The sequence below is a fragment of the Aureimonas mangrovi genome (assembly GCF_014058705.1).
Taxonomy (GTDB): Bacteria; Pseudomonadota; Alphaproteobacteria; order Rhizobiales; family Rhizobiaceae; genus Aureimonas; species Aureimonas mangrovi.
Map to the genome: position 1 here is coordinate 1164563 of NZ_CP059692.1, position 115343 is coordinate 1279905.

General features: G+C 67.2%; 92 protein-coding genes and 1 tRNA gene (2 of these 93 running past the window's edge). 50 read left to right on the top strand and 43 right to left on the bottom strand.

Annotated features, from left to right (window positions below; translation table 11 throughout):
• The 10 genes from glgX (H1343_RS05445) to H1343_RS05490 form a co-directional block, all read right to left on the bottom strand.
• On the bottom strand, positions 1–640 hold the start of the coding sequence (glgX, locus tag H1343_RS05445; RefSeq protein WP_185984903.1) for a glycogen debranching protein GlgX. Its footprint begins 1352 nt before the window's first position; the window shows 640 of its 1992 coding nt (coding positions 1–640); its start codon is at positions 638–640; its stop codon lies beyond the left edge, outside the window.
• Positions 637–1209 (bottom strand): DUF2585 domain-containing protein, encoded by a 573-nt coding sequence (locus H1343_RS05450; RefSeq protein ID WP_185984904.1) that lies wholly within the window; start codon positions 1207–1209, stop codon positions 637–639. Before H1343_RS05450 ends, glgX (H1343_RS05445) begins: the two co-directional genes overlap by 4 nt.
• Positions 1209–2852 carry an alpha-D-glucose phosphate-specific phosphoglucomutase gene (locus H1343_RS05455; RefSeq protein WP_185984905.1) on the bottom strand — a complete coding sequence of 548 codons (1644 nt, stop codon included), beginning with the start codon at positions 2850–2852 and terminating at the stop codon, positions 1209–1211. Before H1343_RS05455 ends, H1343_RS05450 begins: the two co-directional genes overlap by 1 nt.
• A 4-nt stretch (positions 2853–2856) precedes the next feature.
• A complete protein-coding gene (gene glgA / locus H1343_RS05460; protein WP_185984906.1) occupies positions 2857–4302 on the bottom strand; it encodes a glycogen synthase GlgA in 1446 nt (481 codons plus the stop codon).
• Positions 4299–5567: a glucose-1-phosphate adenylyltransferase gene (gene glgC / locus H1343_RS05465; RefSeq protein ID WP_185984907.1), complete on the bottom strand. Its 1269-nt coding sequence runs from the start codon at positions 5565–5567 to the stop codon at positions 4299–4301. Before glgC ends, glgA begins: the two co-directional genes overlap by 4 nt.
• A gap of 135 nt (positions 5568–5702) precedes the next feature.
• On the bottom strand, positions 5703–8183 hold the full coding sequence (locus H1343_RS05470) for a glycogen/starch/alpha-glucan phosphorylase (protein ID WP_185984908.1): 2481 nt from the start codon (positions 8181–8183) through the stop codon (positions 5703–5705).
• Between the two features lie 11 nt (positions 8184–8194).
• Positions 8195–9868: a glucose-6-phosphate isomerase gene (gene pgi, locus H1343_RS05475; RefSeq protein ID WP_185984909.1), complete on the bottom strand. Its 1674-nt coding sequence runs from the start codon at positions 9866–9868 to the stop codon at positions 8195–8197.
• Between the two features lie 104 nt (positions 9869–9972).
• Positions 9973–15648 carry a translocation/assembly module TamB domain-containing protein gene (locus H1343_RS05480; RefSeq protein ID WP_185984910.1) on the bottom strand — a complete coding sequence of 1892 codons (5676 nt, stop codon included), beginning with the start codon at positions 15646–15648 and terminating at the stop codon, positions 9973–9975.
• On the bottom strand, positions 15648–17618 hold the full coding sequence (locus tag H1343_RS05485; RefSeq protein ID WP_246333362.1) for an autotransporter assembly complex protein TamA: 1971 nt from the start codon (positions 17616–17618) through the stop codon (positions 15648–15650). The genes H1343_RS05480 and H1343_RS05485 overlap by 1 nt, the downstream gene beginning before the upstream one ends.
• A gap of 337 nt (positions 17619–17955) precedes the next feature.
• Positions 17956–18333, bottom strand: coding sequence for a BA14K family protein (locus tag H1343_RS05490; protein ID WP_210270085.1), 378 nt, complete (start codon positions 18331–18333; stop codon positions 17956–17958).
• 163 nt (positions 18334–18496) lie between these two features.
• Here H1343_RS05490 and H1343_RS05495 point away from each other — a divergent pair, with 163 nt between their 5' ends.
• On the top strand, positions 18497–19732 hold the full coding sequence (locus H1343_RS05495; RefSeq protein ID WP_185984911.1) for a putative DNA modification/repair radical SAM protein: 1236 nt from the start codon (positions 18497–18499) through the stop codon (positions 19730–19732).
• Complete coding sequence (locus H1343_RS05500) at positions 19732–21198, top strand: UdgX family uracil-DNA binding protein (RefSeq protein ID WP_185984912.1); 1467 nt, start codon at positions 19732–19734, stop codon at positions 21196–21198. The genes H1343_RS05495 and H1343_RS05500 overlap by 1 nt, the downstream gene beginning before the upstream one ends.
• A gap of 6 nt (positions 21199–21204) precedes the next feature.
• On the opposite strand, the gene H1343_RS05505 is transcribed toward H1343_RS05500, so the two are convergent.
• The 4 genes from H1343_RS05505 to H1343_RS05520 are packed head-to-tail and all read right to left on the bottom strand — an operon-like array spanning position 21205 to position 24747.
• Positions 21205–22167, bottom strand: a complete 963-nt coding sequence (locus H1343_RS05505) for an alpha/beta hydrolase (RefSeq protein WP_425484631.1) — start codon at positions 22165–22167, stop codon at positions 21205–21207.
• Positions 22164–22295 carry a DUF2474 family protein gene (locus H1343_RS05510; protein WP_185984913.1) on the bottom strand — a complete coding sequence of 44 codons (132 nt, stop codon included), beginning with the start codon at positions 22293–22295 and terminating at the stop codon, positions 22164–22166. Before H1343_RS05510 ends, H1343_RS05505 begins: the two co-directional genes overlap by 4 nt.
• Positions 22285–23298, bottom strand: coding sequence for a cytochrome d ubiquinol oxidase subunit II (cydB, locus tag H1343_RS05515; protein WP_185984914.1), 1014 nt, complete (start codon positions 23296–23298; stop codon positions 22285–22287). The genes H1343_RS05510 and cydB overlap by 11 nt, the downstream gene beginning before the upstream one ends.
• A 12-nt stretch (positions 23299–23310) precedes the next feature.
• Positions 23311–24747: a cytochrome ubiquinol oxidase subunit I gene (locus H1343_RS05520; RefSeq protein WP_185984915.1), complete on the bottom strand. Its 1437-nt coding sequence runs from the start codon at positions 24745–24747 to the stop codon at positions 23311–23313.
• Between the two features lie 207 nt (positions 24748–24954).
• On the opposite strand from H1343_RS05520, the gene H1343_RS05525 reads away from it, so the two are divergent.
• Positions 24955–26469: a helicase HerA domain-containing protein gene (locus H1343_RS05525; protein WP_185985505.1), complete on the top strand. Its 1515-nt coding sequence runs from the start codon at positions 24955–24957 to the stop codon at positions 26467–26469.
• A 4-nt stretch (positions 26470–26473) separates the two neighbouring features.
• On the opposite strand, the gene H1343_RS05530 is transcribed toward H1343_RS05525, so the two are convergent.
• Positions 26474–27055, bottom strand: a complete 582-nt coding sequence (locus H1343_RS05530) for a DUF2585 family protein (RefSeq protein WP_185984916.1) — start codon at positions 27053–27055, stop codon at positions 26474–26476.
• 163 nt (positions 27056–27218) lie between these two features.
• Between H1343_RS05530 and H1343_RS05535 the strand changes: the two genes are divergently transcribed.
• Genes H1343_RS05535 through H1343_RS05550 form a run of 4 tightly spaced genes read left to right on the top strand, consistent with a single transcriptional unit; the run spans position 27219 to position 32053 of the window.
• A complete protein-coding gene (locus H1343_RS05535) occupies positions 27219–28490 on the top strand; it encodes a glycosyltransferase (RefSeq protein WP_185984917.1) in 1272 nt (423 codons plus the stop codon).
• Positions 28487–29635, top strand: a complete 1149-nt coding sequence (crtY, locus tag H1343_RS05540) for a lycopene beta-cyclase CrtY (protein ID WP_185984918.1) — start codon at positions 28487–28489, stop codon at positions 29633–29635. Before H1343_RS05535 ends, crtY begins: the two co-directional genes overlap by 4 nt.
• A 5-nt stretch (positions 29636–29640) precedes the next feature.
• Complete coding sequence (locus H1343_RS05545) at positions 29641–31131, top strand: phytoene desaturase (protein ID WP_425484652.1); 1491 nt, start codon at positions 29641–29643, stop codon at positions 31129–31131.
• Entirely contained in the window at positions 31124–32053 is a 930-nt protein-coding gene (locus H1343_RS05550; protein ID WP_185984920.1) for a phytoene/squalene synthase family protein, read from the top strand. Before H1343_RS05545 ends, H1343_RS05550 begins: the two co-directional genes overlap by 8 nt.
• 3 nt (positions 32054–32056) lie before the next feature.
• On the opposite strand, the gene H1343_RS05555 is transcribed toward H1343_RS05550, so the two are convergent.
• Positions 32057–32572: a sterol desaturase family protein gene (locus H1343_RS05555; RefSeq protein WP_185984921.1), complete on the bottom strand. Its 516-nt coding sequence runs from the start codon at positions 32570–32572 to the stop codon at positions 32057–32059.
• Positions 32573–32576: 4 nt separating this feature from the next.
• Entirely contained in the window at positions 32577–33515 is a 939-nt protein-coding gene (locus tag H1343_RS05560; RefSeq protein ID WP_185984922.1) for a polyprenyl synthetase family protein, read from the bottom strand.
• A gap of 154 nt (positions 33516–33669) precedes the next feature.
• Between H1343_RS05560 and fni the strand changes: the two genes are divergently transcribed.
• The 8 genes from fni (at position 33670) to H1343_RS05600 (ending at position 44232) form a co-directional block, all read left to right on the top strand.
• The gene (gene fni, locus H1343_RS05565; RefSeq protein ID WP_281374769.1) at positions 33670–34716 is read left to right on the top strand and encodes a type 2 isopentenyl-diphosphate Delta-isomerase; all 1047 of its coding nucleotides are present in this window, start codon (positions 33670–33672) and stop codon (positions 34714–34716) included.
• 73 nt (positions 34717–34789) lie between these two features.
• A complete protein-coding gene (locus H1343_RS05570; protein ID WP_185984923.1) occupies positions 34790–35812 on the top strand; it encodes a class 1 fructose-bisphosphatase in 1023 nt (340 codons plus the stop codon).
• A 122-nt stretch (positions 35813–35934) separates the two neighbouring features.
• Entirely contained in the window at positions 35935–37944 is a 2010-nt protein-coding gene (gene tkt / locus H1343_RS05575; RefSeq protein ID WP_185984924.1) for a transketolase, read from the top strand.
• A gap of 74 nt (positions 37945–38018) precedes the next feature.
• On the top strand, positions 38019–38678 hold the full coding sequence (gene rpe, locus H1343_RS05580; RefSeq protein ID WP_185984925.1) for a ribulose-phosphate 3-epimerase: 660 nt from the start codon (positions 38019–38021) through the stop codon (positions 38676–38678).
• Between the two features lie 216 nt (positions 38679–38894).
• Positions 38895–39935, top strand: coding sequence for a TerC family protein (locus tag H1343_RS05585; protein WP_185984926.1), 1041 nt, complete (start codon positions 38895–38897; stop codon positions 39933–39935).
• Between the two features lie 105 nt (positions 39936–40040).
• Complete coding sequence (locus H1343_RS05590) at positions 40041–41495, top strand: alkaline phosphatase D family protein (protein WP_246333364.1); 1455 nt, start codon at positions 40041–40043, stop codon at positions 41493–41495.
• A 161-nt stretch (positions 41496–41656) separates the two neighbouring features.
• Positions 41657–43924, top strand: coding sequence for a glycogen debranching protein GlgX (gene glgX / locus H1343_RS05595; RefSeq protein WP_185985507.1), 2268 nt, complete (start codon positions 41657–41659; stop codon positions 43922–43924).
• Between the two features lie 128 nt (positions 43925–44052).
• The gene (locus H1343_RS05600) at positions 44053–44232 is read left to right on the top strand and encodes a hypothetical protein (protein WP_185984928.1); all 180 of its coding nucleotides are present in this window, start codon (positions 44053–44055) and stop codon (positions 44230–44232) included.
• A gap of 111 nt (positions 44233–44343) precedes the next feature.
• On the opposite strand, the gene mnhG is transcribed toward H1343_RS05600, so the two are convergent.
• Genes mnhG through mbhE form a run of 7 tightly spaced genes read right to left on the bottom strand, consistent with a single transcriptional unit; the run spans position 44344 to position 49998 of the window.
• Positions 44344–44775 (bottom strand): monovalent cation/H(+) antiporter subunit G, encoded by a 432-nt coding sequence (mnhG, locus tag H1343_RS05605; protein WP_185984929.1) that lies wholly within the window; start codon positions 44773–44775, stop codon positions 44344–44346.
• Positions 44775–45059, bottom strand: a complete 285-nt coding sequence (locus H1343_RS05610; RefSeq protein WP_185984930.1) for an MrpF/PhaF family protein — start codon at positions 45057–45059, stop codon at positions 44775–44777. Before H1343_RS05610 ends, mnhG begins: the two co-directional genes overlap by 1 nt.
• A complete protein-coding gene (locus tag H1343_RS05615; RefSeq protein WP_185984931.1) occupies positions 45056–45397 on the bottom strand; it encodes a Na+/H+ antiporter subunit E in 342 nt (113 codons plus the stop codon). Before H1343_RS05615 ends, H1343_RS05610 begins: the two co-directional genes overlap by 4 nt.
• Positions 45394–46899: a Na+/H+ antiporter subunit D gene (locus H1343_RS05620; protein ID WP_185984932.1), complete on the bottom strand. Its 1506-nt coding sequence runs from the start codon at positions 46897–46899 to the stop codon at positions 45394–45396. Before H1343_RS05620 ends, H1343_RS05615 begins: the two co-directional genes overlap by 4 nt.
• A gap of 2 nt (positions 46900–46901) precedes the next feature.
• Positions 46902–47279 carry a sodium:proton antiporter gene (locus tag H1343_RS05625; RefSeq protein WP_185984933.1) on the bottom strand — a complete coding sequence of 126 codons (378 nt, stop codon included), beginning with the start codon at positions 47277–47279 and terminating at the stop codon, positions 46902–46904.
• Positions 47276–47686: an MnhB domain-containing protein gene (locus tag H1343_RS05630; RefSeq protein ID WP_185984934.1), complete on the bottom strand. Its 411-nt coding sequence runs from the start codon at positions 47684–47686 to the stop codon at positions 47276–47278. Before H1343_RS05630 ends, H1343_RS05625 begins: the two co-directional genes overlap by 4 nt.
• On the bottom strand, positions 47683–49998 hold the full coding sequence (mbhE, locus tag H1343_RS05635; RefSeq protein ID WP_185984935.1) for a hydrogen gas-evolving membrane-bound hydrogenase subunit E: 2316 nt from the start codon (positions 49996–49998) through the stop codon (positions 47683–47685). The genes H1343_RS05630 and mbhE overlap by 4 nt, the downstream gene beginning before the upstream one ends.
• On the opposite strand from mbhE, the gene H1343_RS05640 reads away from it, so the two are divergent.
• The 7 genes from H1343_RS05640 (at position 49985) to H1343_RS05670 (ending at position 59686) form a co-directional block, all read left to right on the top strand.
• A complete protein-coding gene (locus tag H1343_RS05640; RefSeq protein WP_185984936.1) occupies positions 49985–50128 on the top strand; it encodes a hypothetical protein in 144 nt (47 codons plus the stop codon). The genes mbhE and H1343_RS05640 overlap by 14 nt on opposite strands.
• 97 nt (positions 50129–50225) lie before the next feature.
• The gene (dgcN, locus tag H1343_RS05645) at positions 50226–51236 is read left to right on the top strand and encodes an N-acetyltransferase DgcN (protein WP_185985508.1); all 1011 of its coding nucleotides are present in this window, start codon (positions 50226–50228) and stop codon (positions 51234–51236) included.
• Between the two features lie 83 nt (positions 51237–51319).
• Entirely contained in the window at positions 51320–55099 is a 3780-nt protein-coding gene (metH, locus tag H1343_RS05650; protein ID WP_185984937.1) for a methionine synthase, read from the top strand.
• 56 nt (positions 55100–55155) lie between these two features.
• A complete protein-coding gene (locus tag H1343_RS05655; RefSeq protein ID WP_185984938.1) occupies positions 55156–55473 on the top strand; it encodes a plasmid stabilization protein in 318 nt (105 codons plus the stop codon).
• A 100-nt stretch (positions 55474–55573) separates the two neighbouring features.
• Positions 55574–56857 carry an NAD(P)/FAD-dependent oxidoreductase gene (locus H1343_RS05660; RefSeq protein WP_185984939.1) on the top strand — a complete coding sequence of 428 codons (1284 nt, stop codon included), beginning with the start codon at positions 55574–55576 and terminating at the stop codon, positions 56855–56857.
• Between the two features lie 17 nt (positions 56858–56874).
• Positions 56875–58404 (top strand): L-piperidine-6-carboxylate dehydrogenase, encoded by a 1530-nt coding sequence (gene amaB, locus H1343_RS05665; RefSeq protein ID WP_185984940.1) that lies wholly within the window; start codon positions 56875–56877, stop codon positions 58402–58404.
• Positions 58405–58528: 124 nt separating this feature from the next.
• Positions 58529–59686 (top strand): DegT/DnrJ/EryC1/StrS family aminotransferase, encoded by a 1158-nt coding sequence (locus H1343_RS05670; RefSeq protein WP_185984941.1) that lies wholly within the window; start codon positions 58529–58531, stop codon positions 59684–59686.
• Between the two features lie 3 nt (positions 59687–59689).
• Here H1343_RS05670 and modC read toward each other — a convergent pair whose 3' ends face one another.
• From modC to modA, 3 genes are all read right to left on the bottom strand, one after another.
• Positions 59690–60772, bottom strand: coding sequence for a molybdenum ABC transporter ATP-binding protein (gene modC / locus H1343_RS05675; RefSeq protein WP_185984942.1), 1083 nt, complete (start codon positions 60770–60772; stop codon positions 59690–59692).
• Positions 60772–61449 (bottom strand): molybdate ABC transporter permease subunit, encoded by a 678-nt coding sequence (modB, locus tag H1343_RS05680; protein ID WP_425484632.1) that lies wholly within the window; start codon positions 61447–61449, stop codon positions 60772–60774. Before modB ends, modC begins: the two co-directional genes overlap by 1 nt.
• A gap of 76 nt (positions 61450–61525) precedes the next feature.
• The gene (modA, locus tag H1343_RS05685) at positions 61526–62278 is read right to left on the bottom strand and encodes a molybdate ABC transporter substrate-binding protein (protein ID WP_185984944.1); all 753 of its coding nucleotides are present in this window, start codon (positions 62276–62278) and stop codon (positions 61526–61528) included.
• 204 nt (positions 62279–62482) lie between these two features.
• Between modA and H1343_RS05690 the strand changes: the two genes are divergently transcribed.
• The 7 genes from H1343_RS05690 (at position 62483) to H1343_RS05720 (ending at position 71717) form a co-directional block, all read left to right on the top strand.
• The gene (locus tag H1343_RS05690; protein WP_185984945.1) at positions 62483–63655 is read left to right on the top strand and encodes a sensor histidine kinase; all 1173 of its coding nucleotides are present in this window, start codon (positions 62483–62485) and stop codon (positions 63653–63655) included.
• A gap of 21 nt (positions 63656–63676) precedes the next feature.
• On the top strand, positions 63677–64594 hold the full coding sequence (locus H1343_RS05695) for a LysR family transcriptional regulator (protein WP_185984946.1): 918 nt from the start codon (positions 63677–63679) through the stop codon (positions 64592–64594).
• Between the two features lie 132 nt (positions 64595–64726).
• Positions 64727–66379: an OFA family MFS transporter gene (locus H1343_RS05700; protein WP_185984947.1), complete on the top strand. Its 1653-nt coding sequence runs from the start codon at positions 64727–64729 to the stop codon at positions 66377–66379.
• Positions 66380–66447: 68 nt separating this feature from the next.
• Entirely contained in the window at positions 66448–66933 is a 486-nt protein-coding gene (locus H1343_RS05705) for a formate dehydrogenase subunit gamma (RefSeq protein WP_185984948.1), read from the top strand.
• Positions 66930–68513, top strand: coding sequence for a formate dehydrogenase beta subunit (locus H1343_RS05710; protein ID WP_185984949.1), 1584 nt, complete (start codon positions 66930–66932; stop codon positions 68511–68513). Before H1343_RS05705 ends, H1343_RS05710 begins: the two co-directional genes overlap by 4 nt.
• Before the next feature lie 13 nt (positions 68514–68526).
• Positions 68527–71400, top strand: coding sequence for a formate dehydrogenase subunit alpha (gene fdhF, locus H1343_RS05715; protein WP_185984950.1), 2874 nt, complete (start codon positions 68527–68529; stop codon positions 71398–71400).
• Complete coding sequence (locus tag H1343_RS05720) at positions 71397–71717, top strand: formate dehydrogenase subunit delta (protein ID WP_343048897.1); 321 nt, start codon at positions 71397–71399, stop codon at positions 71715–71717. The genes fdhF and H1343_RS05720 overlap by 4 nt, the downstream gene beginning before the upstream one ends.
• A gap of 116 nt (positions 71718–71833) precedes the next feature.
• Here H1343_RS05720 and H1343_RS05725 read toward each other — a convergent pair whose 3' ends face one another.
• Complete coding sequence (locus H1343_RS05725) at positions 71834–72154, bottom strand: DUF982 domain-containing protein (protein WP_185984951.1); 321 nt, start codon at positions 72152–72154, stop codon at positions 71834–71836.
• 90 nt (positions 72155–72244) lie between these two features.
• The gene (locus H1343_RS05730) at positions 72245–73120 is read right to left on the bottom strand and encodes a LysR family transcriptional regulator (protein ID WP_185984952.1); all 876 of its coding nucleotides are present in this window, start codon (positions 73118–73120) and stop codon (positions 72245–72247) included.
• A gap of 111 nt (positions 73121–73231) precedes the next feature.
• Here H1343_RS05730 and H1343_RS05735 point away from each other — a divergent pair, with 111 nt between their 5' ends.
• Both H1343_RS05735 and H1343_RS05740 read left to right on the top strand, forming a co-directional pair.
• Entirely contained in the window at positions 73232–74539 is a 1308-nt protein-coding gene (locus H1343_RS05735; protein ID WP_185985510.1) for an aspartate aminotransferase family protein, read from the top strand.
• Between the two features lie 85 nt (positions 74540–74624).
• Positions 74625–75701 (top strand): tartrate dehydrogenase, encoded by a 1077-nt coding sequence (locus tag H1343_RS05740; RefSeq protein ID WP_185984953.1) that lies wholly within the window; start codon positions 74625–74627, stop codon positions 75699–75701.
• Positions 75702–75704: 3 nt separating this feature from the next.
• Here the strand turns inward: H1343_RS05740 and H1343_RS05745 are convergent, their stop codons facing one another.
• Positions 75705–76634: a LysR family transcriptional regulator gene (locus H1343_RS05745; protein WP_185984954.1), complete on the bottom strand. Its 930-nt coding sequence runs from the start codon at positions 76632–76634 to the stop codon at positions 75705–75707.
• A 106-nt stretch (positions 76635–76740) separates the two neighbouring features.
• Here H1343_RS05745 and H1343_RS05750 point away from each other — a divergent pair, with 106 nt between their 5' ends.
• The gene (locus H1343_RS05750; RefSeq protein WP_185985511.1) at positions 76741–77151 is read left to right on the top strand and encodes a DoxX family protein; all 411 of its coding nucleotides are present in this window, start codon (positions 76741–76743) and stop codon (positions 77149–77151) included.
• Between the two features lie 38 nt (positions 77152–77189).
• Entirely contained in the window at positions 77190–78086 is an 897-nt protein-coding gene (locus H1343_RS05755; protein ID WP_185984955.1) for a VOC family protein, read from the top strand.
• Positions 78087–78331: 245 nt separating this feature from the next.
• Here the strand turns inward: H1343_RS05755 and H1343_RS05760 are convergent.
• Positions 78332–78406: transfer RNA gene (locus H1343_RS05760), tRNA-Val, on the bottom strand.
• 94 nt (positions 78407–78500) lie between these two features.
• Positions 78501–78866 (bottom strand): cell cycle two-component system response regulator CpdR, encoded by a 366-nt coding sequence (cpdR, locus tag H1343_RS05765; RefSeq protein ID WP_185984956.1) that lies wholly within the window; start codon positions 78864–78866, stop codon positions 78501–78503.
• Positions 78867–79105: 239 nt separating this feature from the next.
• Here cpdR and H1343_RS05770 point away from each other — a divergent pair, with 239 nt between their 5' ends.
• Together H1343_RS05770 and hisN are read left to right on the top strand one after the other, a co-directional pair.
• Positions 79106–80026, top strand: coding sequence for an N-formylglutamate amidohydrolase (locus H1343_RS05770; protein ID WP_185984957.1), 921 nt, complete (start codon positions 79106–79108; stop codon positions 80024–80026).
• Between the two features lie 26 nt (positions 80027–80052).
• Positions 80053–80829, top strand: coding sequence for a histidinol-phosphatase (gene hisN / locus H1343_RS05775; protein ID WP_185984958.1), 777 nt, complete (start codon positions 80053–80055; stop codon positions 80827–80829).
• Here the strand turns inward: hisN and H1343_RS05780 are convergent.
• Both H1343_RS05780 and H1343_RS05785 read right to left on the bottom strand, forming a co-directional pair.
• A complete protein-coding gene (locus H1343_RS05780) occupies positions 80819–81907 on the bottom strand; it encodes an alpha/beta fold hydrolase (protein WP_210270086.1) in 1089 nt (362 codons plus the stop codon). The two genes, hisN and H1343_RS05780, sit on opposite strands and share 11 nt — an antisense overlap.
• Positions 81908–82117: 210 nt before the next feature.
• Positions 82118–82522 (bottom strand): hypothetical protein, encoded by a 405-nt coding sequence (locus H1343_RS05785; protein ID WP_185984960.1) that lies wholly within the window; start codon positions 82520–82522, stop codon positions 82118–82120.
• A 249-nt stretch (positions 82523–82771) separates the two neighbouring features.
• On the opposite strand from H1343_RS05785, the gene H1343_RS05790 reads away from it, so the two are divergent.
• Positions 82772–83236 (top strand): Hsp20 family protein, encoded by a 465-nt coding sequence (locus tag H1343_RS05790; protein WP_185984961.1) that lies wholly within the window; start codon positions 82772–82774, stop codon positions 83234–83236.
• Between the two features lie 78 nt (positions 83237–83314).
• On the opposite strand, the gene H1343_RS05795 is transcribed toward H1343_RS05790, so the two are convergent.
• From H1343_RS05795 to H1343_RS05805, 3 genes are all read right to left on the bottom strand, one after another.
• Entirely contained in the window at positions 83315–83704 is a 390-nt protein-coding gene (locus H1343_RS05795; RefSeq protein WP_185984962.1) for a hypothetical protein, read from the bottom strand.
• Between the two features lie 90 nt (positions 83705–83794).
• Positions 83795–83977: an Rmf/CrpP family protein gene (locus H1343_RS05800; RefSeq protein ID WP_185984963.1), complete on the bottom strand. Its 183-nt coding sequence runs from the start codon at positions 83975–83977 to the stop codon at positions 83795–83797.
• Between the two features lie 59 nt (positions 83978–84036).
• Positions 84037–85086, bottom strand: a complete 1050-nt coding sequence (locus tag H1343_RS05805; RefSeq protein ID WP_185984964.1) for a threonine aldolase family protein — start codon at positions 85084–85086, stop codon at positions 84037–84039.
• 296 nt (positions 85087–85382) lie between these two features.
• Here H1343_RS05805 and gltB point away from each other — a divergent pair, with 296 nt between their 5' ends.
• Together gltB and H1343_RS05815 are read left to right on the top strand one after the other, a co-directional pair.
• Positions 85383–90092 (top strand): glutamate synthase large subunit, encoded by a 4710-nt coding sequence (gene gltB / locus H1343_RS05810; protein ID WP_185984965.1) that lies wholly within the window; start codon positions 85383–85385, stop codon positions 90090–90092.
• 192 nt (positions 90093–90284) lie between these two features.
• A complete protein-coding gene (locus H1343_RS05815) occupies positions 90285–91739 on the top strand; it encodes a glutamate synthase subunit beta (protein WP_185984966.1) in 1455 nt (484 codons plus the stop codon).
• Positions 91740–91746: 7 nt separating this feature from the next.
• Here the strand turns inward: H1343_RS05815 and H1343_RS05820 are convergent, their stop codons facing one another.
• Both H1343_RS05820 and H1343_RS05825 read right to left on the bottom strand, forming a co-directional pair.
• Positions 91747–93099: an SGNH/GDSL hydrolase family protein gene (locus H1343_RS05820; RefSeq protein WP_185984967.1), complete on the bottom strand. Its 1353-nt coding sequence runs from the start codon at positions 93097–93099 to the stop codon at positions 91747–91749.
• A gap of 11 nt (positions 93100–93110) precedes the next feature.
• Positions 93111–94340 carry a lytic murein transglycosylase gene (locus H1343_RS05825; protein ID WP_185984968.1) on the bottom strand — a complete coding sequence of 410 codons (1230 nt, stop codon included), beginning with the start codon at positions 94338–94340 and terminating at the stop codon, positions 93111–93113.
• A 487-nt stretch (positions 94341–94827) separates the two neighbouring features.
• Here H1343_RS05825 and H1343_RS05830 point away from each other — a divergent pair, with 487 nt between their 5' ends.
• Genes H1343_RS05830 through H1343_RS05860 form a run of 7 tightly spaced genes read left to right on the top strand, consistent with a single transcriptional unit; the run spans position 94828 to position 101868 of the window.
• Complete coding sequence (locus H1343_RS05830) at positions 94828–96033, top strand: ABC transporter substrate-binding protein (RefSeq protein WP_185984969.1); 1206 nt, start codon at positions 94828–94830, stop codon at positions 96031–96033.
• Between the two features lie 5 nt (positions 96034–96038).
• The gene (locus H1343_RS05835; protein ID WP_185984970.1) at positions 96039–96857 is read left to right on the top strand and encodes an ABC transporter ATP-binding protein; all 819 of its coding nucleotides are present in this window, start codon (positions 96039–96041) and stop codon (positions 96855–96857) included.
• Complete coding sequence (locus H1343_RS05840; protein ID WP_185984971.1) at positions 96850–97599, top strand: ABC transporter ATP-binding protein; 750 nt, start codon at positions 96850–96852, stop codon at positions 97597–97599. Before H1343_RS05835 ends, H1343_RS05840 begins: the two co-directional genes overlap by 8 nt.
• Positions 97600–97606: 7 nt before the next feature.
• Positions 97607–98494 carry a branched-chain amino acid ABC transporter permease gene (locus tag H1343_RS05845; RefSeq protein WP_185984972.1) on the top strand — a complete coding sequence of 296 codons (888 nt, stop codon included), beginning with the start codon at positions 97607–97609 and terminating at the stop codon, positions 98492–98494.
• Positions 98494–99483 (top strand): branched-chain amino acid ABC transporter permease, encoded by a 990-nt coding sequence (locus tag H1343_RS05850; protein WP_185984973.1) that lies wholly within the window; start codon positions 98494–98496, stop codon positions 99481–99483. Before H1343_RS05845 ends, H1343_RS05850 begins: the two co-directional genes overlap by 1 nt.
• Complete coding sequence (locus tag H1343_RS05855) at positions 99483–101078, top strand: GMC family oxidoreductase (protein ID WP_185984974.1); 1596 nt, start codon at positions 99483–99485, stop codon at positions 101076–101078. Before H1343_RS05850 ends, H1343_RS05855 begins: the two co-directional genes overlap by 1 nt.
• A gap of 16 nt (positions 101079–101094) precedes the next feature.
• Positions 101095–101868: an enoyl-CoA hydratase gene (locus tag H1343_RS05860; RefSeq protein ID WP_185984975.1), complete on the top strand. Its 774-nt coding sequence runs from the start codon at positions 101095–101097 to the stop codon at positions 101866–101868.
• A gap of 6 nt (positions 101869–101874) precedes the next feature.
• Here H1343_RS05860 and H1343_RS05865 read toward each other — a convergent pair whose 3' ends face one another.
• From H1343_RS05865 to H1343_RS05880, 4 genes are read right to left on the bottom strand one after another with little or no spacing between them, the layout of a single operon-like run.
• Positions 101875–103773, bottom strand: a complete 1899-nt coding sequence (locus H1343_RS05865) for an AMP-binding protein (protein WP_246333365.1) — start codon at positions 103771–103773, stop codon at positions 101875–101877.
• A gap of 40 nt (positions 103774–103813) precedes the next feature.
• Positions 103814–105781: an acetyl/propionyl/methylcrotonyl-CoA carboxylase subunit alpha gene (locus tag H1343_RS05870; protein ID WP_185984977.1), complete on the bottom strand. Its 1968-nt coding sequence runs from the start codon at positions 105779–105781 to the stop codon at positions 103814–103816.
• Between the two features lie 8 nt (positions 105782–105789).
• Positions 105790–107397, bottom strand: coding sequence for a carboxyl transferase domain-containing protein (locus tag H1343_RS05875; RefSeq protein WP_185984978.1), 1608 nt, complete (start codon positions 107395–107397; stop codon positions 105790–105792).
• Positions 107397–108548 carry an isovaleryl-CoA dehydrogenase gene (locus H1343_RS05880; protein WP_185985512.1) on the bottom strand — a complete coding sequence of 384 codons (1152 nt, stop codon included), beginning with the start codon at positions 108546–108548 and terminating at the stop codon, positions 107397–107399. The genes H1343_RS05875 and H1343_RS05880 overlap by 1 nt, the downstream gene beginning before the upstream one ends.
• Before the next feature lie 147 nt (positions 108549–108695).
• Here H1343_RS05880 and H1343_RS05885 point away from each other — a divergent pair, with 147 nt between their 5' ends.
• The 5 genes from H1343_RS05885 to H1343_RS05905 form a co-directional block, all read left to right on the top strand.
• Entirely contained in the window at positions 108696–109148 is a 453-nt protein-coding gene (locus tag H1343_RS05885) for an Lrp/AsnC family transcriptional regulator (protein WP_185984979.1), read from the top strand.
• 172 nt (positions 109149–109320) lie between these two features.
• Positions 109321–112797 (top strand): indolepyruvate ferredoxin oxidoreductase family protein, encoded by a 3477-nt coding sequence (locus H1343_RS05890; RefSeq protein ID WP_185984980.1) that lies wholly within the window; start codon positions 109321–109323, stop codon positions 112795–112797.
• A gap of 106 nt (positions 112798–112903) precedes the next feature.
• Positions 112904–113518: an alpha/beta hydrolase gene (locus tag H1343_RS05895; protein WP_185984981.1), complete on the top strand. Its 615-nt coding sequence runs from the start codon at positions 112904–112906 to the stop codon at positions 113516–113518.
• Between the two features lie 46 nt (positions 113519–113564).
• Entirely contained in the window at positions 113565–114503 is a 939-nt protein-coding gene (locus tag H1343_RS05900; RefSeq protein ID WP_185984982.1) for a ring-cleaving dioxygenase, read from the top strand.
• 61 nt (positions 114504–114564) lie between these two features.
• A protein-coding gene (locus H1343_RS05905; protein ID WP_185984983.1) for an N-acetylmuramic acid 6-phosphate etherase crosses the window boundary here: on the top strand, positions 114565–115343 show its 5' portion. 76 nt of this gene lie beyond the right edge of the window; 779 of the gene's 855 nt are visible here — the first part of the coding sequence; it begins with the start codon at positions 114565–114567; its stop codon lies off the right edge, out of view.

The following is a 115343-nucleotide window of genomic DNA, read 5'->3' on the forward strand; positions in this document are numbered from 1 at the left end:
CATTGGAGAGGCCGAGCGGCGGCAGATGCCGCTCGTCGATCCACGCGGCGAGCGGCATGAACTCCACCGTCTCGACGCCGAGGCGCGCAAGGTCGTCCAGGACGGCTTCTTCGGTGAAGGCGAGGACCGTGCCGCGATAGTCGGGCCGCACGCCCGGATGGCGCATTGAGAAGCCGCGCGTCAGCACTTCGTAGGTGAAGCCCGGCGCCCCGGCCGGCAAAGGCGGGGCGGCCTTCGGCAACGCCGAGACGATGGCGCGCGGCACCAGCGGCGCCGTCTGAGTTCCGAAATTGCAGAGCGCCGCATCGTGGCGGAAGGGACGGTCGAGGCGCAGTGCGTAGGGATCGACGAGAAGTTTCCTCTCGTCGAAGCGCGCGCCACGCTCGGGTGCAAAAGGCCCGCTCGCGCGCAGGCCGTAAAGCGCACCTTCGCCAAGACCCGGCACGAAGCCGTAGAAGACATCGCCCTCGCGGCCTGGCAGGGCGAGGCGCTGCGATTCCAGCGGTTCGCCCGGTTCGAACAGGCAGAGCCAGGCCGTTTCGGCAGCGGAGGAGAAGAGGGCGAACTCGACGCCGCCCGGAACCGGCGTCGCGCCGAAGCGCTGCGGGCATCCGCGCTCGGCCGTGACGGTGAAGCTCACGCGGCGCCCTGCCAGGCGCGCACGGCGTCGAGTGGCCACACAAGCATCAGGACGTTGAGGGTGAGATTGTCGCGGATCATCCAGCCGACGAAGAGCTCCAGCGCGACGGCGAGGACGACGCTGACCCAGACCGGCATGCGCGCGGCGAACAGGAAACCGACCACCATGAAGGCGACGTCGCTCACCGAATTGACGACGCTGTCGCCGAAATAGTCGAGCGCGATCGTCGCCTCGCGGTAACGTTGGATGACGGCGTCGGTGTTCTCGACAACTTCCCACGCGATCTCGACGAGCGTCGCGATGACCAGCCGATGCCCGAGCGAGACGCGCCGCGCGAACACCCACAGGATCGCGTAGAACAGCAGGCCATGGATGAAATGCGAGGGCGAGTACCAGTCGGAGAGATGCTGCGAGTTCTCCGAACTCACTGTCTCGCCATGCCACAGCTTCACCGTGCCGCATTCGCAGATCGGCACGCGGCCCATCCACAGAAGGATGGCCGCCATGAGCGCGACGAGACCGGCGACGGCCAGCCAGTGCCGTGCGCCGACCGAGCGGATGGCTTGCATCAGGTGCGAACGTCCGGCTGCGTGCGCCCGGTGCGCTGGCGGATCTCACCGACCGAATCCGCAATGCCGATGAGTTCGGCGAGTGCGTCCTCGACGGCGAGGTCGTGGCGCGCCGGATCAGGCTCGTAGCGTTCGAGATAGACGCGCAGCGTGGCGCCCACCGTCCCGGTGCCCGACAGGCGGAAGACGATGCGCGAGCCGCCCGAGAAGACGATGCGCACGCCCTGGCCGGTGGAGACCGAGCCGTCGACCGGATCGCGATAGGAGAAATCGTCGGCCTCCTGCACGATGAGCGAGCCGAAGCGTTGGCCGGACATCGAGGCGAGGCGATCGCGCAAGGATTCCATCAGCCCTTCGGCGGCCGCGGCATCCACTTCCTCGAAGTCGTGGCGCTGATAGTAGGTGCGCCCGTAGGTGCGCCAGTGGTCGGCGGCGATCTCCGCGACGCTCGCGCCGCGCACGGCGAGAATGTTCAGCCAGAGAAGGACGGCCCAGAGGCCATCCTTCTCGCGCACATGATCCGAGCCGGTTCCCGCGCTCTCCTCGCCGCAGATCGTCACCTTGCCGGCATCGAGGAGGTTGCCGAAGAACTTCCAGCCGGTCGGAGTCTCGTACATGCCGACGCCGAGTTTCTTGGCCACGCGGTCGGCGGCCTGGCTCGTCGGCATCGAGCGCGCGATGCCCGCGATGCCCTGTCTGTAGGCCGGCGCGAGATGGGCGTTGGCCGCAAGGATCGCGAGCGAATCCGAGGGCGTCACGACGATGCCGCGCCCGAGGATCATGTTGCGGTCGCCGTCGCCGTCAGAGGCGGCGCCGAAGTCGGGCGCCGTCGGCCCCATCAGTAGATCGACGAGGGGCGCTGCCCAGACGACGTTCGGGTCCGGGTGGCCGCCGCCGAAATCCTCGGACGGCTTGCCGTTGAGGACGGTGCCGGCCGGCGCGCCGAGGCGCTTCTCGAGAATCTCGTGCGCATAAGGGCCGGTGACGGCGTGCATCGCGTCGAAGCGCAGCGTCAATCCTCCGGCGATGGCGGCGCGGATCTTGTCGAAGTCGAAGATCGTCTCCATCAGCGTCGCGTAATCGGCGACGGGATCGACGATCTCGACCGTAGAATCGCCGAGGCGGTGCTCGCCGATCGCCGAAAGGTCCGGCGCCTCTTCCTCCACGATCCGGTACTCGGCGATGGTCTTGGTGCGGGTGTAGATGTCGGCGGTTACGCCTTCGGGGGCGGGGCCGCCATTGCCGACATTATATTTGATGCCGAAATCGCCGTTCGGCCCCCCCGGGTTGTGGCTGGCCGAAAGAATGATGCCGCCCGAGGCGCCGCGCTTGCGGATGAGGTTGGAGGCCGCCGGCGTCGACAGGATGCCGTTCTGGCCGACGACGATGCGCGCATAGCCGTTGGCGGCGGCCATGCGGATGGCGATGCGCACGACCTCGGCGTTAAAGAAGCGCCCGTCGCCGCCGATCACCAGCGTTCTGCCGTCGCCGCCGCCCGCGTTGGCATTGGCCGCGTCGAAGATTGCCTGGATGAAGTTCTGCGCGTAGTTCTCCTGCTGGAAATGCGGGACCTTCTTGCGCAGGCCCGATGTGCCTGGCTTCTGGTCGCCGTAGGGCTTGGTCGCGACGGTGCGGATCGGCATCGGCTCAGTTCTCTTGTGATAGAAGGGTGTCGTAGAGGCTCGCGTAGCGCGCCGCGCTCGCGTCCCAGGAAACGTCGGAGCGCATCGCCTGAATCTGGCAGCGCCGCCACGCATCGTGGTTCGCATGAAGGGTTACGAGCCGCTGCACGGCGCCCTGAAGGGCCTCCACCGACAGCGGCGAGAAGACGATGCCGGTGGCTGCGCCCGCGACCATCGCGGCGAAATTGGCGTCGATCACCGTATCGGCGAGGCCGCCGACGCGCGTGACGACGGGCAGGCAGCCGTAGCGTAGGGCGCAGAGTTGCGTCAGCCCGCAGGGTTCGAAGCGGGAGGGCACGAGTAGGGCGTCGGCCCCGGCCTGAACGCGATGCGCCAGGGCTTCGTCGTAGCCGATGCGCACGCCGACACGACCCGGCCGGCGCGCCTGCGCCGCGAGGAAGGCGCCTTCGAGAAGCCGGTCGCCCGAGCCGACGATGACCATGCGCACGCCTGCATCGAGGATCGAGCCGAGCGCCTCTGCTAGAACGTCCATGCCCTTCTGCCAGGTCAGGCGGGAGACGACGGCGAGGATCGGACCGTCCTCGACGTCGAGAGCGAACTCGTCGACGAGCGCGTCGCGGTTCGGCCGACGGGCGTCGAGGTCGTTCGCGTCGTAGTTGGAGGCGATGTGCGGGTCGGTGCGCGGGTCCCACACGGCGGTGTCCACGCCGTTGACGATGCCAACCAGTTCCTCGCCACGCCCGGCCAGAAGCCCGTCGAGCCCCATGCCGCCTTCGGGAGTCACGATCTCGCGCGCATAAGTGGGGCTGACGGTCGTCACGCAGTCGCAGGCGTGGATGCCACCCTTCAGGAAGCCGACCGAGCCGTAATATTCGACGCCCTCGATGGACCACGCTTCCGGCGGCAGGCCGAGACGCGGGAAGACGCCGTAGGGAAAGGTGCCCTGGAAGGCGAGATTGTGGATGGTGACGAGGGTCTTCGGTTTGGGCGCATCCTCGAAGGCGAGGTACACGGGCGCGAGCGCACCCTGCCAGTCGTGCGCATGGACGATCTGGGGCGCAAAACCCGGCACGGCACCGAGGCCGATATCAGCGGCCGCTCGGCTGAGCGCGGCAAAGCGCGCCCAGTTGTCCGGGTGGTCGTAGCCGCCCGGCCCGGCATAGGGGCCGCCAGCACGCTCGTAAAGATGCGGTGCGTCGAGGAGCAGGAGATCCAGCCCGGCGCTCTGGGCCGAGAGGAGCATGGCCGGCCCGCCGAACAGCGAGGGGAACCGGTGGACCGGCTCGCTCGCGCCGACCTTGGCGACGACGCCGGGATAGGCCGGCATCAACGTGCGCATCTCAATGCCGAAGGGCTTCAGGGCGGCGGGCAAGGCGCCCGCCACGTCCGCGAGCCCGCCTGTCTTTACCAGCGGAAACACCTCCGAGGAAACGGAGAGGACGCTCGTCATTGGGCGCGAAGCCGGTCGATCATGGGCTTGGTGACGAGGCAGACGCCGTTGGCCGTGCGACGGAACCGCTGGGCGTCGAGCTCAGGATCCTCGCCGATGACGAGACCGTCCGGAATATGGACACCGCGATCGATCACCGCGCGCGAGATGCGTGCACCGCGCCCGATCACGCATTGCGGCAGGACAACGGCGTGATCGAGTACGGACCAGGAGTGCTGTCGCACGCCGGTGAAGAGGAGCGAGCGGCGCAGCGAGCCGCCGGAGATGATGCAATCGCCCGAGACGAGCGAGGATACGGCCGAGCCGCGTCTCCCGTCTTCGTCATGGACGAACTTGGCCGGCGGCGTCACATCGGCATAGGTCCAGATCGGCCAGTCCCGATCGTAGATATCGAGCGGGGGCACGACGTCCGTGAGGTCGATATTGGCCTGCCAATAGGCATCGACCGTGCCGACATCGCGCCAGTAGGCGTCGGTCTCCGCCTCGGACTGGACGACGGAGGTGTTGAAGGAGTGGGCGTAGGCCGTGCCGTGCCGCACGATGTGGGGGATGATGTCCCGCCCGAAGTCGCGGTCCGAGTTCGGATCGGCTGCATCGCGACGCAGCTGGTCGGCAAGGAAGGCCGTGTCGAAGACGTAGATGCCCATCGAGGCAAGCGCGGTGTCCGGGCGGCCGGGGATCGAGGGCGGGTCCGAGGGCTTCTCGATGAAGTCGGTGATGCGGCCCTTCTCGTCGACATGCATCACGCCGAAGCCGACCGCCTCCATGCGTGGGACCTCCAGACATCCGACGGTCACGTCCGCTCCCGAGTCCACATGCTGATGGAGCATGATCTCGTAGTCCATCTTGTAGATGTGGTCGCCCGCCAGAATGATGATGTAGCGCGGCGCGTAATCCTCGATGATGTCGATGTTCTGATAGACGGCGTCGGCCGTGCCCGCATACCACTGGTCTTCAGATACGCGCTGTGAGGCGGGCAGCACGTCGAAGCTCTCGTTGCGGCCCGGCCGCAGGAAATTCCAGCCCCGGTGCAGATGACGGATCAGGCTGTGCGCCTTGTACTGGGTGGCGACGCCGATGCGCCGGATGCCTGAATTGACGGCGTTCGAAAGGGCGAAATCGATGACGCGGGCCTTGCCGCCGAAATAGACTGCGGGCTTGGCGCGCGAATCCGTGAGTTCCATCAGGCGCGAACCGCGCCCGCCAGCCAGCACGTAGGCCATCGTGTCGCGCGAGATCGGCGCGTTGCGCGTTGCGTCCGCCATCTTTTCGTCCTCCCGTCGCCCGGCGATCGGCGGTCGCCGCCCCGTCGGCTGTCTGATCACACTCAAGATAGCGCCGGCTTCGGCACCTTCCACAAGAGGGAAGGTGCCGAGGCACGATAATTCACAGACGTATCGTCAGCGCGAAGGCCCGGCGCGCCAGATGTCGCGGGCATACTCGCCGATTGTGCGGTCCGCCGAGAACCAGGCCATGCGCGCCGTGTTGCGCACCGAGATCTCATCCCAGCGCGCGCGGTCGGTCCAGAGCGCGTCGAGCTGACGCTGCGTGTCCCAGTAGGCACGGAAATCAGCCGCGATCATCCACCAGTCGCGGTCGCGCACTGCGTCGACCAGCGAGGCGTAGCGGCCCGGCGCGTCTGGCGAGAAAACGCCCGAGGCGATGGAATCCAGCGCCGAGCGCAAGAGAGGCTGCTCGCTCACCGCTTCCTGCCCGCCGACGCCGCGTGCGCGCCGCTCCGCGACCTCGTCGGCCTTGAGGCCGAAGATGAAGATGTTCTCCTCGCCCAGATGCTCCAGCATCTCGACATTGGCGCCGTCGAGCGTGCCGATGGTCAGCGCGCCGTTGAGGGCGAACTTCATGTTGCCGGTGCCCGAAGCTTCGAGGCCGGCGGTGGAGATCTGCTCGGAGATGTCGGCTGCCGGCATGATGATCTCGGCCAGGCTGACATTGTAGTTCGGGACGAACACCACCTTGAGGAGGTTGCGCACGGCGGGGTCGGAGTTGATGACACGGCTGACGTCGCCGGCCAGATGGATGATCTGTTTGGCCTGGACATAGGAGGGCGCTGCCTTGCCGGCGAAGATCTTGACTCGCGGCGTCCAGTCGATCTCCGGGTGGGCGCGGATCTGTTCGTAGAGCGCAACCGCCTCGATAATGTTGAGGAACTGGCGTTTGTATTCGTGGATGCGCTTGACCTGGATGTCGAAGATCGCGTCCGGGTCGAGCGAGATGGCAAGGCGCTCCTCGACGAGCGTTGCGAGCCGCTCCTTGTTGACGCGCTTCACCGCCGCGAAACGTTCGCGGAAGCTCGCGTCCTCCGCGAAGCGGTCGAGTTCTCCGAGTCTGTTGAAATCGTCCTTGAAGCCTTCGCCGATCGCGTCGGAGACGAGATCGGTCAAGCCGGGATTGGACTGGAACAGCCAACGGCGCGGCGTCACGCCGTTGGTCTTGTTCTGAATGCGGTCCGGGTAGAGCTTGTGAAGATCGTGGAACACCGTCTCCTTCATGAGTTCGGTGTGCAGGCCCGAGACGCCGTTGACCGTGTGCGAGCCGACGAAGGCCAGCTGGCCCATGCGCACGCGTCGGCCGTTGTTCTCGTCGATCAGCGAGATCGCGGCGATCTCCTCGCCCGAAAAGTCCCGCTCGGACCGCGCGCCCTGGATGATCTGCGCGTTGATCGCGTAGATGATCTGCATCTGACGCGGCAGCAGGCGCTCAAAGAGCTGCACCGGCCAGGTCTCCAGCGCCTCGGGCAGGAGCGTGTGGTTGGTGTAGGAGAACGTCTCACGCGTCACCGTCCACGCCGCGTCCCAGTCCATGCCGTGAACGTCGACCAGAAGACGCATCAGCTCGGCAACGGAGACCGCCGGATGCGTGTCGTTGAGCTGGATCGCGACCTTGTCGGCGAGGTTCGTCAGGTCGTCGTTCAGCGCCAGATGCCGGCGGATGATGTCCTGCAGCGAGGCCGAGGAGAAGAAATACTCCTGGCGAAGGCGCAGTTCCTGGCCCGCCTGATGGGAATCGGCCGGGTAGAGAACGCGGGTGATCGCCTCGGCACGGTTGGACTCCAGAAGAGCGCCGACATGGTCGCCGGAATTGAAGGCATCGAGCAGTATCGGATCGAGCGCCTGCGCGCCCCAAAGACGCAGCGTGTTGGCGTGCGCCCCGCGCCAGCCGATCACCGGGGTGTCGTAGGCGACGGCGAGGACACGCTCGGCCGGGCGCCAGACGAAGCGTGGCTTGCCGTTGTCGTCGACCGTGGTGACCTTGCCGCCGAAGCCGATCTCGAAGGAGCGCTCCTGTCGCTCGATCTCCCACGGATTGCCGTGCTGCAGCCAGGTCTCCGGCAGCTCGACCTGCGCGCCGTCCACGATCTCCTGGCGGAAGAAACCGTGCTCGTAGCGGATACCGTAGCCGAAGCCCGGCACGCCGAGCGATGCCATGGATTCCATGAAGCAGGCGGCGAGGCGGCCGAGGCCGCCATTGCCGAGGGCCGCGTCGGGTTCCAGAAGCTCGACGAGATCGAGCTCGACGCCGTACCGCCCGAGAGCCTCGCGCACCTGTTCGGTCAGGCCCAGATTGGAGATCGCGTCTCGCAGGAGGCGGCCAATCAGGAACTCCATCGAGAGGTAGCAGACGCGCTTGGCGCCCGATTCCCGCGTCTGCCGGTTGGACGTCAGCCACTGGTCGATGATGCGGTCGCGCACGGCGAGCGCCGTTGCATATTCCCAGTCATGCAGACGCGCGGCATCAGTCGTCTTGCCGATCGCATAGGTCAGCTTCTCGACGATCTCCTGCGCCAGCGTGTCGGCGTCGTTGCGACGCGGCTCGGACTTCAGGGTGCGCGTACCGTTGGGCATCTTCGCGATGGCGGACATCGGGAGTATCCTCAAGCTTTCAGATTGGCGATCGCGGACAGAAGTCCACGCGTTGAACCGTCTCGATCCTCCCCAGGTGCGACCTCTCCCTTGACCAGAGGCAGGAGCCCGGTCGCCAGCTCCTTGCCCAGTTCCACGCCCCACTGGTCGAAAGCGTTGATGCCGAACAACTGTGCCTCAACGAAGACACGGTGCTCGTAGAGGGCGATCAGCCGTCCGAAGGCATAGGGCGTCAGCTTGCCGTAGACGATCGTGATCGAGGGCCTGTCGCCCGAAAAGACGCGGTGCGGCGCGATGCGCTCGGCCTCCTCGGGCGCCTTGCCCCCGGCGACGAGCTGTTCGCGCGCCTCCTCCAACGTGCGGCCCCTCATCAGGGCTTCGCTCTGCGCGAGGCAGTTGGCGAGGAGCAATTCCTGATGCTCGGCGAGCTCGGTCTCGTGGGCGTTGGCTCCCACGATGAACTCCACCGGAATGATGTCGGTGCCCTGGTGCAGAAGCTGGAAGAAGGCGTGCTGGCCGTTGGTGCCGGGCTCACCCCAGACGACCGGGCCGGTGGGCGTCGGAACCGCGCCGCCGTCGAGGCCGACATGCTTGCCGTTCGATTCCATATCGAGCTGCTGGAGATAGGCCGGCAGGCGGGCGAGACGCTGGTCGTAGGGAATGACCGCGCGCGTCGGGCACTCTTGCGCGACGCGGTGCCACCAGCCAGCGAGGCCGAGAAGAACGGGCAGGTTCGCCTCCAGCGGGGCGTCCGCGAAATGGCGGTCGAGATCGCGCGCGCCCGCCAGGAACTGCGCGAAGTCCTCTCGGCCGACGGCGATCATGACCGGCAGGCCGATCGCCGACCAGAGCGAGTAGCGACCGCCCACCCAGTCCCAGAAGCCGAAGGTGCGGTCTTCCGCAATGCCGAAGGCGGCCACCTTGTCGAGCGCGGTGGAAACGGCGCAGAAATGCGCGCCGACCGCGTCCTCGCCGAGCGCCTTGGCGATCCAGGCCCGCGCGGTGCGCGCGTTGGTCATCGTCTCGATGGTGGTGAAGGTCTTCGACGCGATGATGAAGAGCGTCGTCGCCGGATCGAGGCTCTTCAGCGTGTCGGCGATATGCGCGCCATCGACATTGGAGACGAAATGCGTGCGCGGACCGTCGTGATAGGGCGCGAGGGCAAGGCAGGCCATCGCGGGGCCGAGATCCGAGCCGCCGATGCCGATATTGACGACGTCGGTGAAACGCTGGCCGGTCGCGCCGGTGAGCTTGCCCGAGCGGATCGCGTCCGAATAGTCGCCCATGGCGGCCAGCACCGCGGCGACGTCGTCGCCGACCGGCTCGCCGTCGACCGAAAAGCCATCCGCTGGCCGCCCGCGCAGCGCCACATGAAGGACGGCTCGCCCTTCCGTCGCGTTGATCTTCGCACCGGCGAACATCGCATCGCGTCGCGCCTCGAGGTCGCGCTCGCGCGCAAAGGCGATCAGCGCCCCGAGATCCTTCGGACCGATCGCGCATTTCGAAAGGTCGAGGAGAAGATCGTCTAGGGAGAAGGAGAACCGCTCGAAGCGGCCGGGGTCCTGCGCGAAAAAGGCCCTTGCGCCCGTCTCGCGCGCAGCCGCGCCCCGCCGCCGCAGATCCTCCGTCGCGGCACCGGCCGCCGGTTTGGAAAATTCGCTCACGATTGAACCCCTCGATGCCATGCAAGGGCGACGGCGCCTGTGAGGGCACCGTGCCGGTCCGGGCGATTATCTAAGGCATTCTCGCGATGGGGAAGGGGGCACGCGCTCGCAGCGCCCGATCCCGGTCAGTATTCACGTTCGTAGAAGATGCCGACCTCGCCGCCGCCGCCTTCCGTCGCCGAGACCGCCGCGCGCGCTTTCACGTTGGCGCCAAGCTCGAGGTCGATCGAGACGCGACCGGTGGAATCCACGCCGACATAGGTGTTCTCATTGAGGTAGCTGCCGACGCCGACCGCCGCCTGCCCGTCGGCCGTGGTGCGGATGTCGATGTCGTCGACGCCGAGTTGCGAGCGCAGATTGTCGAGGAGCCCGGACGATCCGCCGACGCCGGTCAGCGTGGCGACCGCGCTCGCGAGCTGGGCGATCTGAAGCGGCGACAGGTCCGTCGTGGCCTGCCCGAAGATCAGCCGTGCCAGCACCTCGTCCTGTGGCAGGGCAGGGGAGGAGGTGAAGGCGAAGCTCGGATTGTTCGCCGGCCCGGTGATCAGAATGCGAACCGTCGCCTCGCCGGTGTCGGAGGCGGCGACGATGTCGAGCGTCGGCACCAGATCGCCGGAGAAGGTGAGCGAAGCGCGCTCGAAATCGAGGCGGCGTGAGAGGATCTGGAAGCGTCCGCGCTGGAGTTCGAAGGCACCGACGATGGCGAGATTGGAGGACGGGCCGGTGATGCGGATGGAGCCGCCCACCTCGAGGTCGAGCCCGCGCCCACGCACGAAGACCTGGTTGGGAGCGTTCAACGTCAGGTCGAGATTGATGCCGCCGCCCCCGCCGCCAGGGGATGCCTGTTCGGGGTTGAGCTCGCGCTGCTGGCGGTAGACGGCCGGCGGCGCGTTGACGTGGCGCACGTCGATCTGCGCGAGCGAGCTCGGCAGGTTCTCCGGCACGAGGATGTTGGCCTCGCGCACGTTGATGACACCGCCGAGCGTCGGCCCACCGGTGAGCGGGCCTGTGAGGGTCAGCTGCGCGTCGACCGTCGTGGTGATGAGTTCGCCGTCGGCGTAGCGCGCGCCGTCCGCGGTGATGGTCAGATTGGCGGGAAAGCCGTCGCCGAAGCCTACCGCGCCGCCGACATTGATCGTGCCGCCCTGGCCGAGCTGGGCCGAGAAGCTCTGGAAGGTCGCGGTCTGGCCGGAGAGCGCGATCGTCGTCGTGATGTCGTTGACGACGACGTTGGAGCCCGTGTCGATGAACTGCGCCCCGGCGGTCGAGATCGTGCCGTTGACGTTCGGGCTCGCAGCGGTGCCGGACACCTGCGCGTTCACCGCGACGTTGCCGCTGACCGAACGCCCTCCCTCGGCCAGGATCCGGTTGGCGATCGAGAGCGGCGCGGTGCCGTTGAGCGAGAGATCGAAGCTCGGCGTGCCGGCGACGTTCACCGAGCCGGAGGCCGAGAAGTCGATGCCCGAGCCGGCGAGCGTCAGCGAGTTGAGGTTCACCGCGTTGTTGCCATAGGTGCCGTCCGCCGAGACGTTCAGCGGCCCGACGCCGACATCGCGGGTCTGTACGACCGAAAGGCCCGTGACGCCGACATCGTAGGTGACGGACGGGTTGGAGATCGAGCCCGTGGCCGAGACCGTGCCGGCGATTGTGCCGGTCGGCGCGATGTCGGGCGCCACGGCGCTGGCGAGCGAAGCGGGGATCGCGGCAAGCGTGACGTCGACGTTCAACTGCTGGCCGACCGTGCCGGTCGCCGTCACCGTGCCGCCGCCCTCAAGGTCGATGCGGGCATTGGCGAGCTGCGCTGTGCCGTTGGCATAGCTGCCGGCCGCGACAGCGTTCAGCGGCGGGGCTCCGAAGGTGCGGGCCTGCGCCACGGAAACGCCCGTCGCGTTGACGTCGAACTCGGCGGCGGGGTTTGCGAGAGGGCCGGACGCCGAGACGTTGCCGGACAGGGTGCCCTGCGCACCGAGGTCCGGCACGAAGCCGTCGGCGAGCGCCAGCGGAAGCTGGTTGACGATGAGATCGATGTCGAGAAGTTCGCCGACCGTGCCCGAGACCGAAAGGCTGCCGGTTCCGACCTGGACCGTGCCGGTCTGGATCGTGGCCGTGCCGTTCTCGTACGAGCCTCGTGCCACGGCGTCGAGCGCCGGCACGTTCGCCGCACGGGTCTGCGCGACCGAAATGCCGTCGGCCGTCACGTCGAAAGTCGCGGTGGGCGCCTGGAGCGATCCGCTGGCGATGGCGTTGCCCGTGAGCGTTCCCTGGGCGCCGAGATCGGTGACGACGGCATTGGCGAGCGCGACGGGCAGATTGTCGAGGACGAGGCGCAGGTCGAGCGTCTGGCCGACGGCACCCGTCGCCGAAAGCCGCCCGCTGCCGGCGTCGATTTCGGCCCGGCGCAGATTGAGCGTGCCTTCGGCATAGGCGCCGGAGAGGTCGAGCGCGACCGTCTCGACGCCGGACTGGCGCAGGGGTGCGGCCGAGACGTTCGCGCCCGCCAGCTCGAAGCTCGCCTGCGGATTGGCGATGGAGCCCATCGCCGCGGCGTTGCCGGAGAGCGTCCCGGAAGCGTCCAGCCCGTCGACGAAGCCGTTGGCGAGGCCGACGGGCACATCGGCGAGGTCGAGCTGCAGGTTGAGGTTGCGCCCGACGCTGCCGACGGCTCGGATCTCGCCGTCGCCGATATCGGCGACCGCGTTGTCGAAGCTGACGGTGCCGTTGCGCAACGCGCCGGCGACGTCGAGCGTGATCGGCGCAATGCCGGACGCGGCGATCTGCGCGGCGGTGATGCCGGTGCCGTCGACGTCGAAGATGACGACGGGGTTGTCCGCGCGGCCGGTCGCGCGCGCGGTGCCCGAGATGGACCCCTGTGCGTCCAGCCCGTCCACGAAGCCGTTGGCGAGCGAGACGGGGATGGCGTTGAGGGCAAGGTCGAGCGCCAGCGTCTCGCCGATGTCGCCGGTCGCGCGGATCGAGCCTTCGCCGAGGTCCAGCGTCGCCTGCTCCAGCGTCGTGACGGCGTTGCGGTAGCGGCCTTCGACGTAGAGCTGGAGCGCATCGAGGCCGGCGGCGCGCGTCTGGCTGGTCGCGATCGCGGAGCCCGAGAGGGTGAAGTCTGCGCGGGGATTGCTTGCGGAGCCGGCCGCGTCGAGCGTTCCGGTCAGGAAGCCGTCGGCGTCCAGTCCCTCGACGAAGGGATTGGCCACCGCCAGCGGGAAGGCGTCGAGCGCGACGTCGAGATCCACGCCCTCGCCGATCGTGCCCGAAGCGTTCAGCGATCCGTCGCCGACCGAGAGTGCGATCTGGCCGAGATTGGTGATGCCGCCGCCCAGGACGATCGTCGTCGGCTGGTCGAGCGAGACGGCGGCGTCCTCGATCTCCGCGCTCAGCTGGCGCAGTGCGAGCCGAACGCCCGTGTCGATGACCTGAAGGTCGCCGACGAAGGCAATCGGAACGGCGTTGACGCTGACGCCTGCGTCGATGACCGTCTGGTCGTTCAGGTTTGCGAGATCGACGTCGAGATCCTCGACGAGGAGCGTGCCGGCCTCCAGCCGTGCGGCGGCGAGCGTGCCGGCGGCCACGGGGCGCAGGAGATAGTCCGTCAGGCGCAGTTCGACGTCGAGGCCTGCCAGCGTGTTGCCGGCGGCGACGAGGCTTGCGGACGAAAGGTCCACATCGGCGACGGGCGCGCCGTCACCGCCCGTCGAGAAATTGGCCGAGCCGGAAAGATCGCCCGAGGCGTCTTGCCCAAAGAGCGCTGCGAGCGTCGACAGATCGGGTGCGGCGATGTCGACGGCACCCGTCGGCACGTTCTGCGTGTCGAGGACGACCTCGCCCGTGACCGTGTTCTCGCCCTGCTCGATCAGGAGATTGCGCAGAGCCCGCTCGCCTTCGGCCAGGGTCTCGAAGTCGGCCGTCAGGCGCAGGGGCTGCTGGTTGTAGGAACCGGAGACGGCGATGGTGCCGTTCGGCGCGTCCGGCGCGAAGGTCCCCTGAACGCGCGCGTCAAGATCGGTGAGCTCACGCCCGCTGACGAGGAGGTCGGCGCCGGTCAGCGTCAAATCGACCTGCGGGGCGGCGAGCTGGCCGCTGGCCGCGAGATCGAAGGCCGCGCGCCCGGTGAAGCCGGTCTGCGCGTTGGCGGACTGGTCGAGGCTGCCCTCGATGTCGGCTGCGATCTCCTCGCCGTTCAGGCTGGCCGAGCCGCGCACTTGAAGGCCCTCGCCATCCACCGCGAGATTGTTGGCCGACAGGACGCCCTCGGCGTTGCGCGCAACGTTGCCGGCGACGGTGACGCGCTCGCCGGCATAGGGAACGGTGGCATCGGATAGCGCCGTCGTGGCGAAATCGGTGTTCAGCGCGAGGTCGAATGTGGAGAAGTCCAGCGCCGCATTGCCGGTGACCGCGGCGTTGGCGACAGCGGTCGACAAGGCGTTCTCGTCGAGGACGATCCCGTTCTCGGTCAGCGAGCCGGCCGCGCGCAAGGTGATCGGACCTTGAAGGAAGCGCGACTGCACGCCTTCCGGTGCCGAGGCCGAGCGGATGTTGGCGCTGACGGCGAAGGGGCCGCGCAGACTGTTGATGTCGAAGCCGGGCGTCGAGAGGCTGGCGTTCAGCTCCTGCGCTGCATAGTCGCCGAAGGACGCGGTGCGCAGCGAGGTCGTCGCCTCGACGGCGGCCGAGGACAGCGCGCCGCGCAGGGTGGCGTTCAGGCTCGAGATTTCGAGCTGGGCGCGCGATACGCCCTCACCGAAGCCGAGCGGGATCGGGTTGCCGGCGGCGGTCGCCAGCGTCACCCGCAGGTCGTTCGCCGACCCGTTCGGATCGTAGGCGCCCGCTGCGTCGAGCTGGAGATTGCCGGAGACGACACGCCCCTGATCGATGACGATCATGCCGTTCTCGCCGAGCAGGACGGCGACGTCGACCTCGGCCGTCTCGCCGACGATATCGACATACTGCTCGGGGACGAAGGGCCCGGTGATGGTGGAGATGTCGGCCGCGATGCGCCGGCCGTCCGCGCTGTCGGAGACCTGCGCCGAAAGCGTGATCGCACGCTCCGAGGCGATGTCGAGCGAGCCTTCGGCCGAGAAGTCGTTCAGCGGGCCGTTGCCGGTGATCGTCAGCTGCACCGGCGGGGAATCCGGCAGCGACAGGAGGCCCGCGACGATGCCGCCGGCGGGCTCGGAAGCGTTGACCTCGACGACGAGGCGGTTGTCGTCGGGCGCGAATCCGAGTTGCAACGCAATCTCGCCGGGCTGGTCGAGGCGCTGGATATTGGCCGAGACGTCGAGCGCGGTCGGGTCGTTGGTCAGCGACAAGGACGCGTTGGCCGAAAGGCGCGCAGGCGTGCCCGCGACCGCTTCGCCCAGCACGAATTCCGTGATGGCGATCTGCTGGATGTTGGCCGTGATCGAGGGCAGCGAGAAGCCGCCGGACGGCGCCTCCGGCTCGTCTGGATCGGCGGGCGCCGAGCCCGGCAGGCGCGTCAGCGTGATCTGGCCGGCGGACAGGTTCTCGATGGAGACGTTGGAGCGCGCGAGCGCCAGCGGCGACCAGTCCATCGCGAGGTCGGTCGCGGTCAGATAGACGCCGTCCGCGTCAGAGACGGTGATCTCGCCGATGCGCAGAGCCCCCGACAGCGCGCCGGACAGGCCGGTGATCTCGACCTGCGCGTTCTCCGAAGAGATGAGGTTGGCGATCTGGTTGGCGACGAACTGCTGGGCGTTCGCCGGAGCAGCCGGCGCGACGGCGAAACCGGCGGCGAGAGCGAGCGGGGCAAGGGAGCGGGAGAGCGTCATCATCAGAAGGCCTGTCCGATGCCGGCATAGATCTGGAACGAGCCGTCGCGCGGGCCCGGATCGAGCGGAATGCCGACGTCGATGCGGATCGGGCCGAAGCTCGTCAGATATCGCGCGCCGACGCCGGCCCCGAGCTTGAACTCGCCGAAATCGGGAAAAAGATCGTCGGAAACCGTGCCGCCGTCGATGAACGGCACGATCTGGATGTTCTCCGTCACCCCGATGCGCAGTTCGGCGGATGCCTCGAAGAGCGAAAGGCCGCCGGTCGGCGTGTCGACGAAGATCGGGTTGGTGCCGGGGAGGGCGAAGTCCGGGTAGTAGGGGCCGATCGACTGGAAAACGTAGCCGCGCACCGAGCCGCCGCCGCCGGCATAGAAGCGCCGGGAGTTTGGCACATCCTCAAGGTCCGCGCCGAAGACCGAGCCGAGCGCGGCGCGGCCGGCGACGATGAAGCGATCGTTCTCGTCGAAGGAGAGATAGGCCGAGACGTCGCCGCGTGCCTTGACGAAGGGCGTCGAGCCCAGCGCATCGTAGGAAGGTTCGACATAGGCCTGCAGGCGGAGCCCCTCGGTCGGGTTCAGCTCGTCGTCACGGTTGTCGAAGGTGTAGGTGAGGGGCGCCGAGGCGATCAGGAATTCGTCGTCGCCCAGATAGTCGGTGATCTCCTCGTATTCGACGCGGATGCCCGCGATGACGCTCTGCACCTCGTCGATCTTGTATTCGACCCCACTTGTGCCCGCGATGGAGTAGCGGTCGTAGGCGAGCGGCTGTTCGCGCAGCGCGATCAGCGAGCCGACATAGACGGAGTCGGGCCCGAGAACGCCTGGCCTGCGGAAGGTCGCCCCGCCGCGGAAGTCGACGCCGTCGATCTCGCGGCCATTGTCGGAAATCTCGTTGGCGCCGATGCGGCTGACCGAGCCTTCGAGGCGGATGCTCTCGGCGCGGCCGAACAGATTGCGGCGCTCATAATAGGCATTCACGCCCGCGCCGTCCGTGTTGGAGAAGGTGGCGCCGGCGCCCAGCGTGTTGAACGGACGCTCGGAAACCTCGACCAGAACCGGCACCGTGCCGTCGGAGGCCTGCGCGTCCGCGATGCGCACGTTCACTGACGAGAAGACGCCGAGGGAGACGAGGCGCTCGCGGGCGAGCTCGAGATCCTCCGGCGAGTAGATCGTGCCGGGCTCGATCCCGGCCATGTAGGCCACAAAGCCCGGGATGACCTCTTGCGTGCCGGTGACGCTGGTCTGGCCGAAGGGCACGGGCTCGCCTGGCGAAAGCTCCAGCGCATAGTCCAGCGTGTCGGTCGCGTGGTCGGCGACGACGTCGCGCCCCGTGACGGCGACGAAGGGGCGGCCCTCGTTGCGCAGATCGCGGAAGACCTGGTTCTCGGCGGCGAGGATCCGGGTGGAATCGGCCGATGATCCGGGAGTCAGTTCATAGGTCTCGGGATCGAGGACACGGCCGTTGTCGGTGGAAAGCGCCACGCGCCCGACCGTGAAAAGATCGCCCGGCTGAACGAAGATCTCGACGGGCACCGGGCCGGACGTGTCGAAGGTCGCGTCCGGCTGCAGTTCGGCGATGTCCTGCCCCTGGATGCGGATCGTGACGATACCGCCGTAGCGGGAATTCTCGAACAGCGCCGCAACAAGGCGCCGGCGGTCGTTCCGGGCTTTCGACAGAAGACCGAGCGAGCCGGACACCGCCTCGTCCTCATCGGCAACGAGGGTGGAAGCCGAGCGCAGTGTGCTTTCGAGATCCTCGATCTCGGGCGAGACCGTCAGGGTGACAGTGTACTCGACCGGATCGACGATATCGTCGCCTTCCTCGTCCTCGTCCTCGTCGCTGGTAAAAAGACCGAACGGGTCGAGAAGGCTGCGCGCGTCGGCACTCGTCGGCGCCAAGGCAAGAAGGCTCGTCGACGCCACGGCGAATGCGGCGATACCGCCAAGAAGGCCCTTGAATTCGATACGCAAATGAACGTCTTCTCTTCGCAAGGACCCGGTCTGCTCCGGGAGCGAACGAGAAGGCGGCGAACCGGCCTTTTCATGCGAGCGGCCAGACGGCCGGCACTTCCCCCGAAGCGTGCTTCGGAAAGATGCCTGCAAGCCGACGTTGCGACAACCGTCGAATCGACCGATGGCGCCATTTGGTCGCGGGGCAGGCTATTCCATGAAGGTTTTGTGGGACTTGCGCCACAGGTTTGCGGCTCTGCGCGAGGCTGCACGTAAATCCCCGCCCGCTGAAGCAGGCGAGGGGGGCGATCCGTCCGGCGTTCGGCCGGCGGCGGGTCGGAGGGCGTGTGGTGCGTCCTCAGAGGCGGCAGACGCGTCGGTCACCGCGGCTGTTCACCACATAAGTGTGGGTGCGCGGGTCGTAGGACCGGTAACGCTGGGCGCAGCGTGCGACCGAGGCGCGGCTCGGACGCGGACCATGATAGCGATCGCGCCCACGGTCGCCACGGTCCCAATGCCGGTCGCGGCGGTCATGGCCGCGGCACTCGCGAGCCCGCGGGTTGCGATCGCAAAAGCTGCGCCCGCGATCGCGATCGCGAACCCGGTCGACCTCGACGCCCCGCGGGCCGACCTCGATCCGCACGCCCTGCGCGGACGCCTGCGGAGTGGCGAAAGACAGAGAGCCCGTCGCCAGAACCGCGACTGCCAGCATGCTCTGGAAAATCTTGCGCATCATCGTTTCCTCGTTTGTGCCTTGGCCGCTTCGCGCTCGCCAGCTTGATGGCGCCAACATGCTCGCGTCCGCCTGAACGTCCGCTGAACCGAGCGTTCAAAGTGCGGCCAAGGGTCACGCCGTCAAGCCGCTTGGTCGAACGAAATGAGAACGCTATATCGGGCGAATGGCTCAGACGACGCTCATCGACAAGCTCGCGATCCTATCGGACGCCGCGAAATACGATGCATCCTGTGCGTCCAGCGGCTCGACGAAACGCGACTCGTCGAAGACGAAGGGTATAGGATCGACGGAAGGCTCCGGCATCTGCCACGCCTATGCGCCGGACGGGCGATGCATCTCGCTCCTCAAGATCCTTCTGACCAATTTCTGCATCTATGACTGCGTCTATTGCATCAATCGCTCCTCATCGAACGTGGCGCGGGCGCGCTTCTCGGTGGACGAAGTCGTCGAGCTGACGCTCAACTTCTACAAGCGCAACTACATTGAGGGCCTGTTCCTCTCCTCCGGCATCATCCGCAACTCGGATTACACGATGGAGGAGATGGTGCGCGTAGCACGAAAGCTGCGCCTCGAGCATGGCTTTGCCGGATACATCCACCTGAAGACCATCCCGGATGCCTCGCCCGCGCTGATCGAGGAGGCGGGGCTTTTCGCCGACCGACTGTCGATCAACATCGAACTGCCGACGGATCTCTCTCTCGGCGCGCTCGCGCCGGAAAAGGCACCGCGCGACATCAAGCGCTCGATGGGGCACCTGCGGCTCAAGATCGAGGAGCACAAGGGTGAGAAGAAGGACCGGGCGCGGCCGAAGAAGTTCGCTCCGGGCGGTCAGTCGACGCAGATGATCATCGGCGCGGACGGCTCGGACGACGACGCGGTCCTGTCGCGTTCCGAGAACCTCTACGGCAATTACCGTTTGCGCCGCGTCTACTATTCGGCCTTCTCGCCGATCCCCGATGCGTCCTCGCGCCTGCCGCTCGCCAAGCCGCCCTTGATGCGCGAGCATCGGCTGTACCAGGCGGATTGGCTGATGCGCTTTTACGGTTTCGAACGCGGCGAGATCGTCTCGGGCGGCATCGGCGGGATGCTCGATCTCTCGATCGATCCCAAGCTGGCCTGGGCTTTGAAGAACCGCGGCCGATTTCCGGTCGACGTCAACCGCGCCGATCGCGAGACGCTGCTGCGCGTTCCGGGCTTCGGGACGAAGGCTGTCGACCGCATTCTGTCGACGCGCCGCCATCGCACGCTTCGGCTCGACGATGTGGCGAAGCTCTGCCATTCGGTCGAGAGGGTCCGCCCTTTCGTATCGGCGCTCGACTGGTCGCCCGGCGGCTTGACCGATCGTGAGCATTTGCGCCCACTGGTCGCGCCGAAGGCCGAGCAGCTGAGCCTGTTCTGATGTTCGTCGCCAGCCTCGTCGCCCCGGCTGATTTCGAGGGTTGGCGGTCGGCCGCGCGCACGGCGTTGGCGCTCGGCATCGAGCCTGAGCATATGAGCTTTTCGGTCGAGGGCGAGGCGGGCGAGCTCTTCGCCGAGCCGCTGCCGCCGATGCCCAAGGGCACGGCGCCCGCTTTCGTGCCGCGCGCCTTCCCGGACCTTGCCGGCCTTCTCGTCTGCAACAGCGACCCGGAGCGCTTCCGCCTCGCCTACCGGCTTCTCTGGCGCCTGCAGAATGAAAAGGCGCTTCTGGAGATCGTCTCGGACCCGGACGTTTCACGTGCGCAGGAGATGGCGAAGGCCGTGCGCCGTGACAGCCACAAGATGAAGGCCTTCGTGCGCTTTCGGGAGATCGAGACACCGGAGGGGCGACACTACATCGCCTGGTTCGAGCCCTTCCACCACGTCGTCGAGCTGACGGCGCCCTTCTTCATGCGGCGTTTCACCGGCATGGTATGGTCGATCCTGACGCCGAAGCGCTCCGTCCACTGGGATGGGGTGGAACTGGACTTTGGCCCGGGTGCGTCCGCCGATCAGAAGCCGGCGGACGACGACATGGAAGCGCTCTGGCTCACCTACTATGCCTCGATCTTCAACCCGGCCCGGCTGAAGGTGAAGGCGATGCAGGCGGAGATGCCGAAGAAATACTGGCACAACCTGCCTGAAGCCGCGCTGATCGATCCGCTCATCAAGGGCGCCGAGGCGGCCGCTCGCCGCATGATCGAGAACGCGCCGACGCTGCCGAGCCTGCGCCATGAGAAGAACGCGGAGCGAATGATGGCACAGCGCGGCCTGGATGAGGTCTTCGCCGGCTTCAACAAGCGGCCGGACGATCTGCAGGAAGCGCGCGAGCAGGCGAAGAACTGCAGGGCGTGCCCGCTCTGGGAGCCGGCGACGCAGACGGTCTTCGGCGAGGGGCCGGCAGATGCGCCGGTGATCTTCGTCGGTGAGCAGCCGGGCGATCAGGAGGATCTGGCCGGCCACCCCTTCGTGGGGCCGGCCGGCAAGGTGTTCGACGCAGCGCTCGCGGCGGCCGGCGTCGATCGGCGGCAGGCCTATGTCACGAACGCCGTGAAGCACTTCAAGTTCGAGCCGCGCGGCAAGCGGCGCATCCACGCCAAGCCGAACATGGGCGAGGTGAAGGTCTGCCGCTGGTGGCTCCAGATCGAGCGCGAGATGATCCGCCCCAAGCTGATCGTGGCGCTCGGCGCGACAGCCGCGGCCTCCGTCCTCGGCAAGACGGTCACGATCCGGGACACGCGCTCGCGGCTGATCGATCTCGACGAGGGCACCAAGCTCCTCGTGACCGTCCACCCGTCCTACATCCTGCGCCTGCCGGATGCGGCGGCCAAGGCCCGCGAGCAGGCCGCCTTCGAAGAGGACATGGCGCTGGCGAAGGATTTCGTGCCGGAGATCGCGCTCGGATAGGCGGCCTCAAGGCGCTGGCTTGACCCATTGCGCGTCGATGAAGCGCAGGACGTCGACGATGGAGACGGACCACAGCGACCACACGTGGTCGCCATCGGTGATGCGCAGTTCCGAGGTGCGGCCATCCGCGATCAGCGTCTCGTGCAGCGAGATCGCGCCTCGCCACAGGTTGAAGCCGTCGTCGTCGCCTGCCGTGAGATAGGTCTTGGGCAGCGGCACGTCGCTGTCCACGGCCTGCTGCAGCAGGGTGAAGACGTTGTGCGCGTTGAAGCGCGCTGCCTCGAAGGGCTCGCCGAAGGCGCCGGCGAAGTGGTCGCCCGTGGACGGCAGAATGCGACCGGTGCCGATCGTATCAGCGTCGATACGGTGGAAGAAGACGCTGTCGGCGATGAGGCGCAGATCGTCCGGATCGTCGCTGATATCCTCAGAGGGCACGTTGTTCCACAGCGCGCCCGAAAGGCTGGCGGTCGCGGTGTAGAGCTGTGGATGAGCGTAGGCGAGGCGGATCGCCCCGAAGCCGCCCATCGACAGGCCTGCGATGGCGCGGCCGGCGGCGCTCTTCTGCGCCGGATAGTTCGCCTCGACATGGGCGACAAGATCGACCGTGATCGCGGTTTCGTAGTCGCCCGGCCCGTCCACATCGGCCGAGTCCACGTACCAGCTGTTCCCGGCATCGGGCATGACGACGAGGAGCGGCGCGATCGTCCCGTCGGCGATGAGCCGGTCGAGCCTTGCCTGGATGCCGCCGAGATCGGCCCAGCTCCGCTCGTTTCCGTCATGGCCGTGGAGGAGATAAAGCACCGGCCAGCCCTCTGCCGGTACCGGACCGTCCGGCACATAGACCTCGACGGCCATATCGCGGCCGAGCGCCGTGCTGGCGACCGAGACGGGCTGCAACTCGGAAGCCGAGGTCACCGTCGACGAGACGAGGCAGGCGAGGGCTGCCGCAAAGGGGGCCGCCGTTCTCACAGGATCGCCGACCGGATCGCGTAGGCGACGATGCTGATCGCCAGGAGGCTCGCGCACCACAGGAGCGCGAACCAGGCGAGGCGTTTCCAGAGCGGACCGCTCGCCGTGCGGCGACGATCAGTGGCCATGCTGGTGATACCCCTCGCCCTCGCGCACCTTGCCCCTGAAGATCCAGTAGGAATAGCCCGTATAGGCGAGGATCATCGGCACCAGCAGGACGGCGCCGACGAGCATGAAGGCGAGCGAGGAGTCGGGCGCCGCCGCGTCCCAGATCGTCAGTTCCGGCGGCAGGATGTTCGGATAGAACGAGATGCCGATGCCGATGAAGGACAGGACGAAAAGCGCCAGCGAGGCGAGGAACGGCCGCCGCTCCGATTCGTGGTTGGCGAGGGAGCGGAAGAGGACGAGAGCTGCGAGGGCGACGAGGATCGGAACGGGCGCGACGAGGACGATCTGCGGAAAGGCGAACCAGCGCGCGAAGAACTCGTCCTGCAGGAACGGCATCCACGCCGAGACGACGCCGATGAGCACGAGCGTGCCGAACCCCGCGACCTTCGCGAAGCCCGCGGCCTCGCGGTTCAAGGGACCTTCCGTCTTCATGATCAGCCACGTCGCGCCGAGAAGCGCGTAGCCGACGACCACCGCCGCGCCGGTCAGCAGGGAGAAGGGCGTCAGCCAGTCATACCAGCCGCCGGCATAGGCGCGGTTCTCGATCTCGATGCCCTGTACGATGGTGCCGAGCGCGATGCCTTGCGCGAAGGCCGCCGTCAGGGAGCCGAGGAAGAAGCCGCGATCCCAGGTCTTGCGCCAGCGCACCGTGCGGAAGCGGAACTCGAAGGCGACGCCGCGGAAGACGAGCGCCAAGAGCATCGCGATGATCGGCGCGTAGAGCGCAGGCATCACGACGGCATAGGCCAGCGGGAAGACGGCGAACAACCCGCCGCCGCCCAGCACCAGCCATGTCTCGTTGCCGTCCCAGAACGGTGCGACGGTGTTGATCGCGGTGTCGTGGTCCTCTGCGCGCTTCATCAGCGGGAAGAGGATGCCGATGCCGAGGTCGAACCCGTCGAGCACCACATAGGCAAGGACGGCGAAGGCCAGGATGAAGGCCCAGATCAGCGGAAGGTCCATCGTTTCGCCCTCCTATTCGGCCGGCTGCGGACGCGGAGCGGAGGGGTTGTCGCCCTCGTCCATGTGCGGGCCGGGTGTGACGCCGGCGGTGCGGATCGGCTCGTCCGGGCGCGGGCCCTGTTCGTCGATCTCCGGCGGCCGCGCCATATTGCGCAGGATGTAGAAGGTGCCGGCGCCGAACACGAAGAAGTAGACGACGATGAAGGCGATGAGCGAGGCGCCGACCGCCGAAGCCGCGATGGGCGAATGGCTCTCGGCGGTTCGAAGCAGGCCGTAGACCGTGTAGGGCTGGCGGCCGACCTCCGTGGTGATCCAGCCGGCGAGGACGGCGACGAAGCCCATCGGCCCCATCGCGACCGAGGCCCGTTGCAGCCAACTCGCCTCCACCAGCGTTCCCTTCCACCGGTGCCACAGCGACCACACGCCGATGCCCAGCATCGCAAAGCCGATCGCCACCATCACGCGGAAGGAGAAGAAGACGATCCACACGTTCGGCCAGTCCTCGCGCGGGAAGGCGTCGAGCCCGGCGACCTCGCCGTTCATCGAGTGGGTGAGGATCAGGGAGCCGGCGTTCGGGATCTCGATCGCCGCGCGCATCTCACCTGCCTCCATGTCGGGCAGGCCGAAAAGCGTCAGCGGCATGCCGCCGTCGCGGTTGGTCTCGAAATGCCCCTCCATCGCGGCGATCTTCATCGGCTGGTGTTCCAGCGTGTTCAGCCCGTGCTGGTCGCCGGCGAAGATCTGGATCGGCGCGACGATGGCGGCCATCCAGAGCGCCATCGAGAACATCACCTTCGCGCCCTCGTTGGAGCGGTCCTTCAGAAGATGCCACGCACCGACGGCGCCCACCACGAAGGCAGTCGTCAGATAGGCTGCGAGCACCATGTGGACGAGCCGGTAGGGGAAGGACGGGTTGAAGACGATCGCCCACCAGTCTTCCGGCATGAACTGGCCGTTGGCACCGATCACGTAGCCGGCCGGCGTCTGCATCCAGGAATTGACGGACAGGATCCAGAAGGCAGACCCGAAGGTGCCGAGCGCCACCATCAGCGTCGCGAAAAAGTGCAGGCGCGGCCCGACGCGGTTCAGCCCGAACAGCATGACGCCGAGGAATCCGGCCTCCAGGAAGAAGGCGGACAGCACCTCGTAGGCCATCAAGGGACCGAGGATGGGTCCCGTCTTGTCCGCGAAGACTGACCAGTTGGTACCGAACTGGTAGCTCAGGACGATGCCAGAGACGACGCCCATGGCGAAGGAGACCGCGAAGATTTTCAGCCAGTACTGGAAGACGGCGATATAGAACTGCCGGCCCGTCCACATCCACAGGCCGTGAAGGACGGCGAGATAGGAGGCGAGCCCGATCGTGAAGGACGGGAAGATGATGTGAAAGGAGACGGTGAAGGCGAACTGGATGCGCGCCAGGAGCACCGGATCGAAACCTTCGAACATGGCCGTCCCTCTTCTTCGGCTTCACTCGATGGTGCCCATGCTAGCAACTTGCCGTGGTTTCGCCGTCTGGGCAAATTGCCCGTAGGGCAGGATGTCCAGCTTGGCCCGCCGGAAACTGTGGACGGGAGGCACGCGCCCCTCCCGTTCCGGCCGACTGTCACTTAGGTTCGACGACCCACCGCACGCGAAGGATACGAGACGTTGAGCATGAAGGTCGCCGTCGACCTCGGAACCACCGCCACGGGCGAACCAGCGGAAATGGATCTTGAGGAACTTCTCTCGACGCGCCTTCTCGTGCAGGGCAATTCGGGGTCCGGCAAGTCGCATCTCCTGCGCCGCCTTCTCGAGCAGAGCGCCGAATGGGTGCAGCAGGCGATCATCGATCCCGAGGGGGACTTCGTCTCCTTCTCCGAGCGCTTCGGCCATGTGGTCGTCGAGGCCGACCGCACGCCCGCCGAACTCGCGCGCATCGCCCGGCGCATCCGCCAGCATCGCGCGTCCGTGGTCCTCAATCTCGAGGGACTCGACACCGAGGTGCAGATGCAGTGCGCGGCGGCCTTCCTGAACGGGCTGTTCGACGCCGACCGCCACGTCTGGTTCCCCATGCTGATCGCCGTCGACGAGGCGCAGATCTTCGCGCCTGCCATCGCCGGCGAGGTGGGTGACGAGGCCCGGCGCATCTCACTCGGCGCGATGACGAACCTCATGTGCCGCGGCCGCAAGCGCGGGCTGGCCGGCATCATCGCGACGCAGCGCCTTGCCAAGCTTGCCAAGAACGTCGCGGCCGAGGCCTCGAACTTCCTGATGGGCCGGACCTTCCTCGACATCGACATGGCGCGCGCGGCCGATCTCCTGGGGCTGGAGCGCCGGCAGGCCGAACGCTTCCGCGATCTCGAGCCCGGACATTTCGTCGCGCTTGGGCCCGCTCTGTCTCGTCGTCCGGTGCCGATCCGCATCGGTTCGGTGGAGACGGCCGGGCGCTCCGGCCGCCCCGTCCTGATGGCGCTGCCGGAGATGACGCCGGACGCGATGGCAGACCTCATCTTCACAGCGGGCGCGGACGAGCCCGACACGCTGCCCGAGCCACCGCGCCGCCAGCCGATGGAAACGCGCGACATCCTCGACCGTCTCGGCTCGGCCGGCCCCGCGCCGCTCGCGCAACCCGAACCCGAAGAGCCGCCGAGCGAAGAGGAACTCGCAGAGCGTGCGCGCGTCATCGAGGCGATTTTCGCCGACCTTCTTTCCGACCCGCAGGCCGCGTTCCGCCCGGTACCGGTGCTGTATCAGGACTTCCTCGTTCATTGCCGGCTTAAGCGCGTCGGCGGCGCGGCCACCGACATGACGGCCTTCCGCAGGCGCCTTGCGATCGCACGCGCGGGCGTCGGTGAGGGTGAGGCGGACGAGGAATGGACACGTGTGATCGAGCGCTCGGACGCGTTGCCGGAGGACATGCAGGGCGTCTACCTGATGCTGGCGCGCGCGGCGCGCGATGGTCAGCCCTGCCCCGACGACGCGACGCTCGCCAAGGCTTATGGCAGCCACTCGCCTTCGCGGGGGCGCTTCCTCCTGACCTACATGGCCGAGCGCGGCTTCATCGCGGCCGAGACTGATTTTCGCGGCAACCGCGTCGTCACCATCGCGGGCTCGGGATGGCGCACGGAGCCGTCAGGCGGCAAGACCTACATTCCCGGCATCACGCCGCGTTCCCAACGCCGCGCCTGATCGCTCACAGCGCGGCGGAGATCAGCCGCAGCGTACCGAGCGTGTAGCTGTCGTCGGCCATTCGCCAGACGAAGAGCTCGAAGGCGATCGCGAGGGCGATGACGGCCGGAAGGGGAAGCGCTCGAGCCGCGTAGAAGCCGATCGCGACGAACAGCGTGTCCGAGACCGCGTTGAGGATCGAATCCCCCGCATAGGGCGGTGTGCCGGGAGCGTTGCCAAAGATTTCGATCACCGGCGGCATGTTCTCGACCGCTTCCCACACCGCCGAGGAGGCGAGAGCGACGAGCAGCTTCTGGCCAACCGACCAGTGAGGCCTGATCCGATCAAGCACCAACCAGAGGCCGAAGCCGAAAACGATGTGAAGAAGCGAGTACCAGTCGGCGAACTGCTGCGATGTCTGGGGCGAGTTCACGTCGGAGATGAAAAGGGCCACGGTGCCGCACGGACAGAGCAGCGGACGGCCGACCGCAGCGAGCCAGAGCGCAAGTGCTGAGACGATCGAAGCGCCGAGGAAGATCTGCGTACCAAGCCGTTCGGCGAATGCAGGGCGTCCATCAACGTCGATGGAGGGAGCGAGGCGGCTCATAGGCGAGGGTAAGGGAAGGGGGATGGCACGAGTTCAGGTTTCCAATCCGCAAGCGATCTGCCATGAGCCGAAGGTCGCCATCTCGGCACCGGCGACCGGTCTCGCGCGTTAACTGCGCGCACCGCCGACGCATTCAAGCGTTTCGCCGGGTTCACATGGTCGCATGACGCATTTCGCACTGATCTGTCCGCCGCTCCCCAGTCACATTCGCGTCTTCCGCACGCTGGGTGCGACGCTCGTCGCCCGTGGCCACCACGTGACATTGCTGCTTCCGGAGGGCGCCGAACGGGAAACACACGCCGGCCCGGTACAGACCGTGACTTTCGGCGCGCAGGCCGGACGCAAGGCGTGTCTTGCGCTGCGCGAAGGCGCAAGACACCCGACTGGCGCGCTCGGTGTGCTGCGCACAGTGCGTGATTCGGCGCGGCTCACCGCGATCCTGTGCGAAAGCGGGCCAGACATCTTGTCGCGGATCGGCGCGGACGCCGTTCTGGCAGACCAGATGGAGCCGGCCGGTGGTCTCATCGCGCGACATCTCGGGCTGCCTTACCTGTCGATCGCCTCCGCCCTGCCCATCGAGCGAGAACCAGCCCTGCCGCCGCCTTTTCTAGACTGGCCCTACGATCCGAGCCCGGACGGGTTGAAGCGCAGCCGTGGCGCGGAGCGTGTCACCCGTTTCGTGCTGCGGCGCCAGCGCCGCGTGATCGAGGACATGGCACTGCGTTTCGGACTGCCGGGCATTGCGATGCTGGAGGACTGCATCTCGCCGCTCGCGACGATCTCGCAGACCGTCGCCGCCTTCGACTTCCCGCGCGCCGCCGCACCTCGGCTGCATGCCGTCGGGCCGATCCGCAAGGAGACGGTGCCGGATGTACGTTTGCCCTTCGCGTATGACCCCAACCGTCCGCTCGTCTATTGCTCTTTCGGTACGCTGCAGGGTCATCGCCTCGCGATGTTCCAGATCGTCGCGAAGGCCGCAGCCGCGCTCGACATGCAACTGGTGATCGCCCATTGCGGCGGCCTGTCCGAAGCGGAGGCCGCAAGCCTCGACGCGCATCACGTCGCCGCGCATCTTCCCGAGCGTGCCGTCCTGAAAGCGGCGGACATCTGCGTGACGCATGGCGGGCTGAATACCGTGATGGACGCGCTCGGCGCCGGCGTGCCGCTCCTCGTCCTGCCGATCGCCTTCGACCAACCGGGCATCGCTGCCCGCGTCGAGCATCACGGCGTCGGCCTGAAGCTCTCCCGCGTCCATTTGTCCGAACGCACCGCGCGCTCTTCCCTTCGCCGCCTGATCGTCGAAAAAGGGTTCGGTGAGCGCGCCCGCGCGCTGGGATCCCGGATCGGGGCAGGGGGAGGTGCGAGATTGGCGGCCGACATCATCGAGAGTCAAACGATCGGCGCGCGAGCGCCCGCTGGCGAATTGCTGGCGTGACGGGGGCCGACCTCGTCATCGTCGGCGCCGGCTTGTCCGGCGGGCTTCTCGCCTGGCGGCTTGCCGAGGTGCGGCCCGAACTGAACTTCATCGCCGTGGAGGCGGGAACAAAGGCCGGCGGCAATCACACCTGGTCCTTCCATGACGGCGACCTGACCGCGGACGGCGCGAAGTGGCTCGCGCCCTTCGTCGTCCATCGCTGGCCGTCCTACGAGGTGCGCTTCCCGGCGCGCCGCCGTACGATCGGCACCGGTTATGCCACTGTGACCAGCGACCGTTTTCACGAAATTCTGCAAGGCCGCCTCGGCGACCGCCTTCGCCTGAATGCACCCGTGGAGACGATCGCGCCGACGAGCGTCGTTCTCGCCGGCGGCGAACGCATAGAGGCCGGTGCGGTGATCGACGCTCGCGGCCCGCGCGCCCTGGCCCATCTCGACGTCGGCTACCAGAAGTTCCTCGGGCAGGAGGTCGAGTTCGAGCGCCCGCACGGTCTCGCCGCCCCGATCGTGATGGACGCGACGGTCGCGCAGGACGACGGCTATCGCTTCGTTTATAGCCTGCCGTTCTCGTCCACGCGGATGCTGATCGAAGACACCTACTATGCCGATGGAGACGCGCTGGCGCAGGAAGGCCTGCGCAAGCGTATCGCCGACTACGCCGCGAGGGCCGGCTGGGGTTCCTTCAGGGTCGTACGCGAGGAGGAGGGCATCCTGCCGATCGCGCTCGGCGGGGACTATCCCGCGCATCTCGCTTCGCTCGGCGGCGTGCCGACGATCGGGCTGGCGGCGGGGCTCTTCCATCCGACCACGGGCTACTCGCTGCCGGATGCCGTGCGCACGGCCGATCTCGTCGCCGGGTTGCCGGACCTCGCCTCCCAGCCGGTCGGACAGGCGATCGCAACGGATGCCCGCGAACGCTGGGCAGAGCGCGGCTATTTCCGCGCGCTCAACCGGATGCTGTTCCGGGCCGGGGAGCCGGCGGAGCGCTACCGCGTGCTCGAGCATTTCCATCGCTTGCCGGAGGCGCTGATCGCGCGCTTCTACGCTGGACGCCTCACCGCCGCCGACAAGGCCCGCATCCTGATCGGCAAGCCGCCGGTGCCGGTCGCCAACGCGCTGCGCGTTCTCATGAAAGGATCGAAATGAGCCGAATGCAGAACGACAAGCCAAGGACGGCGATCGTCATCGGCTCGGGCCTCGGCGGACTGTCTCTCGCCATCCGCCTTCAGGCGGCCGGCATTGCGACGACGCTTCTTGAGAAGCGCGACAAGCCGGGTGGGCGGGCCTATGTCTATCAGGACGAGGGCTTCACCTTCGACGCGGGGCCGACGGTGATCACCGATCCGAGCGCGCTCGAGGAACTGTTCACGGCAGCGGGCGCAACGCTTTCCGACTATGTGACGCTCCTGCCGGTGAACCCGTTCTACCGGTTGTGCTGGGAAGACGGCACGGTCTTCGACTACGCCAACGACCAGAGCGAGATGGACCGGCAGATCCTGGCGCTCAACCCGAAGGACGTCGAGGGCTACCGGCGCTTCCTCGACTATTCGCGCGCCGTCTTCGAGGAGGGATACTTGAAGCTCGGCGCCGTGCCCTTCCTGCATTTCCGCGACATGGTGCGCGCCGGCCCGCAGCTCATGAAGCTCCAGGCCTGGCGCTCGGTCTATTCGAAGGTCTCGCAATATATCGAGGAGGAGCACCTTCGGCAGGCTTTCTCGTTCCACTCGCTGCTCGTCGGCGGCAACCCCTTCGCGACCTCGTCGATCTACGCGCTGATCCATGCGCTGGAGCGCGAGTGGGGCGTCTGGTTCCCGAAGGGCGGCACCGGCGCGCTGGTCGCCGGCATGGTGAAGCTCTTCCAGGACATCGGCGGCACCTTCGAGATGAACGCCGAGGTTGCCGCGATCGACGTCGAGGACAGCCGAGCCGAGGGCGTGCGCCTGAAGGACGGGCGGCACTTCACGGCCGATCTCGTCGCATCCAACGCTGACGTCGTCCACACCTATGCCGGGCTTCTCGCGCACAAGCCGCGCGGGCGGGAGACGGCGCGGGCGCTCAAGCGCAAGCGCTTCTCGATGTCGCTCTTCGTCCTGTATTTCGGGCTCTCGAAGCACCAGAGCCAGCTCGCGCACCACACCGTGCTCTTCGGGCCGCGCTACCGGCCGCTGATCGACGAGATCTTCAAGGGCCCTAAGCTCGCGACCGACTTCTCGCTCTATCTGCACAGCCCCTGCGCGACCGATCCCTCGCTCGCACCCGACGGCATGGGGAGCTATTACGTCCTCTCGCCCGTACCGCATCTCGGCTCTGCCGACATCGACTGGGCGCGGGAGGGGCCGCACTATCGCGAGCGCGTTTTCGACTATCTGGAGGCGCGCTATATGCCGAACCTTCGCCGCGATCTCGTGACCCACCGCATCTTCACGCCCTTCGACTTCCGAGACGAACTGAACGCCCATCTCGGCAGCGCCTTCTCGCTCGACCCGGTGCTGACGCAGTCGGCGTGGTTCCGCACACACAATCGCGACGACGAGATACGCAACCTCTATTTCGTCGGCGCCGGCACGCATCCGGGCGCGGGCGTTCCGGGCGTCGTCGCCTCGGCCAAGGCGACGGCGGGGCTGATCCTCGGCGATGGCTGAGCGCGACATCGAGGCCTTCTCGGCCGCCTCCATAGCGGTCGGTTCCAAGAGCTTCGCGGCCGCCGCGCGTCTGTTCGACGCGAGGACGCGGCGCAGCGTCATCATGCTCTATGCGTGGTGCCGGCACTGCGACGACGTCGTGGACGGGCAGGAGGCGGGCTCGGCCGAGCGCGTTCCGGATACGCGTTCACCGCAGGAGCGCATCGCTGCGCTGCGGCGCGACACCGCGCTCGCCTTCGAGGGGAGCACGCAAGGGCTGCACCCGTCCTTCGCCGCGCTGGCATCGGTCGTGCGGGAGCACGACATTCAGCGCTCGCTCTGCGAGGAGCATCTCGCCGGCTTCGAGATGGATGTCGAGGGCCGCACATACGAAACGCTCGACGACCTTATGCTTTACTGCTGGCGAGTGGCCGGCGTCGTCGGCGTGATGATGGCGCGCATCATGGGGGTGTCGGACGCGGCGACGCTCGACCGGGCGGCCGATCTCGGCCTCGCCTTCCAACTCACCAACATCGCGCGGGACGTGGTGGACGATGCGCGGGCCGGCCGCGTCTACGTGCCGCTCCAATGGCTGCGCGAGGAGGGGCTGGCCCCCGCCGACCTCACCGACCCCGCCCACGCGGGGGGCATCGCGCGCCTGCGCGAACGGCTCGTGATCGCGGCCGACGAATACTACTTCTCGGCGCGCGTCGGCATCGACGCTCTTCCACGCCGTTCGGCCTGGGCGATCGGCACGGCATGGGGCGTGTATCGCACGATCGGCGTCAAGCTCGTCCAGCGCGGCGAGGCGGCTTTCGGCGAGCGCATCTCGACGCGCAAGAGCGAAAAGGCCGCGCAGATGCTGGAAGGCGCGCGGATGGCGCTGTTCAGGGGCGGCGGCGCCGATCCTCGCGACCCGGACCTCTGGACCCGCCCGCGCTGAACCTCAGTGCAACGTGCGGCGCTCTTCCTGCTCGGCCGCGACCTTGCCGGAGGCCTTGAGCTGGGCCGCGAGCTGATCGACCGGCGGCGCGTAAAGGAAGCCGAACGAGACGCAATCGTCCTTGCCTTTCACCGCGTGATGCAGCCGGTGAGCCTGCACGAGGCGCTTGGCGTAGCCGCGATGGGGGATGTAGCGGAACGGCCAGCGCTGATGCACCAGCCCGTCATGGACGATGAAGTAGAAGAGGCCGTAGAGCGTGATGCCAGTGGCCACTGCCGTCACCAGCGGCCATTCGAGGACGTGGCCGAGGGCGAACAAGGCGACAGCGAAAACCGCGAAAACGACGGCATAGAGGTCGTTCTTCTCGAACGTGTCGTCGTGCGGCTCGTGATGGCTTTCGTGCCAGCCCCATCCCCAGCCGTGCATGATGTATTTGTGCGCGGCCCACGCAACGACCTCCATCACCAGAAACACCGCGACGGCCACCGCGATGAGAACGGGCCAACTCGTCAGGGTCATGTCGTCAACGCTCCATCGCCGGGCTCAGCGCGCGTGCCTCGCCGTCTCGCGGCGCCGCGTTCAGCACCGTGCCGCGGAACGGCTCCACAATGGAGTCCACCAGGCCCGCCAGACGGCTATCGGGGCCGAACACGGCCGCGAGGTGGATATGCGCCTGTGCGACGTGGCGTTCAATCCGCTTTTCGGCCGGCGGCCGCCCTATCAGGGCGACGACGGTGGACTTGCCTGCATCCTGGCCGGGGTTCTTCCCGCTGACGCGGGCATCCGGAGCCTTGTCGAGCAGATCGTCCAGAAGCTGGAAGGCGTGCCCGAGTTCCTGGGCGAAATCGGAGAGGGGCTCTCTGGCAGCCTGCGCCCCCGCCACGATGGCGCCCGCTTCCACCGCGGCGCGAAAGAGCGAGCCGGTCTTGAGCGCGTTCGTCTCCAAGATCTGCGACAGGGCCCGCTCGCGCTGGCCTTCGCGAAGATCCTGGAACTGACCGCCGACGAGCCCGCGTAGGCCGACGGCGCGCGAGAGGATGGCGACGCACTCCACCCGAGCGGCGGCGTCGAGCGAGGCCTGTGCCGCGACGAGGCCGTAAGCGTCCGACAGAAGCGAGACGGCGGCCAGCACCGCGATATCCTCGCCGTGGCGGCGATGCAGCGCCGGCTCGCCGCGCCGAAGCTCGGCATCGTCCATGCAGGGAAGGTCGTCGAGGATCAGGGAGGCGGCGTGGACCATCTCGATCGCGCAGCCGATATCCACCGCCGCCTGCGGGTCGCCGCCTAGATCCTGCGCGACGATCGCCGTCATCAGCGGACGCAGGCGCTTGCCCGGCGCCAGAAGCGCCTCGCGCATGGCGAGCGTCATCGCAGCCGGCTCTGCCTCGGGTATCAGCGTCTCGAGCCGGGCCTGGATGCGGCGCCTCGTCGCGTCGAGGCTGGTTGTCGGCTCGGCGTTCATCCGCAATGCTTCACTTTCACCCCTCAGGAAGGTTCAGCATGTCATTTTCCGGCCCCTCGCGATACGCTCCAGAGCCGGGAGGACCAAGGTACGCGATGACGTTTGAGCGAACAGCGCCGCGCGATGCGACCAAACGCCATAGGGAGAACGTCCGTTGAGCCGCGCGCGGGACGACTCGCCGCCATCGGGGATCGCGGCGCGCAAGAGCGATCATCTCGACATCGCCATGCGCGCAGGCCAGGGACCACGCGCCGAGACCGGCTTTGCGGCAATCCGCTTCGAGCATGTCGCGCTTCCCGAGATCGACCTCGACGCGATCGATCTTTCCACGGAATTTCTGGGTCGCCGCCTCCAGGCGCCGCTGCTCATCTCCTCGATGACGGGCGGACCGGAGCGGGCGGGAAGAATCAACGCCCGGCTGGCCGAAGTCGCGCAGGCGCTCGGGATCGCTTTCGCCGTCGGCTCGCAGCGCATCGCGGTCGAGGGCAGGGGCGCCTCGGGCCTGGGCCGCGAACTCCGGGCGCTCGCGCCCTCGGTGCCGATCCTCGCCAATGTAGGCGGCGCGCAACTCACACGGCCGGGCGGCGAGGAACTGGCGCGCGCGGCCATCGACATGATCGGTGCGGACGCGCTCATCGTCCACCTGAACCCCTTGCAGGAAGCCTTGCAGCCGGAGGGCGACCGCGACTGGCGCGGGGTGCTGGCGGCCCTGCAGCGGCTGGCTCGCTCGATGCCCGTACCGCTGGTCGCCAAGGAGGTGGGCGCGGGCCTTTCGGGCGCGGTGGCACGTCGCCTCGTCGATGCCGGCGTGTCGGTGATCGATGTGGCGGGCGCCGGCGGCACGAGCTGGGCCGCGATCGAAGCCGAGCGCATCACCGATCCCGATCGCAAGCGCGTCGCGATCGCCTTTGCCGACTGGGGCATCCCGACCGCACAGGCCATCTCTACGGTGCGCACGGCCTGCCCTCGGGCGACCGTGATCGGGTCGGGCGGGGTTCGCACCGGGATCGATGCGGCCAAGGCGCTGCGCCTTGGCGCCGACCTCGTCGGGCAGGCGGGTGCGAGCCTTGCCGCCGCCGACCGTTCGAGCGAAGCGACGCTCGCCCATTTCCAGGCTATGATCGAGGAGCTTCGCGTCGCCTGCTTCTGCACCGGCTCGCCGGACCTCGCGGCGTTGAAAAAGGCGCCTCTTCTGCCCTGAATCTGCGGGCAAGGCGTGCCAAGCCGAGAAGCTTCCTGTAGAGGCGGGGTATCTTTCGGACCCGGGAGGCCCCATGACGACGCTTCGCTCCGCCCTTGCCACCCATGCCGGCACGCCGCTGGCGGACGCCGCCTCCTGCGTCGGCGAACTCGCCGCCGCAGCCGCCGCGCTTTTCGCGATGATCGGCAACGGTGGCGCGGAAGGCGGGGCCGACGCGACCGGGATCGGCAATTCGGGCGGCGACCTGCAGAAGGCGCTGGACGTGGCGGCCGACCGGCTCTTCGTGGACGCGGCCCGCCGTTCGCCCGTTTCCTTCTACGGCTCCGAGGAACAGGACGACGCCGTGCCGATGGCGGCGGGCGGCACGCTGGCGCTCGCCATCGACCCGCTCGACGGCTCCTCCAACATCGAGACCAACGTCTCGATCGGCACGATCTTCTCGATCCTGCCGGGCGAGGGACGCAATGCCGACGATATTTTCCGCCAGCCCGGCCGGGCGCAGCTGGCCGCGGGTTTCTTCGTCTATGGCCCGCAGCTTCTTCTCGTCGTCTCCTTCGGCGCGGGCACGACCACCTATGCCTACCGTCCGGCGAGCGGCGAATACGAGGTGCTGATCGAGCGTATGGCGATCCCCGAGGCGGCAAAGGAGTTCGCGATCAACGCCTCCAACCAGCGGCACTGGGGCGAGCCGGTGCGCCGCTACATCGCCGGCTGCCTCGCCGGCAAGGAGGGGCCGCGCGGGCGCGACTTCAACATGCGCTGGGTGGCCTCGGCCGTTGCCGACGCCTACCGCATCTTCCTGCGCGGCGGCATCTACCTCTATCCGGGCGACACGCGAAAGGGCTACGACAAGGGCCGCATCCGCCTGACCTACGAGGCGAGCCCCATCGCCTTCCTCGCCGAGAATGCGGGCGGCGCGGCGACGGACGGGCTGACGCCGATCCTCGACATCGTGCCCGAAGGCCTGCACCAGCGCACGCCCGTCGTCTTCGGCTCACGGGAGGAAGTGGTCGAGTTCGGCCGCGTCTTCGCCGATCCAGATTCCATCGGCGAGAATTTCGGCGCGCTCGGCGAGCGGCCGATCGCACCGCTCTGATCGCGCACGAGGCTTGCTGAAATCGGTTTTCGATTTCCGGGCCGATGCGTTAGGTAGACCGCAAAACGAAAGCGCGGGGGAGGCTCCGAGCCGCCCGCGCGACCCCTATCACGGAGGTTGCAATGGATTCCGAGACCGTCACCAACCCGCACGAGGTGGACAAGGACAGCCACGCCCGCGACATGGCGAACGCCATCCGCGCCCTGTCGATGGATGCCGTGCAGAAGGCCAACTCGGGTCATCCGGGCATGCCGATGGGTATGGCCGACGTCGCGGCGGTGCTGTTCCGCGACTTCCTGAAGATCGACGTCAAGAACCCGTCCTGGCCGGACCGCGACCGTTTCGTCCTATCGAACGGACACGGTTCGATGCTGCTCTATTCGCTGCATTATCTCCTCGGCTATGAGGACATGACGATCGACGAGCTCAAGAACTTCCGCCAGGTCGGCTCGAAGACCGCCGGCCACCCGGAATACGGCCATGCGCTGGGCATCGAGACGACCACGGGTCCGCTGGGACAGGGCCTTGCCAACGGCGTCGGCTTCGCACTCGCCGAGCGCCTGATGAACGCCCGCTTCGGCGACGAGCTCGTCGACCACAAGACCTATGTCATCGTCGGCGACGGCTGCCTCATGGAGGGCATCAGCCACGAGGCGATCGACCTTGCCGGACACCTGAAACTGAACAAGCTGATCGTCCTGTTCGACGACAACGGCATCTCGATCGACGGCAAGACTTCGCTCGCGACCTCGATGGATCAGGTCGCGCGCTTCAAGGCGGCCGGATGGAACTCCGAGCATGTCGACGGCCACAACCCGGATGAGATCAAGGCGGCGCTGGAGCGTGCTCAGACGTCCGACAAGCCCACGATGATCGCCTGCAAGACCATCATCGGTTTCGGATCGCCGAAGCTCGCGGGGTCCGAGAAGAGCCACGGCTCGCCGCTCGGCGACGAGGAGATTGCGGCCACCCGCAAGAAGCTCCTTTGGGAGTCCGAGCCCTTCGTCGTCCCCGACGCGATCCTCAAGGCCTGGCGCGAGGTTGGGCAGGCGGGTGACGCCAAGCGCAACGAATGGGAGGAGCGCCATCGTGGCTCCAACCAAAAGTCCGAGTTCGACGCCTTCGTCTCGGGCAAGCTGCCGGACGGTTTCGAGAAGGCAATGGCCGACTATCGCGCCAAGCTCGTTTCGGAGAAGCCCAAGCTCGCCACGCGCAAGTCGTCCGAGGCGACGCTCCAGATGGTCAACGATCTGACCGAGCTGACGATTGGCGGTTCGGCGGACCTGACGCATTCGGTCTTCACGCAGACCAAGGGCCAGACCTCCGTCTCCGCCGATAACTACGCCGGACGCTACATCCACTACGGCATCCGCGAGCATGCCATGGCGGCGGTGATGAACGGGCTTGCGCTTCACGGGGGCATCATCCCCTACGGTGGCACGTTCCTCACCTTCTCGGACTACATGCGCGGCGGCATGCGCCTGTCGGCGCTGATGGGCATCCGGGTCATCTATGTCCTCACGCACGATTCCATCGGGCTGGGCGAAGACGGCCCGACCCACCAGCCAATCGAGCATCTGGCGATGTTGCGCGCGACGCCGAACATGCTGGTTTTCCGCCCGGCCGACGCGGTCGAGACGGCCGAGGCCTGGGAGATCGCGCTGACCGAGACGCATCGCCCGTCCGTCCTGTCGCTGTCGCGCCAGAACCTGCCGACGGTGCGCGACGACGCCAGCGTCAACCTCGTCGCCAAGGGCGCCTACGTCCTGAAGGATACGGATGGCGTGCGCGACGTGACGATCATGGCGACGGGCTCGGAGGTCGAGATCGCGCTCAACGCGGCCGAGAAGCTGGCGGGCGAGGGCGTCAAGGCGGCGGTGGTCTCGATGCCGTGCTGGGAGCTCTTCTCCGAGCAGGACGAGAGTTATCGTACGTCCGTCCTCGGCACCGCGCCGCGCGTTGCCATCGAGGCGGCCGGCGGCTTCGGTTGGGAACGCTGGCTCGGCGATAAGGGCCGGTTCATCGGCATGAAGGGCTTCGGTGCCTCGGGCCCGGCACCCAAGCTTTACGAGCAGTTCGGCATCACGGCCGACGATGCGGCGGCAGCGGCAAAGGAGCTCCTCGGCCGCTAAGCGGCGAGGCTTGCGAGCGACAAGCCGCGCGGGAGCGATTCCGCGCGGTTTTTCTTGATCGGGAGAGAAAATCCATGAGCGTCATCATCGCCCCGTCTATTCTGTCGGCCGACTTCTCGAGGCTGGGCGAGGAGGTCGCGGCCGTCGATGCGGCAGGCGCGGACTGGATCCATCTCGACGTGATGGACGGGCATTTCGTGCCGAACATCACGTTCGGACCTCCGGTCATCAAGGCGGTGCGTGGTGCCTCGAGGAAGTTCTTCGACTGCCATCTGATGATCGAGCCGGCGGATCCGTATCTGAAGGCCTTCGCCGATGCCGGCGCCGATCTCATATCGGTGCATGCCGAAGCCACGCGCCATCTAGATCGCTCGCTCCAGGCGATCCGCGATCTCGGTGTGAAGGCCGGTGTCGCCCTCAACCCGGCAACGCCCGAGACGGCGATCGAGTACGTCCTCGACCGCGTCGACCTCGTCCTGCTGATGACGGTAAACCCGGGCTTCGGCGGGCAGGCCTTCATCCCCGCCGTCGTCGACAAGGTGCGTCGGGTGAAGGCGATGATCGGTAATCGGCCGATCCATATCGAGATTGATGGCGGCGTGACGCCGCAGACCGCGCCGCTGGTGATCGAAGCAGGCGCGGACGTTCTCGTTGCCGGCTCCGCGGTCTTCAGGGGCGGCAGCGCCGTGCATTACGCCGCCAATATCGCTGCGCTGCGGAGCGCTTCGGCCTGACCGGCGCACGCGCTGAACTTGTATATTTCGTAATCCTCAAGAGAATTTGAATGTGCATCTTGCGAAAGGCGATGCGGTATCACATCTGTGCCCCGCCCCAGCGGGGGGTGACGGGGGACATGCGTGCGCTGAAAGGCGTGTGGACGGGGAACCGATCCATCAAGCGAGCCGTCGAACTGTTTCGAAGAGGCGCGTCCTCTTCCCAGGGAGGTCTTGATGGAAGAAACGGCAATCACGGGGCTGGCGTCCGACGTCGTGCCGACCTGGGTCTGGCTCGCGACGATCGGCGGTATCGCCGCCCTGTTCATCTTCGACTTCTTCACTCATGTGCGCAAACCGCACGAGCCGAGCTTCAAGGAAGCGGCCATCTGGTCGACCTTCTACATCACGCTCGCGCTTCTGTTCGGCTGGGGCGTCTGGCACTTCTGGGACCGCACCCACGGCGTCGAGTATTTCGCGGGTTTCATTACCGAGAAGTCGCTGTCGGTCGACAATCTCTTCGTCTTCGTGATCATCATGAAGAGCTTCCAGGTGCCGGCGGCCTATCAGCAGAAAGCGCTTCTCATCGGCATCGTGATCGCGCTCATCATGCGCGGTATCTTCATCGCGCTCGGCGCGGCGGCCATCGAGCGCTTCTCCTGGGTGTTCTACATCTTCGGCCTGTTCCTGCTGTGGACGGCGTGGAAGCTCATCGTCGAAAGCATGAAGCACGAGAAGTCGACCGACGAGGAGTACGAGCCGAACGCAATCGTACAGTATTTCCAGCGGCACTTGCCGACGACCGACGATTTCCGCGGCAACGCGCTGACGGTCATCGAGAACGGCAAGCGCTACTTCACGCCGATGTTCATCGTGATCATCGCGCTCGGCATGACGGATCTCCTGTTCGCGCTGGATTCGATCCCCGCGATCTACGGCCTGACGGACGCGCCCTACATCGTCTTCACGGCGAACGCCTTCGCGCTTCTGGGTCTCCTCCAGCTCTACTTCCTGCTGGGCGGCCTGCTCGACCGGCTCGTGTATCTCGGCATCGGCCTGTCGCTCATCCTCGCCTTCATCGGCGTGAAGTTGATCATCCATGCGGTGGAAGCGAACACGCTGCCCTTCATCAACAATGGTGAGGAGGTCACCGTGCCGTACTGGATGCACATCGAGACGGAGCAGTCGCTGATGGTCATCATCGGCATCCTCGTGATCACCACGGTCGCCAGCCTTCTCAAGAGCCGTTCGGACGCCCGGAAGTCGACCGGGGCCTGATCGTCCTCGCTGGAATCTGCGGCGCGCTGCAAGGCTTGCATCGCGCCGCATAATGCCGACATGGCTTCCGGCTCACCGAAGAGCCACGGTCTCCGGGAGCCTGCCTTGAAAGACACCGAGAACACAGCATCGTCCTTTGCAGCCGGTCCGATCCTCTACGCGCGTGGATCGGACGGCGAGCGCTGCGTCCTGACGGCGCTGGTCGTCACGACGCAGGGGCGGGAGGTGCCCGCGCTCCTTCCCGATGGCGGCGAGCCCATCGAGCCGCGGCATGCGGCCGCTCTCTTCGGGCACGATGCCTGGCTCTATGATTTCGCGCTGCCGGTCGGCACCGATGCCGGCTACTCCCTGGCCGGCGAGCGCCATCCCGTCGTCACCGACCTGACCGGCGATACGCGCTTCGCGTTCGTTTCCTGCAACGGGCAGGAGAACGGCGACGAGGACCGTGACCCCGAGCACCGCGACGTGATGTGGCGCCGGCTGCGCGACGAGCATCAGGCCTCGCCCTTCTCGCTCCTCATTCACGGCGGCGACCAGCTCTATGCCGACGAGGCGGTCGAGGTGCACCCGGATTCGCGCCGCTGGAGCGAGGCGGCGGACGACGACCGCCCGAAGGTTCCGGCGAGCGAAGAGATGCGGGAGGCGCTGCGGCGCTATTTCTTTTTCCGCTACCTCGCGCAGATGCGCCAGCCGGCGGCCGCCGTCCTCTACGCTCAGGTCCCTTCGATGATGATCTGGGACGATCACGATATCTGCGATGGCTGGGGAAGCCATCCCGCTCCCTTCCAGAACAGCCCCGTCGGCCAAGCGCTCTTCGCTGCCGCGCGCGAGGCGTTCCTTCTATTCCAGATGGGCGCAACCGCAGACGAGCTTCCGGCGATCGTCGGCGACCGCTCGGGCAGGAGCCTTGCAAGCGCAGCCTTCTTTCCGGGCTTCGGCATCGCCCTGCCGGACCTGCGTTCCGAGCGCACGCCCGAGCGCGTGATGGGGGATACCGGGTGGCAGGCCTTCGAGAACGCGCTCGACGCGATGCCGGACGGCGCTCGCCGCTTCGTCATTTCCTCGGTGCCGACGCTGGGGCCCCGCCTCAGCCTCGTCGAGTCGCTGCTCGACTTCTATCCGAAGAAGCAGAAATACGAGGATGATCTGCGCGACCAATGGCAGAGCAGAGGCCACCGTGGCGAATGGCGGCGCTGGCTGGCAGCGCTCGAGAGGCAGAGCACGGAGCACGGGGCGGCGATCACCGTCATCTCCGGCGAAATCCACCTGGCCGCGCGCGCCACGATGAGGTTCTCGAACGGCGAAATGCTGCATCAGCTGGTCGCGAGCGGGATCACCCACCCCGAGCCGCCACAGGCCTTCGCGATGGGTCTGGCGCTTCTCTCAACCCTCGGAGATTCGCCGCTGGAGGGACGCCCGATCCGCATCCGCGCGCTGCCTGGCCAGCGCTGGCGCTACACGGCCGAACGCAACTATCTCGTCGTCGAGCGGCGAGGGGCTTTGTGGACGGCAGCCTGGGAACTGGAGCGCAGCGGCCGTACACCCGCGCTCGCCATTTAAGGCCTGGGGTTCAGTGTTCCCGGCTGCCTGATGGTGACGTGACGCGGCGCAAAATCGATGTAGCTTTGAAGGAACAAAGGTGGAGCCGCGCGCTTCCTCTTGTCTTGTTCCCTCCGTTGCGAGCATCCGCCGTGAACATCCAGACGCCTCCCGCCTCGCTGATGAAACCTGCCACGACCTCCCTTCGCCGCGCCCGGATCGAGGGCGGACGCCCATTCCCCCTCGGCGCGACCTGGGACGGGCTCGGCGTCAATTTCGCGATCTTCTCCGCGCACGCCACGAAAGTGGAGCTGTGCATCTTCGACTATGAGGGACAGACGGAACTCGAGCGGATCGAGCTTCCGGAGTACACGAGCGAGATCTTTCACGGCTATCTGCCGGATGCGCGGCCTGGTCTCGTTTACGGCTATCGCGTCTACGGCCCCTACGAGCCCGAGGCGGGGCATCGCTTCAACCACAACAAGCTTCTGATCGACCCTTACGCCAAGCAACTGATCGGCGAGCTGAAATGGGATCATTCCCTGTTCGGCTACACGATCGGTCATGCCGATGGCGACCTGTCCTTCGACGAGCGTGACTCGGCCGCCTTCGTGCCCAAGGCGAAGGTGGTCGATCCGGCCTTCACCTGGGGCAACGAACGCAGGCCGAACATTCCGTGGGAGCGCACGATCTTCTACGAAACGCATGTGAAGGGCTTTACGCAGCGCCATCCGAGCGTGAAGGCCGAAGATCGCGGTAAGTTCGCCGGTCTCATGAATCGCGACGTCGTCGCCTATATTCAGAGCCTCGGGGTGACGTCGGTCGAGTTCCTGCCGATCCACGCCTTCGTCGACGACAGCTACCTCGTCGAGAAGGGCCTTCGGAACTACTGGGGCTATAACACGATCGGCTTCTTCGCGCCCGATCCGCGCTACCTCGCGAGTCCGTTCGTGAACGAGTTCAAGGAGCTCGTCTCCTCCTTCCACCATGCCGGCATCGAGGTGATCCTGGACGTCGTCTACAACCACACGGCGGAGGGCAACGAGAACGGTCCGACGATCTCCTTCAAGGGCATCGACAACGCCACGTACTATCGCCTGCTGCCCGATCAGCCGCGCTATTACATCAACGACACCGGCACCGGGAACACGGTGAACACGTCGCACCCGCGCGTGATGCAGCTCGTGACGGATTCGTTGCGCTACTGGGCCGGCGACATGCGCGTGGACGGCTTCCGCTTCGATCTTGCGACAATCCTTGCGCGCGAGCCGACCGGCTTCTCGGAGGAATCCTCCTTTCTCCACGCCTGCATGCAGGACCCGCTCCTCAGCCAGGTGAAGCTCATCGCCGAGCCGTGGGACTGCGGCCCCGGCGGCTATCAGGTCGGGCGGTTCCCGCCGGGCTGGGCAGAGTGGAACGACGGCTACCGTGACACGATCCGCGCCTACTGGCGCGGCGACGACGGCAAGGTGCCGGCGGTGGCCGGCAAGATTTCGGCATCTGCCGACCTTTTCGACAAGCGAGGCCGCAAGCCGTGGGCCTCGGTCAATTTCATCACCGCTCATGACGGTTTCACGCTGCACGACCTCGTCTGCTACAACGACAAGCACAATGAGGCGAACGGTGAAGACAATCGCGATGGCCACTCACACAATCTCTCGAACAATTACGGCGTAGAAGGACCGACCGAGGACGAAGCGATCAACGAGATCCGCTTCCGCCAGCTCCGCAACTTCTTCGCGACGCTGCTGTTCTCACGCGGCACTCCGATGATCCTCGCAGGAGACGAGTTCGCCCGCACGCAAGGCGGCAACAACAACGCCTATGCGCAGGACAACGAGATCGGCTGGATCGACTGGAAAGTGTCGGACGAGGGGCGCGAGCTTGCGGAATTCGTGCAGAAGCTGATCATGTTGCGTCAGGCGCTACCCTCGCTGCGGCGCGGGCGCTTCCTCCACGGCACCTACGACGAGGAACTGGGCGTCAAGGACGTGGCGTGGATCACGCCCTCCGGTACGGAATTCACCGACGAGAACTGGGCCGACCCGGCCGCACGCTGCTTCGGCGTGCTGCTCGACGGGCGCGCGCAGTCCGAAGGCATTCGCCGCCCCGGCACCGACGCAACGATGCTCATCGTGCTCAACGCGCATGACGATGTCGTCAACTTCACGCTGCCGGAGGCGCCGGGGGGCTTGCGCTGGCGCTGCATCATCGACACCAACATTCCCGACCGCGACGAGCTGACGCCGTTCGAATTCGGCATGGAGTACATGGCCACCGGGCGGTCCTATCTCGTCTTCCTCCTCGAGCCGGAAGACGATGGGGACGCGAACGCGGCGGCGCGTCGAGCCTTCGTTCACGTCTCTGAAGCCTTCATGCAGGCTGCCATCGACCGCGTGCATTTTGTGCATGACGATGCCGATGAAGAGGCGCCGGAAGCTTCTGTCTGACGCGTTCCTTTAGACTTTCAGCGCCAGTCATGCATGCGATGCATGGCTGGCGCGCTTCTTCTCGGCTACCTCCAGCTTTCGCGAACCCTCATATGAGGGTCACGAGATTGACGAGAAGGAGCCGAGACATGACCAGCCAGCCCACACGTACGAGCATCCGCGGCAGCCTGCGCAACATCGGCCGGTTCATGGAAGGCGTGCGTGAATGCGCGGCTGCCGCGGAGGCGGGCCGCCGTCCGAGCCGCCAGGCGTTGAGCGCTATCGGTATCGATGCCGACGCCTATTACAGCATCGGCACCGGCCGTTAAGCCCCTTCGGGCAAGCGCTTCAAGTGGCGCCCCCGGGCGTCCCGCGAACATGTGAGAAAGCCGGGTTCAGAACCCGGCTTTTTTGTTACATGTCCTCGGCATGTGAAGGCGCTATCCGCGTCGGCGGCGACGTCCCTCCACCTCGCGCTCTTCCTCCGCCTGAGATGCGAGCTGAGCGAAGATGCGCTCCTCCAGAGGCCGTTCTTCACGAGGCAGGACGCCCTTCAACGCGTCGTCGCCCGCGAGGCCGGAGATGCTGCCGCCCGAGATGTAGGTCGCGCGTGCCAGGAGATGCCCAGCGACGGGGATCGTGATGAGGAGGAAAGCGATTGCGGCCAGGCCGACAACGGTCGCGTCCGTTCGCTGCAGTTGCAGGACGACGCCCAGCATCACGAAGATCGCACCGACCGTCCCGGCCTTCGTCGCGGCGTGCATACGCTGCAGCGTGTCCTTGAAGCGCGTAACACCGAGCGCGGCCGCGAACAGGAAGACCACGCCGACGAACTTAGAGAGGAGAGCGAGGAGGGTGAGGATCGTCGCCATCAGCGGCCCTTGCGTTCCAGGAAGGCGGCGAAGGCGCAGGTCGCCACGAAGCTGATCAGCGCGATCGCAAGCCCAACGTCGAGGAATTCCCGCCGCCCGGTCGCCCCAGCTGTCAGCGCGGCGATGGCGACGGCGATGCCCGTCAACATGTCCACCGCCACGAACCGGTCCGCATAGCCCGGGCCGATCACCATGCGCACGAAGGTCATCGCAAGGGGCACGAGCAGGAACACGAGCAGTCCGGCGGCCGCCCACCCGACGATCATGTCGAGCGTCTCGATCATCCTTCGATCCTCCGGATGCGGTCCTCGAAGGCGGACTGGATGCCGGCGATGATGGCGTCGGCGTCCGGCGCGTCGAGGGCGTGGATGTAGATCGTCCGCTTGTCCTCGCTGACGTGAAGCGAGCAGGTGCCGGGCGTCAGCGTGATGAGGTTGGCGAGGACGGCGATGCCGAAATCCGTACGCAGGTTCACGGGCACGGCGATGATCGCCGAGTTGGTCTGCGGCGTGCGCGCGAAGGCCGCGCGGGCCACCGCGACCGAGGAGATGGCGAGTTCGTAGAAGAACACGCCGGTCAACATGAGGACGTCGTAGGCGCGCGAGAGGGGGCGTGCGCTCATGGCCGCACCTGCGGGTTCTCGCCGAGGACGGCGCGGACATAGGCGGACGGGTCGACCAGTTCGGCGCCCGCCTGCTGCGAGAAGGCGACGAAAGGCTCGGCGTAGATGCCGATCGTCACGGTGATCGCGGCCAGCAGCGTGATCGCCGCGATCATCGGCGCGGGGATGGAGCGGGCGGTGGTGCGCGGCAGAACCGGGTCCTTCCAGAAGGCCTCCGTCCAGATCTTCGACATGGAATAGAGGGTCAGGATGCCGACGAAGAGCGCGGTGCCGGCCAGCCACCATGCACCGTCCTCGAGGCTCGCGTCGATCACCATGAACTTCGCCCAGAAGCCCGACATCGGCGGAATGCCGCCGAGCGAGAGGGCGGGGATCAGGAACAGGACGGCAAGCCAGGGCGTGCGCTTCATCAGGCCGCCGCTTTTGCGCAGGTCGAACGTGCCCGAGGCGCGGTGGATCGCGCCGGCGATGAGAAAGAGGTTCGCCTTCACCACGATGTGGTGGACGATGTAGAAGATGCCGCCGGCCAGCGCCGCGGGCGTCGCGAGCGCGAGGCCCATCAGCATGTAGCCGATCTGGCTGACGATGTGGAAGGCGAGGATGCGCCGCACGTCCCACTGCACCGCCGCGCCGAACACGCCGAACAGCATCGTTCCCGCCGCCATCCAGGCCACGATCATGCGCAGGCCCGGATCATCCATCGAGAAGATGAGCGTGAAGACGCGGAAGCAGGCGTAGACGCCGACCTTCGTCAGAAGGCCGGCGAAGATCGCCGAAACCGTCACCGAGGCGGTGTGGTAGGAGGCGGGCAGCCAGAAGAAGAGCGGGAAGTAGCCCGCCTTGATGCCAAAGCCGCACAGGAACAGCATTGCCGAGACGGTGAGCGTGATCGAGGGCTCCAGCGTCGGCATCACCACGGCGAGGTCCGCCATGTTGAGCGTGCCGGTGACGCCGTAGAGCAGCGCCACGGCCATCAGGAAGAGCAGCGTGGAGAAGAGGTTCAAGACCGCGTATTTCAGGACGCCGTCGAGTTGGGCACGCGTGCGCCCGATCGCGAGAAGGCCCATCGCGGTGATGAGCATGATCTCGAACCAGACGTAGAGGTTGAAGATGTCGCCCGTCAGGAAGGCGCCCATCACGCCGGCGATCATGCCATGGAACAGGGGATGGAAGCCCGCGCGCTCCTCGCGCTTTCGCACGTCGGCAAGACCATAGAGAATCGTCGCGAAGGCCATGAGGCCGGTGATCGCCGCCATCGCGGCTCCGAGCCTGTCGGCGGCGAAGACGATGCCGAAGGGCGCGGACCAGCCGCCGAAATACGCGGTCTGCGCGCCGTCGGACAGAACGGCGTACAGAAGCGCGAGCGAGGCCGCGAAGGTGGCGACAGTGCCCGTAAGTGAGACCGCGCGCTGCGCCTTCGGGCGATCCCAGAACACGGCGGCGAGGGCGGCGGTGGCGATCGGTACCAGGACCGGCCAGAGGACCATGTTGTCGGTAAGCATTGTCAGGCGCGGTCCTCGTCGAAAGGCGTGCCGAGCCGTTCCGCGACGTCGAGCTCGGCATTGTCGAGTGTGCCGATCGAGCGCTGGATCTGCAGGGCGAGCGCGGCGACGTAGGCCGTCAGCGCGAAACCAATGACGATGGCCGTCAGGATCAGGGCTTGTGGCAGCGGATTGGCGGCTTCGGCTGCCAGCGCGTTTTCGCCGCCCGGAATGACCGGGGGCACCTGCGAGACGATGCGCCCGGCGTAGAAGATCACGAGGTTCACTGCGATCGACAGGACCGAGACGCCGAGGATGATGCGCACGACGTGGCGCGACAGGATCATGTAGACGCCGCAGCCGGCGATCGCCGCGATGGCAAATGCATAGAGAAGGTTCAATGCTCGCCCTCCTCTTCGTAGAAGCGCAGGACAAGCGCGAGGATTCCGCTCATCACCACGAGATAGACGCCGATATCGAAGATCAGCGCCGTTCCCGTGTGGAAGTCGCCGGCATGGAACCACCAGTGCGTCAGGTAGGAATCGTCGCTGAAAAGGCCGGGTACGCCGGACACGATCGCCATCACGAGCCCGATGCCCATTACCGTGACGGGATGGAAGGGCAGGGCGCGCCGCGCTGCCGCCACGCCTTCTGCAAGGGCGAGAACCGCGAAACCGGCCGCTGCCATCAATCCGCCGACGAAGCCGCCGCCTGGCTGGTTGTGGCCTCGATACAGGATGAAAATCGAGACCCCGATCAGGATGGCGAAGAAGATGCGCGCAAACGCGGTGAGGATCAGCGAGTTCACGAGGCGCCTCCCGCCGTCTTGCGGATGCGGCGGCGCAGAAGCCCCCAGACCGTCATGGCGCCGAAGGCTATGACTGCGATCTCGCCCATCGTGTCGAGCGCGCGGAAGTCGACCAGAATGACGTTGACGACGTTGCGCCCGAAGGCTTCCGGGTAGCTCGTCGCGCGGTAGTAGTCGCTGAGCGTCAGGTCGAGCGGCATCGTTGTCATCGCGGCAAGCGCGAGGAAGACGAGGAAGGCGAAAGCACCACTCAGGAGCGCGTCCATGCGCCGCTCTGAGCGCATCCGAGTGAGCGTGCGGCGCACCGGCAGGCGTAACAGCAGCGCCATCATGATCACTACGACCAGTACCTCAACCGAAAACTGGGTGAGCGCGAGGTCCGGGGCGCCGTTGAGCAGGAAGAGAAGCGCCGAGCCGAAGCCGCAGATGCCGGCAGCGACCACCGCGCCCAGGAGCGAGATCAGCCGCGCGGCGCACACCGCGCCGAACACCATGAAGGCGAGGATCACGGCCGGGCCGATGCGGAACCCGTCGAGCGAGGTGTCGAGCGCGAACGGGGGAGCGGCTGCGATGAGACCGGCCACGACGATGACGACCGTGGCCCCGAGGACGATCGCGCCGTAACGGTGCTGGTCGCCGTTCTGGAGTATGCGCGTGGAAAGCTTCGCGATCTTGAGAACGCCGTCGAAGACGAAGTTGTATCCTGCATCACCGAGAGCATGGGAAAGCCGCCCGCCCTGCAGCCTTTGCAGGAGAGAGGGCCATGCGAGCCAGAGCCCGATGCCCAGCACGACCACGACGGCGCTCAGCGCGAGCATCGGTGTGAAGCCGTGCCAGAGCGAGAAGGACACCTCGACGGGCGCGCCGACGAGCGCGCTTGCGGCGGGCGCGATCAGCGGGCCTGCGATCAGCGCGGGCGCGAGGCCGAAGAGAAGCGACAGCCCCGCAAGCGTCACGGGACCGAGCGCCATGCCGGCGACTTCCGAGTGCTGCAACGGCAGCGGCGCAAGCCTGCCGCGGAAGAACGGACCGATGCTGGCGAGCAGCGCAATCATCACGAAGGCGGCGTTGCCCAGCACCGTGAGCGCGATCACCAGCCAGTTGGTGCCGGCGTTCAGCTGCGCCTCGAAGATATATTCCTTCGCGATGAAGGCGACCATCGGCGGAAGGCCGGCCATCGAGATCGCCGCGAGACCCGCAGCCGCGGCTGTCCACGGTAGGGCCGTGGCGAGCCCGCTCATCTGCGTGACCTCGGTGCGGCCCGTCGCATGGATAGCCGTGCCGGCACAGAAGAAAAGAGCGGCCTTGTAAAGCGCGTGGCCGAGGATGAAGCCGATCGTGGCGATCGCCGCCGTGTCGCCTTCAAGGCCGATCAGGAGGACGAGCAGGCCGAGCGAGCCGACGGTCGAGTGCGCGAGGATGGCCTTGAAGCCGGGCTGGGTGAGGGCTCGCACGCCCCCGACGATCAGCGTCGCCGTGCCGAAGACGATCAGCGTGATGCCGAAGGCGGGCATGGCCGAAAAGGGCTGGTCAAGCCGGGCCAGCAGATAGACGCCGAGCTTCACCATCGTCGCCGAATGCAGATAGGCCGAAGCCGGTGTCGGCGCGGCCATCGCGCCGGGTAGCCAGAAGTGGAACGGCACCTGCGCGGACTTGGTGAAGGCGCCGAGGAGCACCAGCACGAGGATGGCGGGCGCCAGCGGCGAAGCGGCCAGTTCATCGCCGCGCGTCGCGATCTCGCTCAGCGAATAGGTGTCGAGTGCTAGGCCGATGAGCAGGATGCCTGCGAACAGCGCCAGACCGCCGCCCGCGGTGACGATCAGCGACTGGAGCGCGGCCTTGCGGGCGCTCGCCTTGTAGGAATCGAAGCCGATCAGGAGGAAGGAGACGAGGCTCGTCAGCTCCCAGAAGACGTAGAGGACGATCAGGTGGTCCGTCAGCACCGTGCCGAGCATGGCCGACATGAACAGGAGGATCAGCGCGATGAAGTTCGCGCCCTTCTCCGGTGACTTCTCGGCGAAATAGGCGCCGGCATAGATCGTCACCAGCGTGCCGATGCCGGTGATGAGAAGCGAGAAGAGCCAGGAAAAGCCGTCGAGCCGGAAGGTGAGTTCGACGTTGAGAGCGGGCACCCACTCCACCGTCTCGCTCAATGGGCCATTGGCGGGAAGGCCGAGGCCGAGCATCAGCAACGCGACGAAGAGGCCGCCCGGCGCCAGCGCCATGATCCAGCCGCCGTGCGGGGCGAAGCGGAGAGCGAGAGGGCGAGCGAGAAGGGCGGAGGCGAAGGCCGCGAGAATGATCGAGGTCAACGTCAGGCTCTTCACTCCCCCAAGGCCGATCGGACGCAATTTCGCCCCGGAAAGGCCGATGATGCGCGCCCTTTCTGTCAATCAGGAACCGAAAGGGCAATCCCTTTTTGGCCCGTTCACGGGCGCGTGAGGCGTTTTTGAGGACAGCCGGATTTTGAGCCTTGCGACGCCTTCCCACGCTGCCCGAAGCACTCTAGGAACGATGGTCTGACGGAGCGGAGTGGATGATGAAGATTCAGGCGCCCTACCTCATGTTCCTCGGCGACGTGCCGGATCAGCTCGCGGCCAAGACCGCACACGGCATCGTCGACTGGCGGCGCGAATGGTGCGTCGGCCAGATGCGCCTGCCGGGCTGCGGCGCGGATCTCTCGATCCCGGACATGGACATCGTCGAGGGGCGCGAAGCCGGCGCGAAGACGCTGGTCGTCGGCGTCGCCAATGCCGGCGGCGTTCTCCCGGATCACTGGACGGCGGCCATCGTCGAGGCGATCGAGGCCGGCATGGACGTCGCCTCCGGCCTACACACGCGCCTCGGCTCGGTGCCGGAGATCGCCGAGGCTGCCGAGCGGATGGGTGCCAAGCTCCACGACGTGCGCCATTCCACGCAGCGCTTCGCCACGGGCAAGGGCACGAAGCGTTCGGGCAAACGGATTCTGACGGTCGGCACGGACTGCTCGGTCGGCAAGAAGTACACGGCGCTGGCGCTCGAGAAGGCGATGCGCGATGCCGGCATGGATGCCGATTTCTGCCCCACGGGCCAGACGGGAATCTTCATCGCCGGGCGGGGCGTCGCGATCGACGCCGTCGTCGCGGACTTCATCTCCGGCGCCGTGGAGTGGCTGGCGCCCGAGGCCGATCCGAACCATTGGGATGTGATCGAGGGGCAGGGCTCCCTGTTCCACCCGTCCTTCGCCGGGGTCTCGCTCGGCCTCCTGCACGGCGCGCAGGCCGACGCGTTCGTGGTCTGTCACGAGCCGACGCGCACCAACATGCGCGGCGTCCAGCATAAGCTGCCGACGATCCAGGAGGTTATCGACCTGACGATCCGCTGCGGCAGCCTGACCAACCCCGCGATCCGGCCCGTCGGCATCGCGGTGAACACGCACGCGCTCGGCGAGGCCGAGGCGCGCGACTATCTCGCGAAGGTTTCTGCGGACCATGGCTTGCCGGCCAGCGACCCGGTGCGCTTCGGGGTCGAGGAGATCGTGGCGCGCCTGAAGGAGAGCTTCGCCGGCTGAGGCGTTGAGATTGCTCGCCTCATGATGATATAAGGACTTCTTTATATCCTTATGGGCCGGCTTGCCGGCAGACGGGTGAGGCAATGTCGATCGCGACCGAGGCACTGTTCGGAGCTCCGCCGAAGGCGAGGGAAGACGTCTGGAGCGCGCTGCGAAAGGCGGCGAGCGAACGCATCCTCATTCTCGACGGTGCGATGGGCACCCAGATCCAGGGGCTTGGCTACGACGAGGACCATTTTCGCGGCGAGCGCTTCCTCGGCTGCGAATGCCATCTGCAGGGCAACAACGACCTTCTGGTCCTCACCCAGCCCAAGGCGATCGAGGACATCCATTTCGCCTATCTGATGGCCGGTGCGGACATCGTCGAGACCAACACCTTCTCGGGCACGACCATCGCGCAGGCCGACTACGAGATGGAGGCGGTGGTTTACGAGCTGAACCGGGAGGGCGTGCGCCTCGCGGCCAACGCCTGCCGCCGGGCGGAAAGCGCGGACGGGCGACGCCGTTTCGTGGCCGGTGCCGTCGGGCCGACCAACCGCACCGCATCGATCTCGCCGGACGTCAACAACCCCGGCTTCCGCGCGACGTCCTTCGACGAGCTGCGCATCGCCTACGCCCAGCAGATCCGAGGCCTTCTCGACGGCGGGTCGGACATCATCTTGATCGAGACGATCTTCGACACGCTGAACGCCAAGGCGGCGATCTTTGCGGCCGAGGAAGTGTTCGCCGAGGCGGGCGTCTCGCTGCCGGTGATGATCTCCGGCACGATCACGGACCTGTCGGGGCGCACGCTCTCCGGCCAGACGCCGACGGCCTTCTGGAACTCGGTGCGCCATGCCAAGCCCTTCACGATCGGTCTCAACTGCGCGCTCGGCGCTGAGGCCATGCGCCCGCATCTGGCTGAAATCTCAGCCGTCGCGGACACTTTCGTCTGTGCCTATCCGAACGCGGGGCTTCCGAACGAGTTCGGCCAGTATGACGAGACGCCCGAGGCGATGGCTCGGCAGGTGCGAGAGTTCGCCGAGGAGGGGCTGATCAACGTCGTCGGCGGGTGCTGCGGCTCGACGCCCGAGCATATCCGCGCGATCGCCAAGGCCGTCGAGGGCATGAAGCCGCGTGCTCTGCCAGAGCATGAGCCGCTGATGCGCCTCTCCGGCCTCGAGCCCTTCGCACTGACGAACGACATCCCCTTCGTGAACATCGGCGAGCGCACCAACGTCACCGGCTCGGCCCGCTTCCGCAAGCTCATCACCAATCAGGACTATGCGGCGGCGCTGGACGTCGCGCGCGACCAGGTGGCGAACGGCGCGCAGGTCATCGACATCAACATGGACGAGGGTCTGATCGACTCGAAGGCCGCAATGGTCGAGTTCCTGAACCTCGTCGCCGCCGAGCCGGACATCGCCAAGGTGCCGGTGATGATCGACAGTTCCAAGTGGGAGGTGATCGAGGCCGGTCTGCAATGCGTTCAGGGCAAGCCGATCGTCAACTCGATCTCGATGAAGGAGGGCGAGGAGGCCTTCCTGCACCATGCGCGCCTGTGCCGGCTCTACGGCGCGGCGGTCGTCGTGATGGCGTTCGACGAACAGGGGCAGGCCGACAGTTACGAGCGCAAGGTCGAGATCTGCACGCGCGCCTACAAGCTCCTGACCGAGAACGGCTTCCCGCCCGAGGACATCATCTTCGATCCGAACGTCTTCGCGGTCGCGACCGGCATCGAGGAGCATGACGGATACGGCGTCGCCTTCATCGACGCGACGCGCACCATCCGCGAGACGCTGCCGCACGCCCACATCTCGGGTGGCGTGTCGAACCTCTCCTTCTCGTTCCGCGGCAACGAGCCGGTGCGCGAGGCGATGCACGCGGTCTTCCTCTACCATGCGATCCAGGTCGGCATGGACATGGGCATCGTGAACGCCGGCCAGCTCGCCGTCTACGAGAGCATTGACGCCGATCTGCGCGAGGCCTGCGAGGACGTCGTCCTCGACCGGCATCCCGACCGCGAACAGTCTCCGACCGAGCGTCTTCTGGAGATCGCCGAACGCTATCGCGGCACGGCCGGAAAGGAGGCCAAGGCCAAGGATCTCTCTTGGCGCGAAAAGAGCGTCGAGGATCGCCTCTCCTATGCGCTCGTCAACGGCATCACCGAATACATCGATGCCGACACCGAGGAGGCGCGTCTGAAGGCGGAGCGGCCGCTCCACGTCATCGAGGGTCCCTTGATGGCGGGCATGAACGTCGTCGGCGACCTCTTCGGCGCCGGCAAGATGTTCCTGCCGCAGGTGGTGAAGTCGGCGCGGGTGATGAAGCAGGCCGTCGCCCATCTCCTGCCCTTCATGGAGGAGGAGAAGCGCCAGCGCGCCGCCGCAGGGGGGGGCGAGGAGCGCTCTTCCGCCGGCAAGATCCTGATGGCGACGGTGAAGGGCGATGTCCACGACATCGGCAAGAACATCGTCGGCGTCGTTCTGGCCTGCAACAATTACGAGGTGATCGACCTCGGCGTGATGGTGCCGGCCGCCAAAATCCTCGAGACGGCGAAGGCCGAAAAGGTCGACGTGATCGGCCTGTCGGGCCTCATCACCCCCTCGCTCGACGAGATGGTGCATGTGGCAGCCGAGATGGAGCGCGAGGGCTTCGACATCCCGCTCCTCATTGGCGGGGCGACGACGAGCCGCGTCCACACGGCGGTGAAGATCGACCCGCGCTACGAGAAGGGGCAGACGGTCTATGTGACGGATGCGAGCCGGGCCGTCGGCGTCGTCTCCAGCCTGCTCTCGCCCGAGAACCGCACCGCCTACATGGACGAGGTGCGCACCGAATACCGCAAGGTGGCCGAAGCGCACGCGCGTTCGGAAGCCGAGAAGCGCCGACTGCCGATCGAGCGCGCACGCGAGAACGCGCAGAAGGTGGACTGGGCCGCCTACGAGGCGACGACGCCTTCCTTCCTCGGCACGCGCGTCTTCCAGGACTGGGATCTGGCGGAGCTCGCCCGCTATATCGACTGGACGCCCTTCTTCCAGACCTGGGAGTTGAAGGGCCGCTATCCGAACATCCTCGAGGACGAGAAACAGGGCGAGGCCGCGCGTGCCCTGTTCGCGGACGCGCAGGCGATGCTGAAGCAGATCATCGAGGAGAAGTGGTTTCAGCCCAAAGCCGTGGTCGGCTTCTGGCCGGCCAACGCGGTGGGCGACGACATCCGCCTCTTCATCGACGATGAACGGACCGAGGAGCGCGCGACGTTCTTCACGCTCCGCCAGCAGCTTTCCAAGCGCGACGGGCGGCCGAACGTCGCCTTGTCGGATTTCGTCGCCCCGCTCGGCCAGCGCGAATATGTCGGCGGCTTCGTGGTGACGGCGGGAATTGAGGAGGAGGCGATCTCCAACCGCTTCGCCAAGGCCAACGACGACTACGCCTCGATCATGGTGAAGGCGCTGGCGGACCGCTTCGCCGAGGCCTTCGCCGAGCGCATGCACGAGCATGTGCGCCGCGAGCTCTGGGGGTATGCGGCGGACGAGGCGTTCACCAATGCCGAGCTGATCGGCGAGGCCTATGGCGGCATCCGCCCGGCGCCGGGCTATCCTGCGCAGCCCGATCACACCGAGAAGGTGACGCTGTTCGAGCTCTTGGACGCGGAGGCCGCGATCGGCGTGACGCTGACGGAGAGCTACGCGATGTGGCCCGGCTCCTCGGTCTCCGGGCTCTATCTCGCGCATCCCGACAGCTATTATTTCGGCGTCGCCAAGGTGGAGCGCGACCAGGTCGAAGACTATGCCGAGCGCAAGGGCATGGCCGTGGAGGAAGTTGAGCGCTGGCTGGCGCCTGTCCTCAACTACGTGCCGGCGCCGCGCGAAGCGGCGGCCTGAGGAACCCGCGCAGCCGGCCGCGGGTTTTCCCGGATCATCCGATCCGGGAGGCTGACATGCCGCGTGGAGACAAGTCGAAATACACGGACAAGCAGGAGCGCAAGGCCGACGCGATCGCCGATTCCTACGAGAAGCGCGGCGTTTCCGAAAAGGAGGCGGAGCGCCGCGCCTGGGCGACCGTCAACAAGGACGATGGCGGCGGCAACAAGCCGGGTGGCTCGGGGCGCGGCAAAGAGACAGGCAACCCCGCCGCGCACAAGGGCGGTGAGAAGGGCGGCAAGGCTGCCGCCTCGCGCAGCGCCGCCGACCGCTCGGCTTCCGCGAAGAAGGCGGCCGAGACGCGCAAACGCAACCGTGAGAAAGCCGCGGGCTGACGGTGGGAGGCCGTTGCGGAGCTGGCGATCCCGCGTCACACTTTGTGAGGGCGTGATGTAGCTGCGGCAGGGGATGGATGGCAATGCGGCGGGATGGTCGATGAGGGGCGATCCACGCAGCCACGGCCTGTGGGAGCAATCCGCGCCGCCCGCCCCACCGACGCAGGCCCTGGAGGGTGAGGACGATGTCGATTTCGTCATCGTCGGCGCGGGATACACCGGCCTGTCCGCAGCACTGCATCTGGCAGAGGCTGGCGCGCGACCCGTTGTCCTGGACGCCTGCGAAATCGGCTTCGGCGGTTCAGGCCGCAATGTCGGCCTCGTCAATGCAGGCCTGTGGCTGCGCCCGGACGAGGCACGCGATGCGCTGCCGGCACCCTACGGCGAACGGCTGATCGCACTTCTCGGCGCGGGGCCGCAGGCCGTGTTCGACCTCGTGAAGCGGCATTCGATCCCCTGCGAAGCGATACAGGCCGGCACGCTGCATTGCGCGGTCGGCGCCGGAGGCGAGCGCGAACTCGCCGCGCGCGCCGCACAATGGCGAAAGCTCGGCGCGCCCGTGCGGCTGCTCGATGCCGCGGAGGCCGCGGCCGCGATCGGCACGAGGGCATACGGCGCCGCACTTCTGGACGAGAGAGCCGGCACCATCCAGCCGCTCGCCTACGTGCGGGGTCTGGCTCGCGCGGCGATCCTTGCGGGCGCGACCATCCACACGAACTCGCCCGTCACACGCGCGAGCGAAGAGAACGGGCGCTGGCTGATCGAGACGCCGCGCGGCCGGCTGCGCGCGGGGTTCGTGCTGGTTGCGACCAACGCCTATTCGCACGGGCCTTTCGCCGATGTCGGGCAGGAGCTGGTGCGGCTTCCCTATTTCAACTTCGCGACCGCGCCGCTGCCGCCGGAGCGCGTAGCGGAGATTCTTCCGGGCCGGCAAGGCGCATGGGACACGCGCGAAATCCTCTCCTCGTTTCGTCTCGATGCCACTGGGCGGCTCGTCTTCGGCTCCGTCGGGGCGCTGCGGGGAACCGGCCACGCCATCCACGCCGCCTGGGCGCGGCGCGCCATGACGCAGCTCTTTCCGTCCTTGCGCGACACCGCATTCGAGAGCTGCTGGTTCGGGCAGATCGGCATGACGGCGGATGCGGTGCCGCGCCTGCATCGGCCGGCGCCGAACATGATCTCGTTCAGTGGATACAACGGCCGGGGCATCGCGCCAGGCACGGTATTCGGCCGATTGGCTGCACAGTTCATGACCGGCTCGCTCGCCGAGGCCGACATGCCGCTGCCGTTTACGCCTTTGTCGCGCGTGCGGTTGCGCGGGGCCCGCGAAGCCTACTACGAAGTCGGTGCACAGCTCGCCCATGCCGTGGGCGCCCGAACCTGATCGCCGAGGACCATGCCATGAGCGCAGCGAACGAGGACATCCGCAAAGAGACCCACATGCTCCTTGCTTCACTCGGGGTTTCGGCCGATCGCCTCTCCGGCGGGGCACTCCAGGTCCGCTCGCCGATCGACGGAGCGGAGATCGCCGCCCTTCGTCCGACGACGCCCGAGGAGGCGGACCGCGCCATCGGCGAGGCCGCAAAGGCCTTCGCGTCATGGCGTGCGGTGCCTGCGCCGCGCCGCGGCGAACTCGTGCGCCTCCTCGGCGAAGAGCTTCGTACCCACAAGGACGCGCTCGGCCGGCTCGTTACCATCGAGGCCGGAAAGGTCGTGTCCGAAGGGCTCGGCGAAGTGCAGGAGATGATCGACATCTGCGATTTCGCGGTCGGTCTCTCCCGCCAGCTCTACGGCCTGACCATCCAGTCCGAACGCCCCGACCACCGGATGATGGAGCAGTGGCATCCGGCCGGCGTCGTCGGCATCATCTCGGCTTTCAACTTTCCCGTAGCGGTCTGGTCCTGGAATGCGGCGCTGGCCCTCGTGTGCGGCGATCCAGTGATCTGGAAGCCCTCGGAGAAGACGCCTCTGACCGCGCTCGCCGTGGACGCGATCCTCGCCCGGGCCATTGCGCGCTTCGGCTCGGACGCGCCGCAGGGCCTCGCCGCGCTCCTGATCGGCGGGGCGGAGATCGGTGAAAGGCTCGTCGAAGACAAGCGCGTCGCGGTCGTCTCGGCCACTGGCTCGACGCGCATGGGCCGCGCTGTCGGGGAGCGCGTGGCGCGTCGCTTCGGCAAGTCGATCCTGGAGCTCGGCGGCAACAACGCTTCGATCGTCACACCCTCGGCCGATCTCGACCTGACGCTGCGGGCCGTCGCCTTCGCCGCAATGGGCACGGCCGGCCAGCGCTGCACGACGCTGCGGCGCCTGATCGTCCACGAGAGCGTCTACGACGCGCTGGTGCCGAAGCTGGCGAACGTCTACCGCACGATCTCGGTCGGCAGCCCCCTTTCGAGCGATGCGCTCGTCGGCCCGCTGATCGACGGCGCAGCCTTCGAGGCGATGCAGGCGAGCCTTCGCGCCGCGCGCGAGGCCGGCGGCACCGTGCATGGCGGGGAGCGAGTGGAGGTGGCCGGCACCGCCTCGTTCTACGCACGACCGGCGCTCGTGGAGATGCCGTCGCAGAGCGGGCCGGTGCGCGAGGAGACCTTCGCGCCGATTCTCTACGTCCTCAAATACACCGAGCTCGACGAGGCGATCGCCTTGCAGAACGACGTGCCGCAGGGGCTCTCGTCCTCGATCTTCGCCACCGACATCCGCGAGGTCGAGCGCTACCTGTCCGGAGCGGGCTCGGACTGCGGCATCGCCAACGTCAACATGGGGCCCTCGGGCGCCGAGATCGGCGGGGCATTCGGCGGCGAGAAGGAAACCGGCGGCGGGCGCGAAAGCGGCTCGGACGCCTGGCGCGGATACATGCGGCGCCAGACGAACGCCATCAATTACGGCCGCAGCCTGCCGCTGGCACAGGGCGTCAAGTTCGACATCGGATAGTGCCTTGCGGTCGGCGGGCCACGAAACAAAAACGCGACATTCGTGACTTGCGCCCGCCCGCGCGCGGGCCCAAACCACGCTGCGCCCTCACGGGGGCGCGAGCCAACGGCGGAGCGAAAGCATCTTGAGCGCGAACCTTCCCTTCATCGACCTCGCCAGCCAGCGTGACCGGATACGCCCGCAGATCGACACCGCGATCGCGCGCGTGGTCGATCACGGCGCCTTCATCATGGGGCCCGAGGTCGGGCGGTTCGAGGAAGAGCTTTCGGCTTTCGCCGGCGCGAAGCACACCGTCTCCTGCTCCAACGGCACGGATGCGCTGACGCTCGTCTTGATGGCGTGGGAGATCGGGCCGGGCGATGCCGTTTTCTGCCCGTCCTTCACCTTCGCGGCGACCGCCGAGGTGGTTGCCTTTCTCGGCGCGACGCCGGTCTTCGTCGACATCCACGCCGACACGTTCAATATGGATCCGGCGAGCCTTCGCACCGCCATCGACGAGGTCAAAGCCACGGGCGAACTGCGCCCGCGCGCGGTGATCGCGGTCGATCTCTTCGGGCAGATGGCGGACTATGCTGCAGTCCGCGCTCTATGCGACGAGCACCGCCTTTCGCTCATCTCGGATGCCGCGCAGGGCTTCGGCGCGACCCTCGATGGGCAGCGCGCCAATGTCTTCGCTGATGCGGTGACGACGAGCTTCTTTCCGGCCAAGCCGCTCGGCTGCTACGGCGACGGTGGCGCTATCCAGACGCAGGACGACGATCTGGCGGCGACCCTGCGCTCGTTGCGGGTGCATGGTGCGGGTACGGACCGCTACGACAATGTGCGCATCGGCATGACGGGCCGCCTCGACACCATTCAGGCGGCGGTGCTGATCGAAAAGCTCGCGATCTTCGAGGACGAGATCGCCGCACGCGGACGCATCGCCGAACGCTACAACGCGCTTCTGGCCGACGTCGCGGACGTTCCGGTGCTGGCGGGCGGCGCGGTCTCGACCTGGGCGCAGTACACGCTCAAGCTGCCCGTCGGCGCGCGCCCGGCCTTCCAGTCCGCACTCGGCAAGGCCGGCGTGCCCACGGCGATCTACTACCCCAAGCCGCTGCACCGGCAGACCGCGTATCAGGCCTTCCCGGTCGCCGGAAACGGCCTGCCGGCAAGCGACGGGGTGGCCGATCAGGTGATCTCGCTGCCGATGCACCCATATCTTTCCGAAGCCGATCAGGACCGGATCGTTGCGGCCGCGCGCGAGGCGCTGGACGCGGACGCGCTCGCCGCGGCGAGCTAGCTTTCAGCGGGACGCCAGCAGCGACACGGCCTTGATCTGAGCGGTTGCCGTCTCGCCCTCCGCGAGCTTCAGGCTGTTCAGCGAACGGCGGGTCAGACGGGCCACGAAGTCCGCCCCGGCCCCTTCGCCGAGCGCCAGATAGACATGCGCCTCGGCCTCGCCGAGCGGCTCGATGCCGGTGACACGCACCGGCACCTTGTTGAGAATGCTCGTGTCCACGGCGGCGCTGCGCGTCAGCGAGACGTCGCCGGCTGCGATGCGCACACGAACCGGCGCTCCGGGCGCAAAGCCGCTGCCGACCGTCAGGATTTCCTGTCCCAGAACGTCGAGGACGAGGATGCCGTCCGTGTCCGTCCGGCTGACCGTGCCAGGAAGGATCGAGGCGAGATCGCGCCTGAGGCCCAGCGGTGAGCCGCGCGCCGTCAGCGCTTCGTTGACGGGGCCGGACGAGACGACCCGCCCCTCGCGCATCAGGACGAGATGGTCTGCCAGGCGCTCCACCTCCGCGATATCGTGCGAGACGAGAAGGATCGGAATTCGCAGCTCTGCGTGCAGCGCCTCGAAATAGGGAAGGATCTCGTCCTTGGCCATGCGGTCTAGCGCGGCCAGCGGCTCGTCCATCAGGAGAAGCCGTGGCTGCGAGAGAAGCGCGCGTCCGATGGAGACGCGCTGGCGCTCGCCGCCGGACAGATGCGCCGGCTCGCGGTCCACGAGCCGCGACAGACCGAGAAGTTCCACCACATCGTCGAAGCGGATGGCATGATCCGCGCCCTTCGCGCGGCGCTGGCCGTAGGTGAGGTTCCGGCGCACGGAGAGATGCGGGAAGAGGCTGGCCTCCTGAAAGACGTAGCCGACCGCGCGTCGGTGCGTGGGCAGGAAACTGCGTCCGCGCTGCCAGTCCTCGTCGCCGACCAGGATGTGCCCTTCGAGCCGCTGGAGGCCGGCCAGCGCACGCAGGATCGTCGTCTTTCCGCAGCCGGAGGGGCCGAAGAGTGCCGTGATCCCGCGCATCGGAGCCTGGAACGCTGTGTCGAGATCGAAATTGCCGAGCCGTCCGGCGAGCTTCACATCGATCAGATCAGCCATCAGAGGACTCCGGCGCGCGAGCGCCGCGCCAGCGTGGAGACGGTGAGGATGACGATGAAGGAAAAGACCAGCATGCCGAGCGACAGGATGTGAGCCTCGCGCCAGCGCAGCGTTTCGACGAAATCGTAGATCGCGACCGAAAGCACCTTCGTCTCGCCTGGGATGTTGCCGCCGATCATCAGGATCACGCCGAACTCGCCGACCGTATGGGCGAAGCCCAGAACGGCGCCCGTCAGAAATCCCGGCCGCGCAAGCGGCACGGCCACCGTGACGAACCGGTCCCACGGCGAGGCGCGCAGCGTTGCCGCGACCTCCAGCGGACGCTCGCCCATCGCTTCGAAAGCGTTGCGGATCGGCTGGACGACAAAGGGCATGGAGTAGATCACCGAGCCGGCGACGAGGCCTTCGAAAGTGAAGGCGAAGGTGCGAAGGCCGACGAATGGCCCGAACCAGCCGCCGAGGCCGGAGGGGCCGAGCGCGATCAGGAGATAGAAGCCGAGAACGGTCGGCGGGAGCACCAGGGGCAGGGCGACGATGGTCGCGACGACCTCGCGCCAGCGCGAACGCGAGCGTGCGAGCCACCACGCGATCGGCGTTCCGACGATGAGGAGGACGATCGTTGAGATGACCGCAAGCTCGATCGTCAGGCGGATGGGCGACCAGAGTTCGGGGGTCATGGCGGAGGGCATGTCTCCCGTCGAAAGGGCGGGGAAGGAGGCAGGGCGGGAAACGATCCCGCCCCATCATAGGCGGTCAGCGATCGAGGGCGTAGCCGTACTTCTCGATGATCGCGCCGGCTTCGTCGCCCTGGAGGAATTCGAGGAAGGCGATGGCTGCCGGGTTGTCCTCGCCCGTCGTCAGGAGGACCGCGTCCTGGTTGATCGGCTCGTAGAGATCCTGGGGAACGATCCAGCGCGAGCCGGCCTCGGTCTGCGAGACCTGACCGAGTGCCACGAAGCCGAGTTCGGCGTTGCCGGTCTCGACGAACTGGAAGGCCTGGCCGATGTTCTGCCCCTGCACGATCTTCGGCTGCAGCGTTTCGTAGACGCCGAGCGCTTCCATTGCCTCCACGGCCGCGGCGCCGTATGGGGCGGTTTCTGGATTGGCGATCGAGATCTGATCGAAGTCCGCGCTCTCCAGCGTCTCCGGCCCCGTCACGACACCATCCTGAGCCGAGTAGAGGACGAGTTGACCGATCGCATAGGTGAAGACGGAGCCCTCGACACCGTAGCCCTCTTCCACGGCGAGCGTCGGGCGCTCGTCGTCTGCCGCCAGGAACACCTCGAACGGCGCTCCCTGCGTGATCTGCGTGTAGAACTGGCCGGTCGCCCCGAAAGACAGCACCGCTTCGTGCTCGCCACCCGCTGCGAAGGCGGCGGCGATCTCGTTCGCGGCGTCTGTGAAGTTGGCCGCAACCGCGACGCTCACCGTTTCGGCGAAGCTCGCTGCGGGAAGGGCAACGCTCGCCGCCAGCGCGCAAGCCAAAGTAGTGGCGATCTTCGACATGAGTTCCCCGATATGTTCGATCAGACATAACGTGCCATACGACCGGCATGGCCGTGCCGCAAGCGATATGTTCGCGAGGCGATATCGAGCCTTGCGCGACACGCCGTGTGGAAGGCGGTCACAACCCTTGCGTCCGCCGCATTCTCGTGGTTTTCGGGAAGTGAGAGCGCGCCCTTGTGCTTTCCTTGATGAAAGGCATGGGCCATGCAGGTCGAGCTGGCTGAATCGGCGCCCCGCCGCGATGAACTCGCCTACCGGCTCAAGCAGCAGAAGCTTCTGGCCGATTTCGCGCGCATGGCGCTTCAGACCGAGGACGTCGCACGCCTCCTGCAGCAGGCGAGCGAACTGTGCGCGCGCGGTCTGGAGGCGCCTTTTTGCAAGGCGCTCGAATACGACCCGCGCTCCGACATGCTGGTGATGCGCGGCGGCTGGGGTTGGGCTCCTGGTGAGGTCGGCTCGGCAACGCTCGGTGCCGATCTCGAATCGCCGGCCGGATACGCCTTTCACACCGGCGAGTCCGTCCTGTCGAACCATCTGGAGGGCGAGACGCGCTTCCGCACGCCCTCGCTCCTGCGCGAGTACGGGATCCGCCGTGCGGTCAACGTCCTGATCGACCGGGGCGGGCAGGCGCAGCACGCCTTCGGCGTCCTGGAGGTCGACAGCCCCGATCCGGGCGACTTCGACGCGGCCGACGTGGACTTCCTGTCAGGCTGCGCGCGGGTTCTCGGCGTTGCGATCGAGCGCGCGCACACCAACCAGCAACTGCGTGAGGCGCTGGAGACGCAGGCGCTCCTGACGCGCGAGATGAACCACCGCGTCAAGAACAGCCTCGGCGTTGTCGGCGGCCTCCTGCGCGTGAACGCCAATTCGGTCACGGACCCGGTCGCCAGGGCCGCACTGACGGATGCGGAATCGCGCATCCTCACCATTGCGCGCGTCCATGATCATCTGTGGCGCGGCGCCAATGTCAGCGAGGTCGACCTTTCATCCTTCCTCGGCGAACTGTGCGACAAGCTCTCCGTCGCTGCCGGCCGGTTGGAGATCGTCTGCCGCGCCGAGAAGATCGTCGTCAGCGCCGACAAGGCGATCCCGATCGGCCTCGTCGTCAATGAACTGGCCACCAACGCCGTCAAATATGCCTATGCGGAAGGGGAGGCGGGCGTCGTCGAGGTGCAGTTGCTCCGCGATGGCGAGATGGCAACGATCCGCGTGCGCGATTACGGCGTCGGCGTCTCGCCGGATTTCGACCTCGCCGCTCGGCGGCAGAGCTTCGGCATTCGCGTGATCATGAGCCTCGTCCAGCAACTCGACGCCTCCTTCGCGCTCGAACCGACCGAGCGTGGCGCGAGCTTTCTCATGACGTTCGACCCGCGCTAGATTGCCTGGCGGGGAGGCGCCATGCAGATCAGGAACGTCGAGTATTTCGTCACGCTGGCGCGCGAGAAGCATTTCCGCCGCGCGGCCGAGGCCTGCGGTGTCTCGCAGCCGACGCTTTCGGCCGGCATCGGCGCGCTCGAAGCCTCGCTCGGCATCCGCCTCGTCGCGCGCGAGCGGCGTTTCGTCGGGCTGACACCGGAGGGCGAGGCGGCGCTGCCCTGGGCCCGCCAGCTCTTGGCCGACTATGACGGGCTTCTACGGGCCGGCGGCCAGCCCGGCGTCGGCCTGCGCGGGCGTCTGCGGCTCGGCGCCATCCCCGCAGCGATGCCCGTCGTCGGCGCCATCGCACCGGTGCTGGCGGCCGAGCACCCGGATCTGCGCCTCATCATCCTTTCAATGAACTCCCGGCAGATCGAGCGCGAGCTCGGCGCGCGCGATATCGACGGCGGCCTCACCTATCTCGAGAACGAGCCGCTGTCGGACGTCATCTCATCAACCTTCTATGAGGAGCACTACCACTTCGCGACGCCCGCCGCCGGGCCCTTCGCGGGGCGCGAGAGCGTGACCTGGGCGGAAGCGGCCATCGCCCCCCTGTGCCTGTTGACGCGCGACATGCAGAACCGCCGCATCCTCGACGCGCAGATGCGACGGGTGGGCGTGGAGGCCGCGCCGCGCGCCTCGGCCAATTCCTACGCCGCGCTGTTCTCACTGGTGCGCCACGGCGGCCTGTCCTCGATCCTCTCGCATGTTCAGGCGCGGGCGGTGGCGGACGATCCCGATATTCTGGTCCTGCCCTTCGCTGACCCGGCGCCGCCGCAAGCCGTCGGTCTCGTGGTGCCCGACCGCTATCCGATGTCCCTGAAGAGCCGGGCGATCCTGACCTGCGTGCGCAGCCCGGCCTTCCGCCAGACCATGAATTCCTTCCGTGAAAGGGACTGACGACCCCCATTCTGATAGGTGATGCCTATCACTGATCGCATTGTCACATTTGACCCGTTCTAAATTCGCAGCGAACCTTAGGGCGTGAGGAGACGGGCGCGAAGGCGTGCCGTGAAGCGGCTGGGAGGCCCCATGACTTCTGCGATCGACACCGCGCGTCCATCCGCGGGAAGCTTTCTGGATCGTGAACGCACCATCGCGACGCCGGGCTTCAACCGCTGGCTCATTCCGCCCTGTGCGTTGGCGATCCATCTGTGCATCGGCATGGCCTACGGCTTCTCGGTGTTCTGGCTTCCCCTGTCGCGCGCGATCGGCGTCTCGCAGCCCGTCGCCTGCGAAGGCATGACACTCTTCGGCGCGCTCTTCACCACCACCTGCGACTGGCGGGTTTCCGACCTCCTCTGGATGTACACGCTGTTCTTCGTCGTTCTCGGCGTTGCGGCGGCGGTCTGGGGCGGCTGGCTTGAGCGCGCGGGGCCGCGCAAGGCCGGCGTCGTCTCGGCCTTCTGCTGGTGCGGCGGCATGGTGATCGCCGCCGTCGGCATCATGACCCACCAGCTCTGGCTGATGTGGCTCGGCTCGGGCGTCATCGGCGGCATCGGCCTCGGTCTCGGGTACATCTCCCCCGTGTCCACCCTCATCAAGTGGTTTCCGGACCGCCGCGGCATGGCCACGGGCATGGCGATCATGGGGTTCGGCGGCGGCGCGATGATCGGCTCGCCGCTGGCCGACATCCTGATGCGGTACTTCGCGACGCTGGAGGGCGTCGGCGTCTGGCAAACCTTCCTTGTCCTCGCGGCCGGCTACTTCGTTTTCATGATGGCTGGCGCGCTCGGCTACCGCGTACCGCCGACAGGCTGGGCGCCGAAGGGGTGGACGCCGCCCGCTGCCAAGAACACCATGATCACGACAGCCAACGTCCATCTGAAGGATGCGCACAAGACGCCGCAGTTCTGGCTGATCTGGATCGTTCTCCTGACCAACGTCTCGGCCTCGATCGGCATCATCGGCGTCGCCTCGCCCATGCTGCAGGAAATCTTCGCCGGCCGGCTGATTGGTGCGGAGGGCGTCGGCTTCCTCGATTTCGACGCAACCCAGCGCGCCGCTGCGGCGGCCGTGGGCGCGGGCTTCGTCGGGCTTCTGTCGCTGTTCAACATCGGCGGGCGGTTCTTCTGGGCTTCGCTGTCGGACCGGATCGGCCGCAAGATGATGTATGCGACGATCCTCGCGCTCGGCGTGCTCCTCTACGCCGCCCTTATCCCGTTCACCTCCGCGACCGGCTGGACCTTCGTCTTCGTCGCCTCGCTCTGCGTCATCGCCTCGATGTACGGCGGCGGCTTCGCGACCGTGCCGGCCTATCTCGCCGATGTCTTCGGTACGCAGTTCGTCGGCGCCATTCATGGTCGCCTGCTGACGGCGTGGTCGCTCGCCGGCATCTTCGGCGGTCTCATCACCGGCACGATCCGTGACAACCAGATCGCTGCGGGCGTCGCGCGGGATCAGGTGTACCAGCCGATCTTCTTCACGGTCGCAGCGCTTCTGGCGGTCGGCTTCGTCGCCAACCTCCTCGTGCGTCCGGTGGCCGAGAAGTGGCAGATGCGCCAGGACCCTAAGGGCGCGGTGCCGGCGGGAGCTCCCGCTGCGACGGCCGCGGTCGCTGGCGGGGACTACGGCATCGGCAAGGGCGGCTTCGACGCCAAGGCGGCGCTCGCCTGGGCCGCGGTCGGCATACCTCTCCTGTGGGGCGTCTACATCACGCTCCTCAAGGCTGCCGCGCTGTTCTAGAATAATTCCAGTCTGACGGCGGCGCCGAGGGTCGCGCCGCCGCCTCGCTCTACCGCAGGGAGACCCCGATGCTCGACCGTCCGGCAAGGTCCACACCATTCGACGAGACGCAGCTCGCGCGCATCATCGCCGATCACGGCAGCCGCGAAGGCGCGCTCCTGCCGATCCTGCACGACGCGATGGCCGAGTTCGGCTGGATCGACGATGCGATGGTGCCGCCGATCGCCGAGGCGCTGAACCTGTCACGCGCCGAGGTTCACGGCGTGCTGACGTTCTACCACGACTTCCGCCGCGCTCCCGCCGGGCGCACTGTCGTCAAGCTCTGTGCGGCCGAGGCTTGCCAGGCGGCAGGCGGGCGTTCGCTGGTGGGGCGGGCCGAGGAGCGGTTGGGCACGCCGATGGGAACGACCGATGGAGAGGGCGCGGTGACGCTCGAGCCCGTCTATTGCCTCGGCCTTTGCTCCATGGCGCCTGCAGCGATGGTGGACGGGCGCATCCATGGCCGCCTGACACCCGAGCGGTTGGATGCTGTCCTTTCGGAGGCGGTGCGATGAGCCTGCGGATCTTCGTTCCCGGCGATGCCGCCGCCGTCAGCGTCGGCGCGGATGAGATCGCCGATAGACTCGCCGCGTCGGCGCGCGAGCGCGGCCTTTCTGTCGAGATCGTGCGCAACGGCTCGCGCGGGGCGCATTTCCTGGAGCCGCTTCTCGAAGTCGAGACGAGCAAGGGGCGCATCGGCTACGGGCCGGTCGCACCGCGAGATGTCGACGGGCTGGTCGAGGCCGGCTTCTTCGAGGGGGGCGATCACGCGCTGCGCATCGGTCGTCCCGAGGAGCATCCGTTCCTGAAGAACCAGACGCGATCTACCTTCGCCTTCTGCGGCGTGGTCGATCCACGCTCCGAAAGCGACTACGCCGCTCATGGCGGCTGGCTCGGCCTGAAGGCGGCATTGGCCCAGTCGCAGGAGGACCGCGTCAAGACGGTTTCCGCGTCCGGTCTCCGCGGCCGTGGCGGCGCGGGTTTCCCGACCGGCATCAAGTGGGACACGGTGCGCCGCGCCGAAGCCGACCGCAAATATATCGTCTGCAATGCCGACGAGGGCGACTCGGGCACCTTCGCCGACCGGATGCTGATGGAAGGCGACCCGTTCCGCCTCGTCGAGGGTATGGCGATCGCCGGCATCAGCGTCGGAGCGACCTTCGGCTACGTCTATATCCGCTCGGAATATCCGCATGCCGTGGCCGCGATGGAGCGCGCCGTCGAAGGCGCGCGCCTCGCCGGCTGGCTGGGCACCGACATCGGCGGTTCGGGCCTCGCCTTCGATATGGAAGTGCGTGTCGGAGCCGGTGCCTATGTCTGCGGCGAAGAGACTTCGCTCCTCAATTCGCTGGAGGGCAAGCGCGGCATCGTGCGCGCCAAGCCGCCGCTTCCGGCGATCCATGGTCTCTTCGGCCGGCCGACCGCCGTCAACAACGTTCTTTCGCTGGCCGCCGTGCCGGCGATCTTCTCGGAAGGCCCGGAGGCCTACGAACGCCTCGGCCTCGGGCGCTCGCGCGGGACGATGCCCGTGCAGCTCGCCGGCAATGTCCGGTTCGGCGGCCTCTACGAGGTGCCCTTCGGCATCACGCTCGGCGAACTCGTCAACGAGATCGGCGGCGGCACGGCATCCGGCCGGCCGGTGCGCGCGGTACAGGTGGGCGGGCCGCTCGGCGCATATTTCCCGCCGCATTTGTTCGACACGCCCTTCGACTACGAGGAATTCACCAAGCGCGACGGCCTGATTGGCCACGGCGGCATTACCGTGTTCGACGACACGGTCGACATGGCGCACATGGCCCGCTTCGCGATGGAGTTCTGCTCGGTCGAAAGCTGCGGCAAGTGCACCCCGTGCCGCATCGGCGCGGTGCGCGGCGTCGAAACCGTGGACCGCATTCTCGCCGCCCGCGAAGAGGGCCGCGCGGCAAAGGCGGAACTGACCCTTCTCGCCGACCTCTGCGACACGATGAAGTTCGGCTCGCTTTGCGCGCTCGGTGGCTTCACGCCCTATCCGGTCATGAGCGCCATGACGCACTTCCCCGAAGATTTCGACCTTTCGGCCGGCCGGCTTCCCGCCGGTCTCCAGGCCGCCGAGTAGGAGGACGTTCAGGATGTCCCTCGTTCACGAGACCGATTTCGGCACTCCGGCGCGGCACGCCGAGCTGGATGTGACGCTGACCATCGACGGCCAGAGCGTAACGGTGCCGGCGGGCACTTCGCTGATGCGCGCCGCCGCCGAGATGGGAACCAAGGTCCCCAAGCTCTGCGCGACCGACTCCGTCGAACCCTTCGGCTCCTGCCGCATGTGCCTCGTCGAGGTCGAGGGGATGCGCGGCACGCCCGCCTCCTGCACGACGCTCGCCACCGAAGGCATGGTGGTGAAGACGCAGACCGACCGGCTGAAGAAGCTGCGGCGCGGCGTCATGGAGCTCTACATCTCCGACCACCCGCTCGACTGCCTGACCTGCTCGGCCAACGGCGACTGCGAATTGCAGGACACGGCTGGTGAGGTAGGCCTGCGCGAGGTGCGCTATGGCCAGCACGGCGAGAACCACGTCCATGCGCATGAGCATGGCGCGCCGAACCCGCTGTTCATGGAGAAGGATCTCTCCAACCCGTATTTCCAGTACGACCCCTCCAAATGCATCGTCTGCTCGCGCTGCGTCCGCGCTTGCGAGGAGGTTCAGGGCACCTTCGCGCTGACCATAGCGGGAAGGGGCTTCGACAGCCGCGTCTCGCCCAGCCAGGGGCAGGACTTCTTCTCTTCCGAATGCGTTTCCTGCGGCGCCTGCGTACAGGCCTGCCCGACAGCCACGCTGATGGAGAAGTCCGTCGTCGAGATCGGCGTGCCGGAGCACTCGCTGGTGACGACCTGCGCCTATTGCGGCGTCGGCTGCGCCTTCAAGGCCGAGATGCGCGGCGACGAACTGGTGCGCATGGTGCCGTGGAAGGACGGCAAGGCCAATCACGGCCATTCCTGTGTGAAAGGCCGGTTCGCCTATGGCTACGCCAACCACCGCGAGCGCATCCTCAACCCGATGATCCGTGCCTCGACCTCCGACCCGTGGCGCGAGGTCTCCTGGGAGGAGGCGATCGCGCACACCGCCTCGGAGTTCCGCCGCATCCAGGCAAAGTATGGCCGCAACGCCGTCGGCGGCATCACGTCGTCGCGCTGCACCAACGAGGAGACCTTCCTCGTCCAGAAGGTGATCCGCGCCGGCTTCGGCAACAACAATGTCGACACCTGCGCCCGCGTCTGCCACTCGCCCACCGGCTACGGCCTGAAGACGACCCTCGGCACCTCGGCCGGCACGCAGGATTTCGATTCGGTCGAGCATGCCGACGTTATCCTTGTCATCGGCGCTAACCCGACCGACGGCCATCCGGTCTTCGCCAGCCGCATGAAGAAGCGGCTGCGGCAGGGCGCCAAGCTGATCGTCATCGATCCGCGCCGGATCGACCTCGTGAAGACGCCGCACGTGAAGGCCTCGCACCATCTGCCGCTGCGGCCGGGCACCAACGTCGCCGTGCTCACCGCGATCGCCCATGTCATCGTTACCGAAGGGCTCGTCGACGAGACCTATGTGCGCGAGCGCTGCGATCTGGAGGCCTTCGGCGAATGGGCGCGCTTCGTCTCCGAGCCTGAGCGCTCGCCGGAGGCAATCGAGGAGCGCACCGGCGTTCCGGCCGGCGAGCTTCGCGCCGCCGCGCGCCTCTACGCCACCGGCGGCAATGCCGCGATCTACTACGGCCTCGGCGTCACCGAACACAGCCAGGGCTCGACCACCGTCATGGCCATCGCCAATCTCGCCATGGCGACCGGCAATATCGGCAAGGCGGGCGCAGGTGTGAACCCACTGCGCGGGCAGAACAACGTTCAGGGCGCATGCGACATGGGCTCGTTCCCGCACGAGCTTTCCGGCTATCGACACGTCTCGGACGATACCGCACGGGCGCTCTTCGAGGGCATGTGGGGCGTCTCGCTCGACGACGAGCCGGGCATGCGCATCCCGAACATGCTGGACGCGGCCGTCGCCGGCGACTTCAAGGGCATCTACATCCAGGGAGAGGACATCCTGCAGTCCGACCCCAACACACGGCACGTTACCGCTGGCCTCGCGGCGATGGAATGCGTCGTCGTGCAGGACCTCTTCCTGAACGAGACGGCCGTCCACGCGCACGTCTTCCTGCCGGGTTCGACCTTCCTTGAGAAGGACGGGACCTTCACCAATGCTGAGCGCCGCATCCAGCGGGTGCGCAAGGTGATGTCGCCGAAGAACGGTTATGCGGACTGGGAGATCACCCAGATGCTGGCCAACGCCCTCGGCTACCGGATGGACTATGCCCATCCGTCCGAGATCATGGACGAGATCGCGGCGCTGACGCCGACCTTCAAGGGCGTCTCTTACGAGCGGCTGGAGCGCGAGTCGCTGCAGTGGCCGGTCAACGATAAGGCTCCGCAGGGCACGCCGATGATGCACGCCGACGGCTTCGTGCGCGGCAAGGGTCTCTTCGTCGTCACCGAATACGTCGCGACCGACGAGAAGGTCGGGCCGCGCTTTCCTCTGCTGCTCACGACCGGGCGCATCCTGTCGCAGTATAATGTCGGCGCGCAGACGCGGCGTACCGAGAACACGATGTGGCACGAGGAGGACCTCCTCGAAATCCACCCACACGACGCGGAGGAGCGCGGCATCAAGACGGGCGACTGGGTGAAGATCGCAAGCCGCGCAGGCGACACGACATTGCGCGCGACGCTCACCGACCGCGTGGCGCCTGGCGTCGTCTACACGACGTTCCACCACCCTCTGACGCAGGCCAACGTCGTCACCACCGACTATTCGGACTGGGCGACGAACTGCCCGGAATACAAGGTCACGGCCGTGCAGGTTTCGCCCTCGAACGGTCCGACCGACTGGCAGGAGCGCTACGGGCGATTCGCCGAGACCTCGCGCCGGGTCGCGCAGGCGGAGCCGGCGGAATGACCATGGACGTCGAGACGCACACGGAAAGCGAAGCCGGGAAGCTCGTCACGATGGTCAATCAGGTGTCACGCTTCTTCGAGAGCCAGGCGCACGAGCCGGGCATGCTGGGCATAGCCGATCACGTCGCGGCCTTCTGGACGCCGCGCATGCGTGAAGCGATCTTCGCGCATGTCGATAAGGGAGGGGCAGGGCTGCGGCCGCTCGCGCTCGAAGGTCTCCAATCCCTGCGGGCACGGCCGCCGAAGGCTGCCAAGCGAAAGCTCGAAGCAGCCGGCGGCGTATCGGTCGGAACCGAACGGGGAAGCGACGCCGGCTGACGGCGCCGGGTCATCGCATTCGCACATCGGGCCGAAAACCGCCTTCGGCTTCCGGCCCGTTTCATCAAGGTCAGATTAGAGTCGCCTCGGACCGCCCGAACAGACGCTCAGGCGTATTACGCAGCGAACTTATGCGCGGGATCCGTGGCGGCCTCGGCGGCCACGAGTTCGGAGAGCGCCGGCACGAGAATCCCGTTGTCCTCCGCAAAACCAAGGAACGCCGAGCGCGCCTGCTCGGCATAGCCGCCCCCGTTCATCACGACGCGGCATACGGACATGCGAGCCGTGTGGCCGATGCGACGGCGTGTGCGCGGCCAATCATTCATCAGCTCAAAGGCCTCGCGCGCCGACGTCACCTCGACCGGAACGCCCAGACCGACGAGCACCGTAACGGGAACATCAAAACCACCTGAACGCATCGCGGCCTCCTTCGGCATTTCATAAAACAACCCAAGCGATACGCGAGGCGACCGCGATCGTTCCGTCTCCCGCCGGATAAAATCGTTTCGCGTGGAGAGAATCGTCTCTCACGGGAAACGCGCGGCAATGCGCGCGGAGAGTGACGGCAGCAGTTCCCTGACATGCGCGCCCAGCGCGCGGACGGCGGCCGAGGGACGACGTTCGGCGAACTCCAGCGCGATGCCGATCTCCGGCAGCGTCGGCAGTTCGTCCGAGACCACCTTCAGATCCGGTGGCACAGCGGCGCGGGTCAGGACGCTGATCGCTTGGCCCGCCCGCGCGATCGCGACGAGCCCGGCGAGGCTGTCGCTGGCGAAGGCAACACGATGGCGCCGCCCGGCTGACTCCATCGCGTCACGCGCCGCGCGATGATCGAGCGTGGTCGGTGCGGAGAGCGCCAGCGGCAGTACGGGAAGATCAAGGAGCGCGGGGCGTGCCTGGCTGGCGACCCAGTCGAAGCGTTCGCGGCGGATGACCTCTGCGTCGTGAGGGTCGGCGAGGGAGATGAGCGCGACGTCGATCTGACGGCGCTGGAGAAGCGGCCGCAATTCGACGGTGGGCGCGCAGGTCATCTGCAGCTCGACATCGGGATGAACCGAGCAGAAGCTCCTCAAGAGCGCCGGAAGGTAGGCGATCGAATAGTCTTCCGGGCAGCCGAGGCCGATCGTGCCGCGCAGGGCCGGCCCGCGAAGATCGGCCAGCATCTCGTCGTGACGGGCAAGAAGGCTTTCGGCATGGGCGAGAAGCCGCTCACCCGAAACGGTCGGGCGGACGCCCGAGCCCGTTCGGTGGAGGAGGCTCTGACCGAGCGAGTCCTCGAGCCGTTTCATCTGCATGGAAAGCGCCGACTGCGTGCGCCCGATCTGCAGAGCGGCGAGACTGATCGAGCCCGTGCGGGCCACGATCGCGAAGTTGCGCAGGAGCGCAAGATCCAGAAGGTCCATCGATATCAATCCAGCCGATATCCGGTTGAAGCAATATCAATTTGCTGAAAGCGGCAAGGGCGGGTTAGCGATAGCTATTCCCGTCCCGCAAGGAGCGATTTGCCCGTGTCGATGAACGATGATGCCGCTTTCTGGTCTTCGGCCCGCGATCACCTGACCCGCTACGGTCCGAGCTTCGAGAGCGTGATCATCGAGCGTGCCGAGGGCAGCTTCGTGCACGACGCGGACGGCCGGGCAATCCTCGACTTCACATCCGGGCAGATGAGCGCCGTTCTCGGCCACACGCACCCCGATATCGTGAAAACCGTCAACCGGCAGATGGGCGCGGTGGCGCATCTGTTCAGCGGCATGCTCTCGCGGCCGGTGGTCGATCTCGCCGCGCGGCTTGCGGCGCTCGCGCCCGGACTGGACCGCGTGCAACTCCTTACGACGGGCGCGGAATCGAACGAGGCGGCGATCCGCATGGCCAAGCTCGTGACGGGCGGCCACGAGATCGTGGCCTTCGCGCAGAGCTGGCACGGTATGACGGGGGCCGCGGCCTCGGCCACCTACAGCGCGGGGCGGCGCGGATACGGCCCTTCGGCCGCCGGCTCGCTGGTGATCCCGGCGCCCAACAGTTACCGCCCGCGCTTCACCAATCCGGACGGAACGAACGACTGGCAGCGCGAGCTGGACGACGCCTTCGAACTGGTCGACCGCCAGTCGACCGGCAGCCTCGCGGCCTTCATCGCCGAGCCGATCCTTTCCAGCGGCGGAATCCTAGAATTGCCGCTAGGCTATCTCGCGGCCCTCAAGCGCAAATGCGAGGAGCGCGGAATGCTCCTGATCCTTGACGAGGCGCAGACCGGCGTCGGGCGCACGGGTGATATGTTCGCCTTCCAGCGCGACGGCGTGACCCCGGACATCCTCACCCTTTCCAAGACGCTCGGCGCGGGCCTGCCGCTGGCCGCCGTGATGACGACGCGCGAGATCGAGGAGAAGGCTTTCGAGCGCGGCTTCCTCTTCTACACCACGCACACCTCCGATCCGCTGACCGCCGCCGTCGGCGTCACCGTCCTCGACGTCGTGGAGCGCGACGGACTGGTGGCGCAGGCGGCGTCTCGCGGCAGACGGCTGCGCGAGGGCCTTGAAGATCTCAAGCAGCGCTTCGAATGCGTTGGAGACGTGCGCGGGCGCGGCCTGCTCCTCGGGCTGGAGGTCGTCTCTGACCGAGAATCCAAGGCGCCCGGCTTCGAGCTTGGCGCGAAGGTAATGGAGGAGGCGATGCGACAGGGGCTGTCGATGAACATCGTCAAGCTGCCGGGCATGGGGGGCGTCTTTCGCATCGCACCGCCGCTGACCGTCTCGGAGGACGAGATCGACCTCGGCCTTCAGATCATGTCGCGCTCGATCGAGACGGCGGTGACGTCCCGGCAATAGGTGCCCGCGCGCCATGAGGCGTTGACATTTCGTCTGCGGCGCGTTTGTCGATCGGCATCCTCAGATGCAGACGACGGGAGCGACGATGCAGAACGAACTGAAGATCGCGGTGATTGCGGGTGACGGGATCGGCAAGGAGGTGATGCCGGAGGGCGTGCGCGTCCTTCAGGCGGCGGCCGAGCGCTTCGACCTCTCGATCGGCTTCGACCATTTCGACTTCGCCTCGGCCGACTACTATCTCGAGCACGGGCGGATGATGCCCGAGGACTGGAAGGCCCAGGTCGGCGGACACGACGCGATCTTCTTCGGCGCGGTCGGCTGGCCGGAGGTGGTGCCGGACCACGTTTCTCTGTGGGAATCGCTGATCCAGTTCCGCCGCGAGTTCGACCAGTACGTGAACCTTCGCCCGGTGCGGCTGATGCCGGGCGTGCGCTCGCCGCTCGCGGGCCGCGAGCCGGGCGACATCGACTTCCTCGTCGTTCGCGAGAACACGGAGGGCGAATATTCCTCGATCGGCGGCAAGATGTTCCCCGGCACCGAGCGCGAGTTCGTGCTGCAGGAGACGGTGATGACGCGGACCGGCGTCGACCGGATCCTGCGCTACGCCTTCGAGGTGGCGCAGCGCCGCGAGGCAAAGCACCTCACCTCGGCGACGAAGTCGAACGGCATCTCGATCTCCATGCCCTACTGGGACGAGCGGGTCGAGACGATGGGGCGAGAGTATCCGGACGTGCGCTGGGACAAGTACCACATCGATATCCTGTGCGCTCATTTCGTGCTGAACCCGGACCGGTTCGACGTGGTGGTGGGCTCGAACCTGTTCGGCGACATCCTGTCCGATCTCGGTCCCGCCTGCACGGGCACGATCGGTATCGCGCCATCGGGCAACATCAATCCGGAGCGTCGCTTTCCCTCGCTCTTCGAGCCGGTGCACGGTTCGGCGCCGGACATCGCCGGCAAGGGCATCGCCAACCCGATCGGCCAGATCTGGGCGGGGGCGATGATGCTGGAGCATCTCGGCCACCGAGAGGCTTCCGACGCGATCCTTGCCTCGATCGAGGAGGTTCTGGGGGACCCGGCGCGGCGCACGGGCGATCTCGGCGGAACCACCGACACCAAAGGCTGCGGCGCCGCGGTGGTTGAGGCGCTGGCGCGGGGTTAGGGTTCAGTTCGCTACCCTGAGGCCCCGGTCCCACGGGGGCGCGGGCCTCAGGCGCTCGACGAGGTGGTCGACGAAGGCCCGAACCTTCGCCGGCGGCCTGCGATGGCCCGGATAGATGGCGAAGACGCCGTCGAGCTCGATCGGCGGGTGGTCGAGCTCGATCGCGACGAGCGCGCCGGAACGCAGATCGTCACCGAGGATGAAGGTCGGCTCGTAGACGATGCCCTGGCCGCCGAGCGCGGCCGCGACGAGCGTGTCGCCATTGCTCGCCTGGAGGTTTCCCGAAATCGCCACGCGCACCGCGCCCGTCTTGCCGAAGCGCCAGTGATCGGGGCCGAGAGTGCGCGAGAGCGTGTAGGCGAGGCAGTTGTGGGAGGATAGCTCTTCGACCGTGCGCGGTGTCCCGTGCGTTTCCAGGTAGGCGGGAGCTGCCGCGAGCGCGAGGCGACACGGCGCCAGCCTGCGGGCCACCAGCGCCTCGTCGCGCAGCGGGCCGATGCGAATGGCGACATCCCAGCCTTCCTCGACGAGATCGACGAGGCGATCGTTCACGCCGAGTTCCACCCGCAGGCCCGGATGGCGTGCGGCGAAGGCCGGCAACAGCGGTGACAGCACACGCGCGCCGAAGGAGACCGGCGCGTTGATCCGCAGAATGCCGTTGACCTCCAACTGCTCGGCGGCAGCCATCGCGTCCGCTTCGGCGAGGTCGGCGAGGATGCGCTCGGCACTGTCGAGATAGCGCCGGCCTGCTTCCGTCAGGCTCGTGCGGCGCGTCGTGCGGTGCAGAAGGTGCACGCCGAGGCGTTCTTCCAGCGCGTTCACATGTTTGGTCGCCATGGTCTGCGACATGCCCATCGCACGCGCCGCCGCCGACAGACTGCCGAGCGCGGCGGCGCGCGCGAAAACCTGCAATCCGGTCAACCGATCCAGCATTTCCATCTCCAACCAGAAGTGTGAAATACTAATCTTAAAATCGGTATTATCAAAGCCCGGGAAAGAGACCAGATGAGGGTTCTGTCAACGTGACCGGACCATGAACATGCTCGACCTTCGCACCGCCCCCTACGCCGTCACACTGCTTCGCGTTGTTCTCGGTATCCTCTTCCTCGCGCACGCCGGTCTGAAGATCTTCGTCTTCACGCCGGCCGGTACGGCGCAGTTCTTCGCCAGCCTCGGCCTGCCGGGCCCGCTCGCCTACCTGGTCATCGCGACCGAGGTCCTCGGCGGTCTGGCGCTGATCCTCGGCATCTACGCGCGTATCGTGGCCGTTGCTCTCATCCCGATCCTCGTCGGCGCCATCGTCACGGTCCACGGCGCGGCGGGCTTCTTCTTCAACAACCCGAACGGCGGCTGGGAATTCCTGGCGGTCTGGATCGCCGGTCTTGTCAGCATCGCCCTTCTCGGAGACGGTGTGATGGCCCTGCGTCCGACCTCGACCGGTCGCGCCTGATCCTTTCGGTTTTTCTACTGCAGACGAGGCGTACCTTCATGACCACGATCGCCACCCAGGCCGCAGGCCTCGCCGGCGCGCGCGCCGGGACGTCCCCTTCCAACATCACCTCAGCGGGCGCACCCCTGCGCATCGGGGCCGTCGCCTTGACGGTCCGCGATCTCGATCGTGTCAGCCGCTTCTATCAAGAGGTGGCCGGGCTGCGTCCGATCGAGCTGTCGGCCGATCGCCATCAACTCGGCGCGGGAGAGCGCGTCCTCCTCGATCTTCGTCACGATCCGGCGGCGGTGCTCGCCGATCGCAGGGAGGCCGGCCTTTTCCATACGGCCTTCCTGCTACCGCGCCGCAGCGACCTTGCGGACTGGGTGCGCCATGCGGCCGATACCGGGGTGCGCATCCAGGGCGCTTCCGACCATCTCGTCAGCGAGGCGCTCTATCTCGACGACCCGGAAGGCAACGGCATCGAGATCTACTGGGATCGACCGAGCGAAAGCTGGGGTTGGGACGAGAAGGGTTTCGTCGAGATGGCGACGCGCCGTCTCGACCTGCCGGGCCTTGCTCGGGAGGAGACCGGGCGGCCCTTCGCCGGCCTGCCGGATGGCACCATCGTCGGCCATGTGCATCTACAGGTCGGCGATCTCGACGCGGCCGAGCGCTTCTACGCCGGGCTCGTCGGCTTCGAGGTGACCACGCACTACCCGGGCGCCACGTTCCTCGGCGCGGGCCGCTACCATCATCACATCGGCACCAATGTCTGGAACAGCCGTGGGGCGGGACCGCGGACGGCGGGGCGCACGGGCCTAGCAGAAGTCGGCCTCGTCGCGACGCCCGAGCTGCTGGCCTCGATCGCGCCACGGCTGGGCGCGGCGGCGAGCGAACGGGGCTTCGTCGCCCAAGACCCATGGGGGACATCGCTGCGCTTTTCCGCAGCCTGATCTCGCAAGGCCGGCAATCCGGCTTTCGTTCCGCGTCACGAAGCCCTCGACCCACGCCGCGACCCGAGCCTAGGGCTGGAGAGTTGGCGAGGGACTGTCGCCGGGAAGGGAGGCTATCGACGCCTGCGTCCCCGACCTCGGCGTTTGAACGCCGACGCCGAAAGCCGAGCGCTTCAGCAGCGTGTCGGTTCCTGGAAACCGAAAACCCGCCGAAGCGGGTCTGCCAATCATATCAGAAGATCGAATGGTGGGCGTGACAGGGATTGAACCTGTGACCCCTACGATGTCAACGTAGTGCTCTCCCGCTGAGCTACACGCCCATTCGACGAGCGGCATAGACCACACGAGTCGCTGCCGGTCAAGCGGCTCGGGCGTCAATCGAAGCGATCGATCGCCGGGCCGTAAAAACCGCCCTCAGGCCGCGTCCTGGAGCATCTTGCCGACCTCGTCGACGAGCTCGCGCAGGTGGAAGGGCTTCGACAGGATCTTGGCGTCCTTCGGTGCCTTCGAATCGGGGTTCAGGGCCACGGCTGCAAAACCGGTGATGAACATCACCTTCAGATCCGGGTCGAGCTCGGTGGCCCTGCGAGCCAGTTCGATGCCGTCCATCTCCGGCATCACGATGTCGGTGAGAAGGAGCGAGAAGGGTTCCTCGCGCAGCCGCTCGTAGGCGCTTGAGCCGTTATCGTACGAAATGACCTCGTATCCGGCCTTTTCCAGCGCCTTGGCCAGGAAACGGCGCATATCGTTGTCGTCTTCGGCCAAAAGGATCTTGGACATCGCCATCCACTCTCGCGCTGAAGCGGGCCGCTCGCCCGCATCCGTTCATTTTATAGTCGCTGATGCGCTCTTAACAGATAGATGTAAGCCGATCGAAGAGAATGTTCCCCTTTCGGTCTGCTGGTTCCCTCGCGATCAAAAGCGCGGCATATCGGCGCCCGCACCGCGCTTTGACGTGACTTGACGCTACGGCACGCTTCCATCCACGCTCCGCCCGTTTTAAGTCCAGTATCGTGACAATGGGCATGGGCAGAGAGTTGGGAACCACTCCACCGACGATCGTGACGGCGGCAGGTCCTTGCCCCGCCTTCGAGGTGCTGGAGCCGATGCGCCAGACGAGCCCGCTGGTCTTCTGTTCGCCGCACAGCGGACGCGCCTATCCCGCGAGCTTCCTGTCGCAAACCTGCCTCGACGATGCATCCGTCCGCCGTTCCGAGGATCTCTTCGTCGACCGCCTGTTCGAATTCGTGCCTGCGCTCGGCGCGCCGATGATCGTGGCCCGGTTCCCACGCGCCTATCTCGACGTCAACCGCGAGCCCTACGAACTCGACCCGCAGATGTTCGATGGCCCGCTGCCGCCTTATGCGAACAGCGCCTCCGTGCGCGTAGCGGGCGGGCTCGGGACCATCCCGCGCATTGTGGCGGAGAAGCAGGAGATCTACGCCGCGCCGCTCGACAGGACGGAAGCGCTCAGCCGGATCGAGACGATCTATCACCCGTTCCATCGCACGCTCTCCGCGCTTGTGGAGCGCACGCAGGCCGCCTTCGGCTTCGCACTTCTGATCGACTGCCACTCGATGCCCTCCACCGTGCGCGCCGTGCCCGGCGGGCGGCGCCCTGACGTGATCGTCGGCGACCGTTTCGGCACCAGCGCGGCGGGGCGCTTCGTGGCGATGGCGGCGGCGCGCCTTTCGGTCCTCGGTTGGAACGTCGTACGCAACAAGCCCTACGCCGGCGGCTTCATCACAGAGCGCTACGGGCGCCCGCATCGCGGCGTCCATGCCATCCAGATCGAGCTCAACCGCGGTCTCTACGCCGACGAAGAGCGCCTCGTGCCGCATCGCGGCTTCGATATGGTGCAGGCGAGCCTGCGCGATTTCGTGGCTCTCTTCGGAGCCGAGATCGAGGCGGAGATGGGTCGTCCCGCGGCCGCCGAATAATCCGCAAGCCGATCTAAAGGACGAAGATGACCGAAGAGCCCGATGCCGAGTTCCTGTTCGCCCTTTGCGATGCTGCAGCGGCGCAGACGCTGCCGCGCTTTCGCACCGGGACCGATGTCGACAACAAGATCAAAGGCGCGTTCGATCCTGTGACGGAGGCGGACCGCGCCGCCGAGCGCGCGGTCATCGAGCGCATCCAGGCACGCTATCCCGACCACGCGATTCTCGGCGAGGAATACGGCGCGCGGGGCGAGGGGCGGCTGCGTTGGGTGATCGACCCGATCGACGGCACGCGCTCCTTCATCAGCGGGATCCCGCTGTGGGGCACGCTGATCGGCTTCACGGTCGATGGGCATGCGCGCGCCGGCATCATGAGCCAGCCCTATATCGGCGAGCGATTCTGGGCCGATGCGAGCGGGGCCTATTGCGACGGGCCGGGCGGGCGGCGCCCGATGACGACGCGCGACACGCAAGATCTCGACGAGGCCATCCTCTTCACCACCGCGCCGGAACTCATGGGCGGCGATCTGGCCGACCGCTTTTCGGCACTCTCTTCCGCCGTCCGTCTGACGCGCTACGGCGCGGACTGCTACGCCTTTGCCCTGCTGGCCGCCGGGCAGGTCGATTTGTGCGTCGAGACCGGACTGCAGCCCTACGACATCGTGGCCCTGATCCCGATGATTGAGAAAGCCGGCGGCGTGATCACGACCTGGGACGGTGGGCGCGCGGAAGAGGGCGGCAGCGTTCTCGCCGCCGCAACTCCCGAGCTGCACGAGCGTGCGTTACGGGTGTTCAACGGCTGATCGAGGTGGCCATCGGCGCTTCGGAGGGCTCGCTCTGCCGGGCCGGCACAGCCGCCTCCAGTGCTTCCGCAAGCGCCTCCGGCGGTGGGCCGAGTACCTCCGCGGGCTCGGGCATCAGCGAGCCGACGAAGGCCTCGAAGGCGGCGAGGAAGAGTTCGCGATGCTCGTCGGCCTCCTGCAGGAGTTCGTGGCGCGCGCCGGGCAGATCGATCGCATGGCCCGAGCGCATCCGCCAGGCAAGACGCGAAGCCGCGCGCGAATCCACCACGCGGTCCTCGCCTGCCGTCACGAACAGGGTCGGCGTATGCAGCTTGGCGATCGCATCCGAATCGTCCAGCCGCCGCGCGGCCTTCATGCAGGCGGCGAGCCAGCCCGCCGTCAGGCTAGTGACGAAGAGTTCGGGTGCGGATTCGACGATCGCCCGATTGCGTTCGAAACGTGCTCGGTCGCTTGTCAGAGGATTGCGGGCGAGCGAGGCCCTTGCGCCGCTGCGCTCGACGCGCCGCAGCGGCACGCGGCCGAGGCCGATCCAGCGCATGAACTGCGTCAGCGGGTAAAGATGGGACATCGGCGGGCGCAGGGCGACGAGCGGCGCACTGAGCACCATGCGCTCGTACTGTCCGGCCAGGCGCGGGGTGGCGCGCAGCGCGACGAGGCCGCCCAGCGAATGGGCGAGGATCACGCGCGGCGCGGGGCAGCGTGGAAGGACGACGTCCTTCGTGAAGGCCTCCAGATCACGGACATAGGTCCGCACGCTGTCGATATGGCCTTTGGAGCGGTTGCGCACCATGCGGTCCGAGCCGCCTTGGCCGCGCCAGTCGAAGATGGCGACCGTGAAGCCGCGCGCCGTCAGATCCGAGATCGTCTCGAAATATTTCTCGATCGCCTCGTTGCGCCCCTGGAGGAGAAGCACGGTGCCGCGCGAGGCGCGTTCGGGCTCGACGATGGCATAGCGCAAGCGCTTGCCGCCACGCAGGCCGAACCAGCCGCCTTCGAGGCGCTCGGGCCTGGGGTTGCCCGCCACGTCCGCGAATTCGGGAGCGTCCTGCGGCGAAGGGGAGCTGTCGGCGGTCAACATCGTCGTCCGTGTTAGCGCCAAAGCCGAGGCCTCGCCAGATGCCGATGGTCTCGGGCCGCTCGGCATGGGACAAAAAAAGAGCCTGGCGACGAACGCTCCCGCGCATCGTGCCAGGCTCTGGAAGGAGAAGCCGAGGACCCCCTTCGAGATCCCCGGCCTCCGACGGCCACAGCGGAAGGGACGGGACGCTGCGACCGCGTTCGGTGCGCCTCAACTCAGGTCGAGGCGAAACTCCACGCCGTGTGGCCGAGGGCGGCCGTAGTCCCGGCGATCGTTGCTGCGGGCCCAGCCCATGCGCTCACGCGAGACCTCGCGGCCGCTGCGCGCATCGTAGGCCAGACGGAAGACGGCTCCGTTCGGGCGGACCGCCTCGACGACGTAGCGTCCCCGACGCAAGTGTATGTCGTCGATCTGCGCGAATCCGTCCTTCAGGACGCGGCGCACGATTTCACGTTCCGCGATTGTGCCTCCAAGACGCTGTGCGCCCCCCAGGAAACTGGGGCCGGTGCCGTCGCGCACGACGTCGACCTTGCCAGCGGCAGGAGCGTCCGCGAGGGCAGCGCCGGGCGCGGCCACGGAGAGCGTCAGTGCCAGTGCGGTGATCAGCGCCCTCATCGTTTTCACCTCCATCCTCAGCTCGGGTGAAGGTTTGACACCGGGCGGCTGAACGCAGCCGGAAGGAGGCGTTCATACGGGGTTCACGTACGCGTCGCGAGTGAAGCGGAGAGGCTCTTGAACGGTTTCACGGCCGAACCCATCTCCCTTTCGCGGCCGCCGAAAGGGTCCGCCGACGACCACGGAAGCTGCCGTTTCGGGGCTTTCATCGTCGCAAATCGCAAACGTTGCTCAACCGAGGACAGTCACATGCGCCATATCGATTTTGCCCCCCTCTACCGTTCCACCGTCGGCTTCGACCGGCTCTTCTCGATGCTCGACAATGTCGGGAACGTGGACAACTCGCAGACCTATCCGCCCTACAACATCGAGCGCACCGGCGAGAACGCCTATCGCATCACCATGGCGGTTGCCGGCTTCGATGAGAGCGAGCTCTCGATCGAATCGCGCGAGAACACGCTCAGCGTGAAGGGTGAGAAGGCCGAGACCGAAGGCGAGGACCGTGAATTCCTCCATCGCGGCATCGCCAAGCGTGCCTTTGAGCGCCGCTTCCAGCTGGCCGAGCATGTCGAGGTCAAGGGCGCGAGCCTGAAGCACGGCCTCCTGCACGTCGATCTCGTGCGGATCATTCCCGAGGCGATGAAACCGCGCCGGATCGACATTGCGGTCGCCGGCAACAACAACGCCAAGGCGATCGAGACCAACGCTGCCTGATCTGAGGCAAAGCGAGAAATGAGAAGGCCGGCCCGAGGGGGCCGGCCTTTTTCCGTATCCGGATGTCTCGTGACCAGATCAACAGTTGGCGGCGATGCCCTCTGTGTCGTCGGCCGCGCGCGCCGTCTGACAGGCTGCACTCCGGGTCAGATTGTTAAGGCCTTCGCGGGCCGAATCGAGCGCCTGCGCGCCCTCCTCGCGTGCCCGCTCCATCGCCGGGCCGGCACGCTCCTGAAGGTCTCTTACGGCAGCACTAGCTGCCTCGCCGGTGGCTCTACCCGCGTCTCCCAGAGCGTCGAGCGCCTCGCGGCCTTCGCGCTGGACCTCGTTCTCGTTCGCAGTCGGCGCCGTCGCAGCGGGCGGCGTCTCCGGGGTCGACCGCGCTTCGTTGGCGGTATCGTCACCGCAGGCCGCGAGCAGAAGCAGCGAAGCGAGGGCGAGGGGCGTCACAGCTTTCAAGGGCGTCATCCTGTATCCGTGAGAAAGAGACGTCAGAACCCGCGCCGCCGCCAGAAGGCAGCGCCGCGGGCCACGTGTTCGGGCATACGGTGCGGGCTGTCAGGCGCGCTGGGCCTGCGGCTCGCTTGTCTGACCCGCACGGTTCGGCTTGGCATTGCTAGCCTCGGTCCAGCCGGCCATCCATTCGGCGCGCAGGCTGGAGCCGACGGGATACTCGCACGAGGACATCGGATGATTGTGCTCGAAGGCGAGTTTGCCCTGTGCGAACGCATCTTTCGTCATGGAAGCCTCCTCAAGGTTTCTCCTGCGGGAGAACCTTCGTGGAGCGGTCCCGGTTCCCGTCAGGCGATGGCCTTGGCGAAATCGTCGACATCCTTCTCGCTCGTCGACCAGCTCGTTACGAGGCGCACGAGCTGCTCGTCGGCCTCCACCATCGAATGCGAAGAGTGCGGCGGGTTCCAGTCGTAGAAGACGGCGCCCTGTGAACGCAGGCGCTCTGCGACGGGCTTCTCGAGGATCGCGAAGACCTCGTTCGTGCGCGTCGCCCAGGCTTCGCGGGCATGGGTGGACGACCGGATGCCGTCGCGAAGCCGGTCGGCCATCGTGTTGGCGTTTGCAGCGAGGTTCAGCCACAGGCCGTCTTCCAGATAGGCCATGAACTGGGCGGCCACGAAGCGCGTCTTGGAGAAGAGCTGGGCGCCCCGCTTGCGGATGTAGGGGAACTGGCGCGCCTTCTCCGGATCGAAGAAGACCACGGCCTCGGCGCACCAGCAGCCGTTCTTGGTGGCACCGAAAGACAGGATGTCGACGCCGAGCTTCCACGTCATCTCGGCCGGCGTCGCATTGGACGCGGCCAGCGCATTGGCGAACCGCGCGCCATCCATGTGGAGCGAGAGGTCGTTCTCGTGCGCGATGCGGCCGATCGTCTCGATCTCGGACAGGGCATAGAGCGTACCCGCCTCGCTCGGCTGCGATATCGAGATCGCCATCGGCTGTCCGGCATGGATGAAGTCCGGCCGGAAGCGGGCGAGCTCGCGCTTGAGGTGGTAAGGGTCGATCAGCCCGTTGGCGCCGTCCACCGGCGCCATGCGCGCGCCGTGGGTGAAGAATTCCGGCGCGCCGCACTCGTCCTCGATCACATGCGCCTCGCGGTGGCACAGGACGACGCCGCCGGGACGGTTCACCGCGGCGAAGGAGAGCGAGTTCGCCGCCGTGCCGGTGCCGACGAAGAACACCGCGACCTCGCGCTCGAAGATCTCGTTGAAGCGTGCTTCCACCGCCTTGTCGAGGCGGCTTGCGCCATAGGCGTCCGCCATGCCTTCGGCATTTGCTGCAAGGGACGCGGAAATGGCGGGGTGGGCGCCGGACCAGTTGTCGGATGCAAAGATCATGCGCGGGCCACTATACACTCTTGACGACGGGGTAAAGCAGCAGCGCGCCGAGGCCGCTTGTGAAAGCGGCGAAACTCTGGCATAGAACGCCCGATAGGTCAGTATTGCTGCCGTAATTTTTCCTTGCCTGGAGGTTCGATGGCGGGGAGAACAGGCCGCGCGCGCTGCCGAGGGGACGGCAGCGATACGGGAGAGGCTGCGCGAAAATGCGCAGCCCGATCAGCGAGAATTGTGGTCGACGGCGGCCCTTCCGGTTCGGGAGGCAGCCGACGACGCCTGAATGGAGACGCGACGCGATGACGAAGACGCCTCAGGATCTGGACGCTGCCGTGACGGCCGCCGACACCATTGCGTCCGCCAAAGCCCGCACCAATCCGGGCCGCGTCGGCCTCTACGATCCGCGCAACGAGCACGATGCCTGCGGCGTCGGCTTCATCGCGCACATGAAGAACCAAAAGTCCCACCAGATCGTAGCCAACGGCCTGAAGATTCTGGAGAACCTCACCCATCGCGGCGCCGTCGGCGCCGATCCGCTGATGGGCGACGGCGCGGGCATGCTCGTCCAGATTCCGCACGCGCTCTTCGTCGAGGAGATGGCCAAGCAGGACGTCGAACTGCCGGAGCCCGGCCAGTACGGCGTCGGCTTCGTCTTCATGCCGCAGGACGAGGAGCGCCGGCTCCATTTCAAGGCGCTCTTCGAGGAGGCGGCGGCCGAAGAGGGCTGCCAGGTCCTCGGCTGGCGCGAGGTGCCGGTCGACAACGCATCCCTGTCCAAGGCCCCGGAGATCGCGGCGACCGAGCCCGTCCATCGGCAGGTCTTCATCACCCGTCCGGCCTCCTGCGCCGACGAGGACCAGTTCGAGCGCAAGCTCTACATCATCCGCAAGGTCGTCTCGAACCGGGTCTACGCACAGGCGCAGTCGGTCGACACGGATTTCTACGTCGTCTCGCTGTCGGCGCGCACGATCGTCTACAAGGGCATGTTCCTCGCCTATCAGGTGGGCGCCTACTACAAGGACCTGACCGACGAGCGCTTTACCTCGGCGCTTGCGCTCGTCCACCAGCGCTTCTCGACGAACACCTTCCCCTCCTGGCGGCTGGCCCACCCGTACCGCATGGTCGCGCACAACGGCGAGATCAACACGCTGCGCGGCAACGTCAACTGGATGGCTGCGCGGCAGGCGAGCGTCGATTCCGAGCTTTTCGGCAATGACATCGGCAAGCTCTGGCCGATCTCCTACGAAGGGCAGTCTGACACGGCCTGCTTCGACAACGCGCTCGAGTTCCTGACGCAGGGCGGCTACCCGCTGGCCCACGCGATGATGATGCTGATCCCGGAAGCCTGGGCCGGCAACAAGCAGATGAGCGAGGAGCGCCGCGCCTTTTACGAGTACCACGCTGCGCTCATGGAGCCCTGGGACGGGCCTGCGGCCGTCGCCTTCACCGACGGGCGGCAGATCGGCGCGACGCTCGACCGCAACGGACTGCGGCCGGCGCGCTACGTCGTGACGAGCGACGACCTCGTGATCCTCGCTTCCGAGGCGGGCACGCTGGAGGTCGCCGAAGACCGCATCGTCAAGAAGTGGCGGCTCCAGCCGGGCCGCATGCTGCTGATCGACCTTGAAAAGGGTCGCATCGTCTCCGACGAGGAGGTCAAGACCGAGATCGCGGGGGCCAACCCCTACCGGGACTGGTTGCGCTCCACCCAGCTCATCCTCGAAAACCTCAAGCCGGTGGCGCCTCGCGCCTCGCGCTCGGACGTCTCGCTGCTCGATCGTCAGCAGGCCTTCGGCTACAGCCAGGAGGACACGCGCCTCCTGATGATGCCGATGGCGACGACCGGCCAGGAAGCCATCGGCTCGATGGGCACGGACACGCCTATCTCCGCGATGAGCGAGAAGTCGAAGCTCCTTTACACCTATTTCAAGCAGAACTTCGCGCAGGTCACGAACCCGCCTATCGACCCGATCCGCGAAGAGCTCGTGATGAGCCTCGTGTCCTTCATCGGGCCACGGCCGAACATCTTCGATCTGGAGGGCACCTCGCGCCGCAAGCGGCTGGAGGTTCGCCAGCCGATCCTGACCAACGGCGATCTGGAGAAGATTCGCACGATCGGCCACACCGAAGACCGCTTCGACACGCGCACGATCGACACGACCTACCCATCCGAGCAGGGGGCGGCGGGCATGGCCGGCGCCATCGACCGTCTTTGCGAGCGCGCAGAGGCGGCTGTCGTCGGCGGCTACAACATCATCGTGCTGTCGGATCGTCAGGTGGGCCCGGACCGCATCCCGATCCCGGCGCTGCTCGCGGTCGCGGCCGTCCATCATCACCTGATCCGCAAGGGGATGCGCACCGCGGTCGGTCTCGTGGTGGAATCGGGTGAGCCGCGCGAGGTGCATCACTTCGCGTGCCTGGCCGGCTACGGCGCGGAGGCCATCAACCCGTATCTGGCCTTCGATACGCTTCTGGCCATGCACGCGCGCGGCGACTTTCCGCCGGAGGTTGACCAGAACGAGCTCGTCACGCGCTATATCAAGTCGGTCGGCAAGGGGCTTCTCAAGGTCATGTCCAAGATGGGCATCTCGACCTATCAGTCCTATTGCGGCGCGCAGATTTTCGACGCCATCGGCCTGCAGCAGGAGTTCGTCGACCGCTTCTTCTTCGGCACCTCGACCACGATTGAGGGCGTCGGGCTGGAGGAGATCGCGCGTGAGAGCGCCGAGCGTCACGCGCTCGCCTTCTCCGACGATCCGGTGCTGGCCCGCGCGCTGGAGATCGGCGGCGAGTATGCCTACCGCATCCGCGGCGAGGCGCATATCTGGTCGCCGGACGCCGTCGCCACGCTCCAGCACGCGGTGCGCCTGGAGAGCTACGACAAGTACAAGGAGTATGCCGCGCTGGTGAACCAGAGCGCGGTGGAGAGCTCGGCCATCCGCGGGCTCTTCCGCATCAAGATGGCCGAGGAGATGGGGCTTCGTCCCGTGCCGCTGGACGAGGTCGAGCCGGCCAAGGAGATCGTCAAGCGCTTCGCGACGGGCGCCATGTCCTTCGGCTCGATCAGCCGAGAGGCGCATTCGACGCTCGCCGTCGCGATGAACCGCATCGGTGGCAAGTCGAACACGGGCGAGGGCGGCGAGGAGCCGGATCGCTACCAGCCGCTGCCGGACGGTTCACCTAACCCGGAGCGCTCGGCGATCAAGCAGATCGCGTCCGGCCGCTTCGGCGTGACGACGGATTATCTCGTCAACGCGGACATGCTGCAGATCAAGGTGGCGCAGGGCGCCAAGCCAGGCGAGGGCGGTCAGTTGCCGGGCCATAAGGTGGACGCGACCATCGCCAAGACACGGCACTCGACGCCGGGCGTCGGCCTGATCTCGCCGCCGCCGCACCACGACATCTACTCGATCGAGGATCTGGCGCAGCTCATCTACGACCTGAAGAACGTCAACCCGGCGGCCGACATCTCGGTCAAGCTCGTCTCCGAGGTCGGCGTCGGCACGGTGGCGGCGGGCGTCGCGAAGGCGCGCGCCGACCACGTCATCGTGTCGGGCTATGACGGTGGCACGGGCGCTTCGCCGCTCACCTCGATCAAGCACGCGGGCTCGCCGTGGGAGATGGGCCTTGCCGAGACGCAGCAGACGCTCGTGATGAACGGGCTGCGCTCGCGCATCGCGCTGCAGGTCGACGGCGGTTTGCGCACGGGACGGGACGTCATCATCGGCGCGCTTCTGGGCGCCGACGAGTTCGGCTTCTCCACGGGCCCGCTGATCGCGGCCGGCTGCATCATGATGCGCAAGTGCCATCTCAACACCTGTCCGGTGGGCGTGGCGACGCAGGACCCCGTCCTGCGCAAGCGCTTCAAGGGCACGCCCGAGCATGTCGTGAACTTCTTCTTCTACGTGGCGGAAGAGGTGCGCGAGCTGATGGCGGCGATGGGCGTGCGCACGGTGGCGGAGCTGACGGGTCGCTCCGAGCGGCTCGACAAGCGGCCGCTCGTCGAGCACTGGAAGGCAAAGGGGCTCGACTTCTCGAAGATGTTCTTCAAGCCCGAGGCTCCGGAGAACGAGATCCTCTGGACCAAGCGCCAGGAACATCCGATCGAGGACGTCCTCGATCGCAAGCTCATCGCGCAGGCCGAAGCGGCACTGACCGCGCGCCAGGCGGTTTCGATCGAGACGGCGATCACCAATGTCGACCGCTCGGCCGGGGCGATGCTCTCGGGAGAGGTCGCCAAGCGCTTCGGCCTGAAGGGCCTCGCCGACGATACGATCTCGGTGAAGCTGACCGGCACCGCCGGCCAGAGCTTCGGCGCGTTCCTGACGCGCGGCGTCACCTTCGATCTCGTCGGTGACGGCAACGACTATGTCGGCAAGGGCCTGTCGGGCGGACGCATCGTCGTGCGGCCGCGCGAGGAGACGCGCGTGGTGCCGGAGGAGTCGATCATCGTCGGCAACACCGTCCTTTACGGCGCGATCTCCGGTGAGTGCTATTTCCGGGGCGTGGCGGGCGAGCGCTTCGCCGTGCGCAACTCGGGCGCGATCGCCGTTGTCGAGGGTGTGGGCGACCATGGCTGCGAGTACATGACGGGCGGTGTCGTCGTAATCCTCGGCCAGACGGGCCGCAACTTCGCGGCCGGCATGTCGGGCGGCGTCGCGTATGTCTATGACGAGGCGGGCGACTTCGCCGAGCGCTGCAACATGGCGATGGTGGAGCTGGAGCCGGTTCCCGAGGAGGACGAACTTCTGGAGAAGCGCTACCACTCCGGTGGCGACGTTCAGCACAAGGGCCGCGTCGACGTGACCTCGAACATGACCGGCCAGGACGACGAGCGCCTGCGCCAGCTCATCTCGGACCACCACGAATACACGGGCTCCACGCTCGCCCGGCGGATGCTGGACGACTGGGAGCATCATCGCCCGAAATTCGTGAAGGTGATGCCGGTGGAATACCGCCGTGCGCTGCAGGAGATGGAGCGCATGCGCTTCGGGGTCGCGGCGGAGTAGTCGCGCCGCAGAGACTGATGGCGGCGCCATAGCCGGTGCCGCCCGGCCCGACGAGGCTGCTGTTCAAGCTTTGGCGTTGCGCACGCCGGGCCGATCTGAAACGAAGTCGATGGCAAGGCCGCGACGAGCGGCGCCGGCCGCGCGCCTGAGTGAGGCGGCGCCACCGGCGACCGGGAGAATGACGGAGCGAAGATGGGCAAGGTCACAGGGTTTCTCGAGATCGATCGGCAGACGGCGAAGTATCAGCCGGCCTCCGACCGGATCCGCCATTTCCGCGAGTTCACCTTGCCGATGTCCGACGAAGAGGTCGGCAAGCAGGCGGCGCGCTGCATGGATTGCGGCATCCCGTACTGCCACGGGCCGACGGGCTGTCCCGTTCACAACCAGATCCCGGACTGGAACGACCTCGTCTATGGCGGCGACTGGGAAGGTGCGATCCGCAACCTCCACTCGACCAACAACTTCCCCGAATTCACCGGACGTATCTGCCCCGCGCCTTGCGAGGAAGCCTGCACGCTGAACCTTGAGGACATGCCCGTCGCCATCAAGACGGTCGAGCAGGCGATCGCCGACAAGGCCTACAAGCTCGGGCTCGTGAAGCCGCAGCCGGCCAGCATTCAGACCGGCAAGCGCGTGGCCGTCATCGGCTCGGGCCCGGCCGGGATGGCCGCGGCGCAGCAACTCGGTCGCGCTGGCCATTCGGTCGAGGTGTTCGAGCGCGAGTCGAAGCCCGGTGGCCTCCTGCGCTATGGAATCCCCGACTTCAAGATGGAGAAGCACTGGATTGACCGGCGCGTCGAGCAGATGCAAGGGGAGGGCGTTACCTTCCGTTGCGGAGTGAATGTCGGCGTCGACAAGCCCCTGGCCGAGTTGATCCAGGAATACGACGCCGTTCTTTACTGCGGCGGCGCGGAGCGCCCACGTGAGGCCGGCATCCCGCGCGACGGCCTGTCCGGCATCCATGATGCCATGCCCTATCTCGTCCAGCAGAACCGGCGAATCGGGCGTGAGAACATCGAGAGCGTTGCCTGGGCGGCGCCGGAGATCTTCGCCGCCGGCAAGCATGTCGTGGTCGTCGGCGGCGGCGACACCGCGTCCGACTGCGTCGGCACGGCCTTCCGCCAGGGGGCGGTAAAGGTGACGCAACTCGACATCCGCCCGCAGCCGCCGAAGGTTGAGAACAAGCTCGAGGTCTGGCCCTATTGGGCGACCAAGATGCGCACGTCCTCCAGCCAGGCGGAAGGTGCCGTGCGCGAGTTCCAGATCGCGACGCTCGCCTTCGTCGGCGAGGACGGGCAGCTGACGGGTGTGAAATGCGCCGAGGTGGACGAGAAGCGCCAGCCGATCGCCGGTACGGAGTTCATCATCCGCGCCGACCTCGCCTTCATCGCGATCGGCTTTTCGGGCCCGATAGAGGACGGCTTGCTGGCTGACGCCGGCGAGGCGCTGGAGACGACGCGCGACCGGCGCGGGAATGTCTCGGTGAAGGCCGACGACAAGGGCTACCGCACTTCGATCGACAGGCTCTTCGCGGCCGGGGACGTGCGGCGTGGCCAGTCTCTCGTCGTCTGGGCGATCCGCGAGGGGCGTCAGGCCGCGCGCGCCATCGATCTTGATCTGATGGGCGCGACGACATTGCCGCGCTGACCTAGCCTCAGGGGGCGGCCGCCTCGGACGCCCCGTTCTCCTCGGGCGCCGGCTGCCGGGGCATAACGCCAGAGCGTAGTTCCTCGAGACTGAGCGACCCGCGCGAGACGATCGCGTTTTCCTGCGTGACCGGTGAGACAGCTCCGCTGCGTCCGCTCCAGTTGAAGCTGTCGGCTCGGCCCGGCCGGCTCTCCGGCGGATTTCCTGCAACGACGAGGTTTTCTCGGGCGGACCGCTCGGCGTTGTCGGCGGCCGCCGTCGGCGCGCCGCCCAGAAGTGCGTCGCCCCCGTCGATCGCCGGGTCGTTGAAGGCGACGGGCGGCGCACTCGTGCGGTTGGCCGGCGGTACGGCGGCAACGGCCGGCAGGTCGCCCTCGGGAAGCTGCTGCGGGGCCAGGCTGACGAGTAGATCGTCTACGCTCAGACCCAGTGCGCGCATGATCGGCTTTTCAGCATAGTAGGCGAGCTTGGCGGTGCCGGCCGGCGTCAGGGTGATGCCGTCGGAATTGCGCAGCCGCGCCGGCTGGCCTTCGGTATCCGGGCCGGATGTCGTGAAGGCGCCGTTCGCGTCCACGAAGCCGCCCCAGATGTCCACGAACTCCCCATCGACTGAGGACGCGGCCCGTTTGTAAAGGTCGTTCAGGAAGACCATGTCGGCGGTCATCCGGCTCGACTGGAAGGCCGGCATGCCGATCCAGACGAGCGGAAGGTCGCGATCCCCCACGATGTCGGCGAGGGCGCGCGTACGGCGCGTGTACTCTTCGGTCCACGCGTCGGAGCGCACGGTCTCGGAAGAGCCGTCGACGCGCAGGGCCTGACGATCGTTGGAGCCCAGCATTACGACGACGAGTTCGGCATCCGTCTCGTCAATCAGCTTCGGTAGGTTGTCGATCCAGTCGTAGTAGTCGTCGCGCACCAGGCCCGACGAGCCGTTGGCCTTGCCGACGATGCGGACGTCGCGGTTCGCGGCGGTGGCCTCGGTCAGCCCGCGTGCCAGCGAGGCGGCCATGAAGTCGCCGACGACGAGGACGTCGCGCGCGTTGTCCGCCTTCTCGACAGGTTCGACCGCAGGGGTGGCCGGGGCGGCGCTTGCCGCGCGGGAGGAGGAGCGTTGCTGGCGGCGCGGCTGCGCCTGCCGTTGCCGACGCGGCTGCTGTGCGCGCTGGCGCCTCTGTTGCACCTGCGGTTGGGGCGGCGGCGCGGCCCGCTGGATGGGCGGGCCGAAGATCATCTCGATGACGTTGCGCGGGCGCTCCTGCGCTTCGGCCGGCATGGCGGCCGAGAGGGTCGCCACCGCCGCGAGCGGAAGGGAAAGGATCAGGATGCGCGCAGGGCGCCTCGTCGTCTTTCGTTCCGCCATTGCATCCTCGGTCAGTGGCGCCGCAGCAGCTCGAGAAGCGCCTTGGACGCGTTGCCGTCGGCCTCGACGCCCGCGCTGCGCTGATAGGCTGTGATCGCACCGCGCGAGCCGGAGCCGATCTTGCCGTCGATCTTCCCGTCGTACAAGCCGCGCTGCGTGAGGCGCTGCTGCAGCTCGTAGCGCTCCTGCATAGATAGCGGCGTGTAGCCGCGAGGCCAGGACTGGACGAACTCGCCGCCGCCGGCGATCCGGTCGGCGAGGTGGCCGACGGCGAGCGCGTAGGTGTCGGCGTTGTTGTAGTTCTTGATGACGAAGAAGTTCCGCGTCATCAGGAAGAGCGGCCCGTTAGGCCCACCGAGCATCACCAGATTGGCATTCTCGTTGCGGTCCGAGAAGGAACGGCCGGCCACGCGCCGGAAGCCGAGACGCTCCCACTCGCCGATCGTCTTGTTGGCACGGTCGAGGCTGGCAAGATTCACGCCGCGCGGCGCCTGCACTTCGTAACCCCAGGTGCGGCCAGGCCGCCAGCCATTGTCCTTCAGGAGATTGGCCGCGGTTCCGAGCGCATCGGGGATCGAGTTCCAGATGTCGGCGCGCCCGTTGCCGTCCATGTCCACCTTCCAGGCCTGATAGCTGGTCGGAATGAACTGCGTGTGCCCCATCGCGCCCGCCCAGGAGCCGGTGAGCCCCTGCGGCGAGACATGGCCATCCTGCACGATCTTCAGCGCGGCGATGAGCTGCTGGCGCGCGAAGCGGGCGCGGCGCTGGTCGAGATAGGCGAGGGTGGCCAGTGCCTGCGGCACGTTCTTCAGCCGCTCGGTGTTCTCGAGCGCCCGGCCGTAATTGGATTCCATCGACCAGATGGCGAGTAGGATGTGGCGGTCGACGCCGAAGCGCTGCTCGATGCGCTGGAGCCAGGGGCCCCACTCGCGCAGCATCCGCCGCCCCTCGGCGACACTCTCGTCGTTCACGCGGTTGTCGAGATAGTCCCAGACATTGTCACGGAATTCGGGCTGGAAGCGCGCCCGCTCGATGACGTCGTGGTCGGGTTCGGTGACACCCTGGAAGACGGCCCGGTATGTCTCGCGCCGCACGCCGTTCTGCGCGGCCGTCGATTCAAAATTGGCGATCCACTGGCGGAAGCCCGCGTCCGCGGCCGCCGGGGCGGCTCCAGCGGTCGTCAGGGCCGCGGCGACCAGCGCGGTCTTGAGGAAGAGCGAGACGGACTTCGGTCCAGGCATGGTCTACTCCGTATCGGATCAGGACATCTGCGAGGATTGCGACGATATGACGAGGTCGTAAACGCTTCGTTTACCACGTCGGACCGTGCAGCGCGGGGAGCCGTTCGATCGCTCGCAGTCTTCGCCAAGCTTTCCGGCAAAATGACGGCGCCGCAGGACTTTGCGATCGGTTCGGGTACACGGCGCAACTTCCGATCAACATAACGTCAACCCTCCGCGAGCCGCTTCTCACCTCAAAGACACAGCGTGACGTCGCCTCTGCAAAAGACGCTTCAACCCGGCCCGGCGCGGTGCTAGCGTTCACCCTGCGGCATCAGGGCAGGGAGGAACGCCCGCCGCGAAGTGCGCGACACATGACGGTTCATGGGCCGCGAGTGGGGAGGAAAGCTGCATGCCGCGGTGCCGGCCGGCCGGCTCTTTCCGCGCATGCCTGCCGCGTCGCGCGCCGCGTGATGCCCTTCCCGTGATGTTCAACGGGAGGAAGCGCATGAAGTCTCGCCTCATCATCACCGCCGCCCTTCTGGCCGCGACGGCCCTGCCGGCCGCCGCGCAGGTCTCCGGCGACGTCGTCAAGATCGGCATCCTGAACGACCAGTCGGGCGTCTATGCCGATTTCGGCGGGCGCTGGTCCTACGAGGCCGCGCGCATGGCCGTCGAGGATTTCGGTGGCGAGGCCGCCGGAGCGCCTGTCGAGGTGATCACGGCCGATCACCAGAACAAGCCGGACGTCGCCTCCAACATCGCGCTCCAATGGTACGACACCGAGCAGGTGGACACGATCATGGAGCTCACGACCTCCTCGGTGGGGCTCGCGGTGCAGGGGCTTTCCCGCGAACGCAGGAAGATCACCATCAACACCGGCGCGGCGACCACAGACCTGACCGGCCCGCAATGCAGCCCCTACGGCTTCCACTGGGCCTACGATACGCACATGCTGGCCACGGGCACCGGCGGCGCGCTCGTCTCGCAGGGCGGAGACACCTGGTTCTTCCTGACGGCGGACTACGCCTTCGGCTATTCGCTGGAGGCGCAGACGACGAGATTCGTGACAGATCACGGCGGGCAGGTGCTCGGTTCGGTGCGCCACCCCTTGTCGACGACCGACTACTCGTCTTTCCTCCTTCAGGCGCAAGCCTCCGGCGCCAAGGTCATCGGCCTCGCCAACGCGGGCCTCGATACCTCCAATTCGGTGAAGCAAGCGGCCGAGTTCGGCATCGTCGCGGGCGGCCAGCGCCTCGCCGCTCTCCTCTTCACACTGGCGGAAGTCCACGGCCTCGGCCTCGACGCCGCGCAAGGGCTCAGCCTGACGGAGAGCTTCTACTGGGATCGCGACGACGAGAGCCGCGAGTTCTCGCAGCGCTTCTTCGAGCGCACGCAGCGCATGCCGAACATGGTCCAGGCCGGCACCTACTCTGCCGTTCTCCAGTATCTGAAGGCCGTGGACGCGGCCGGCACCGACGACAGCGACGCCGTGGCGGCCAAGCTCCACGAAATGCCGGTCGACGACGTCTTCGCACGCGGCGCGAGCGTGCAGGCGAACGGCCGTCTCGTCTCCGATGTCTACCTGATGGAGGTGAAGACGCCCGCGGAGAGCACGCAGCCCTGGGACTATTACAAGGTGCAGGCGACAATCCCCGGCAGCGAAGCCTATCTCTCCGTCGAGGACAGCGGCTGCGACATGTCGGGCTGGTGAGCCCGATGTCGGTGATCGAGGAAACACAGACGGAGCGGCGCGATGCGTCGCTTCCGCCCACATCGGCGGCCGGCAAGCCGGTCGTTCTGTCCTGCCGGCGGCTGCGCAAGGATTTCGGCGGCTTCACGGCCGTGAAGGACGTCGATCTCGACGTGCGGCAGGCCGAGGTCCACGCGCTGATCGGGCCGAATGGGGCCGGCAAGACGACGGTCTTCAACCTCCTGACCAAGTTCATTCAGCCGACGGCCGGAGAGATCACGCTTCTTGGGGAGGACATCACGCGCCTCTCGCCGGGCGCCGTGGCGCGCAAGGGGCTGGTTCGCTCCTTTCAGATCTCGGCGACCTTCCCGAACCTCACGGTGCTGGAGAACGTGCGCGTGGCGCTGCAGCGACCGAACGGACTGGCACGCCAGTTCTGGCGTCCTCTCTCGGCGCTCGCCCGGCTGGACGAGGGGGCGATGACCCTGATCGAGCGCGTGGGTCTTGCCGACGACCGGGACCGGCCCGCGGCGGACCTTTCCTACGGGCGCAAGCGCGTGCTGGAGATCGCAACGACGCTCGCGCTCGACCCGAAGGTGCTGCTCCTCGACGAGCCGATGGCTGGAATGGGCGGCGAGGACGTCGGCAAGGTCGCCGGCATCATCCGCGACGTCGCGCGCGAGCGCGCCGTCCTGATGGTCGAGCACAATCTGAAGGTCGTCGCCGACATCTGCGACCGCGTGACCGTGCTCCAGCGCGGCGAGATTCTGGCGGCCGGTGACTACCATGCCGTGTCCACCGACGAGCGCGTTCGCACCGCATATATGGGGACGGATCATGTCTGAGGCACCGATCCTGGAACGCGCGCGCGACGAGGCCTATGCAGGCGAGCCCTTGCTTCACGTCCGCGGCTTGAACGCCTGGTACGGCGAGAGCCACGCGCTGCATGGTGTCGATCTCGACATCGGCCGCGGCGAGACGGTGACGCTTGTCGGCCGCAACGGCGTCGGCAAGACGACGACGCTGCGCGCCATCATGGGCATTCTGCCCAAGCGCACGGGAACGGTCCGCTTCGACGGGCGCGACATGCTGCGGGTGCCGCTGCACAAGACCGCTAGACACGGGATCGGTTTTGTGCCGGAGGAGCGCGGCATCTTCGGGACGCTCTCGGTCGAGGAGAACCTCTTTCTGCCGCCGGTCGTCGCCAAGGGCGGGATGAGCGTGGACGAGATCTACGAACTCTTCCCCAACCTGAAAGAGCGCCGGAATTCGGGCGGCATGCAGCTTTCCGGCGGCGAGCAGCAGATGCTGGCCATCGCCCGCATCCTGCGCTCGGGCGTGCGGCTGATGCTTCTGGACGAGCCGACGGAGGGGCTGGCCCCCGTCATCGTGCAGCGGATCGGCGAGGTTCTCCAGGCGCTGAAGGCGCGCGGCATGACCGTCCTCCTCGTCGAGCAGAACTTCCGCTTCGCCGCCAAGGTCGCCGACCGCTTCTACCTGATGGACCACGGCGCCGTGGTCGAGAGCTTCGCCACCGCCGAACTGCCGACCCGGCAGGAACGTCTCGCGCAAGTCCTGGGAGTCTGAGCCTCACATGACCATGGTTTTCGGCATTCCGATTCAGGCTTTTCTCGGCCAGCTCCTCGTCGGCCTGATCAACGGCTCGTTCTACGCGATGCTCTCGCTCGGCCTCGCGATCATCTTCGGGCTTTTGCGCATCATCAACTTCGCCCACGGCGCGCAGTACATGCTGGGCGCCTTCGTCGGCTACCTGCTTCTCGCCTATTCCGGGCTCGGCTTCTGGCCGGCGTTGATCCTAGCACCGCTGATCGTCGGCCTCTTCGGTGCCCTCATCGAGCGTGTGGCGCTGTCGCGGCTCTACGATCTCGACCACCTCTACGGGCTGCTCTTCACCTTCGGCATGGCGCTCGTGATCGAGGGCATGTTCCGCTACTGGTTCGGCGCCTCCGGCCAGCCCTACGCGCCGCCGGCGCTTCTGCAGGGCGGCACCAATCTCGGCTTCATGTTCCTGCCGAACTATCGCGGCTTCATCGTCGTCGCCTCGCTGGTGGTCTGCCTTTCCACCTGGCTCCTGATCGAGAAGACCAGGCTCGGCTCGTATCTGCGCGCGGCGACCGAGAACCCGACGCTGGTGCGCGCCTTCGGCATCAACGTGCCGCTGCTCCTCACCTTCACCTACGGGCTTGGCGCGGCGCTGGCGGGGCTCGCCGGTATCCTGGCCGCGCCGGTCTACCAGGTGTCGCCGCTGATGGGCTCCAACATCATCATCATCGTGTTCGCGGTCGTCGTCGTCGGCGGGATGGGCTCGATCGGCGGCGCGATCGTGACAGGCTATCTCCTCGGCCTCTTCGAGGGGCTGACGAAGGTCTTCTACCCGGAGGCCTCCAACACGGTGATTTTCGTCATCATGGCGATCGTGCTTCTGGTGCGCCCCGCCGGCCTTTTCGGGAGGGCCGCCTGATGGCCGACACCACGCTCGCCCTTTCGGGATCGCGGCGCCGCGCGCAATCTCCGGTGCGATTGATCCTTCTCGCGCTGGCGCTCGCGGGGCTGCTCGCAGCTCCGTATTTCCTGTACCCGATCTTCGTCATGAAGGTCCTGTGCTTCGCGCTGTTCGCAGCCGCCTTCAATCTTCTCCTCGGCTACACCGGCCTCCTGTCCTTCGGCCACGCGGCCTTCTTCGGAGGAGCCGCCTACTTCACCGCCCACGCGGTGAAGGTCTGGGGCTGGAACCCGGAATTCGGCATCCTCGTCGGCGTTGCCGGTGCCGCGCTCCTCGGCCTCGTGATCGGCTTCCTCGCCATCCGCCGGCAGGGCATCTACTTCGCCATGGTGACGCTGGCGCTTTCCCAGATGTTCTTCTTCTTCTGCCTGCAGGCTCCGTTCACCCACGGAGAGGACGGGCTGCAGGGCGTGCCGCGCGGCAGCCTCTTCGGCGTCATCAATCTCTCCGACGCCTACGCGATGTACTACTTCGTGCTCGCGGTCTTTCTGATCGGGCTCTTCGCGATCTACCGTATCGTCCACTCGCCCTTCGGCATGATCATGAAGTCGATCCGCGAGAACGAGAACCGGGCGATCTCGCTCGGCTATTCGGTGCGCTCCTACAAACTCGCCGCCTTCGTCATGTCGGCGGCGCTCGCGGGCCTTGCCGGCGGCACCAAGGCGCTCGTCTTCCAGTTCGCCACCCTCACCGACGTGACGTGGCAGATGTCGGGCGAGGTGATCCTGATGACGCTGCTCGGCGGCATCGGCACGCTGCTCGGCCCGCTGGTGGGCGCGACGCTCGTCGTCACGCTCCAGAACTACCTCGCCACCTCGGCCTTCCCCGTCACGGTGATCACGGGCGTGATCTTCATGGTCTGCGTCCTGACCTTCCGGCGCGGCATCGTCGGCGAGATCTACCACTCCGGCATCGGCCGCAGGATCGCCGCGCGGTTCGGCCGCTGATGTCTCTGGAGTACGATCACGTCGTCATCGGCGGAGGAACGGCGGGCTGCGTCCTCGCCAACCGTCTCTCCGCCGACAAGGGACGCTCGGTCCTGCTTCTCGAGGCCGGGGGGCAGGACAACTATGCCTGGGTCCACATCCCGGTCGGCTACCTCTACTGCATAGGCAACCCGCGCACCGACTGGTGCTTCACCACGCAGGCCGAGGCGGGGCTCAACGGGCGCGTTCTCGGCTATCCGCGCGGCAAGATCCTGGGCGGCTGCTCCTCCATCAACGGCATGATCTACATGCGCGGGCAGGCGCGGGATTACGATCTGTGGCGCCAGATGGGCTGCGAGGGCTGGAGTTGGGACGACGTCCTGCCGCTGTTCAGGAAGAGCGAGGACTGGCACGGCGGCGCGGACGAAATGCACGGGGAGGGCGGCGAATGGCGCGTGGAGCCGGCCCGGCTGCACTGGGACATCCTCGACGCCTTTCGCGACGCGGCCGAACAGTACGGCATCCCGCGCATCGACGACTTCAACCGCGGCGACAACGAGGGCTCGTCCTACTTCAAGGTGAACCAGCGGCGCGGCGTGCGCTGGAACACGGTGAAGGCCTTCCTGAAGCCGGCGCGTGACCGGCCGAACCTCGCCGTCCGCACCGGCTCACACGTGCGTCGCCTCCTGATCGAGGAGGGCCGCGTCGTCGGCGTGGAATTCGACCTCGACGGGCGCGCGACGACGGTGCGCTGCCGGCGTGAGGTCGTCCTGTGCGCGGGCGCCGTCGGCTCGCCGCAGATCCTCGAGCTCTCCGGCATCGGCAACGGCGACATCCTCCAGGCGGCCGGGATTGAGGTGAAGCTTGCGCGCGATGCGGTGGGCGAGAATTTGCAGGACCACCTCCAGCTTCGCTGCGCCTACAAGGTCTCGGGCATCCGCACGCTCAACGAGCGCGCCAACTCCTGGCTGGGCAAGGCGATGATCGGGCTGGAATACGCGCTGACGCGCTCCGGGCCGATGTCGATGGCGCCCAGCCAGCTCGGCGTCTTCACCCGCTCCGACCCGTCCTTCGAGACGGCGAACCTGCAATATCACGTCCAGCCGCTGAGCCTCGAGAAGTTCGGCGAGAACGTCCATCCGTTCCCGGCCTTCACCGCCAGCGTCTGCAATCTGCGGCCGGAAAGCCGCGGCACGATCCACGTTTCGAGCGCCGATCACCGTACGCAGCCGACGATCAAGCCCAACTATCTCTCGGCCGAGGCGGACAAGCGTGTGGCGGCCGATGCCATCCGCATCACGCGCAAGATCGTCGAACAGCCGGCGCTCGCGCGGTATCGTCCGCAGGAGTTCAAGCCCGGTCCCTCCTTCCAGACCCAGGCGGAACTCGAGAAGGCGGCGGGAGACATCGGCACGACGATCTTCCACCCGGTCGGCACGTGCCGCATGGGGGCGGATCCCGCGTCGGTGGTGGATCCGCAGCTGCGTCTGCGCGGCCTTTCGGGCTTGCGCGTCGCGGATGCCTCCGTCATGCCGACGATCACGTCGGGCAATACCAACTCGCCGACGATCATGATTGCGGAAAAGGCTGCCGCCATGATGCTGGCGGCGCGCTGAGGGGAGGAGAGCGGCGATGAGCTATGAGACGATCGAGACCGAGCGGGACGGACGCGTCGCCCTTATCCGGCTGAACCGGCCGCAGGCGCTGAACGCGCTGAACATGCAGCTTGCGGGCGAGCTGATCGAGGCGACCGGCGGCTTCGACCGTGATCCCGGCGTCGGCTGCATCGTCGTCACGGGCTCGGAAAAGGCGTTTGCCGCCGGCGCTGACATCAAGGAGATGCAGGAGCGGACCTACGCGCAGATGTACGCGGACGACTGGTTCGGCCTGTGGGAGCGTTTCGCCGCCACTCGCACGCCCACGATCGCAGCGGTGAATGGCTTCGCGCTCGGTGGTGGTTGCGAGGTCGCGATGATGTGCGACATCGTGCTGGCCGGCGAGGGGGCGAAGTTCGGCCAGCCGGAGATCAATCTCGGCGTCATGCCCGGCATGGGCGGTTCGCAGCGCCTCGCGCGTCTCGTCGGCCGCTCCAAGGCGATGGAACTGTGCCTGACGGGCCGCATGATGGGCGCCGAAGAGGCCGAGCGCGCCGGGCTCGCGGCACGGGTCTTCCCGAAGGGCGAACTCGTCGAGGAGGCGATGAAGATGGCCGCGCTCATCGCCGAAAAGTCCAAGACCGCCGCCATGATGACCAAGGAGGCGGTGAACCGCGCCGAGGAAATCCCGCTCGCGGAAGGGCTGCGTTTCGAGCGTCGCCTGTTCCACTCCATGTTCGCGCTGCCCGACCAGTCCGAGGGCATGGCGGCCTTCGTCGAAAAGCGCAAACCCGACTTCAAGCGCGGTTAACGGAGCTCATTTCGAGCGCCACGCGCTCTCGATCTCGTCGAGGACCGCCGGGTCCTCGATCGTCGCCGGCATCGGATAGGGCTCGCTCTCGGCGATCTTCTTCATCGTGGCGCGCAGGATCTTGCCCGAGCGCGTCTTGGGCAGGCGGTCGACGACGACGACACGACTGAGGCTGGCGACGGCGCCGATGTGCTCACGCACTAGCGAGGAGACGCCGGAGGTCAAATCCGGGCCCTGGACGTTCGCTCCGCTCTTCAGCACCACGAAGGTGCACGGCGTCTCGCCCTTGATGTCGTCCCGCACCCCGATCACCGCGCATTCGGCGACGTCGGGATGGGTGGCGACGACCTCCTCGATCCCGCCGGTCGAAAGCCGATGCCCGGCGACGTTGATGACGTCGTCGGTCCGGCCCATGATCCACACATAACCGTCCTCGTCCACCATCCCGGCGTCGGCCGTCGAGTACCAGCCGGGATAGGCGTCGAGATAGGCGCTGCGCATCCTGTCCTCATCGTTCCACAAGGTTGGAAAGGCGCCGGGCGGCAGCGGCAGGCGGATCGCGACGGCACCGAGCTCGCCGCGCGGCTGGGGTTTGCCTGCCTCGTCGAGCGCCTCGACCTCCCATCCCGGCATCGGCACGCTCGCCGAGCCGTGCTTGATGGCCAGGCGCCCCAAGCCGACCGGATTGGCGGCGATGGGCCAGCCGCTCTCGGTCTGCCACCAGTGGTCGACGACGGGGCGCTTCAGCACGCGCTCCGCCCAGCGCACGGTCTCGGGGTCGGCGCGCTCGCCCGCAAGGAAGAGCGTCCGAAGCTTAGAGAGGTCGTGGCCTTCGATCAGCGTGCCCCCAGGGTCTTCCTTGCGGACGGCGCGGATGGCGGTCGGCGCGGTGAACAGCGCCTTCACGCTATATTCGGCGCAGACGCGCCAGAAGGCCCCTGCGTCCGGCGTGCCGACCGGCTTGCCTTCGTAGAGGACGCTCGTCGCCCCGCAGATCAGCGGCGCGTAGACGATGTAGGTGTGGCCGACGACCCAGCCGACATCTGATGCCGTCCAAATCACCTCGCCGGGGCCGATGTCGTAGATCGCGGGGAGCGACCATGCGCAGGAGACGAGATGCCCGCCATTATCGCGCACGACGCCTTTCGGGCGGCCCGTCGTGCCGGAGGTGTAGAGGATGTAGAGCGGATCGGTCGCCCTGACCGGCGTGCAGGGCCCCTCGCGGCCGGCGTCGATTTCGGCGATCGCGCGTGCGCGGCACTTCCCCCAGTCGTGGTCACGGCCCGCCGTCAGGTCGCACGGCTGTTGCGGGCGCTGGAGGATGATGCAGACGTCGGGCTTGTGGGCTGCCTCCTCAATCGCCTTGTCGAGCAGCGGCTTGTAGGCGACGACGCGCTTCGGCTCGATGCCGCAGGAAGCCGACACGACGACCTTCGGCTTTGCGTCGTCGATGCGCACGGCAAGCTCGCGCGCGGCGAAGCCGCCGAAGACGACGGAATGCACGGCGCCGAGGCGGGCGCAGGCGAGCATCGCGACCACCGCCTCTGGCACCATGGGCATGTAGAGGATGACGCGGTCGCCCTTCGTCACGCCGAGATCGGCCAGCGTCAGCGAGAAGGCCTGCACCTCGCGCAGCAGTTCGCCGTAGGTCAGGCGACGCTTCGTGCCGGTTACGGGTGAATCGTATAGGAGCGCCTCGCGCTGGCCGTGCCCGGCCGCGACATGGCGGTCGAGCGCGTTGTGGCAGGTGTTGCAAACGGCATCCGGGAACCAGCGGCCATAGACGCCGTCTTCGCTTGAAAAGGCGCGGGCGGGCGCCTCGATCCAGTCCACGGCCTTGGCGGCACGCAGCCAAAAGCGGTCAGGGTCGGCGCGCCAGTTCGCGTATGCGGTGCGATAGTCCATCGTGCGTGGCTCCTCCCAAAGCCGCATGCAGTAGACGAGCTCAGCCGTCCTCCTCGAGCCGCAGCAGCATCGTACCATCCTCGACCGCTTGGCCGGCCGCGACGAGAAGCTCGGCCACGATCCCGTCGCGCGGGGCCTTGATGGCGTGCTCCATCTTCATCGCATCCACGACGACGAGCGTCTGTCCCGCCGAGACCTCGTCGCCCGGCGATACGGCAACGAGCCGGACCGTGCCGGGCATGGGCGAGACGAGACTGCCGGCGCCTTGCGCTTCGCCCGCCGCGCCGGGCGCGTGCAGGCGGAAGTCGTGGGTGTCGCCGTCGAGGAAGAGGGTCAGGTGACCGGGCCGGCGTGCGATCGCCGGTTCGACGCGGCGGCCGTCGATGCGCAGGCGAGGGCGCTCGCCGGCCCGTTCCACGATGAGTTCCACGCGGCCAGCCGGTGTCTCGCAGGCCATGCGCCCATCCCGCTCCTCGACCGTGACGGTGAGGGCGGCGCCCTCGTCGTCGAAGAGGATTGCGGTTCGCCCGTTGCCGTAGGCTCGGAAGCCGCGCAGCGCGTCCCAGGGATCGACCGAGACCGCCGGCTTGAATGCTCCCGCCTCGAATGCCGCCACGAGCGCCCAGGCCACAGCCGGCTTTTCCTTCGGCGGCAGGAGGGAGGCGAGATCGCGTTCGATCAGGCCGGTATCCACTTCGCCGCGCGCGAAGCCCTCATGAGCAGCGAGGCGCGCGAGGAAGGCGGCGTTGGTGACGAGCCCGGCGACCTCAACCCGCTTGAGAGCGTCGTGCAGCTTGCGAAGCGCCGAGGCGCGGTCGGGGCCGTGGGTGATGATCTTGGCGATCATCGGATCGTAGAAGGGTGACACGGCATCGCCCTCCTCGACGCCCGTGTCGATGCGCGCATCGTCGGGGAGGCAAAGATGCGTCAGCCTGCCGGTCGCGGGCAGGAAGCCTTTCGCCGGATCCTCGGCATAGAGGCGCGCCTCGAAGGCGTGGCCGTCGATCGCCAAGCTCTCCTGCGTGAAGGGCAGGGGCTCGCCAGCCGCGACTTGCAACTGGAGTGCCACGAGATCGAGGCCGGTGATCGCCTCCGTCACCGGATGCTCCACCTGAAGCCGCGTGTTCATCTCCATGAACCAGAAGCCGTCCGGCGAAAGGCCGCCGGACCCATCGACGATGAATTCGATCGTGCCGGCCCCGGCGTAGCCGATGGCCTTGGCGGCGCGCACGGCGGCCTCACCCATCGCCGCGCGCATCTCCTGCGTCATGCCGGGGGCGGGGGCCTCCTCGATGACCTTCTGATGGCGGCGCTGGAGCGAGCAGTCGCGCTCGAAGAGATGGACCGCGTTGCCGTGCCGGTCTCCGAAGATCTGGATCTCGATATGGCGCGGGGCGGCGACGTATTTCTCGACGAGGCAGGCAGCATCGCCGAAAGCGGCCTCCGCCTCGCGCCGCGCGCTTTCGAGCGCGTCCGCGAAGTCTCGCGGGGCATCGACGCGGCGCATGCCCTTGCCCCCGCCGCCGGCGCGCGCCTTGATGAGAACGGGGTAGCCGATGCGTTCGGCCTCGGCGCCGAGAATGGCCGGGTCCTGCTCCGTGCCATGATAGCCCGGCACGACCGGCACGCCGGCTTCCTCCATCAGGCGCTTGGCGGCGTCCTTCAGGCCCATCGCGCGGATGGCGGCGGCTGAGGGGCCGATGAAGACGAGGCCCGCGGCCTCAACCGCCGCGACAAAGGCGGCGTTCTCGGAGAGGAAGCCGTAGCCGGGATGGATCGCCTGCGCGCCGGCCTGAAGTGCCGCCGCAACGATGGCATCCGCTCGCAGATAGCTTTCGGCGGCCGGCGCGGGGCCGATGCGCACTGCCTCGTCGGCCATGCGCACGTGAAGTGCTTTCGCATCCGCATCGGAGTAGACGGCGACCGTAGCGATGCCCAGCCGGCGCGCGGTGCGGATGACGCGGCAGGCGATCTCCCCACGATTGGCGATGAGGATCTTGTCGAACATCGTGCCGCTCACATCCGGAACAGGCCGAAGCGCGTGTCCGCGATCGGCGCGTTGAGCGCCGCCGAAAGCGACAAGCCGAGCACGTCCCTGCTCCTACGTGGATCGACGATGCCGTCGTCCCACAGCCGAGAGGAGGCATAGAGCGGGTGGCTCTGGCGCTCGAAGAGCTCGATCGTCGGGCGCTTGAACTCGGCCTCCTCGTCCGCGCTCCAATGCCCTCCGCGCCGCTCTATGCCGTCGCGGCGCACCGTCGCGAGAACGCCGGCGGCCTGCTCGCCGCCCATCACCGCGATGCGCGAGTTCGGCCAGGTCCACAGGAAGCGCGGCGAGTAGGCGCGCCCGCACATGCCGTAATTGCCGGCGCCATAGGACCCGCCGACGATCATCGTGAGCTTGGGCACCGAGGTCGTCGCCACGGCCGTGACGAGCTTGGCGCCGTGCTTGGCGATGCCGCCCGCCTCGTAGGCACGCCCGACCATGAAGCCCGTGATGTTCTGCAGGAAGAGCAGCGGCACCTTTCGCTGCGAGCACAGCTCGACGAAATGCGCTCCCTTCATCGCGCTCTCGGAGAACAGGACGCCGTTGTTGGCGAGGATGCCGACCGGCAGGCCGTGAAGATGGGCAAAGCCGCAGACGAGTGTCGGCCCGAACAGCGCCTTGAATTCGTCGAAGCGCGAGCCGTCCACGAGCCGCGCGATCACCTCGCGGATGTCGTAGGGGGTCCTGGGGTCGGCCGGCACGATGCCGGCGAGTTCGGCCGGGTCATAGGCCGGGGGCTCGGGCGCCTGCCGCTCCACCAGCCAGACCTTCGCCCGGTTGAGATGGGCGACGGCGCGGCGGGCAAGGGCGAGGGCGTGATCGTCGTCCTCGGCCAGATGATCCACGACGCCCGAGAGCCGGGCGTGCGTCAGCCCGCCGCCGAGGTCTTCCGCCGAGACGATCTCGCCTGTCGCGGCCTTCACCAAGGGCGGGCCGGCGAGGAAGATCGTGCCTTGGTCCTTCACGATGATCGTCTCGTCGCTCATCGCCGGCACGTAGGCGCCACCCGCCGTGCACGAGCCCATGACGACGGCGATCTGGGCAAGACCCCGCGCGGACATGTTCGCCTGGTTGAAGAAGATGCGGCCGAAATGGTCCCGGTCCGGGAAGACCTCGTCCTGATTGGGAAGGTTGGCGCCGCCGGAATCGACGAGATAGACGCAGGGCAGTTCGTTCTCGCTCGCGATCTCCTGCGCGCGCAGGTGCTTCTTCACGGTCAGGGGGTAGTAGGTGCCGCCCTTCACCGTGGCGTCGTTGGCGAGCACCATGACCTCGCGGCCCGACACGCGGCCGACGCCCGCGATGAGCCCCGCGCCGGGCACGGCGCCCTCGTACTGGCCGTGGGCCGCGAAGAGCCCGATTTCGAGGAAGGGCGAGCCGGGGTCGAGCAGCCGGTCGACGCGCTCACGCGGCAGGAGCTTGCCGCGTGCGACATGGCGCTTGCGCGCCTCCTCGCCGCCGCCTGCAAGGCTCGTCTCGGCGGCGGCCTCGACAGTGCGAAGTTGCGCCAGCATCGCGTCGCGATTGGCCGCGAAGTCCTGAGAAGCCGTCGAGACCATCGAGGCGATCACCGCCATCAGGCGGTTTCCTTGAAGAGCTCGCGGCCGATCAGCATGCGCCGGATCTCCGAGGTGCCCGCGCCGATCTCGTACAGCTTGGCATCGCGCAGGAGGCGGCCGGTAGCGTAATCGTTGATGTAGCCGTTGCCGCCGAGCGCCTGGATCGCCTGCAGCGCCGTCTGCGTCGCGGCCTCGGCGGCGTAGAGTATGCAGCCGGCGGCGTCCTTGCGGCTCGTCTCGCCGCGATCGGCGGCCGCCGCGACGGCGTAGACGTAGGCGCGGGCGGCGTTGGCGTTCACGTACATGTCGGCGAGCTTGCCCTGCATGAGCTGGAACTCACCGATGGGCTGGCCGAACTGCCGGCGCTCATGGACATAGGGCACGACCACGTCGAGACAGGCGGCCATGATGCCGAGCGGCCCGGCGGCGAGGACAATGCGCTCGTAGTCGAGGCCGCTCATCAGGACCTTCACACCGCCCCCGACTTCGCCAAGCACGTTGTCCACCGGCACCTCGCAACCGTCGAAGACCAGTTCGCAAGTGTTGGAGCCGCGCATGCCGAGCTTGTCGAGCTTCTGCGCGGTGGAAAAGCCTGCCATACCCTTCTCGACGAGGAAGGCGGTGATGCCGCGCGGGCCGGCGTCCGGGTCGGTGCGGGCATAGACGACGAGGGTGGAAGCGTCCGGCCCGTTGGTGATCCACATCTTGGTGCCGTTGAGGACGAAGTGGTCGTTGCCCTTGCGCTCGGCGCGCAGCTTCAAGGACACGACGTCCGAGCCCGAACCCGTCTCCGACATGGCGAGGGAGCCGACATCCTCGCCCGAAACGAGCCTCGGCAGGTATTTCGCCTTCTGTTCGGCGGTGCCGTTGCGGCGGATCTGGTTGACGCACAGATTGGAGTGCGCGCCGTAGGAGAGGCCGACCGAGGCCGAGGCGCGGCTGATCTCTTCCAGCGCGACGCAATGGGCGAGATAGCCGAGGCCGGCGCCGCCATAGTCCTCCTCGACCGTCAGCCCGAGAAGGCCGAGCTCCCCCATCTCGCGCCAGAGGTGGTTGGGGAATTCGTTCGAGCGATCGATCTCGGCCGCGTTCGGCGCGATCTGCTCGGCCGCAAAGCGCCGCACCATGTCGCGCAGCGCTTCCACCTCCGCGGGCAGGCCGAATCGCATTGTGGCGTCGAACATGGGCTCCTCCCTCGCATGTTCCGCTGGGGCGCCGGCCTCCCCGCCGTCGCCCTTCCGCGCCACGAGGTTTCGTCGGCGCGCGTGATGGTGTCAAGCTGCGCTCAGGGAGAGGCTACGGGGAGGCTTGTGAGGATGGATGCGACGGATCTGCGGATCTTGAGGGCGCTGCAGGAGGACCCGGAAGGCTCGGTGGAGGCGATCGGACGGGCCGCCGGCATCAGCCACACGCCGTGCTGGCGGCGCATCCGCCAGATGCAGGAGGCCGGCGTCCTGAAGGGGCGCCGCTACGTCATCGACGAGAAGGCCGTCGGCCTCACCGTCACGGTCATCACGATGGTGAAGCTCTCGAAGCACGACCAGAAGTCGCTCGACGCCTTCGAGAGCGAGGCGGCCCGGCTGCACGAGATCGTCGAATGCTACCTCGTGACGGGGCAGTACGACTTCGCGCTGACGATCGTGACGCGTGACATGGAGAGCTTCGAGATGATGCTGAAGACCAAACTCTCGAACCTGCCGCATGTGGCCGACATGAATTCCACCGTCGTCCTCCGTAAGGCGAAGACAGGTGGGCGTTTGCCGATCTAAGCGCCGAACGAGGATGGATTGGGCTCGTCGTTGCGAAAATAAGGATGTCCATCCTCACGCTCGCCGGCTTGTGACCGCAGATCGCAATGGCGCTCCTTTGAAACTGTTCTAACATTCTCCCTCGGGTGCCGCCCTGCGCGGTGCCCCGCGCAGGAACAGACGGGAGGCTGTGATGGCGGGCGAACTCGATCGCAAGTATTCGGCCGACGAAGGCCGGGTCTTCATGAGCGGCACGCAGGCTCTAGTTCGCCTGCCGATGGTGCAGATGCGGCGGGACCGCGCGGCTGGGCTGAACACCGGCACCTTCATCTCCGGCTATCGCGGCTCGCCGCTCGGCGGCTACGACCAGCAGCTCTTCAAGTCGCGCGCTGAACTCGGAAAGGAAGGCATCGTCTTCCAGCCGGGCATCAACGAGGACCTTGCGGCCACCGCCGTCTGGGGCTCGCAGCAGCTCGGCCTCTCCCCCGGCGCGCAGAAGGACGGCGTCGTCGGCATCTGGTACGGCAAGGGTCCGGGCGTCGACCGCTCGGGAGACGTCTTCAAGCACGCCAACGCCGCCGGCTCTTCCGCGCATGGCGGCGTCCTCGTCATCGCGGGCGACGACCACGGCGCCAAGTCCTCGACCGTGCCGCATCAGTCCGACCACGCCTTCATGGCGGCGGTCATTCCGATGCTCTATCCGTCCTCGATCCACGAATTCGTCGAGTTCGGCCTCCTCGGCATCGCCATGAGCCGGTATTCGGGCTGCTGGGTGGGGATGAAGGTCATTGCCGACACGGTCGAGACCACGGCCTCCGTGGACCTGTCCGGCGAGCACCGCGAGTTCGTGATCCCGACCGACTTCGAACTGCCGGCGGGCGGGCTCAACCTTCGCATTCCCGACGACCGCTGGAGCCAGGACAACCGACTCCAGACCTACAAGGCCTATGCCGCGATCGCCTTCGCGCGGGCCAACAAGGTGGACCGCGTCACGCTGGATTCGGTGGACGCGAAGCTCGGCATCATCGCCTCGGGCAAGGCCTACGAGGACGTGCGCCAGGCGCTGCGCGAGCTCGGCGTCGACGAGGACACGGCGCATCGCGCGGGCCTGCGGCTCTACAAGGTGGGCATGCCATGGCCGCTTGAGCCGGAGGGCGTTCGAGAATTCTCCGTCGGGTTGGAGGAGATCCTCGTCGTCGAGGAGCGGCGTGAGATCATCGAGAACCAGATCAAGCAGCAACTCTTCAACTGGCGTGCCGACGTGCGCCCGCGCATCATCGGCAAGTTCGATCACCACGACCGGCCGGTGCTTTCGCTCGCTGAGGAACTGACGGTCGGCACCGCTGCCATCGTCCTGGGAGAGCGCATCCTGGCGATGAGCCATCTCGACGAGGAGCATCGCGTCTTCATTGAGGAGCGCATCTCCCATTTCAGGGCGCTGCGCGATCGCACGAAGGCGCTTGAGCCGCCGGTCGCGCGCACGCCCTTCTACTGCTCGGGCTGCCCGCACAACTCCTCCACCAAGGTGCCGGAGGGCTCGCGCGGGCTCGCGGGCATCGGCTGCCATTACATGGTGACGTGGATGGGTCGCTCGACCGACACGTTCAGCCAGATGGGCGGGGAGGGCGTCGCCTGGAGCGGCATCGCGCCCTTCACCAAGGAGACGCACGTCTTCGCCAATCTGGGTGACGGCACCTACTTCCATTCAGGTCAGCTCGCGATCCGCCAGTCCGTCGCGGCCGGCGTCAACATCACCTACAAGGTGCTCTACAACGACGCCGTCGCGATGACCGGCGGTCAACATGTCGACGGCAATCTCGATCCCGCCAAGATCACCCACCAGCTCTATCAGGAAGGCGTGAGGCCGATCGTGCTTCTCTCGGAGAAGCCAGAACTCTATCAGGCGGCGATGCTCGCGCCGGGCGTCACCATTCGCCACCGCGACGACGTGGAGGCGGTGATGGCCGAGCTTCGCGGGACGCACGGCACCTCGGCCATGATCTACGACCAGACCTGCGCGGCCGAAAAGCGACGCCGCCGCAAGCGCGGGCTGATGGAGGACCCGGACAAGCGCGTCGTCATCAATCCGGCGGTCTGCGAGGGCTGCGGAGACTGCTCGGTGCAGTCCAACTGCATCTCGGTCGAGCCGCTGGAGACAGAGTTCGGCCGCAAGCGCCAGATCAACCAGTCCTCCTGCAACAAGGATTTCTCCTGCGTGAAGGGCTTCTGCCCGTCCTTCGTCACCATCGAAGGCGCGAAGCTGAAGAAGCGCGCGCCGGTCGGCGGGCCGGACGCGGCGCACATCCCGCCGCCGCTGGTGCCCGAACTCGTCCAGCCGGTGAATATCGCCATCACCGGCGTCGGCGGAACGGGAGTCCTGACGATCGGGGCGATCCTCGGGATGGCGGCCCATCTCGACGGCAAGGCGCCGATGCTGCTCGACATGGCGGGCCTTGCCCAGAAGGGCGGGGCGGTGCTCAGCCACGTTCGCATCGGCCGCACGGCGGATGAGGTGAGTTGCCCGCGCATCGTCGCCGGCAGCGCCGACGTCCTGATCGCCGCCGATGATGTCGTCGCGGCATCCAAAGATGCCGCGACGCTGCTCTCGCCCGAACGCACGCGCGGCGTCGTCAACACGCATCTGACGCCGGTCGCCCAGTTCGTGCGCGATCCGGACTTCGACTTTCGGCGTACGCTCGTTGGCAGCACGATCCGGCGATCCATCGGCGAGGGCTCCGATTTCGTGAACTTCACCGAGATCGCGGAAATCGTCGCGGGTGACGCCATCGCCACCAACATCATGATGCTCGGCTATGCCTGGCAGCGCGGGCTGATCCCGCTGACGCTCGCGTCGGTCACGCAGGCGATCGAGCTGAACGGCGTCGCGGTGAAGGCCAATCTCGACGCCTTCGCTTGGGGGCGGCTCGCGGCGGCCGATCCGCAGAAGGTCGCCGGCATCGTCGCGCCGCACACGGGGACGGCGAAGACCCTCGTGGACATGACGACGGACGAACTCGTCGACCAGCGCACCGCCTTCCTGACGAAGTATCAGGACGCGGCGCTGGCCGCGCGCTACCGCGCGATGGTCGGCGAGGCGAAGGCGTTGGACGAGCGTGCCGGTGCGAACGGGCGCATCTACCGGGCCGTCGCGCACAACTACGCCAAGCTTCTCGCCTACAAGGATGAGTACGAGGTGGCGCGTCTTCACACCGACGAAGCCTTTGCGCGGATGCTGGCGGAGGAGTTCGAGCCTGGCGGCCGTCTCGTCTTCCATCTCGCGCCGCCGATCCTGTCCGGCGAGGATTCCAACGGCCGGCCGAAGAAGCGCAGCTTCGGGCCGTGGATGATGACGGCGTTCCGCGTCCTCGCCAAGGGAAAGCGCCTGCGCGGCACCGTGCTCGACCCGTTCGGCTATTTCGCCGAGCGAAAGCGCGAACGCGCTCTGATCGAGGCCTACGAGGCCGATTTCGCGGCCATGCGCGCAGCGGATGCAGGCCGGGCCGATCTCGCGGCCGAAATCCTGTCGCTGCCCGAGGCGATCCGCGGCTACGGGCCGGTGAAGGCGGCTTCGATCGACAAGGCCGGGAAGCGGCGCGCGGAACTGATGGCGCTCTTTGCCGAGCGCGGGCGGGTGGAGGCGAAGGCCGAGCCTCTGGTGCCGGCTCAATAGCGGATCGGTTGACGGTGCGTCCCGGCGCTGAGGCGCGTGTGGGCCGAGACATTTTCACTGCCTCCATCCATATGCCCGTCATCGAGGAACGAGACGGGAGCGAGGAATGGACGGGCAGGAAGCGGATTTCATCCACGTCTTCGAGCCGGGGCGCGCGGACAAGCCGCCGCTGCTTCTCTTGCACGGCACGGGCGGCGACGAGCGCGATCTTCTGCCGCTCGGCCGCATGGTGGCGCCCAGCTTCGCGCTGCTGTCGCCGCGCGGCAAGGTGCTCGAGCAAGGAATGCCGCGCTTCTTTCGCCGGCTGGCGGAAGGCGTGTTCGACGAGGCCGACCTTATCCGGCGCACCGACGACCTCGCGGACTTCGTCGAGGCGGCGTGTGCCGAGCACGGGCTTTCGGCGCCAGTCGCGCTCGGCTTTTCCAACGGGGCCAACATCGCAGCGGCCATGCTCTACCGCCGGCCTGAAACGCTCGCGGGGGCCGCGCTGATCCGCGCGATGACGCCGTTTGCGCAGGCGCCCGCTGCGCCGCTTGCCGGCAAGCCGGTGCTGATCCTTTCCGGCGATGCGGACCCGATCCTGCCGGCCGAGAACGCCGCCCGTCTCGCCGCCGCCCTCGAAGGGGCCGGGGCCGCGGTTTCCCACCACATCCTGCCGGCCGGCCACGGGCTGACGCAGGCCGATCTGAAGCTCACGACGGAGTGGATGACGCGCTGGTGAAGCACCGCATCCCTTCGCTCGAACTTTTACGAAAGGACCCGACGCCATGCAACTCACCGGAATCCATCATCTGACCGCCATCACCGCCGACGCGCGGGGCAATCACGACTTCTACACCCGTGTCCTCGGTCTTCGCATGGTCAAGAAGACGGTCAACCAGGACGACACATCGGCCTATCACCTGTTCTACGCGGACGGCGAAGGCCGGCCCGGCTCCGACATCACCTTCTTCGACTGGCCGGCAGCGCCGGAAAGGCGCGGCACGCACTCCATCGTGCGCACGGCCCTTCGCATCAGCAGAAAGGCAAGCTTCGACTACTGGGTGGCGCGCCTCAACGAGCACGGCGCTAAGGCGCAGGATGTCGTCACGCGCGATGGGCGCATGACGCTCGACTTCGAGGATTCCGAGGGCCAGCGGCTTTCGCTCGTCGACGACGGCGGGCAGGGGAGCTTCGCCGTATGGGAGAAGAGCGAGGTTCCGACCGAACACCAGATCCGTGGCCTCGGCCCGATCACCATGAGCGTACCGGACCTGACCCGCACCAAGGCCGTCCTGACGGATGCGCTCGGCATGCGCGAGGAGCGCACCTATGAGGGTGTGGACGGCGCGCGGACGCACGTCTTCGCGATGGGCGAGGGTGGTGCCTCGGCGGAGCTGCACGTCGCGGTGGAGCCAGGTCTCGCGCCCTCGCGGCAGGGGGCCGGTGCGGTGCATCACGTCGCCTTCCGCATTCCGGACGAGGCTTACGACCATTGGGCAGAGCGGCTGGGCCAGTTTCGCCTGCCGTCCAGCGGCCCGGTCGACCGCTTCTACTTCCGCTCGCTCTACTTCCGCGAGCCGAACGGCATCCTCTTCGAGATCGCGACGGACGGCCCCGGCTTCCACGCCGACGAGCCGATGGAGACGATGGGCGAGGGGCTCTCGCTGCCGCCTTTCCTGGAACCGCGCCGCGCGGAGATCGAGGCGGGGCTGAAGCCGCTCTGAAGGCCCTCGCTGCTGCCCGGCGCGCGCCCATATAGGTTCGCACGGACCACCGGAGGCGAGCATGAAGGGCGACGTCGAGCGCGGTAAGCCGATCGGCGAACTGGAAACGGAGAGCGCGTCGCCGCGCTTTGCCGGCCTGGAAACCTGGCCCACCGGAGAGGTGCTGGCCGCTCTCCTCGGCGGGCAGGCGCAGGCGATGAGCGCCGTGGCCGCCGCACTCCCGCAGATCGAGGCGGCCGTCGAGGCGGCGGCACCTCGTCTCGTGACCGGCGGGCGGCTCGTCTATGTCGGCTCCGGCACCTCCGGCCGGCTCGGTCTTCTCGACGCGGTCGAACTGACGCCGACCTTCGGCTGGCCGCGCGAGCGAGCCGTGGCGATCCTCGCGGGCGGCTCGGCCGGGCTTTCCGCCGCCCTGGAGGGCGCCGAGGATGACGATGCGGCCGGCGCAACGGCGATCGACGAGGCCGGCATCGGTCAGAACGACGTTCTGATCGCGATCGCGGCGAGCGGACGCACGCCCTTCACCGCCGCCGCCGCCCGCCGCGCGAGGGAGCGCGGCGCCCTCGTCGTCGCGCTCGCCAACAATCCCGGCGCACCGCTTTTCTCGGAGGCCGGGTTTCCGGTTCTGCTGCGCACGGGGGCGGAGGTCGTCGCCGGCTCGACGCGTCTCGGTGCGGGCACCGCGCAGAAGATCGCGCTCAACCTCTTCTCGACGGCCCTGATGGTCACGCTCGGCCGGGTCTCTGGAGGGCGCATGGTTTCGATGAGGGCGACGAACGAAAAGCTGCGCCAGCGCGCCGGTGCGATGCTCGTGGCGATGACGGGTTGCGCGCCGCAGGA

Coding starts and splice junctions, on each gene's coding strand:
- H1343_RS05450 (WP_185984904.1), bottom strand. CDS start 1,209: ATGCAAGCCATCCGCTCGGTCGGCGCACGGCACTGGCTGGCCGTCGCC.
- H1343_RS05455 (WP_185984905.1), bottom strand. CDS start 2,852: ATGCCGATCCGCACCGTCGCGACCAAGCCCTACGGCGACCAGAAGCCA.
- glgA (WP_185984906.1), bottom strand. CDS start 4,302: ATGACGAGCGTCCTCTCCGTTTCCTCGGAGGTGTTTCCGCTGGTAAAG.
- glgC (WP_185984907.1), bottom strand. CDS start 5,567: ATGGCGGACGCAACGCGCAACGCGCCGATCTCGCGCGACACGATGGCC.
- H1343_RS05470 (WP_185984908.1), bottom strand. CDS start 8,183: ATGTCCGCCATCGCGAAGATGCCCAACGGTACGCGCACCCTGAAGTCC.
- pgi (WP_185984909.1), bottom strand. CDS start 9,868: ATGGCATCGAGGGGTTCAATCGTGAGCGAATTTTCCAAACCGGCGGCC.
- H1343_RS05480 (WP_185984910.1), bottom strand. CDS start 15,648: ATGATGACGCTCTCCCGCTCCCTTGCCCCGCTCGCTCTCGCCGCCGGT.
- H1343_RS05490 (WP_210270085.1), bottom strand. CDS start 18,333: ATGATGCGCAAGATTTTCCAGAGCATGCTGGCAGTCGCGGTTCTGGCG.
- H1343_RS05495 (WP_185984911.1), top strand. CDS start 18,497: ATGGCTCAGACGACGCTCATCGACAAGCTCGCGATCCTATCGGACGCC.
- H1343_RS05500 (WP_185984912.1), top strand. CDS start 19,732: ATGTTCGTCGCCAGCCTCGTCGCCCCGGCTGATTTCGAGGGTTGGCGG.
- H1343_RS05510 (WP_185984913.1), bottom strand. CDS start 22,295: ATGGCCACTGATCGTCGCCGCACGGCGAGCGGTCCGCTCTGGAAACGC.
- cydB (WP_185984914.1), bottom strand. CDS start 23,298: ATGGACCTTCCGCTGATCTGGGCCTTCATCCTGGCCTTCGCCGTCCTT.
- H1343_RS05520 (WP_185984915.1), bottom strand. CDS start 24,747: ATGTTCGAAGGTTTCGATCCGGTGCTCCTGGCGCGCATCCAGTTCGCC.
- H1343_RS05525 (WP_185985505.1), top strand. CDS start 24,955: ATGAAGGTCGCCGTCGACCTCGGAACCACCGCCACGGGCGAACCAGCG.
- H1343_RS05530 (WP_185984916.1), bottom strand. CDS start 27,055: ATGAGCCGCCTCGCTCCCTCCATCGACGTTGATGGACGCCCTGCATTC.
- H1343_RS05535 (WP_185984917.1), top strand. CDS start 27,219: ATGACGCATTTCGCACTGATCTGTCCGCCGCTCCCCAGTCACATTCGC.
- H1343_RS05545 (WP_425484652.1), top strand. CDS start 29,641: ATGCAGAACGACAAGCCAAGGACGGCGATCGTCATCGGCTCGGGCCTC.
- H1343_RS05550 (WP_185984920.1), top strand. CDS start 31,124: ATGGCTGAGCGCGACATCGAGGCCTTCTCGGCCGCCTCCATAGCGGTC.
- H1343_RS05555 (WP_185984921.1), bottom strand. CDS start 32,572: ATGACCCTGACGAGTTGGCCCGTTCTCATCGCGGTGGCCGTCGCGGTG.
- H1343_RS05560 (WP_185984922.1), bottom strand. CDS start 33,515: ATGAACGCCGAGCCGACAACCAGCCTCGACGCGACGAGGCGCCGCATC.
- H1343_RS05570 (WP_185984923.1), top strand. CDS start 34,790: ATGACGACGCTTCGCTCCGCCCTTGCCACCCATGCCGGCACGCCGCTG.
- tkt (WP_185984924.1), top strand. CDS start 35,935: ATGGATTCCGAGACCGTCACCAACCCGCACGAGGTGGACAAGGACAGC.
- rpe (WP_185984925.1), top strand. CDS start 38,019: ATGAGCGTCATCATCGCCCCGTCTATTCTGTCGGCCGACTTCTCGAGG.
- H1343_RS05585 (WP_185984926.1), top strand. CDS start 38,895: ATGGAAGAAACGGCAATCACGGGGCTGGCGTCCGACGTCGTGCCGACC.
- glgX (WP_185985507.1), top strand. CDS start 41,657: ATGAAACCTGCCACGACCTCCCTTCGCCGCGCCCGGATCGAGGGCGGA.
- H1343_RS05600 (WP_185984928.1), top strand. CDS start 44,053: ATGACCAGCCAGCCCACACGTACGAGCATCCGCGGCAGCCTGCGCAAC.
- mnhG (WP_185984929.1), bottom strand. CDS start 44,775: ATGGCGACGATCCTCACCCTCCTCGCTCTCCTCTCTAAGTTCGTCGGC.
- H1343_RS05610 (WP_185984930.1), bottom strand. CDS start 45,059: ATGATCGAGACGCTCGACATGATCGTCGGGTGGGCGGCCGCCGGACTG.
- H1343_RS05615 (WP_185984931.1), bottom strand. CDS start 45,397: ATGAGCGCACGCCCCCTCTCGCGCGCCTACGACGTCCTCATGTTGACC.
- H1343_RS05620 (WP_185984932.1), bottom strand. CDS start 46,899: ATGCTTACCGACAACATGGTCCTCTGGCCGGTCCTGGTACCGATCGCC.
- H1343_RS05640 (WP_185984936.1), top strand. CDS start 49,985: ATGATCGAGGTCAACGTCAGGCTCTTCACTCCCCCAAGGCCGATCGGA.
- dgcN (WP_185985508.1), top strand. CDS start 50,226: ATGAAGATTCAGGCGCCCTACCTCATGTTCCTCGGCGACGTGCCGGAT.
- metH (WP_185984937.1), top strand. CDS start 51,320: ATGTCGATCGCGACCGAGGCACTGTTCGGAGCTCCGCCGAAGGCGAGG.
- H1343_RS05655 (WP_185984938.1), top strand. CDS start 55,156: ATGCCGCGTGGAGACAAGTCGAAATACACGGACAAGCAGGAGCGCAAG.
- H1343_RS05660 (WP_185984939.1), top strand. CDS start 55,574: ATGAGGGGCGATCCACGCAGCCACGGCCTGTGGGAGCAATCCGCGCCG.
- amaB (WP_185984940.1), top strand. CDS start 56,875: ATGAGCGCAGCGAACGAGGACATCCGCAAAGAGACCCACATGCTCCTT.
- modC (WP_185984942.1), bottom strand. CDS start 60,772: ATGGCTGATCTGATCGATGTGAAGCTCGCCGGACGGCTCGGCAATTTC.
- modB (WP_425484632.1), bottom strand. CDS start 61,449: ATGACCCCCGAACTCTGGTCGCCCATCCGCCTGACGATCGAGCTTGCG.
- modA (WP_185984944.1), bottom strand. CDS start 62,278: ATGTCGAAGATCGCCACTACTTTGGCTTGCGCGCTGGCGGCGAGCGTT.
- H1343_RS05690 (WP_185984945.1), top strand. CDS start 62,483: ATGCAGGTCGAGCTGGCTGAATCGGCGCCCCGCCGCGATGAACTCGCC.
- H1343_RS05695 (WP_185984946.1), top strand. CDS start 63,677: ATGCAGATCAGGAACGTCGAGTATTTCGTCACGCTGGCGCGCGAGAAG.
- H1343_RS05700 (WP_185984947.1), top strand. CDS start 64,727: ATGACTTCTGCGATCGACACCGCGCGTCCATCCGCGGGAAGCTTTCTG.
- H1343_RS05705 (WP_185984948.1), top strand. CDS start 66,448: ATGCTCGACCGTCCGGCAAGGTCCACACCATTCGACGAGACGCAGCTC.
- H1343_RS05710 (WP_185984949.1), top strand. CDS start 66,930: ATGAGCCTGCGGATCTTCGTTCCCGGCGATGCCGCCGCCGTCAGCGTC.
- fdhF (WP_185984950.1), top strand. CDS start 68,527: ATGTCCCTCGTTCACGAGACCGATTTCGGCACTCCGGCGCGGCACGCC.
- H1343_RS05720 (WP_343048897.1), top strand. CDS start 71,397: ATGACCATGGACGTCGAGACGCACACGGAAAGCGAAGCCGGGAAGCTC.
- H1343_RS05725 (WP_185984951.1), bottom strand. CDS start 72,154: ATGCCGAAGGAGGCCGCGATGCGTTCAGGTGGTTTTGATGTTCCCGTT.
- H1343_RS05730 (WP_185984952.1), bottom strand. CDS start 73,120: ATGGACCTTCTGGATCTTGCGCTCCTGCGCAACTTCGCGATCGTGGCC.
- H1343_RS05735 (WP_185985510.1), top strand. CDS start 73,232: ATGAACGATGATGCCGCTTTCTGGTCTTCGGCCCGCGATCACCTGACC.
- H1343_RS05740 (WP_185984953.1), top strand. CDS start 74,625: ATGCAGAACGAACTGAAGATCGCGGTGATTGCGGGTGACGGGATCGGC.
- H1343_RS05745 (WP_185984954.1), bottom strand. CDS start 76,634: ATGCTGGATCGGTTGACCGGATTGCAGGTTTTCGCGCGCGCCGCCGCG.
- H1343_RS05750 (WP_185985511.1), top strand. CDS start 76,741: ATGCTCGACCTTCGCACCGCCCCCTACGCCGTCACACTGCTTCGCGTT.
- H1343_RS05755 (WP_185984955.1), top strand. CDS start 77,190: ATGACCACGATCGCCACCCAGGCCGCAGGCCTCGCCGGCGCGCGCGCC.
- cpdR (WP_185984956.1), bottom strand. CDS start 78,866: ATGTCCAAGATCCTTTTGGCCGAAGACGACAACGATATGCGCCGTTTC.
- H1343_RS05770 (WP_185984957.1), top strand. CDS start 79,106: ATGGGCATGGGCAGAGAGTTGGGAACCACTCCACCGACGATCGTGACG.
- hisN (WP_185984958.1), top strand. CDS start 80,053: ATGACCGAAGAGCCCGATGCCGAGTTCCTGTTCGCCCTTTGCGATGCT.
- H1343_RS05780 (WP_210270086.1), bottom strand. CDS start 81,907: ATGTTGACCGCCGACAGCTCCCCTTCGCCGCAGGACGCTCCCGAATTC.
- H1343_RS05785 (WP_185984960.1), bottom strand. CDS start 82,522: ATGAGGGCGCTGATCACCGCACTGGCACTGACGCTCTCCGTGGCCGCG.
- H1343_RS05790 (WP_185984961.1), top strand. CDS start 82,772: ATGCGCCATATCGATTTTGCCCCCCTCTACCGTTCCACCGTCGGCTTC.
- H1343_RS05795 (WP_185984962.1), bottom strand. CDS start 83,704: ATGACGCCCTTGAAAGCTGTGACGCCCCTCGCCCTCGCTTCGCTGCTT.
- H1343_RS05800 (WP_185984963.1), bottom strand. CDS start 83,977: ATGACGAAAGATGCGTTCGCACAGGGCAAACTCGCCTTCGAGCACAAT.
- H1343_RS05805 (WP_185984964.1), bottom strand. CDS start 85,086: ATGATCTTTGCATCCGACAACTGGTCCGGCGCCCACCCCGCCATTTCC.
- gltB (WP_185984965.1), top strand. CDS start 85,383: ATGACGAAGACGCCTCAGGATCTGGACGCTGCCGTGACGGCCGCCGAC.
- H1343_RS05815 (WP_185984966.1), top strand. CDS start 90,285: ATGGGCAAGGTCACAGGGTTTCTCGAGATCGATCGGCAGACGGCGAAG.
- H1343_RS05820 (WP_185984967.1), bottom strand. CDS start 93,099: ATGGCGGAACGAAAGACGACGAGGCGCCCTGCGCGCATCCTGATCCTT.
- H1343_RS05825 (WP_185984968.1), bottom strand. CDS start 94,340: ATGCCTGGACCGAAGTCCGTCTCGCTCTTCCTCAAGACCGCGCTGGTC.
- H1343_RS05830 (WP_185984969.1), top strand. CDS start 94,828: ATGAAGTCTCGCCTCATCATCACCGCCGCCCTTCTGGCCGCGACGGCC.
- H1343_RS05835 (WP_185984970.1), top strand. CDS start 96,039: ATGTCGGTGATCGAGGAAACACAGACGGAGCGGCGCGATGCGTCGCTT.
- H1343_RS05840 (WP_185984971.1), top strand. CDS start 96,850: ATGTCTGAGGCACCGATCCTGGAACGCGCGCGCGACGAGGCCTATGCA.
- H1343_RS05845 (WP_185984972.1), top strand. CDS start 97,607: ATGACCATGGTTTTCGGCATTCCGATTCAGGCTTTTCTCGGCCAGCTC.
- H1343_RS05850 (WP_185984973.1), top strand. CDS start 98,494: ATGGCCGACACCACGCTCGCCCTTTCGGGATCGCGGCGCCGCGCGCAA.
- H1343_RS05855 (WP_185984974.1), top strand. CDS start 99,483: ATGTCTCTGGAGTACGATCACGTCGTCATCGGCGGAGGAACGGCGGGC.
- H1343_RS05860 (WP_185984975.1), top strand. CDS start 101,095: ATGAGCTATGAGACGATCGAGACCGAGCGGGACGGACGCGTCGCCCTT.
- H1343_RS05865 (WP_246333365.1), bottom strand. CDS start 103,773: ATGGACTATCGCACCGCATACGCGAACTGGCGCGCCGACCCTGACCGC.
- H1343_RS05870 (WP_185984977.1), bottom strand. CDS start 105,781: ATGTTCGACAAGATCCTCATCGCCAATCGTGGGGAGATCGCCTGCCGC.
- H1343_RS05875 (WP_185984978.1), bottom strand. CDS start 107,397: ATGGCGGTGATCGCCTCGATGGTCTCGACGGCTTCTCAGGACTTCGCG.
- H1343_RS05880 (WP_185985512.1), bottom strand. CDS start 108,548: ATGCGATTCGGCCTGCCCGCGGAGGTGGAAGCGCTGCGCGACATGGTG.
- H1343_RS05885 (WP_185984979.1), top strand. CDS start 108,696: ATGGATGCGACGGATCTGCGGATCTTGAGGGCGCTGCAGGAGGACCCG.
- H1343_RS05890 (WP_185984980.1), top strand. CDS start 109,321: ATGGCGGGCGAACTCGATCGCAAGTATTCGGCCGACGAAGGCCGGGTC.
- H1343_RS05895 (WP_185984981.1), top strand. CDS start 112,904: ATGGACGGGCAGGAAGCGGATTTCATCCACGTCTTCGAGCCGGGGCGC.
- H1343_RS05900 (WP_185984982.1), top strand. CDS start 113,565: ATGCAACTCACCGGAATCCATCATCTGACCGCCATCACCGCCGACGCG.